Here is a 106,852-nt window from a genome sequence, read left to right as displayed (position 1 = left end):
AAAGTTCAACGCCAGCGTCTGCTGGTTGTGATCACTCAGGATTCCGAGAGATCATTAAACTGTTTAAAGCAAAACGCAAGGCGCTTTTCTTCTTTAACACTGTAAAGCATTTTACATCCAATGTCAAGAATTTTTCATTTCGTTTTTTCGATTTTGGCGTTTTGACTTTCCATCTGATTTCTGAGCGCTTCTTCTCGTCTCATATGCACAAATTCCCGTTTGACAAACAGCACTGCCAGCACCGCCGCCACAAAATCTGCGATGGGTGCAGAGTACATGACACCGTCGATCCCCAAAAAAATTGGCAGGATCAGAATCAGCGGAAGCAAAAAAATAATCTGTCGCGTAAGTGAGAGAAAAACCCCTTTGACTGCCTTGCCGATAGATGTAAAAAAGTTAGCCGTGATAGGCTGGATTCCATTCAGGAATGTGAAAAAGAGAAAAATCCGAAAATACTGTTCCGCAAAACGAAAATATTCTTCCGATCCACTTCCAAAAAATCCGATGATCTGGCGTGGAAAAATCTGAAAGCTCAAAAAGGAGCACATAGAGATGAGCAGAGCCGATGTAAGCGCTTTTTTGTACGTCTCTCTGACACGGTTATAGTTTTTGGCTCCGTAATTAAAACTAACAATAGGCTGCATCCCCTGTGAAATACCGATGACGATCGAAAAGAAGATCATATTGACTTTGGCAATGATCCCCGCACACGCGAGAGGAATCTCGCTCCCATAAGAAGAACTTGCCCCATAATATGTCAGAGTATTGTTCATCACAATCTGTACGACCATCATGGCCAGCTGATTGCAAAACGGCGAAATGCCGAGAGAAAATATAGCCATATAGTATTTTCTGGATGGAAGCATATTCCCAAGCCGGATCTTTACAGTCTTAAAACGAAGAAGATACCAGATGACAAGGCAAGCGGACACTACCTGCCCGAGTACAGTAGCCCATGCCGCGCCGGACATCCCCATATCAAATCCGAATATAAAAAGCGGATCCAAAATCGTGTTGATAATGGCGCCGATCAATGTACACATCATCGAAAACTTCGGACTTCCGTCAGCTCTGATCAGATTGCTCCCGGCGGTTGTCAGTATCAAAAAAGGGAAGCCAAAAGAAGTAATCCCTGTATATGTAAGAGAATATGTAAGAATCTGGTCTGTGGCGCCGAATGCGCGGATAAGAGGTTCCAGAAAAATGCGGACGATAACACACAGAATGATCCCTGCGAGTACCGCCATGCCGACCGCTGCTCCGGCGAAACATTCTGCCTCGTCTTTTTCCTTTCGCCCAAGAGACAGGTTAAAATTCGCCGCTCCGCCCACACCGCACAAAAGGGAAATGGCCGTACATGTAATGGTTAGCGGAAAGGCCACGTTGGTCGCCGCATTTCCGAGCATGCCCACACTTCTTCCAATAAAAAACTGATCTACCATATTGTAGAGGGCGCTGACCATCATGGCAATGATGCTCGGCACTGCGAACCTCACAAGAATCTTTCCGATGGGCTCCGTCCCAAGAGGATTTTCCTGTATCCGCTCTTCTGTCTGTATATTTTCCATTTTATCCGTTTCCTTCCATCTTGTGTTCTATCAGCTTTTCGTGGGCGACTCTCGCCATCGCCCCGAGCTGTTCTGTGAGAAGCTCCGGATCCACTCCGCTCTCCGCACTGAGGGTTCCCCACCATTCCAGAAGCTTTTCTTTTAGTTTTTCATAAAGCTCCTTTCCCGATTCGGACAAAGAAATCTCATACGTCTTTGCATCCCCGGCTCTTCTCTGCCGCACAATGTAACCGCTTTTCAAAAGTTTGCGCATCTCCCGGGTCGCCATCGCCTCGTCCATCACGATGGATTCACACATCTCTCTTTGACTGCACTTTGGATTCGCTCCGATGTACATGACAAAAAAATAGCTTGAATACCCAATCCCATACTTGCTGACCACATCGTGGAGATAGCGCTGAGCTTGTCGGTTCAATATCGATATATATTTTCCAATCTGTCTGGCTGCCATAAAAAAGCTCCTTTCCATTCTTTCCGCCCTGTCTGCAAAAATACCACGGGTTGTCTGTCGGGCTTTTCTATCGCTAAATTATAAAGCGCAACCTCTTGACTTGTCAAGCAACGTTTACAGATTGGGGCAAGAGAAAGGATGTGTCCTTTGACCGGAACACATCCCTTTTGTTCTTGCCTTTTATTTAAAGTAATTTACACCGGATTCAAAGATCTTCAGATCCTGTTCTCCGTAGATATTGATAGCTACGCCGTCGCTGCGCCGTTCTGAGTGGGCCATCTTTCCGAGTACCCTTCCGTCCGGGCTTGTGATTCCTTCGATGGAACGGTAAGATCCGTTTACATTCCACTCTTCATCCATCGTCACATTCCCTGCGAGATCACAGTACTGTGTTGCAACCTGACCGTTTGCAAACAATTTGTCAAGCCACTCTTCGCTGGCGACAAAACGTCCTTCCCCATGGGAAGCCGGGTTTGTATAAACTCCTCCAAGCTCTGCTCCCTGAAGCCATGGGGATTTGTTTGTGACAACTTTTGTATACACCATCTTGGAGATATGGCGGCCGATCGTGTTGAATGTCAGCGTAGGGGAATCCTCCGTCTGTCCGACAATTTTTCCGTATGGCACAAGTCCCAGTTTGATCAGTGTCTGGAATCCGTTGCAGATACCAAGCACGAGTCCGTCTCTCTCATTTAAGAGTTTTTCTACTGCCTCTTTCAGCTTCGCGTTCTGGAATGCAGTCGCAAAGAATTTGGCAGATCCGTCCGGTTCGTCTCCGGCGGAGAATCCTCCCGGGAACATGATGATCTGAGACTGTCCAATAACTTTTTCAAACTCTGCCACAGAATCACGGATATCAGAAGCATCAAGATTGCGGAATACTTTTGTCACAACTTTTGCCCCCGCGCGCTCAAACGCTTTCGTGCTGTCGTATTCACAGTTTGTACCAGGAAATACCGGGATGAATACGGTCGGCTGTGCGATCTTATGTTCACAGATATAGATATCTTTTGTGTCAAAGCATTCGGATGAAACCGGAGCTTTGTCTTCGTTTTCGCCGGATACGGTAGCGAACACTTTTTCCAGTGTTCCCTTCCATGCTTCCTCAGCCTCGGCAAGGGTAATTTCTGTATTTCCGTAGGAGAATCTTCCGTCTTCTGTCACTTCTCCAATGACCGTGTAACTGATAGCCAGGCTTCCCACCTTGTCCGCCGGTACTTCCGCAACAAGATCTCCGAACGCCGGTGCAAAGAAGTCTCTCGGATCTACATTGTGCTCGATCTTCAGACCCATGCCATTTCCAAATGCCATCTTGCTGACTGCCGCAGCGACGCCATGACGGTCAAGGGCATATGCGGATACAATCCTTCCCTCCTGGATGTCTTCGCGGAATTTTCCGTACTGTTCCATGACTTTTTCGTATACCGGAAGATCATATCCGTCTTTTTCGATCCGCATCCACACAAGCTTATTGCCTGCTTTTTTCAGTTCCGGAGTGATGATATCTCCGATCTGCGCGATATCGACTGCAAAGGATACAAGAGTCGGCGGCACATCGATATCCTGGAATGTACCGGACATACTGTCTTTTCCTCCGATGGAAGGCAGTCCGTATCCCATCTGTGCTTTGTATGCTCCAAGAAGCGCTGCAAACGGCTGGCTCCATCTCTTTGGATCTTCTGTCATACGGCGGAAATATTCCTGGAAAGTAAAGCGGATCTTGCTGTAATCTCCGCCGGAAGCTACGATTTTTGCGATCGATTCTGTCACTGCGTACACTGCTCCATGGTACGGGCTCCAGCTTGACAGATACGGATCAAACCCAAAGCTCATCATGGATACAGTATCACATTTTCCAGTAAGCACCGGAAGTTTTGCCACCATCGTCTGTGTCTCTGTCATCTGGTACTTTCCGCCGTGCGGCATAAATACAGATCCTGCCCCGATAGAACCGTCGAACATTTCCACAAGTCCTTTCTGTGAGCATACATTCAGATCTTTCAGCGTGTTCAGCCACTTTTCTTTCACATCCGGGATGTCTTCCCTGCAGGCGAACATGCAGCCAGCTTTATCCGGAATCTCCACAAAGACTTCCGTCTCCTGGTGTGCTCCGTTTGTATCCAGGAATGCACGTGAAATATTTACGATCTCTTTTCCTCTCCATGACAGGACAAGACGTGGTTCTTCCGTCACAACAGCCACTTCCACTGCTTCCAGATTTTCTTCTTTTGCATAATTTAAAAATGCCTCTACATCTTTCGGATCAACGACAACTGCCATACGCTCCTGAGATTCAGAAATGGCAATCTCTGTCCCGTCAAGACCTGCATATTTCTTCGGCACTTTGTCCAGATCCACCTTAAGACCTGCTGCAAGTTCTCCGATGGCAACGGAAACACCGCCTGCTCCAAAGTCATTACATTTTTTGATCAGTCTGCTGACTTCCTCTCTGCGGAACATTCTCTGGATTTTACGCTCTGTCGGCGCATTTCCTTTCTGCACTTCCGCTCCGCATGTTTCGATGGATTCTTCTGTGTGGACTTTTGAAGATCCTGTTGCACCTCCGCAGCCGTCACGTCCGGTACGTCCGCCAAGAAGGATGATGATATCTCCCGGATCCGATGTCTCACGGATCACCGCACGTCTCGGCGCTGCTCCAAGAACTGCACCGATCTCCATACGTTTTGCCACATAATCCGGGTGGTAGATTTCTTTTACCATTCCGGTTGCAAGGCCGATCTGGTTTCCGTATGAGCTGTAACCATGAGCCGCCCCTCTCACGAGTTTCTTCTGAGGCAGTTTTCCTTTCATTGTATCTTTCACAGAAACTGTCGGATCTGCAGCACCTGTCACACGCATCGCCTGATATACATAAGTACGTCCTGACAGAGGGTCACGGATGGCGCCTCCAAGACAGGTTGCAGCCCCTCCGAACGGTTCGATCTCGGTCGGATGGTTGTGTGTCTCATTTTTGAAATTGACAAGCCATTCTTCCTCCACGCCGTCCACTTTGATCGGAACAACGATACTGCATGCATTGATCTCCTCGGACTCTTCCTGATCTTCCAGCTTTCCTTCTTTTTTCAGTTTTCTCATGGCCATCAGCGCCAGATCCATCAGACAGACAAACTTGTCCTCTCTGCCTTTAAAGATTTCGCTGTGAGTGTTCAGATATTCCCTGTATGTCTCTTCCATCGGCTCTCTGTAATCGCCGTCTCCAAATGTCACATTTGTAAGCTCTGTGGAGAATGTCGTGTGACGGCAGTGGTCTGACCAGTACGTATCCAGCACACGGATCTCCGTCATAGACGGATCTCTTTTCTCCTCTGTCCGGAAGTAATTCTGGATGTGCAGGAAATCTTTGAATGTCATGGCAAGTCCAAGTGAATCGTACAATTCTTTCAGCACATCTTCTGCCATATCTTTGAATCCATCAAAAATTTTCACATCTTCCGGCTCGTCAAATTTTGTCACGAGAGTATCCGGCTTTTCCATGCCTGTTTCTCTGGAATCCACCGGGTTGATACAATGTGCCTTGATGGCGTCAAACTCTTCGTCTGTGACCTCTCCTTCGATGACGTATGTCGTCGCCGTCCGGATGACCGGTTCTTCGTCCGCATTGATAAACTGCACACACTGCACTGCAGAGTCCGCTCTCTGGTCAAACTGTCCCGGAAGATACTCCACGGAAAATACCCGTTCTGTATCTTTGACCGGAAACTCTTCTCTATATAAACAGTCTACAGGCGGCTCTGCAAACACTCCGCCCAACGCTTTTTCAAAAGTTTCATCCGAAAGATTCTCGATATCATAACGGATCAGCACACGCACGTTCGTGACGGTCCGGATCCCGAGATAGCTTCTGATATCATGCCAAAGCTCTTTCGCCTGTACTGCAAATTCCTTCTTTTTTTCTGCATATACACGTTTTACACCGCTCATGAATATCCTCCATTCTTTTCCACTGTTTTCATTCACGTTTCTGTCTTTAGTTTATCATACTTTTCTTGATAAGTATAATTAATATAATTAAATTTATTTATAAGACTTTCTAATTTTTCTTCTGTCGTACACCTGAACTGCGACACTGATCAAAAGGAAGAAGAAAAGCATGCCGATGAAGAGCCCTCCGATCCGCAGTGTCATGTCAAAGAAAAATCCTTCCGGCAGCATCCGGATCATGTAATCCTCCGCCGGGTCGAAGATCCACAGATCATTGTCAAAGAAAATCTCATGAAAGAGCACAAAGCACCGATTAAAATTCAGGGCGATAGCGACGCCGAAGGCAGCCGAAAGCCCAAGGAAAATACCTACCGTGATCTCATACGCTTTCGGAAGCAGCCTTCTTAGATCTGCTTTCATGAGAACAAGAACCACGATGGAGACCACAAATACTGCCACCGCGTATCTGCGCAGCGCAAATCCTCCCAGAAAAAGCTCCTTTACTTCGCCCATGTGGAACCGATCCTGCTCATTAAAAAAATCCTGGCGTTCCCCGCCGATGGTTGTATAGACGGAAAGCTCCTCTTTGTCCCCTTTCAGGTAAGCCATCATCTGTTTTGTCACATCCATGATGTCCTCCATTTCCATCGGAAGATCATTCTGAATCTCATACTTTTTATACTCTTTCTCATAAAATCCGAAATCTCCGTACATGCCGATCTGAAATGCTGTCATGAGCAGGATCACGATCAGCGAAAGGGCAGACAGACCGCCGAAGAAACCAGATGCCCATCTCTTTTTCCTCATAATTATCCTTCCCCTTTCTCCGCAATTTGTTCTTGTAATTTTCCCCAACCTTACTTATAATTAAATTAGATTTATAAGGAGGGCTAATGATGGATATTAATTATGAATTATATAAAGTATTTTACCACGTGGCGACCACACTGAGCTTCTCTGAAGCATCCAAACAGCTATACATCTCTCAGTCCGCAGTAAGCCAGTCCATCAAGGCGCTTGAAAAGAAACTGGATCAGGTTCTTTTTATCCGCAGCACGAAAAAAGTACAGCTCACACCGGAAGGAGAAATCCTGCTCCGGCACGTGGAGCCAGCCATGAATCTGATCAAACGCGGAGAGACCCAGCTTTTGGAATCCTCCACCACAGGGGGCCAGATCCGCATCGGAGCCAGCGACACGATCTGCCGGTATTACCTTGTAAACTATCTGAGGCAGTTCCACGAGTCATTCCCGGGCGCCCACATCAAAGTGACAAACCAGACATCCATCAAATGCGTGGATCTTCTGGAAAATGGCCAGGTGGACCTGATCTTTATCAACCATCCGAACATGCACATCAGCAATCTTTCTGCCATGAAACGGATCAAGACGTTTCGCGATGTCTTTGTGGCAAATGATTCTTTCTCCCATTTGAAAGGGAAGAAACTTTCCTTCCGGGAGCTTTTGGATCAGCCGATCCTGATGCTGGACCGCAAAAGCACGACAAGCGAATTTCTGCACAATCTGTTCCAGAAATATCAGCTTGACCTCGTTCCGGAGATCGAGCTTAGCAGCAATGACCTGCTCATCGACCTGGCGCGAATCGGACTTGGGATTGCCTTTATCCCGGACTACTGTCTGGAAAAAGATTCCTCTGGACTCTTCGTTGTGGAGACGAAAGAAGAGCTCCCGGAACGCCAGATCCTGGTAGCTTATAACGATCGGATCCCAATGCCGAAATCTGTGAAAACATTTCTTGAATACTTTTAGCGCTGTGCTGTTGTTGTGCACCTGCACCGGCGTTTCCAGCGGCCGCATTTACGCATCCTGCCAAAATGCGGCCGTTTCCCGTTCCACATCCCGCACTCGACACGCTGTGACGTATCTCCATTCCCTGGGAAACACACTCCGATAGTGGTTTTGGCAGAACCGGTCATCCAAAAGGTAGATCATCCCGCGGTCCGTGTCCGTGCGGATAACCCTTCCCGCCGCCTGCAATACCTTATTCATCCCCGGGTAAAGGTACGCATAGTCGAATCCGTTCATCCCTTTTTCATCAAAAAACTGTTTCAGAAGTTCCCGTTCAAGGCAGACTTGGGGAAGACCTGTCCCCACGATCCATGTACCGATGAGCCGCTCCTCCGTAAGGTCAATCCCTTCTGAAAAAATGCCGCCCATCACGCAGAAACCGATCAGGCTTCCGGTACGCTCCTCTTCAAAAAAGGCAAGGAACTCTTCCCTCTCCTCCTCGCTCATACCAGAGTCCTGGATAACACAGAATACCTCTCCTTTCTCATCAAGGTTTTGGAACTCTTCGTACACGTCTTCCAGAAATTGGTATGACGGGAAAAAAGCAATGTAATTTCCAGGTCGTGCTTTTACTGTTTTCCAGATATATTCGGCAAATCTCCGGTACATCTCCTTGCTTCGCCTCGTATATCTCGTCGTCACATCCATCCCGATCAGCACCCTCCGGTTCTCCTCTGGAAACGGCGTGTGGGCATATACCGCATAATCGTCCGTCTCTGTGCTCAGAAGCTTCTTATAGTATCCGATGGGCAGCAGCGTGGCAGAAAAATACACTGTGCTCACACCGTAGTTCAGATATTCACTTAAGCAGACTGCAGGATTCACACAGAAAAGCCTCACATAAAAGCGTCCGTCCTCCGCAATCTCCGTATAGATCAGATAGTTCTCATCCAGCCGGTCATGGATACTGAGAAAGTCCCTGACACAAAAATACAGATCCCTTACCTTCTCAAGCACCTCTTCATCCCCACATTCCTCCATGAACCGTTCTGCTTCCGTCATCAGATTCATCAAGCGGACTACGATGTGGGAGACACTTTCGTACACTGCATACCGGTCGCACTCTCTCTTTAAAGCCAGCAGCGTTTCATTGCAGCTGCTCAGAGCTTTGCAGAACTTCTCATCTCTCTTCTGGACTATCCTGCGCACTTCCAGGAAATCCTCCTTGCAGACAAAAGCGCTGTACATAGCTCTCCCGCGCTCTACAAGATTGTGGGCTTCGTCGATGAGAAACAGGTATTCTTTTTTCCCTCCTTCCCCGAAAAAACGTTTCAGGTGGGCATTCGGATCAAATACATAATTATAGTCACAGATGACAGCATCTACCCATGTAGCCAGATCAAGTGACATCTCAAAAGGGCACACATCGTAGCGCCTTGCATACTCCTCTAGGGCTGAGCGGCTCATATCATCGGTATGTGTAAGCATGTCATATACCGCATCATTGACCCGATCGAAATGTCCCTTGGCGTACGGGCATGCATCCGGATTGCACTCTGCCTTCCCACAAAAGCAGATCTTTTCCTTTGCCGTCAACGTGATAACTTTATATGCCAGTCCCTGGTCTTTCAATGTCTGAAAGGCCTTTTCGGCTACTGTCCGGGTAATGGTCTTTGCAGTCAGGTAAAAAATCTTCTCCGCCAATCCTTCCCCCACTGCCTTGACCGAAGGAAATATAGAAGCGATTGTCTTACCGACACCAGTTGGCGCCTGGATAAAAAGTTTCTTCTTCCGAAGGATAGACCGGTAGACCGATACAACCAGATCTCTCTGTCCCTCCCGATATGGGAACGGAAATTCCACTCCTTTAATAGAAGCATTTCTCTTCTTTCTCCACTCTATCTGGAATACCGCCCACTTTTCGTACTGATGCACAAGATCCAAAAACCACGCTTCCAAATCCTCCAAGGAAAAGGTCTGTCTGTATCTTTTTATCTCTTCTGTCTCCATCTGGCAGTAGGTCATCTGCACATCTACTTCTCTGGCCTGCTTTTCGTTTCCATAAATGTACGCATAGCATTTCGCCTGTGCAAGATGGATCGGGACCGGATCTTCCAGACTTTCAAGCTCCTTTAATATTCCTTTTATCTCATCGATGACGATCTTTCCGTCCTCATCCATGATCCCGTCTGCACGCCCCTCCACAACGATATCCAGCTTCCCGCATGGCACTGTGATCCTGAGCGGTACTTCTGCATGGTAGGAAGATCCCATCTGCCGCTGGATCTTTCTGTGGATCCTAGCTCCAAGGAGCATCGCATCCTTGTCCGTCTTCCCTCCCATACGGTTGTCCAGATCTCCTTCTCTCAGAATAAATTCCACGAGGTTCCTCACAGAGATCCTCACAAAGTCGCGTTCTTGTCTTTTTTCATCTTTATCCATGATATCTCATTCTCTCTGCATATTTTCAGTCACTTTTTTTATTATAACAAAAGAAGCCTTTGCTTGCCACTATAACAGTGACTTTGCAAAAGCTTCTCCTGTTTCACTTGCTGCTATGCAACACAGAATTTATTCAAAGTTGCCTCAAAATTCGGATTGATCCCTGCATACTGCACAGTCAGAGTTTTCGTCAGATCCAGGCTTAACACACCGAGGATCGATTTTGCATCCACAATAAAACGATTATAAAATACATCGATATCAAAATCGCATTTTTCAGCAGATGTAACGAACTCTTTCACATCACTTGCAGTCAGGCGTATCTCACGTTTATGTTCCATGCTTTCTTTCACTCCTTTCCTGTGTTACATGTATTATGCCATCAGGAAATCGTAAAATCAACCTTCTAATCCACCAAGATTTTCCATCCGTTTGGCCTTCTTTTTGTCAAATTCGTTCAAAAACAGCCAGTTTCAAGACTTCCCGTACTCCGGCATATCTCCCCTGTAGCGAAGAGGCATATTCTGTGTCTGTAGTTTTTTGTTCTCCCTGTCCTTTATAGAAATGCTCTTCCGAAATCCTTTCCACAGAGTACACCACGCCTCTTCCTCTTCAGAAAGCTCCTTTGCCGCCTCCCACTTTTGTTCGTGATCCGTCATAAACATCCATTTTTTCTGTCTAGGATGGATCATATACGACGCATGATTTTTGTCATAGATCACAAAATCCTCCAGCGGAAATCTGTCCGCAAAATGATCTGCAATAGCTGGAAGCACCTGATTCTGAGGGGTTATCTCCGCATACAGAATCTTCGGTTTCATCTCCCGGAAACGAAGGAACTCCTCCCAGTAGTGTGCTTCCCTCCCCACATTCCGACTCATCTCAAAGACTCTGCGTACCGCCGGATGTGACAAATGTTCCATGATCCTGTGACTGTCCGCAAGCTCCCTTGCCGCAACCATCGTCTGAAGGATCGCCGTCCCTTTGTCTTCGTCTTTAGAAAGAATCGCGTAGCTGATATCCGAATAAGCCTGTTTTCCAAGCCTCTCTCTGATCAGCTTTCTGACCGCCCCGGCCTTTCGCTCATTCTCCTCCACCTCATAATACTCGCAGAACATCTCGTGCTGAACAGTCCCCCACAATGGAATCCCTGCCTCCGTATCTGTACGGTCCATCTTCCATGCATCGTAAATCGCAGACAGTATTCCAATTGTCGTGTCAGTACAGATAAATCTTCTTTTTAACATCTTCCACTCACTCTGCCTTTACCTCCCGAAAATTCACATCGTCAAACAGGGACAGCTGCCGGTATCCCATCTCCCCGAGTCCTCCTGGGAGCTTTTCCCTCGGATCCAGGATATTCCGAAGAATATAGTCCTGCTCCATCTTAATCGGATACATCATCCGCCCTTTACACGTGATAAAATAGAGTGCTCGCTTTAAGACAACCCCCATCTTCCTGAGATCCTCAAAGTTGAGGCTTCCAAACTTTCGGGCCTTCACGATCCTCCTGGCTGACGTATACCCGATTCCCGGAACCCGAAGAAGTACCTGATAATCCGCACGATTGACCTCCACCGGAAACCACTCCAGATGGCGTATCGCCCAGTCGCACTTTGGATCCAGAAGCACATTGAAATTCGGCTGCTTTTCCGACAAAAGCTCCGACGCGGAAAAATGATAGTAACGAAGCAGCCAGTCCGCCTGATATAGTCTGTGCTCCCTCAAAAGGGGCGGGCCTTCATCGGTTCTGGCCGGAAGACTTGCATCCTCATTCACATGGATGAAGGCCGAATAGAATACTCTTTTTAACTGAAATTTCTGATACAAAGACTCTGCCACATGGATGATCTGGTAATCACTCTCCGGCGTAGCTCCGATAATCATCTGCGTGCTCTGTCCTGCCGGGACAAACCGGGGCGCATGTTTGTATACCGCGATCTCCTGCTTGTTCTCCTCTCTTTTATTCTGGACGAGCCGCATAGGCCCAAGAATGTTCTTCCTGCTCTTGTGAGGCGCCAGTTTTCTGAGGCTCTCGGCCGTTGGGAGCTCCAGATTTACACTCATCCTGTCCGCCAGAAAGCCCGTCATCTGGATGAGCTCCTGAGAAGCCCCCGGAATCGCTTTCACATGGATATATCCCTGAAAATGATACTCTTGTCTCAGCTTCCATAAAGTCTCGTAAATCAACTGCATCGTGTAATCGGGACTTTTCAGTACACCGGAACTTAAGAAAAGCCCTTCTATATAGTTTCTCCGGTAAAACTCAATAGTCAGTCTGCAAACCTCATCCGGCGTAAAAGAAGCCCGCTTCACGTCGTTTGACGCCCGGTTGATACAGTACTTGCAGTCAAAAATACACTCATTGGTAAAGAGGATCTTCAAAAGAGAGATACACCTGCCGTCGGCTGAAAAACTGTGGCATATCCCCGCCGCCTTGCAGTTTCCGATTCCCTTGCCGTCTCCTCTGCGGTCCGTGCCGCTGGATGTGCAGGCCACGTCATACTTTGCGGCATCGGACAAAATATTCAGTTTTTCAAAAAGAGACATCTCCTGCTGAATGCGGACACCTTGCATCTATCTCACTCCCAAATCAGAACATATGTTCTTTTTTATTATAGAATAGCACATATGTTCGATGTTTGCAAGAAAAAAAAGTTTGCGCTTTCACGCAAACTTTTTATGTCCATATACAGTTCTTTTCCAGCACTTTTACAAGCTCTGAGAGTCCTTCCTCATCTTCTTTGGAAAACCGTCCTTTTTTCGGACTGTCGATATCCAGAACTCCGACGACTCTCTCTCCGTCAAAGATCGGAAGTACGATCTCGGAACGGGACGCCGAATCACAGGCGATATGTCCCTCAAATGTGTGGACATCATCCACTCGTAAAATCCGTTCTTCCAAAACAGCAGTACCACACACCCCTCTTCCTTTCGGAATGCGGATACACGCCGTCTTTCCCTGGAATGGCCCGAGCAGAAGCTCTTCATTATCCATGAGATAAAATCCCGCCCAGTTAAGATCCGGAAGGGCATGATAGATGAGCGCCGATGCGTTGGCCAGATTTGGGATCGGATGTCTTTCTGAACCGGTCAGTGCCTGAAGCTGCTCTTTGAGCAAATCATAATTTGTCATGATTCCAAAACCTTCTCTGCACCATTCAAATATTCGTTCTTCACGCTGTAAAACGCTTCTTTTTCTACCGCCTCGGCAAGCTTCGGATCGATCGGCATCTTTCCGAGTACCGGGATGGAAAGCTCTTTTGCAATCTCTTCAATGTGGCTCTTTCCAAACACTTCGATCTTTCGTCCGCAGTCCGGGCATTCAAGATAACTGAAGTTTTCCACAATGCCAAGTACCGGAATATCCATGTCTTTTGCCATATGATATGCTTTCTTTACGATCATGCTTACCAGATCCTGCGGCGATGTCACGATGACAACTCCGTCCACCGGAAGAGACTGGAAGACGGTAAGCGGCACGTCTCCGGTTCCCGGCGGCATGTCCACAAAGAGATAATCCACATCTCCCCACATAACGTCCGTCCAGAACTGTGTCACTACACCGGCAATGATCGGCCCTCTCCATATGACCGGGGTATCCTCCTTCTCAAGGAGAAGATTGACTGACATGATCTTCGTTCCATCCTGCGCCACACACGGGAGCATTCCCTCTTCATTTCCAAGCGCCTGTTCATGGATTCCGTACATTTTCGGAATTGACGGGCCGGTAATATCTGCATCCAGAATCCCCGCCGTATATCCTTTTTCAATGGCCATCCGGGCCAGAGAAGCCGTAACCATGGATTTTCCGACTCCGCCTTTCCCACTGATGACTCCGATCACTTTTCTAATGGCTGAATATTGGTTGGCCGGCTTCTTAAAATCTTTTTTCGCGCTCTGGCATGTAGATGCGTGAGAGCATCCGGCACAGCCTTCTGAAGGGCAGCCTTCCTGTTCCTGTTTCATTTCTTCCGTCATTGTCAAGACCTCTATTCTTCTACCACTGCGATCAGTTCGACTTCACAGAGGAGATTTTTCGGCAGTGTCTTCACTGCAACACAGCTTCTTGCCGGTTTGGATGTGAAATATTTCGCATATACTTCATTGAAAGCTGCAAAATTTCCCATATCGCTCAGGAAACATGTCGTCTTCACAACGTGATCAAAATCTGTTCCTGCTGCTTCCAGAAGAGCCGCCAGGTTTTTGCAGACCTGTTCTGTCTGTCCTTCGATCGTATCGGATTCCACAGCGTCTGTCTCTGGGTTGATACCGATCTGTCCTGCTGAGTAGAACATTCCATTGTGAACATATCCCTGTGAATACGGTCCTAATGCTTTTGGTGCTTTTTCTGTAGATACTACTTTCATCTTCTATCTCTCCTTTTTCTGTCCATTTTACAGCATTGCTGTATCTTGCTATAGTATAACACTTTTCCCGGTCATTTTGCAATTCTCTTTCCAAAATCACGATGCCGAAAATGCCATCTTTCTCATTCCGTTACCGGTTTGCCATTCTGAATATCCTGCACACATCTTCCGCATCGAGAGGGCGGATCAGGGAAAGGCGGACCGTGTCCCCCATAGTCGCATCCTGGGAAAGCTCTTCCAGGACACTCTCCTCCTGGATACCAATCCCAAGTTCCGGCAAGGAGGTCGGCATTCCGATACTGCGGAAATAATCGATAGTTGCCTGGATACCGGCTTTTGCAGCCTTGTCCTCATCTTCCGCAACGATCCCCCAGACCGCTTTCGCGTAATGCGCAAACCGGCCCTTGTCTTTCTCATACACATACTCGGCCCAGGATCCCCACACGGCTGAAAGGCTGGCCCCGTGGGCACAGTCAAACCGTGCACTCAATGCGTGTCCCAGTTTGTGGACGGAAAAGTCTTTCGCTCTTCCAAGTCCGGTCAGATTGCTGTGAGACAGACTTCCGCACCACATCAGCTCACTCATGGCGTCGTAATCCGTACTGTCTTCCATCGCTTTCTTTCCACTTTCAATGACCGTCCTTAAAAGTCCCTCTGCGATCTCGTCGGTCATCCGGTTTGACTGATCCGGGATGAAATAGCGTTCCAGCGTATGCATCATGATGTCCACGATCCCGCAGCCAATCTGATATTTCGGCAATGTATAGGTAAGCTCCGGGTTCATGATGGCAAAGGCCGGACGATTCAGCTCCGTTCCAAGTCCCATCTTTTTCCCAATGGCTTCATTTGTCAGGACTGCGGAATCGCTCGTCTCGCTTCCGGCAGCGGCGATAGTAAGAATCACTCCCACTTTCAGGCTCTTCTCAAGAGGTACTTTCTTCGTCCATATATCCCAGAGCATGACATTTGGATTGGCGATCCCATGGGCTACGGCTTTCGCCGTATCAATGGCGCTTCCTCCCCCTGCTGCCAGGATGAAATCCACTCCTTCTGCGATTCCTTTTTTCACACCTTCTTCCGCCAAAGCAAGCCTCGGATTCGGCCTTACACCGGAAAGTTCTGTAAAGAAAAGCTCCTCCTCTTTGAGTGCGTCCTTGATCCGCTGGAGCAGACCGTTTCTCACGACGCTGCCTTTTCCGTACACGATCATGACACGGCTGTCAGCGTGTTTTCGTATCTCTTTTGCACACTCTTTTTCCGTGTCCTTTCCAAAAAGGATCTCCGTCGGTACACAATAAGTAAAATTCTGCATGTGTTCTCTCCTTTCTCCCACACCCGCAGTCATGTGCGGATATGGATATAAAGAAAAGGATGCCAGCTTTCACACAGCTGCCACCCTTTCCATCTTAACTTCATTCTTTTTCATCTTTCAATTCCATCACTTCTTTGTGGGTATATACATGTTTTTTTAACGCCTCGAAGCTTTCTTCACTGATCACATGTTCCAGTCTGCATGCATCCTCTGCCGCAATCTCTTTTGGCACTCCAAGATACATCAGAAAACTGGAAAGCAAGGTATGTCTCTCATATATTTTTTCAGCGATCTCATGCCCCTTTTCTGTCAGTGCGATAAAACCGTCCCTGTCCATCAAAATGTAACCGTTTTCACGCAGGTTCTTCATGGCAACACTGACACTTGGCTTTGAAAAAGAAAGAGCAGTGGCGATATCAATGGAACGGACATTCCCTTTTTTCTTCCCCAGCATCAGGATTGTTTCAAGATAGTCCTCCGCAGATTTCTGTATTTTCACTGAGACGCCTCCCTTCTGCAATCTTAATCTTGATATGATACTAGGATACCATATACGGAGTCGGAGTTCAAACAAAAATGCTCTGTTTTATCTCGACCGGATGACCTCCCCACATACGAAAGTCCTTCGTGAAAGATTAGGGGACGGGTTCCGGTTAGCCGGAACCCGTCCCCCTTTATCAAATTTGTTTAATTCAGGAAGTTTTCGATGATAACAGCTTCTGCTTCTTCTTCATTCATTCCGAATGTCTGGAGTTTCAGGAGCTGTTCGTTGTTGATGCGGCCGATGGCTGCTTCGTGTATGATCTGTGCGTCTACGTTCCGGGCATCGATTTCTGGTATGGAGCGTACCTGCGCCTGATCCATGATGATGGAGTCGCACTGGATATGTGCATGGCAGGCAGCTTTTCCGACAGCTATCGGGTGGAATGTCTGTCTGGATGTCCCTTTTCCGACGGATCTGGAGATGATCTGTGCGGAGGTTCCGTCTCCGTCCATTGTGACTGTCATATTGGATACTGCTTCTTGCTGGTCGTGTGTCATGAGTTTCTCTGTCACGTGGAGTTTGCTTTCTGCTTCCATGGAGATGTTTGTCTCCCGGACAGTGGAGTCAACCCCTTTGATCTGCACCGTATCCATGATAAAGGTGGATCCTTCTCCGATGTGGATGTCTGTCACTGGATTGAGCACTTTCGCCCCGGTTCCTTCCCCTTCGCCGTAATGCTTTTCTTCGTAACGCACGACTGCGTTTTTCCCGATATGGAAGGTGTGGATGCCGTCATGTCTTGCTTCGTTGCACCCGGAATTGTGGATGCCGCATCCGGCCACGATGGTCACATCCGCTCCGTCTTCCACATAAAAATCATTGTACACGACATCTGTCATTCCGGATGCCGACACGACGACAGGGATGTGTACAGATTCTCCTTTTGTATCTTTATCGATATAAATGTCAATGCCTTGCCTGTCCTCTTTTTTCCGGATCTTTACATGCTGGCTGTCGCCATGACAGACTGAGATCCCGTTTTGTCTGAGATTAAATGCTCCTTCCTGGCGAAAACCTTCCCCGTCGATCATGCGCAGCACTTTTTCTGTGATTTTATCAAGTATCATATGAATACACCTTCTTCCTTCTGTGTCTTATTCCGTCATACAGTACGGGCGGCTCATTGCTTCTTCCGTAAGTTCTGGAAGCAGCTCTTCTGTCGGCCCGATTTTCTTGATCTTTCCGTTGTCGATGATCATGATCCGGTCCGCCATCCGTATGATCCGCTCCTGGTGGGAGATCAGAAGGAGGCTTTCTTTCTTATTTTTATGAATTTTTTCGAACTCATCCACCAGCATGGCGAAACTCCAGAGGTCGATTCCAGCCTCCGGCTCATCGAAAATGCAAAGTTTGTGTTTCTTCACAAGTACTGTGGCGATCTCGATCCGTTTCATCTCTCCTCCGGAAAGTGTCCCATCCACTTCCCTGTCCAGATACTCTTCAGCGCACAGTCCCACCCGGCTTAAAAGGCCGCAGCAGATGTGCTTTGGAAGCTCTGTCCCGGCCGCCAGACTTAAAAGTCTTCTGACTGTCATTCCTTTGAATCTCGGTGGCTGTTGGAAAGCGAATCCGATGCCGGCCTTCGCCCTCTCATGAATGCTCAGGCTGCTGATATCCTGTCCATCCAGATAAATCTTTCCCTGGTTTGCTTCATATAATCCCATCATGAGCTTTGCGATGGTAGATTTTCCACCTCCGTTTGGCCCTGTTACGACGAGCATCTCCCCGTCTTTTACTTCAAAACTGATATCCGTTAATATTTCCTGTCTCTTTCCTTCTTCTTCTACTTCATAGGAAAGATGTTCTACTTTCAGCATGTATTTCCTCATCTCCTTTTTGTCTGCTATTATGATAGTACGTCAACAGGATGTTGTAAAGTGGTTTCCCGATTACAACATCCTGTTTTCTATTGATTTACTATTCTTTTTCAATCTTCAATGCACGCATGGCATTTAAGATGGCGATGACCGCCACCCCCACATCCGCGAACACTGCCTCCCACATATTGGCTGCCCCGAATGCTCCAAGGAGGAGGACAAGTCCCTTTACCGCCAGAGCAAAGATGATGTTCTGTTTCACAATCCGAAGCGTCTTTCTTGCGATTCCTACTACCTGTGCAATCTTTTCGGTATGGTCATCCATCAGGACAACGTCCGCCGCCTCGATGGCTGCATCAGAGCCCATGCTTCCCATAGCGATTCCCACATCTGCACGTCCAAGGACAGGTGCATCGTTGATGCCGTCTCCCACAAATGCAAGTTTGGCACGTTTTTCTTCTTTGGAAGTTCCCCGTTTCAGCTCTTCCAAAAGAGATTCTACTTTCTCTACTTTATCTCCCGGCAAGAGTTCCGTATAGACAGTATCGATCCCAAGTTCTCTGGCTACTGTTTCCCCGGCTGTCTTCTTGTCTCCAGTCAGCATAACCGTCTTCTTTACCCCTGACTGTTTCAGACGGCGGATTGCCTCTTTAGATCCTTCTTTGATCGTATCTGAGATCACGATCGTCCCCAGAAATGCTCCGTCCCAGGCAATCTGGACAACAGTTCCTGCCCCCTCGTATTGTTCGCAGACGATTCCAAACTTTTTCATCAATTTCTCATTTCCGGCAAGCAGCTCTTTTCCCCGGTAGACTGCCTGGATCCCAAACCCGGAAATTTCTTTTGCATCTTCCACTTTTTCCTCCGCCTTTTCCCCTGTCCTCTCAAGATATGCATCCCGAATAGACTGAGCGATCGGATGATCAGAATATTTTTCTGCCAGATATGCAAGTTTCAGAAGTTCATCCTGCTTCTCCTCCGGAAAAATCTTCGTCACTTTGAATTCGCCCTTTGTCAGCGTACCAGTCTTATCGAATACGATCGTTTCCATATCGGCCAGTGCTTCCAGGTAGTTGCTTCCTTTTACCAGCACACCGATTTTGGATGCCGCCCCGATTCCTCCAAAGAAACTAAGCGGTACGGAGATGACAAGGGCACACGGACAGGAGATAACGAGGAAGATGCATGCTCTCTGTATCCACTCTCCCCAGCTGTCGCCGGATACGATAGGCGGAATGACTGCCAAAAGTACCGCTGCACAGACAACAATCGGCGTATAATATTTTGCAAACCTTGTGATGAAGTTTTCCACTTTTGCCTTTTTGCTGCTGGCATTTTCCACCATCTCCAGTATTTTTGACACTGTGGAATCTTCAAACTCTTTCGTAACCTGTACGCGTATGGTACCATTTCCGTTTATACATCCGCTGATGACTTCTGTTCCTGTTTCCGCCTTCCGAGGCACCGATTCTCCCGTGAGGGCTGATGTGTCGATCATCGTAGTCCCTTGCACCACAATTCCGTCAAGCGGAATCCTCTCTCCCGGCTTTACTGTAATGACTGTGCCGATCTCCACATCGTCTGGATCTACCTGACGCAGTTCTCCTTCTATCTCCACATTGGCGTATTCCGGGCAGATGTCCATCAGTTCCGTGATGGAAGCTCTGGAACGGTTGACCGCATAGCTCTGGAACCATTCTCCCACCTGGTAGAACAGCATGACTGCTACTGCTTCTTCATATTCGCCCACTCCAAACGCGCCGAATGTCGCAATGCACATCAGAAAGTTTTCATCAAAGACCTGGCCACGACAGATGTTCCTCGCCGCTTTATATAGGATATCCCATCCAATCACAAAATATGGTATCAGATAGATGACAAATCCCTTCGGGAACTCTTCCATACCCTCGATGATCTCCGCCTCTTTAAACACTTTCAGAGCAAAAAAGAGCAGGAATGCCACTCCTATTCTCAGGAGCATCTGTTTTTGCTTTTTTGTCATCGTTTTTTCCCCCTGTATCTACAACTTATCCGAAAAAGGAACTACATCACGATCTTACAGTCTGGTTCAATCTTACTGCATACTTTTGCGACCTTAGCCATGATCTCTTCGAATCGGTCATCATCTGCCTCTATCGTAAGTTTCTGTGCCATAAAACTGATGGTGGCGTCTTTTACTCCATCGATTTTTTTGATTCCATCCTCCATCTTCGCTGCACAATGTGCACAGTCCAAATCCTGCATCTTAAATTTTTTCTTCATCATCCCATACCTCCAAATTTTTGTTTTACACGAGAACATATGAGCAATCATTCATATGTTGTACTTATACTATACGCTATCACACCATCTATGTCAATCCTTTTTTACAAAAAGAAAAACACGGCATATCCACCTGTCATGAATATACCGTGTTCTTCTTTTTTATTTTCTATCAATCCTTCTCTTCAAATTCTTCGAAGGTTTCTTTCAGCTTATTCATAAAGCCTTTTTTCTTCGGCTTTTCTTTTTCCGTCTCAGGCTGATTCAGTGAGTTTCCTGCCAGCATGTCGAATTTCTTCAACGCTTCTTTCGCCTCTGCACTGAGCTTCTCCGGCGTCTGGATGACAAGTGTCACATACTGGTCTCCTCGTACTTTCGGATTTCTCACAGACGGTACCCCTTTTCCTCTCAGGCGCACTTTTGTGTCTGTCTTTGTTCCTGGCTTGACCGTGTAGATGACATCTCCGTCCACCGTCTTGATACGCACATCCCCGCCAAGGGCTGCCTGTGCAAAAGAGATCGGAGCAGTGGAAAAGATATTCATATCCTGTCTCTGGAAAATCGGATGTCTGGAGACAGTTACTTCCACAAGAAGATCTCCTCTTGGCCCTCCGTTTGTTCCCGGTTCGCCTTTGTCGCGAATGCGCACACTCTGTCCGTTGTCAATACCTGCCGGGATCGTTACCTGGATCGTCTTCTTGTTAGACACATATCCGGTGCCGCCGCAGTCCGGACATTTTTCCTTGATAACCTTTCCTGTACCATGACAGTCCGGACAAGTCTGGACATTCTGCACTGTACCAAAGAATGACTGTGATGTATACACTACCTGCCCTTTACCGCCGCAGCGTGAACAGGTCTCCGGGCTCGTCCCCGGTTTCGCGCCTGTACCATTACACTTTGGACATGGATCTTTCAGCACGATATCAATCTCTTTTTCGCAGCCAAACACCGCTTCTTCAAATGTGATGCGGATTCCTTTGCGGATATTCATCCCTTTCATCGGGCCATTGTTGGCACGGCCGCCTCTTCTGCCGCCCCCGAAGAAATCGCCAAATATATCGCCAAATATATCGCTGAAGTCTGCTCCGCTGAAATCAAATCCGCCGAATCCGCCTGCGCCAGCTCCTGCACCGCCGTCAAAAGCCGCATGACCGAACTGGTCGTATTGACGGCGTTTTTCCGGGTCACTTAATACAGCATACGCTTCAGAAGCTTCTTTGAATTTTTTCTCTGCTTCCGCATCCCCAGGATTCATATCCGGATGATATTTTTTCGCAAGCTGACGGTATGCTTTTTTCAGTGTTGCATCATCGGCATCTCTGGAAACACCCAGCACTTCATAGTAGTCTCTTTTTGCCTCTGCCATAACCGTTACCTTCCCTTTCTGCTGTTGCGCAAATAATGCGCAGCGTGCGGAAAAGGAAGGTTCTATCCTTCCTCATCCCGCACCCAGCGCAATGTTTTATTTCGTCTGATTATACTTCTTTATAATCTCCGTCTACTACGTCATCGTATCCTTCCGGTGTCGGACCTGCCTGATCTGTTCCCTGCGGTCCTGCCTGAGGTCCTGCCTGATTCTGCTGATTTACCTGCTCATACATCTTTGCAAAGAGCTGCTGAGAACTTTCCATAACTTTTTCTTTTGCAGCTTTGATCTCTGCGATCTGAGCTTCTGTGATGTCTTCTGCATTTGGATATTTTGCAAGAACATCTTTCAGTGCCTGGACATCTGCTTCCACTGCAGATTTTCCGGATGCATCGATCTTATCTCCTACATCTTTCAGAGCTTTTTCTGTCTGGAATACGATCGCATCTGCTTCGTTCTTTGTATCTACCGCTTCTTTGCGTTTCTTGTCTGCTGCTTCGAATTCAGCTGCCTCTTTGACAGCTTTTTCGATATCTGCATCAGACATATTGGAGCCTGCTGTGATTGTAATGTGCTGTTCTTTTCCTGTTCCAAGATCTTTTGCGGATACATTTACGATACCGTTTGCATCGATATCGAATGTAACTTCGATCTGCGGGATTCCGCGTGGTGCCGGCGGGATTCCGTCCAGTCTGAACTGGCCGAGAGACTTGTTGTCTCTTGCAAACTGTCTTTCGCCCTGTACAACGTTGATATCAACTGCTGTCTGGTTATCTGCCGCTGTTGAGAAGATCTGGCTCTTCTTTGTCGGGATCGTTGTATTTCTTTCAATCAGTCTTGTAGCAACACCGCCCATTGTCTCGATGGAAAGGGACAGCGGTGTAACGTCCAGAAGAAGGATGTCGCCTGCGCCTGCATCTCCGGAAAGTTTACCACCCTGGATAGATGCTCCAAGTGCAACACATTCATCCGGGTTTAAGGACTTGCTTGGTTCTTTTCCTGTGAGCTGTCTTACTTTGTCCTGTACAGCCGGGATACGTGTGGAACCACCTACAAGAAGTACCTGGCCAAGGTCTGACGGACGAAGTCCTGCGTCGGAGAGTGCTCTTTGTACTGGTTCTGCTGTTCTTTCTACAAGATCGCTTGTAAGTTCATCGAACTTCGCTCTTGTAAGATCCATATCAAAGTGCTTCGGTCCTTCTGCTGTTGCAGTGATGAACGGAAGGTTGATGTTTGTTGTCGTTGCAGAAGAAAGTTCTTTCTTCGCTTTTTCTGCTGCTTCTTTCAGTCTCTGGAGCGCCATCTTGTCTCCGGAGAGATCTACGCCTTCTTTTGCCTTGAAATCAGCCAGCATGTAATCTGTGATCTTCTGGTCAAAGTCGTCTCCGCCGAGTTTGTTATCTCCGGCTGTGGAAAGTACTTCAATGACACCATCTCCGATATCGATGATGGAAACGTCGAATGTACCGCCTCCAAGGTCATATACCATGATCTTCTGTTCTTTTTCGTTGTCAAGTCCGTACGCAAGGGCTGCTGCTGTCGGTTCGTTGATGATACGTTTTACATCAAGACCTGCGATCTTACCTGCGTCTTTTGTTGCCTGACGCTGAGCATCGTTGAAATATGCCGGAACTGTGATGACAGCTTCCGTTACTTTTTCTCCAAGGTATCCTTCTGCGTCTGCTTTCAGTTTCTGAAGGATCATCGCGGAAATTTCCTGCGGAGAGTACATCTTTCCATCGATGTTTTCTTTTTCGTTTGTACCCATCTTCCTCTTGATGGAAGAGATCGTCTTATCTGCGTTTGTGACTGCCTGACGTTTTGCAGGTTCGCCAACGAGACGTTCTCCTGTCTTTGTAAATGCAACAACGGATGGAGTTGTTCTGGCTCCTTCTGTATTCGCGATAACGGTCGGCTGTCCACCTTCCATTACAGCAACACAACTGTTTGTTGTACCTAAGTCAATACCAATGATTTTGCCCATAATGAATTCCTCCTGATTTATTATTAAAATTTGTTAGTTTGCTACTTTTACCATACTGTGTCTTACAACAGATTCGCGGTACATGTATCCTTTCTGGAATTCCTCTACCACGATGTTTTCTCCGGCTTCTTCGTCTTCCACATGCATTACCGCATTATGGAAATCCGGATTAAACTCCTGTCCTAACGCTTCGATTTGTTTCACACCGGCATCTTCCAGTGTCTTCATCAACTGTTTGTATACTTTATCCATGCCGTCCACAAACGGATCTTTGCGTTTTTCTTCATCTACGCTCTGGAATCCGCGTTCGAAGTTATCGATGACCGGAAGGATCTTTTCGATAATATCCTTCGCCCCGATCTCGTACATGGCGGATTTTTCTTTCTCCGTGCGCTTCCGGTAGTTGTCAAATTCTGCCATCTGCCTTGTGAGTTTGTCTGTCAGATCTTCGATTTTTTCATCTTTCGGATCTTTTTTATTTTTCTTTTTAAAGAAGCTTTTTTTCTCTTTCTTTTCTTCGGCTTCCTGCTCTGTCTCCGCCTCGCTGTCCATTTCCGGATTTTCTTTCGTCACATCCTCGTCGGCTGCTTCGGCGTTTGTTTCTTCCGCCTGCTTCTTCGCTTCCTCTACTGCTTCTTTTACCATTTCTTCTTGATTTTTATGTTCGTCCACCAGGATACCACCTTTCTGTTCTTTCTATTCTTTTCTATGAAATATCGTATCCAGCTCATTCTGCAATGTTTTGAGGGTATCCATGACATGCTCGTAATCCATCCGTTTCGGACCGATGATACCGATCGTCCCCTGCATGCCTTCCCCTAATTCATAGGTGGCTGTCACGACACTGCAGTCTTTCATGTTCTGTACCGGGGTCTCGTTTCCGATATATACCTGTATCCCTTTGTTCTCACTGGAAAGCGTCTGCGTGACCAGTTCGGAAAGCTGCTGTTTTTCCTCAAAGGCACTGATGATCTCCTGCGCACTCTGCTTGTCGGAAAGTTCCGGGTATCGGAAAATATTCGTCGCGCCGCTGGTGTAGATCTCCATATCCTGGTCAAGCTGGATGACATTTGCAACCGCATCCAGAACATCGCTGATGACTCCGCTGTGTATGCCTGCCTGTTCTTTGAGCTTTGCAATCAGCCCCAGAGTGATCTGATCGATGGACATCCCATTGAGCGTGGTGTTCAAAAGCATGTTGAGCTTTAAAAGAGTCTCATTGTTCAGCATCTGATCCACTTCCAGGATCTGGTTTTTCACAATGTTTCCTTCCAGCACGATGACTGCGATGAGCTGCTCTTCATCCACCTGGGAAAGCTGGATAAACTTCAGCTTGTTTCTCGTGCTGACCGGCGCTGAGACCATCGTCGCATAATTGGTGCTGTTTGCCAGCACTTTTGCCGCCTGCTTCAACAGCTGATCCATCTTATCAGCCTTCTTCAGCATCTGTTCCTTGATCTCGGTTACTTCCTGCTCCTTTTCCAGCATCAGCATATCCACATAAAGCCGGTAACCCTTATCTGACGGGATCCGCCCCGCCGAGGTGTGAGGCTGAACGATGTATCCAAGCTCTTCCAGATCTGCCATCTCGTTCCGTATCGTTGCAGAACTCAGATTCAAATCCGTATATTTGGAAATCGTCCTGGAACCTACGGGATCCCCCGTCTCCAGGTAGTTCTGAATGACCGCTTTTAAAATCTTCAGTTTTCTCTCACTCAGTTCCTGGATCGCTTCCATCTCGTCTGCCTCCTTCGATGTTATTAGCACTCATGTATTTCGAGTGCTAACATCTACGGTTATTAATGTAACACTCCTACCCACTTTTGTCAACACTGATTCTGAAAATTTTTATGTCTTCCACGCGCAAAAAAAAGAATCCCGGGCACAGGATTCTTTTCTCTGTCTTATGACGTTATTCAATTCTTCTTCTGAGGTTCTGCATCTTTTCATCCGTCGCAGCGATCGTCTCCGCGCACTCTTTTAACTCCTGGATCAGTGTGTCATGCTCAGGCACGTTTTTTTTGTATTTGATCTGGTGCTCCAGGCTTGCCCAGAAATCCATTGCAACCGTACGGATCTGCACTTCCACCCGCATAGGCTTTTTACAGTCTGAGAAAAATACAGGGATCTCCACTATCATGTGATAGCTTCTGTAGCCGTTTGGCTTCGGGTTTTTGATATAATCTTTGACTGCAACTACCGTGATGTCGTCCTGGCATGTCAGCATGTTCGCCACTTTGTAGATATCATCAATGAACGGACAGATCACACGAATACCGGCCACATCATTTAAATTTTTCTCAATGGCTTCCACCGTGACGGGGAGACCCATTCTTCCGAGTTTCTCTGCGATGCTTACCGGTTTCTTGATCCGGCTTTGAATACTTTCGATGGGATTTCTGTCTCCGTATAAGGAAAGCTCATCATCCAGCACCTGAAGTTTTGTCGTGACTTCCCGGATGGCGGATCGGTACCTCATCATAAGGGTGTTAAAACTCATGAGACGTTCCACCGTCTCTTCTTCATTCTCTCCGCCCAAAAATTCTTTTACCAGTTCTTTTTGATTGTTTTCTTCTTTTGTCATTGTCTGTTCCATACCTTTTACGTAATATTTTCTGTCAAAAAATCTCTTTACCTGATAAAATTTGTCCTGGACGGGGATTCTTTTTCCGGAAGCCCGTATGCCTCTTTTCCGAGGGCGATGCTCTTCATTAGAAATGCCATATTCCGCGCCAGTGTCCGCATGATCTGCAGACCCTCTTCATCCTGAAGCGCTTCCCCCTGGGCGCTTCCGTGGATGCTGTTCCAGTACTGTCCGGATGCCACAGGCATGCCGCTGATAGTAAAATATTTGTTCAGCTCGTCAAAAGTGGAGGAAAGTCCGCCTCTTCTGGCTGTCGCCACAGCCGCGCCAACTTTCATCGTCTTGTCAAACGGTGTGCTGTAGAAAAGTCGATCCAGAAAAGCGATCAGCGTCGCATTGGCTGAAGCGTAGTATACCGGACTTCCTACTACAAGCCCGTCACATTTCTCAAATTTCGCTGCTGTCTCGTTGACAAGATCGTCAAACACACATTTTCCATTTTTTCGGCAGGAAGCACATCCGATACATCCGCGGATGGCCTGATTTCCCACCTGGATGATTTCTGTCTCGATTCCTTCTTGAGCAAATATCTTTTCCATCTCCTGCAGAGCAATGTAGGTATTTCCCTTCGTGTGAGGACTTCCGTTTACAAGCAATACTTTCATTTCTTCTTTTCCTCCTTTTTTCTTTTCTCTGGTGTCTGTCAAAGACAACCTCTTATATATTGAGAAGTCCCACCGAGACCAACACGACGGCATATACTGCCCACTGTCGTTTTGTAAGCCGCTCGTCAAATACAAACACACCCACCACTCCGATGATGACCATAGCTGCAATACTGTACATTGGATAGGCTATAAATGCAGGAATATCTGCCAAAGCGTCCAACAAAAAACGGGCTGAAAAATAGTTTGGGATCCCGATAAGACACCCGTAAATCACATCTGACTTTCCGATTTTCTCTTTTTTTTGAATCACAAGCACTCCGCACACAAGGCCGGATATTAAAAAAGACAGAACCAAATATAAATCGCTGAGCTCCGCTTTTCCGTATGTATCGTAAAATTTGGCCATGGAATCGCCAACCCCGCCTCCAAGCAACAGGAGCAAAAGTCCTCCCACAGACTCTCCGCCAACGCGTCTGCGTCTTTTCTCTTTTGTCTGTGGTATTTTCTCCAGGTTGAGAAACAGGATTACCGCCACAGAGAGAAAGATCCCGATATACTGTGTGACACCTGGCTGCTCTCCAAACCACAGTACTCCAATAGCCGTCGGGACAATGACCCCAAGTTTCATAAACGTGGAAGACAAGATAACTCCGTTTTTCTCTATATTCCACTGTAAAAGAAGAAACGCTGCAACATAAAGAATTCCTGTCAAAATGCCGAATCCCATTACGTACATCATGCCAACGTCACTCATATTGTTTGCCATATCCGGGGAAGTCGTCAGTCCTGAGATGATACATGCCGTATAATTTATCAAAAGTAATCCATACCGGCTTTTACAGTGATCTTTACTGGCCCGCATGAAAACAGATACTCCTGCGCTGCATAGAATCGCCAAAATAAGAGAAAACAATTCTCTACCTCCTCCCTACTCCTCCTGAAGGAACTGCGCCATGACATAGTTGCTCACGTCGATGCCCCTTTCTGTGAGAAAGATCCGCCCATCCGAGCATTGTAAAAGCTTTTGCTGCTGGAGCGTTTTGATCTGCTCCCCATAGATCTTTCGGGGCGTGATTCCAAATGTTTTCTCAAATACGTCTTCCCGTACTCCTTCCATCATGCGAAGTCCCAGAAAAAAGAATTCCTCTTCCGCCTCTTTTTTGCTGACTTTGTGCCAGTCCTCCCTCTGGATACGTTTCTTTTCTTCCGATGTCCGGTTATCCTGAAGCCAGAGTTTGGTATACGCTTCCCTGTCTCTTAGATTGGAAAAGCGTGCCCCTTCAAAGAAAGAAGCCGCTCCCACACCAAATCCCAGATACGGCGTGCGGTTCCAGTATCCGATATTATGTCTGCAAGCAAATCCTTCCTTTGCATAATTGGAAATTTCGTACCGCTCATAGCCATATTCTTTCAGAAAACGCTTTGTCTCTTCGTACATTGCCCGGTCGGTATCCTCGTCGGGAACAGGCGGATGTCCGCCACTATCTCGTCCCTCTCCGTACCAATTCCAAAACAGCGTCCCTTCTTCTATAATCAGGCTGTAGGCTGATATGTGCTCCGGTTTGAGGGCCGTGACTTTTTTCAGCGTCTCCCGATAGCTCTCCATCGTCTGCCCCGGGACAGCAGACATCAGATCCACATTGATATTGTCAAACCCTGCATTTCTTGCCGCCTGATATGTCTCCACGAAGTCCCGGTACGTGTGGATTCTCCCAAGGATAGCAAGCTCCTTGTCATCGGCCGACTGAAGGCCGATGCTCAGGCGGTTCACTCCTGCATCCAGGTACCCTCTCATCTTGCCGGCCTCTGCCGTTCCCGGATTTTGCTCCATTGTGATCTCGGCCTTCTTTTCCAGTTGAAAGACTGCCTTCACTGTATCGAGAATCTCACTGATCTCTTCCGGTTCCAGTATTGATGGGGTGCCCCCTCCGAAAAACACACTCTGGACGAGATACCCTTTTGCATCCTCACGGCAGCTTTTGATCTCTTTTTTAAGCGCCTGCACATACCGTCTTCTCTCTTCCTCCCCGGCCGGGCCGGAAAGGAAATCGCAGTATGCACATTTCTTTACACAAAATGGAATATGGATATAAATCTCCAGTTTTTTCATCTTATCTGTCATCAAGTTTCAACACACTCATAAACGCCTTCTGAGGAATCTCCACATTTCCTACCTGGCGCATTCTCTTCTTTCCTTCCTTCTGTTTTTCCAGAAGTTTTTTCTTTCTTGTGATATCTCCGCCGTAGCACTTGGCAAGGACGTCTTTTCTCATGGCTCTTACCGTCTCTCTGGCGATGATCTTTCCGCCTACTGCCGCCTGGATCGGGATTTCAAAAAGCTGTCTTGGTATCTCTTCTTTGAGCTTTTCACACATCTTCCGTCCGCGCTCGTACGCACTTCCCTCAAACACGATGAAGGAGAGGGCATCTACTTCTTCTTTATTGACAAGAATATCCAGCTTCACGAGGGATGACTCTTTGTATCCGAGCATCTCATAGTCAAAGGATGCATATCCTCTGGATCTTGATTTCAGTGCGTCGAAGAAATCGTAAATAATTTCATTGAGCGGCAGGTAATAGTGGAGCACTGCTCTTGTGGCCTCGATATACTCCATACCCTGATACTCTCCACGCCGCTCCTGACAAAGATCCATGATGGCGCCGATATACTCGGAGGTAACCATGATTTCCGCCTTTACCATCGGTTCTTCCATATATTCGATCTCAGTCGGTTCCGGCAGATTGGAAGGGTTGGTCAGATCGATGACTTCTCCGTTCGTCTTATGCACTTTGTAGATAACGCTCGGCGCCGTCGTGACAAGATCCAGGTTATATTCCCGCTCAAGTCTCTCCTGGATGATCTCCAGATGAAGAAGTCCCAGGAAGCCGCAGCGGAATCCAAATCCCAGAGCGATGGATGTCTCCGGCTCAAACTGAAGGGCTGCATCATTTAACTGCAGCTTTTCAAGCGCATCACGAAGATCCGGATACTTTGCCCCGTCTGCAGGGTACATTCCGCAGTACACCATCGGGTTTACCTTCTTGTATCCAGGCAAAGGCGCTTTACACGGGTTCTCCGCGTTTGTCACAGTATCTCCCACCCGTGCCTCTTTCACGTTTTTAATGCTGGCTGTAAGATATCCTACCATCCCGGCGCTTAATTCCTCGCACGGTATGAACTGTCCTGCCCCGAAATATCCTACTTCCACAACTTCCATCTTCGCTCCGGTGGCCATCATCTTGATCGGTGTTCCTTTTCGCACTGTTCCTTCTTTGATCCGGCAAAATACGATAACTCCTTTGTAAGAGTCGTATACCGAGTCGAAGATCAGTGCCTGGAGCGGAGCTTCCGGATCACCTGTCGGCGCCGGGATCTTGTGGACGATCTCTTCCAGTACTTCCTCAATATTCAATCCAGTCTTCGCAGAAATCCGCGGTGCATCCTGAGCTTCGATACCGATCACGTCCTCGATCTCTTCGATTACCCGTTCCGGATCTGCACTTGGCAGATCGATCTTATTGATGACCGGGAACACATCCAGATCATGATCCAGTGCAAGGTAGACGTTGGCCAGTGTCTGGGCCTCCACACCCTGAGCGGCATCCACTACAAGTATAGCACCGTCGCAGGCTGCAAGACTTCTGGATACTTCATAGTTAAAATCCACATGCCCTGGTGTATCGATGAGATTGAAAATATACTCTTCCCCGTCTTTTGCCTTATATACGATCCGGACTGCCTGGGATTTGATCGTAATCCCTCTTTCCCGCTCCAGATCCATGTTGTCGAGCACCTGGGACTGCATCTCCCGGCTCGTGAGAAGTCCGGTCTTCTCGATGATACGGTCTGCAAGCGTCGATTTTCCGTGGTCAATATGCGCAATAATACAAAAATTCCTGATGTGTTTCTGATCTATTCCTGACAATATTTCTTCCTCCATTTTCCGTTTTCTGTCTTTGTATGCAAAGTCAGCTTGTGTATTGTATGATAAGCAGTTCTACCGCCATGGTATCGGACAGCTTTCCTGTCTTTACATCCGTCTCCGTCCCGGCGCAATCCTCAAGTATCCGGCGAAGCTCTTTTTCTGTAAAACGCTGCCCCTGCGCCAGATATTTTCCCACAGCAAAAGGCGGTACTTTCACTTTCTGGGCGATTTCTTTTTTCCCATATCCTCTTTTCAGGAGATCGCATGTCTCCATGAGAATCCTAAACTGCCTGGCCATGAGATATAAAATCCGCATAGGCGGCTCTTTCAAAGCCAGAAGATCATAATAATAACTAAGAGCCCTCCTCTGCTTTTTTTCAGCCACAGCGTTGACCATGTCAAAAATCTGATTGTCGATGTGAGTTGTGCAGACTGCCTCGATATCTTCCATGGTAATCTCCGGCTTTTCCAGGGTATAACAAAAAAGTTTTTCCAGTTCCCCGTGGATATTCTCCATATCGTCCCCCACCTTGGCAAGAAAATATGTGGCAGAAGACTGGCTGATCTGTTTTCCTTCTTTTTTGATCATTCCAAGAACCCATCTAAGCAGCGTATTGGCATCCTGTCGGCCAAGCTCTACCGTTCTTCCTTTGTCTTTGACGGCTTTGTAAAGCTTTCCTCTCTTGTCCACTTCACTCTCCACAAAAACAAAATACGTCGTCTCCGGCATCGTTTTGATATAATCGGCAAGGGCCTGAGATGCCGATTTGAAAAAGCCGGTATCTTCCATGACAATGAGTCTTCGCGGCGCAAAAAAAGGCATCGTCTCCGCCAGATCGATGATCTCCTTTACGTCCGCCTCTTTCCCTTCATAATATCGGTAATTCATCGTATCCCCGCCCGGAAGCATAGCTTCAGAGAGCCTATCTTTATACTGTTTCTTTAGATAGCTCTCTTCGCCATACAATAAATACACCTGTTTTAATTGTCCTGTCTTCAAATCTTCATTCAAACTTTTCATACCGCTATTCTAGCATAGATCCGCTTTTTCCGTAAACACTTATTCCGAAATTTTTGCTTTCCTTCTCCCCTACGCTAGACCGTGTTCTTCCAGCCAGTCAGACAAAAGCGGCTTATTCTTTTTGAGCTTTGCCGCACGGATCCGAAACTGCACCGCAGCCAGGAGCGAGAAGGCCATGAACAGGATGGCCAGAAAAATCAGACATCCTGTCACACTTTCTCCTCCGCTTATCGTGCTTCGAAATGCCTTTACTGTGTAAGTAAACGGTACAAAATGATGAAGCAGCGGTACAAAATCTCCAGATACTTCCACCGGATATGTCCCTGCGGACCCGGAAAGCTGCACAACCATAAAGATCAGCATCAGAAAACTTCCCACTTTTCCCAGAAAACTGGTAAAGAAATACATGACAGACATAAATGCAAGCGATGCCACACAGGCCGTCAGCACCGTCTGTCCCCACCTGACAGGACGGAAACCGTCAAACAAGTACAGTGCCTGAACCATAACGATAGCCTGAGCGACTGCCACAAAATAAAGTACCGATGCCTTACTAAACCACCATTCTCTCCCAGAGCGCAGTTTCCCGCTGAAACTGTTCAGAGGATACATGAGGCTGAACGCGATGCACCCTACCCATAACCCTACCGACATCATGTAAGGTGCCATGGCATGACCATTGTTCGGCATGACTGTCATCTCTGTTTCCTTTGTGTCCACGGGAGCTGCAAACATATCGACAACAGCACTTCCTGTATTTATACTTCCTAATTTCTGCGTTCCCTCTTTCAGGTTTTTCGCCAGTATGTCAGCTCCTTCCCGGATGGTACCCATCCCTTCTCCCAAACTGCTGCTTCCTTCAAAAAGAGCGTTCGCTCCGTCTGCGATCTGTCCTGCTCCATCTGCCAGACGTTCAGCCCCAGGTGTCATAGTCAAAGCGGCTTCTGCCAATTTTTGAGTTCCTTTTGTAAGAGCGCCGGATCCTTGTTTTATAGCCTCGATTCCCTGCCCGATCTGTTCTGCCGAATCCTGGAAGGTATTCATCCCATTAAAAAGGATTGCGCTTCCGTCTGAAGCTGCGTTGACTCCTTCCGTATAATCCTGCACTCCTTCTGCCAGAATCTCTGACTGTTGCCTGAGCATCTCTGCAGCGGTTTTCAGCTGTTGTGTTCCTTCAAGACTTCCCGCTGTATTTTCCAGCAGTTTGGCTGTACTGCTGAGGGCAGTCGCCGCATCCCTCATCTGTTTTGCCATATTGTTACCTTCCTGGTAATTCTTTTCTGCCGCATCGACAGCCTCCTTTGCGATTTCTGCCAGTGTCTGTACTTCCCCCGTTATCTGGGCATTTTCCAGCTTCTCCTTTAACTCGGACGGATTGGAAAAATCCGCGGTATTCCCAAGAGCTTGCGAAATGCCTTGCAGTTTTGCGGCCAGGGAAGAAATCGCCGCGGTATCTGGAGTCTGATTTAAAACTTTGGAAATCTGTTTCATGCCTTCCGAAATCTTCCTGGATCCTTCCGCCAGAGATGTGGAATTTCCGTATTCTTCTCCTACCACACTCTGAAGACCAGATTTTAGCTTTCCTGTTCCGTTTTGTAAATCAGACACTCCACGGGAAAGATCTCCGTACGCACCGGACAGACGTACCAGATTTTCTTCCAGCTGTACCGCCCCTTTTTCTGCTTCCTTAAGTCCACCGGTATATTGCCGGATACCTTCCGCCAGAGTTTCGCTTCCTTCCTGAAACATCAGTGTACTGTCACAAAGTCTGTCCAGATTCTGTGTGAGCACATTATTTCCATCTGCAACTTTTTCTGCCCCCTTTTCCAGGCTATCAGCCCCCTCTGAAGCCTGTTTCATTCCTTTCTCTGCTTTCTGCATACTGTCAAAAAGCACCTGGGCATAAACCTTTGTCACTTCCTTTCGGACAGAACTTTTAATTTCTTTCATCGCCGTCCCGCTCATCTTAGAAGCGATATAATTTGTCCCCGGATTTGTCTCGCAGAAAATCTCCATCTTTTTCGGTGTTTCCTGTGTAAGTGTGGCTGCATTGGCAGAGAAATCTTCCGGGATCGTCATGACCATGTAGCAGTCTCCATTCGCCAGCCACTTTTGTGCGGCCTTTTCATCGGTAAACCGGAAATCAAGAGAACGGTCTTTTTTCAGTTCTTCAGTCAATTTCTTTCCGATCTCCAGCTTCTCTTCCCCGTACACAGCCGGTCTGTCTTTGTTTACTACAGCCACCGGCAGCTGATCTGCCTTCCCATAAGGATCCCACATAGATCCAAGAAACAAAGTCGTATAAACAGATGGAATCGCAATGACTGCAATAACTACCAGCATCAATATTTTGCTGTGTATAAGTTTCTTCCACTCCTGTCTTATCATATCCAATATCTCCCTTCTTTTGTTTCAATGCATATGTCTATTAATAGACATATGTTTATTAATAGACATTGTGTTGATTTTCTTCGCAGCATGAATTATACTGAAACAAAAAAGAAAAGACAACCAGCAGATCATGGACTTCCTGATGATTAATCGACATCTGCAGGATATCATGTCTGTTGTTTATAATTTTTTTAGATTTATAATGGTATTTATGATAATAAGGAGGCAACACTATGGCATCAACTGACCGAAGAGTAAAAAAGACGAAGGACTGCCTAAGAAAAGGTCTGGCGGAGCTTCTGGAAGAAAAAGGAATCAATGATATCACGGTAAAAGAGCTCACGGACAGGGTAGACATCAACCGCTCCACGTTTTACCTGCATTACCGGGACATCTACGACATGATGGAGCAGATTGAAGATGAACTGGTACAAAAGATCGATGAAGCGATACACGCTCATCCTGTCAGCCCTTTTGGGGAAAATAGTTTTTCGTTTATTGAGGATATCTTTTCTATACTGGCAGCAAACAAAGAGATCTGCTCAGCCCTTCTTGGAGAAAACGGCGATATCTCCTTTCTCCACAGAATCGAAGAGCTCCTTTCTGAGCACAGTCTGAAAGTCCTTCGCGATACCTTCCCTGATAAAATGGGAAATTTGAAATACGCCTACTCATTCTGTCTGTCCGGATGCGTGGGACTTATCAAGACATGGCTGTCCGGAGGGCATGAAGCAAGTCCTCATCATATGGCCAAGCTGACTTTTTCCCTTATTTTGAATGCGATGAAAACCCAGCGCTGAAGGTAGTTTTATGTTTTACTGATCCCCCAAATATTTTTCTACAGTCATCGTCTCCCCATCTGTCCGGACGGTAATGGCTCCACATTCTTTCGTACAAAGATATGGGATATTTTGTTCTTCAAGCCGCTTTACCGTCTCCTTGGACGGGTGCCCATACCGGTTGCCCTGCCCGGCTGAGATCACTGCCAATCCCGCATGATTCTTTTTCAGGAATTCATCCGTCGTTCCTCCCTTCGATCCATGGTGGGCCACTTTCAGGATGGAATACGTCTGCCGACGTTTCATATCTGCGAGAAAGCTCTCTTCCCCGTCTCCTTCCATATCCCCGGTAAAAAGCATGGAAAAGTTCCCGTAAGTCAATTTGAGAAGCATGGATGCGGCATTTCCTTTTTCTCCGTCGTAGGATGAGGACGGACCGACGCATCGGATCTCCATCCCCTTTTTGTCCCAGACAGTCTCTCCTTCCCGGATTTCTTTTATCTCCACTTTCTGTCTGACCGCTTCCCGGGCAAGTTCTAGCAACACTTCATCCCAGAGCCGCTTTTCGGGCAGGACCAGACAGTGGATCTTTACCCCTACTTCCTGGCGTTTTAGCATATCCCGTATCCCGCTTATATGGTCTTCATCCCCATGGGATACAAAGACGTAGTCCAGTTCTCCGACTCCTCTGCTTTCAAGGAAGGGTTCCAGCGTATATTTTGCAAGTTCTTCCTCGGTTGTGCTTCCCCCGTCGATCAGGATGTTCCTATTGCCCGGACTTTTGATAAAGATCCCGTCTCCCTGGCCTACATCTACCACAGTCACTTCCATCCGGCAATCGAATGTCTTCCAATTTCCAAGAAGTATGATCCCGGCAAACAGAAATATCGATACAAGAATTTTCTTTTTCCATCTGGCTACACCGAAAAAGATAAGAATTATGACCAGAAGATACAGTGCCGACTGCCACAAGGCAGGACATCCTGTAATTACCCTTGCAAACGGAAATTTCAGCATAATCTGACAGTTCCATTCATAGAAGGACAGCACCGCCTTTGCCGCAGCAAGCGGGACATCTGCCAGAAACGGACAAACGACACAGAGAATGCTCCCGAAAAGTCCTGCTCCCATGACAACAGACATCATCGGAATAACCCACATATTTATAAGGATGGAATAAAGCGGGAATTCGTAGTAGGAAGATAAAAGTACCGGAAATGTCAGAGCTTGCACGCAAAATCCAGACCACGCAGCCTCACGGATTTTTGCCAAAAATCCCGGCTTCTTTTTCATTTTCAGAGGCTCCGATATCGTCTTCTTTTCCCTCCTTTCCTCCGCCCTCTCTCTTTGTCTTCGCGTTATGTCTCCCCCGCCCCACAGAGCAAGGATCGCCCCAAAAGACAACAGGAATCCTGCATCCTTGAGATACAAAGGTTCCAGTCCCAATATCACGGCGGCTGAAAGTGCAAGGCTTGTCGGCATATCGTAGACTCTTCCGGACACTTGCGCCCCCATGCGGCATGCAAACATGAGGACAGCTCTCCTGGCAGACACAGAAAATCCAGTCATGACCGCATACGGGAGGAGCACTGACATACCGGCTGCCGCCGCTGCAGCAAAAGGTATCCCCGCCTTTCTCGCACGCTTGTATACAAATACGCCCACAAAAGAGACGTGGAGCCCCGAAACCGCCAGAAGATGTGCGATCCCGTTTTTCTGATACAGCTCTTTCGTCTCCGGCTCCATGCTGCTTTTATCTCCCAGCAAAATGCCTGACAAAACCGCGCCCTTGTCCTGACCCAGCCTGCGTATAAGTTCTTCTTTCCAACTTTCCCGAAGCCGGAAGAGCCATTCTTTCCAGTATATGATGTTGTCGTCTTTCAATTTGATTGTTTTCGGAATGATGCTTCCGTAGATTTGTTGTCTCTGATAATAAGAACGGGAATCAAATTCCCCTGGATTTGACGCTTTGTCAAATAGATAAAAGATACCTGTTACCTGGATAGAATTTCCAATCTTCAGATCTCTTTCTTTTGAGTCATATAAGACATACCTGCTTTTCCCCGAGCGGATATACCATGTGGGGCCTTTCTCCCGTCTGGTTTTATCCTCTATGACTCCGGTTACGCACACGCTCTTTCCTTCCATGGAATACACTTCTGGCGGGAGATTTCCTTCTTCTCCCGCCAGAAAGATCATATACCTTATCATCAGAAAAAGAATGCACGCTGTCATGAGCGGTCTTTTTCTCACTCTTTTTCTTCTCCTTCCACAATATCCAGATTTCTGGACAGCGGCTTGTCAAGTTTCACGCTCTCTCCGAAATTGATATTACTCTCCCCGTTAATGGAGATCTGCACCTGACTTGTGCTTCCCCCTGCCGTTATGGAATTCACGATGGAATAGATCAGCACTTCCGGCTTTACGTTTGTCTTGACATTTAAGAGTTCCTTGTCAAAATTCACATAGCAGACCTGATCTTTCGTCGAGACGCTGAGTATTTTGACATTCTGAGGTACGGTCGGGTATGCGTCCGAGGACGCAGGCCCTTTTAAAAGTTGTTCGAGGATCAGCCGATCCATCGAGATATTCGTATTATATCGGACGTTGCTTACCGTCTCTTCCACAAGCTTGTCCCCATTTTTGTTGGCAAAATAGAGCGTCAGCGTTACCGTCTCGTATGAGTGGAGAGAAGACCCGATATTCTGGACAAAATCTTCGCCCCTCATAAGCCCTATCGGATTATTGTCCGCTCCCATAAGCGGCTCGTCTCCCACAAAGAAAGACACATACGAAACTCCGCTGATCTGAACAAGCGTCTTTACGACAGATGCTCTCAAAAGCACCTCATCCGAACTTTTCAGCGAGCTATATTTCTTATTGAAATGGACCTGAACCTGCTTTCCGTCTATTACTGCCTGCTCGATCTTAACTCCTTTTTTAAACGGCGTATAGTAGTCTTCCGCGTCTGCATCCGGGGAAACCAACTTGCCAAGGACTTCCGAAATCTGCTCTTCCATTTCCTCCGACTGGATTTCGTACGGAACTTTTACAAGTTCTGTCTTATCTCGATTCAGATAATAAAGCCCAAAACCGTTTTTCTTTACTCTGTCTCCTCTTCCACATCCGAACAGGAGGCCTGCTGCCAGCAAAACGGTAAGCATAACTGCTAAAACTCTCTTCATATCCTCCTCCTGTTACTTCGCACTGGCTACATACTTCAGAGGCATCCGCACAGTAAAAGTCGTCCCCTCTCCCTCTTCACTGTATACTTTGATGGCTCCACGATGCATGATCACTGAGTTTCTCGCGATTGCAAGTCCAAGACCTGTTCCGCCGATTTCCCTTGAGTGAGATTTGTCTACCCGATAAAAGCGTTCAAAAATGTGTTCCTGTGCCTCTTTCGGAATCCCGATTCCAGAATCCGTTACCTTCAGATAAAAAAACTTATGATCCGCGTTGAGCGATACATGTACCCATCCGTTTTCATGGTTATACTTGATGGCGTTCTCCACAAGATTGCTGACGCACAGGGAAAACTTCGTCTCATCGATCTCTGCCTCCACCGGGCGGAAAGATTCAAAAAGCACTTCTATGTTCTGCTTTTCCGCGATAGGACGAAGTCGTTTTAAGATACGCTCCACGACTTCATTGATATTGAGATTTTCAATATTCATGTCCGTCGTCGTCTTATCCATCTTGACAAGAGAGAGCAAATCGTTGATGATCTTGTTTTCCCGCTCGATTTCCTCCGACATGTCCGCCATAAACTCCCGGTACAGTTCCGCCGGCACCTCCTCTTGCGCCAGCAGCGAATCCGCCAATACTTTCATTGAAGTGATGGGAGTCTTCAGTTCATGGGAGACATTGGAAACAAACTCCTGTCTCGATTCATCCAGGACTTTAAATCTCTCGATCATCTTGTTAAACGCTTCAGAGAAACGTTTCGTCTCGGCAAACGTCTCTTCGTGCAGATAATCCTCATCGTAGCTTTCCGTCATACTCTGCACCGCCTTCGTCATCCTGTTCATCGGACGCATGATATACATACTTGCAAAAAATGACAAAACAGCAAGCACCACAAGCGCCGTGATCACGACGATATCGATCGTCTGCTCCAGATTATCCTGGATAGAAAGTATGTTGTCGGTAGAAATACTGGCAAGCAGAACTCCGACAGTCTTTCCGCTGGTGGTCTCCTGAATAGGAGTTGTGATCTCTATGTAGCTATTTTTGTCATCGTATCTGCTGATACTTTCGCCTTCAAAACAGCGCACTACATCTCCTGATATGACTGTTTTCCCGATGTCGGTCCCGTATGTGTCATCCACGATCTTATAAGAACGGTCGATAACCAGAACACGCCCATTATAGATATTGGAAAACTGTGTAAGCTCCGCGTCAAATGTCTCAGACACACCCCCGGACATAAGACCGGAAGAAGAAGCCTGATTGCCTAGTATTGTGCATTGATTCTGAATCTCCGCCATCTTGAACGATACGATGTGGCCTTCATTGGATTTCAAAACCACTCCCCTGATGATCAGACATGGAATCATGCCTGAAATGATAATCATCACCATCAAAAGCAGCCTGAGGCTTTTGAACAGATGGTGTCTTATCTTGATCTTACCCCCTAAAATAATAACCAACTCCCCACTTCGTATAAACATATTTCGGATCGCTTGGATTTGCCTCGATCTTCTCACGCAGTCTTCGGATATGTACGTCTACCGTGCGCGCATCTCCCGGGTACTCATATCCCCATACAAGATTTAAAAGGTCTTCCCTCGAATACACTTTGTTCGGGTTGTGTGCAAGAAGTTCCAGAAGATCGAATTCTTTTGCCGTGAGATTGATTTCCCGGTCCTTCGAGAAGACTCTCCTGCTTTCGCAGTCCAGTTTCAGATCTCCCTTTTTGATAACTTTCGAATTTTCTGCTTCCCTGTCTTTTTTCCCGGTCCGGCGCATGATCGCTTTGATCCTGGCTTTTACTTCCAGAATATTAAATGGTTTTGTGATGTAGTCGTCTGCTCCGTACTCAAGCCCCAGTATTTTGTCCATATCGTCTCCTTTTGCCGTGAGCATGACGACCGGAACATCTGAAAACTCGCGGATCTGCTGACAAACTTCGAAACCATCCAGTTTCGGAAGCATAATATCCAAAAGGATCATATCATAGTTATTCTCTCTCGCACAGGCGAGCGCCTCCTCTCCGTCATATGCGCAGTCCACTTCCATACCGTCCTGTTCCAGACTGAAACGGATCCCTTTTACGATCAACTTTTCATCATCTACGACCAATACCCTTTTTGCCATATTTCTCCCTCGCTAAACTGTAATCTTATCTTTCATTTTTTCGAAAACTCCTTCCTTGATCCCGGATATTTCCATGATCTCTTCGATGGAATCAAACCCTCCATTCTCTTCTCTGTAAGACAAAATGCTGTCTGCCTTTGCCTCCCCGACACCCGGCAGCGTCATGAGCTCTTCCCTGGAAGCTTCGTTTAGGTTGACTTTTCCTTCTTCCTTTTGTCCTCCTGCCTGACTTCCAGCACCATCTTCTTTTGTTTCTCTTAGAGCATCCGCTTCCTCCGATGACGGCACGTAAACTTTTGCCCCGTCTTTTAAGATCTCGGCCTGATTCAGATAAGAAGCTGACGCTTTCTCCGTCATACCGCCCGCCTTTTCGATGGCTTCGTAGATCCTGCTTCCGTTTGGCAGCTCCACGACCCCCGGCTTCCTTACTTCTCCGCAGACATACACGACAAGGTTTTCCTCTTTTGTATTTTCCTCCGCCTCTTTTTTATCGTCTGTGTCCGCCTGTGCTTCGTCTTTTTGCTGCTCTTCTTCCGGTGTTTCCTCCTGGTCGGATACAGGTATTTCCCGAAGGGAATCCCCTCCCTTTTTCCCGCATCCGATCATCCCGATCAATACCACAAGTATCACAAGACAGAGTTTCCGTATTCTTTTTTTCTGCATACTTCTCCTTATCGTACAGAACGATAAGCCCCCTCTATGCGATAGTTCTATTGTAGCGAATTTTGTTTTAAATTACAACTCTATTTCCATTGGAAAATCGCAATTCCCACAAGAGCCAGCAAAAGCCCGGCCGCTTTTTTTAGTTCAAAGGGCTGTTTATCCACACCGAAAAGCCCCATCAGCTCTATGAGATACGCCACGATCAGCTGTGCGATAACAATCAGAAGCGCCGCTTTCGCAGGACCAAGCGCATCCATGCTTCTAATGACTGTCCAAGTAATGCCAGCTCCGATAGCTCCGCCAAGGAGCATGTATCTTGGATGGACGTGCAAAAGTTCTCCCACAGGCTCCCTGCCCATGGCCGCCCAAACGAACAGACAGACGATAAAAGCGGAAAACTGCACCCACATATTGCTGACCCACATTCCCGCTGTTTTCGTAACCTGTGTGTTGAATACTCCCTGGACACTCATGAGAGCTCCTGATATCAAAGCAATAATAAACCCGGTCATACTGGAATCCTCCTTCCTTCTTCTTGAAGTATGATTCTTTCCAGTATGCCGGGTTTCTATGCATGCAGTCTTATTCCAAAATCTCTTTCAGAATCGTGATCATGCGGTCTACCTCTTTCTCTGTAATGATGAGAGGCGGCACAAACCTCAGAACATTGCTCCCAGCCCCAATCACAAGCAGACCTTTTTTCAGCGCTTTCCCTGTGATTTCGGAGATTGGTACCGTCATCTCAATTCCTTGCATGAGTCCTTTTCCTTTTCGTTTCACGACACAGCTGTATGTGTCCACAAGCTCATCCAGCTTTTCTGCCAGATATGCCCCTACTTTCCTTACATGTGCGGGGATATCCTCCCTTTCAAAGATCTCTGCTGTCTTTGCTACAGCCGCGCAGGCAAGCGGGTTTCCTCCGTATGTTGTCCCGTGATCTCCCGGTGCAAGGGAAAATTCCGCCACTTTTTCCGTCATAGCGAAAGCTCCTACCGGAAATCCGTTTCCGATGGCCTTTGCCATTGTCAAAATATCCGGTCTTACACCGAACTCCTGCCACGCGAACATAGAACCTGTGCGTCCCATTCCACACTGAACTTCATCGCAGATCATGAGGATTCCTTCGTCATCACAGAGCTTTCTGATGCCTTTCATAAATGCTTCCGTTGCCAGATTGATACCGCCCTCCCCCTGGAGAGGTTCCAGGATAATGGCACATGTCTTTTCATTTACAAGCTCTTTTACACTGTTAAGGTCATTGTACTTTGCAAAGCGAACGCCGGACAAAAGCGGCTCAAAAGGCTTTCTGTACGCTTCATGACCGGTCACGGACACTGCACCGAAACTCCGCCCATGAAAGGACTCTTCCATGGCTATAAACTCATAGCGTCCTGTTCCTTTTGTATATGCATATTTCCGCGCCGCCTTCAGAGCGCCTTCCACTGCTTCCCCGCCGCTGTTTGTAAAGAAAATCCTATCCATTCCGGACAGTTTTTTCAACGCTTGGGCCGCTTCCTTCGTCCTCGTGTGAAAATATAGATTTGACGTATGACACAGCTTGTCAATCTGCGCTTTCAGCGCCTGGTTCCACTCTTCGTTTCCGTATCCGAGGGAACACACCGCGTAACCTGCCGCGAAATCCAGATACGCATTCCCTTCCTCATCGTACAGATATGCCCCTTTTCCGTGATCCAGCACGACTGGAAAAGGATTGTACGTATGTACAATGGCATCCTGCACCTCTTTCATATATTGATTATCCATGATAATATCGACACTCCTGATCGTTCAGAATCGCTGTTCCGATTCCTTTATTTGTAAAGATTTCAAGAAGCAGACAGTGCGGAATACGCCCATCCATGATATGGATACGGGATACCCCGTTCTCCAGCGCATGGATGCAGCTTTTGAGTTTTGGGAGCATACCGCCTTCAATGTATCCATCCCTGATCAGCCCAAGGGCCTCCTCTGCGGAAAGTTCCGGAATGAGGGTAGACGGATCATCCGGATTTTTGTACACACCTTCAATATCCGTTAAAAACGCCAGCTTTTCCGCATTGACCGCGCTTGCGATCTTGCACGCAGCCTCGTCCGCATTGACATTGTATGCCTGGAAATCGTTGTCCAGACCTACAGAGCAGACAATTGGGAGAAAATCTTTCTCGATGAGATCAAACAGGATCTTCGGCTCTACGTCGCATACCGTTCCCACGTAACCGATATCCTCTCCGTCTGCGTATTTTCTTGTCACTTTCAAAAGACCGCCGTCCTGTCCGCTGATACCGATTGCTTTGATCCCAAGTTCTTCTACAAGCTGTACAAGCTTTTTGTTGACTTTGGAGAGAACCATCTCAACGATTTCCATCGTCTCCTCATCTGTCACACGGAAACCATTCACAAACTTCGGTTCCTTTCCAACTTTCTTTACCCATCTGCTGATCTCCTTGCCGCCGCCGTGGACAATGATCGGTTTGAAACCACATAGTTTCAGAAGAACGACATCCTGGATGACCCGTTTTTCCAGTTCTTCATCCAACATGGCGCTTCCTCCGTATTTTACAACGATGATCTTCCGGTTGAATCTCTGGATATATGGCAATGCCTCAATGAGCACTTCGGCTTTGTCCAGATATTTTTGCATACTCTTATCCATCCCTATTACCTCCTAACTTCTGTAGTCTGCATTAATCTTTATATAGTCATATGTAAGGTCGCATCCCCAGGCGGATGCTTTTTCCCCTCCCATCTTGATGTCGGCAAGGGCGATGACTTCCGGCTGAGAAAGAATCTTTGTGGCATCTTCCTCGCTGTAGGCCACCGCTGTGCCGTTCTCAATGATCTGGATCTTACCTGCGCTGCTCACAAAATACAGATCCACTTTTTCCGGGTCAAAGGATGCTCCGGAATATCCCATGGCACAGAGGATACGTCCCCAGTTTGCGTCATGTCCTGCGATGGCTGTCTTCGTCAGATTAGAGCAAACGATGGATTTTGCCAGTGTCTTTGCCTGTTCTTTTGATTCACATCCAACGACCGTCGCCTCAAAAAGAGCTGTCGCCCCCTCCCCGTCGCCTGCGATCCGTTTTGCCAGATACACATTGATCTCGTGGAGCGCTTCCGCGAAGGTATCAAAATCCTCCGTCCCTTCTTTGATCTCTTCATTGCCCGCAGCCCCGTTGGCAAGAAGGAGCACGGTGTCGTTTGTGGAGGTGTCGCCGTCCACAGAGATCATGTTGTACGTATCATCCACATCCTGGCTCAGCGCCTTCTGAAGGGCTTCTTTTCCGATGACTGCATCGGTCGTGATAAAACTGAGCATTGTGCACATATTCGGGTGGATCATTCCGGATCCTTTTGCCATCCCTCCGATGGTAACGGTCTTGTCTCCGATCTCGATCTCCACTGCCAGTTCCTTCTCTTTTGTATCTGTCGTCATGATCGCTTTTGCCGCCAGCGTGCCGTTCTCAAGGCTGTCATTTTTCTTTTTGACAAGTTCTCCTACCCCTGCTTTGATGCGATCGATAGGGAGCTGTTTTCCGATAACTCCTGTGGATCCAAGCACGACGCTTCCAGACGGGATCCCAAGAGCTTCCCCTGCCGCCTTCGCAGTCTCTTCACAGTATCCCATCCCTTCCGCGCCAGTGCAGGCATTTGCAATTCCAGAATTTACAACAACCGCGTGGACCGGCTGACCGCTCTCCACGATCTTTCTGTCCCATTTGACCGGCGCCGCTTTCACGACGTTTGTCGTAAATGTCCCTGCTGCCACACAAGGCTTTTCACTGTATATGAGCGCCATGTCTGTCCGGTCCTGATACTTGATCTTTGCCGCTGTGCTGGCAGCTTCAAATCCTTTTGCTTTTGTCACTCCTCCTGTTACAACTTTCATGTTTCGCTTCCTCCTGTTATTTGATAAATGTCGTAATATTCTCCTCATTCAGTGTAAAATCATAATAATTCAGATCTTCCCGTTTTGTCCATCCGATCTTATTCCAGAATGCATTGCCGATGTCATTTTCCGTAAATGCGATGAGGGATACTTTATTTATGCCTTCTTCCCGCAGAGCATGCATGGAAACGGCCACCATCTGTTTTCCGATGCCGTGTTTCCGATAAGCTTCTTCTACACAGACGTGGTAAAAGCAGCCGCGCCGTCCGTCATGTCCGCAAAGGATGCATCCCACGATCTTTCCGTCCGCCTCCGCCACCACGCTGGTGGTAGGATTCCTTTTCAAAAACCGCTCTACCCCATCCCTGGAGTCGTCAATACTGCGTATCCCAAACCCGTGTATGCTTTTCCAAAGTGCATACACCTGATCATAGTCTTCGATTGTCATTACCCGAATTGCCATTTTTTATTTTACTTTACGGGAACATCGGAACAAGATTGAGGCCTTCGTTTTCCGGAAGGCCAAACATGAGATTCATGTTCTGTACCGCCTGTCCTGCCGCTCCTTTCACAAGATTGTCCATGGCTCCCATCATGATGATCCTTCTTGTCCTCGGATCGATCTTGAAGTTCACGTCCACGTAGTTGCTTCCCTCCACCCATTTCGTCTGAGGGCAGACATCTTTTTCCAGAACACGTACAAACTGTTCCTTTTTATAATAAGCATCATATATTGCTTTTACTTCTTCATAGGACACTTCTTTCTTCAGTGATGCGTAACCTGTCACAAGGATCCCTCTGTTCATCGGCACAAGGTGCGGTGTAAAATTCAGCACGGTTGGTACTCCGGAAGCATATGTGAGCTGCTCCTCGATCTCCGGTGTGTGGCGATGTCCGGCCACCCCGTATGCCTTGATGTTTTCATTAACTTCGCAGTAGAGGTTATCTACCTTGGCACCTCTTCCCGCCCCTGACGTCCCGGACTTGGCGTCAATGATCAGTGTATTCATATCGATAATCCCTTCTTTTGCAAGAGGATACACGGACAAAATGGAACAAGTCGGATAGCAGCCCGGATTGGCAACAATCCTTGCCCCTTTTATCTTTTCCCTGTTGATCTCACAGAGCCCATATACTGCTTCGTCCAGAAACTGCGGACTCTTGTGCTCGATCTTGTACCACTGCTCGTACGTCCGCTGATCCTTGATGCGGAAATCCGCGCTCAAGTCAACAACCTTTGTTTTGGAAAGAATCGTCTCATTCAGCAAAGAAGCGCAGAATCCTTGCGGTGTCGCTGTAAAAATCACATCCACCTTATCTGCCAGCTCTTCCATATTATCGTCTTTACAGATGTCGTCCACGATCTGAAACATATTTTGGTAGACATCCGCGTACTTCTTATCTATATAACTTCTGGAACCATACCATTTGATCTCCGTATCTTTATGTCCCATGAGGATCCTCACAAGCTCGCCGCCTGCATATCCCGTAGAACCGATAATCCCTGCTCTAATCATACACTTTATTCCTTTCTCTTTGTCACTCAAAGCCTTGTAGCTTTTAGTATACAACCAGTTTTTTTCTTTCGCAAGTATATTTACGCATATTTTTTGTATATTTATTCCAGTAAATTGCATATTTTTTTGTGTAATATGCATTTTATAATATTTTTTCTATTTTTTCCTTGCATATTTATGTAGAAAGGTGTATAGTAACTCATGTGATTTGCAAAAACAATTTTTCAGGAGGACATAGATTATGAAAGAAAAAGTGGTACTTGCGTACTCAGGCGGTCTGGACACAACCGCGATCATCCCATGGTTAAAGGAAAATTTTGATTATGAAGTCATCTGCTGCTGCATCGACTGCGGTCAGGGCGAAGAACTGGACGGACTGGAAGAACGTGCAAAATTATCCGGAGCTTCCAAATTATACATTGAAAACATCATCGATGAATTCTGTGACGATTATATCGTTCCTTGTGTACAGGCCGGAGCAGTCTACGAAAACAAATATCTTTTGGGCACATCTATGGCCCGCCCGGGAATCGCAAAAAAATTGGTGGAGGTTGCAAGAAAAGAAGGCGCCACAGCAATCTGCCACGGTGCTACCGGAAAGGGAAATGACCAGATCCGTTTCGAACTTGGCATCAAGGCTCTGGCTCCGGATCTGAAGATCATCGCTCCTTGGAGAATGACAGATATCTGGACAATGCAGTCTCGTGAAGAAGAAATCGAATACTGTAAGCAGCACGGTATCGACCTTCCGTTCGATGCAAGCCACAGCTATAGCCGCGACCGTAACTTATGGCACATCAGCCATGAAGGGCTGGAACTGGAAGACCCGGCTGTGGAGCCAAACTACGACGATCTTCTCGTCCTTGGAGTGACACCAGAAAAAGCGCCGGATGAACCGGAATATGTGACAATGACTTTCGAAAAAGGTGTGCCAAAAAGCTTAAATGGAAAAGAGATGAAAGTTTCCGAAATCATTACTGAATTAAATAAGCTTGGCGGAAAGCACGGGGTCGGCATCGTGGATATCGTGGAAAACCGTGTTGTTGGCATGAAGTCACGCGGTGTGTACGAGACACCTGGCGGAACAATCCTGATGGAAGCACACCAGCAGCTGGAAGAACTTGTTCTTGACCGCGCTACATACGAAGTTAAAAAAGACATGGGAAATAAACTGGCGCAAGTTGTCTACGAAGGAAAATGGTTTACACCGCTTCGCGAAGCAATACAGGCATTTGTAGAATCCACACAGGAATATGTGACAGGAGAAGTCAAATTCAAACTCTACAAAGGCAACATCATCAAAGCCGGCACGACATCCCCGTACTCTCTGTACAGCGAATCTCTCGCAAGCTTTACGACAGGAGAACTTTACGACCATCACGACGCAGATGGTTTCATCAACCTTTTCGGACTGCCGCTCAAAGTGCGCGCTATGAAACTGGCTGAAGCAAATAAGAATAAATAAGCATAAAAAGGGGCGAAAACGCCAATGTCATTAAGTTAAGGAAAAATAATTAGATTCTTATATTAGAAATAATATAGGAGTCTTTTTATTTTGTAAAAATAGTTGACAAACAAGATAGAATGTGCGGCCGCTTTCGCTACCGATATATATTAAGGTTGCGAAAGCGGCCCTTGTAATTAAGGAATATCTTGATTGCAAGGAGGATACATTATGAGTCACTATATTGAAAAGGTTACGGTTTCACTAGAAAATCTAATTTCAGAATTGGCAAGAAATCCATCTTTGTTCTTGAAAAATCCAGATACTGATTTTTCAAGAAACCGCAAAATTAATTTTAAGACATGTGTTGGCATTACCATGAATTCCGGCGGTTGCACGCTGAATAAAGAACTCTTGGATTTTTTCGATTTTGATGTGAATGCTCCTACTGTTTCAGCGTATACACAGCAGCGGGCTAAAATTCTACCAGAAGCATTTGAATACTTATTTCATGCGTTTACAGAAGAAAATGCTCAAACAAAAAACTTATATGAGGGATATCAACTTTTGGCTTGCGATGGCAGCAATCTAACTATTGCACCGAATCTAAACGACCCGGAAACTCTTTGGAAATCAAATCAACTTGGTGCAACCGGTAATCACTTACATCTAAATGCCCTGTATGATGTTTTAAACAGAACTTATATTGATGCATTGGTTCAAACTGCCTCTACGTATCAAGAACACAGAGCATGCATTCAAATGATAGAAAGGGTGACATTGGACAAAGTTATATTAATTGCTGATAGAGGATATGAAAACTATAACATTATGTCTCACGCAATAGAAAAAGGCTGGAAATTTTTGATTAGAATAAAAGATGTTCACAGCAATGGCATTGCATCAGGCTTAGAACTTCCACAAACGGCAGTTTTTGATATGGATATCAATCTGATTCTGACACGAAATCAAACTAAGTCAAAGAAACAAGCAGGATATAAATTCATGCCAACAGTACAAACCTTTGATTATCTTCCAATAGGAAGCAAAGAGGATTATCCTATCTCCTTTAGAATTGCAAGGTTTAAAATAGCAGATGATTCCTATGAAACGGTAATTACAAACTTGGACCGTTTTTGCTTTTCGGCAGAAAAACTTAAGGAATTATATCACTTAAGATGGGGCATAGAAACATCATTTCGTGAATTGAAATATGCTATAGGGCTAACTAGTTTTCATGCCAAAAAAGTGGATTACATAAAGCAAGAAATATTTGCAAGATTGACCTTATATAATTACTGCGAATTAATTACAACATATGTAGTTGAACACACAGAAAATATAAGTAAGAAAAATCAGGTGAACTTTACTATTGCCATTTACATTTGCAGAGAATATCTGCGACGCAAACGGAAACTTCGTCCACCTGATGTGGTTAAACTGATAGAAAAACATATATTACCAATAAGACCTGGGCGTCGAGACCCTCGGAAAGTCAAACCTCAGGCGTCAGTAAGTTTTCTATACAGGGTAGCATAACCATTCATCATTATATAGGATTATAGACAGATGTACAATCCATCTGTCTGTTTGCCGTGCAAAAAAACAGATAACAAAATGAAAAAAGCAAAATACAAGTGAGATTTTACCTACTTGCATTCTGCTTTTTTTAATTTTTAAATTAACTTAATGACATTGGCGAAAACGCCCCTTTTTCGTGTCATTCTTCTACCCTCACATTACTTCATCAATGACTCTTTTTGCATTTCTATACCATATTTTTTCTACCTGACGTTCGGTAAACCCATTTTTTAAAAGCGCCTCTTTCAATACGTCTATCTCCCCGATATTCTCGATCTCCATCCTTGCAGCGCCGTGGAATCCATCAAAGTCGGTCCCGATAGCCACAAAGTCCTCGCCGCCTTTTTGGAACATATGTTTTACATGTGCAACCATTTCTTCAATCCGGCATTCATCTGTATTTCCCAAAAAGTGCTGGTAAAAATTCAGACCGGCGATCCCGCCCTTTTCCGACAGCGCCCGGATCTGTCCATCTGAAAGATTTCTTGGATGCTCTTTTATAGCTCTTGCATTAGAGTGGGATGCCACAGGCGGTTTGCTGCTGTAACGGATCACATCCCAGAATCCCCCTTCCGACAAGTGCGACACATCTACGATCATACCAAGCTCGTTCATCCGCTCTACCGTAAAGATTCCAAACGGTTTCAATCCTTTTCCCATTGTGGCCGGATCTTTGCTGTTTGGATATCCCATGCAGTTTTCGTAATTCCATGTCAGAGTGATCAGACGGATCCCCATCTGCCACAGTTCTTCGATCCTTGCGGAATCATCGTGGATGACACCTCCTTCTTCCAATGTGAGGAACGCAGAAATCTTTCCTTCTCTCTGATTGCGCTCAAGGTCTCTTCCGTTTCCTGCAAACGCGATCTCCTCTGGATACATCCAGATCTGTTTTTTCAGGCAGGACGCCATGACACGAACATATTCATATGCCTGCTCGTACCTGGACTTTCCCAAAAATTCATCCATACAGATAAAGCAGGCAAAAAACTGTGCAGCCGATCCCGCTTTCCTGAGTTTTTCCAGATCTACTTTCAGGTTGTTCTTTCGCAGGTCCTTTGGTGTTTCTCCCGAAAGCATCTCATAGATGGTATCACAGTGCATGTCAATCAAATTCATAAGCGGAGGCTCCTTTTCATATGGTAGTATAGTCTAATATAAGCGGAAAGGAATCGATATATGAAACAGAAACGCCCTTCCATCGGTATCGTCGTCTGCGCACGGGAACGAAACCGGATTTTCACAAGTCTGCCATACATCCAGTCTGTCGCCGACCATGGCGGAATGCCTTTTTCCATCCCTTATTTCGAAGATTATCCGCCTTCCTTTTTCCGGGAATGCGAAAAAAAATTCGACGGATTTCTCTTCTGCGGAGGCGGCGATATCAATCCTTTGCTCTTTCGAGAACTGCCGTCCGGACATCTTGGAGACACTGATTTTTCTTTCGATCTCTTCCAGCTCCGATTTATGACCGATCTGCTTGAACATTCCCGAAAGCCAACCCTCGCTATCTGCAAGGGGATGCAGATTCTCTCTATCGCCTGCCAAGGCAGTATTTACCAGGATTTATCCGAAAACCCGACATTTTTCAACCACAGCTATCCTTCCAGATACCGTTCTGAGCCGGCCCACACGATCCAGACTGAAGAAGGAAGCATGATCAGGGAAATCCTTGGGGAGACGGCCCGGGTCAACAGTTTCCACCATCAGGGAGTAAAAACAGCCGGCTCCGGTCTCATATGCAGTTCCTATGCTCCGGACGGTATGCCCGAATCCATCGAAGGGACTTCCCACCCTTTCCTGCTTGGCGTACAGTGGCATCCGGAATGCATGTATCTGTCTTCCAAAAAAATGAGCCGCATCTTCTCCTTCTTCCTTGGCTCCTGCTGACATCTGCATCCAGGATTTTTCACTCCCCGGTGTTCGTGCTAAGGCTCAAATGGATAGACGACTCCCCATGTTTTCCGGAGCTCATCCATCTGCCGCATCATATAGAGTGTCTCACTGTGGGGCATCTGCGGGCATTCAGTCCTTCCTTCCTGGATCGCCTTTATGGCTGCCCGCACTTCGTACTCGAATCCCGTGATCTGTTCCGGGACAGTCATCTCCCGTACCAGTCTTTTGGCATTGTCGTATACCTGGATCCGGTTCACGTTATTGATATTCCACGCGATCAGATATCCTTTGTCTCCGTAGACAATGCCGGCCTGCTCCGTCCCTCCGAGCATACTGCTGTGCATGGACGCTATGCACCCGTCACTGAACTGGAAGACCGCTGTATTCTGGGCGTCTACTCCTGTCTCCAGCTTTGTGCAGCATGTAGTCACAGACTGAATCTTGGCATCTGTTACCATCCGGATAAAGGAAAGAGGGTAGATTCCCACATCCAGAAGAGCTCCCCCTGCCAGCTCCGGTTTGCGCAGTCTCTCCACGTGATCGATCTTGTATCCAAGGTTCGCCGTGATCATATGTACTTTTCCGATCTCTCCGCCTTTGACGATCTCATCGATCATTGTCCTGGAAGGAAGGAATCTCGTCCACATTGCTTCTCCTACAAAGATCTTTTTTTCCTCTGATATTTTCAGGACTTCTTCTGCCTGAGCAGCGTTCGCTGTGAAAGCTTTCTCGCAGAGCACCGGTTTTTTGTGTTCCAGACAAAGCTTGATATGTTCATAATGGTGGGAGTGGGGCGTGGCTATATAGACAAGCTCCACTTCCGGATCCCGGAGCATCTCTTCGTATGAGCCGTACGCCTTTTCAAACCCGTTTTCCCCGGCAAATTTCTGCGCTTTCTTAAGATTCCTGGAAGCCACGGCATAGCCTTTTGCATCTTCCATTCCATTTAATGTCTTTGCCATAGTTCCCGCGATGTTTCCCGCGCCAATGATACCAATCTTCACGATCGTTTTCCTCCTTTTCATGATCTTCGCTATCACGATTTTACCACATTCATCTTCTCCATGCCACACCCTGCCGGAAGGAAAACGGCTTCGAAAAAATGCCATTATCCTCCCCCGAAAAAAACAGAATGACAAACGTTCTTTTTTCCTGTACAATAGTCTGAGATTCTGATTCATACAAAGGAGTTTGATTTATCATGAGTATTTTGAACGTAGAGCATCTCACACATGGATTTGGCGACAGAGCCATCTTCTCCGACGTCTCTTTCCGCCTTCTGCGCGGAGAACATATCGGGCTTGTGGGCGCAAACGGAGAGGGAAAATCTACTTTTTTTAATATTGTTACCGGACATCTTACACCGGATGAAGGGAAAATCGAGTGGGCAAAGAATGTCCGTATCGGGTATCTGGATCAGCACACTGTTCTTGAAAAAGGGATGACCATACGGGACGTACTGAAATCTGCTTTCTCCTGGCTTTTCCAGCTGGAAGAAAAGATGAACGTTATCTGTGATTCCCTTGGCACTGCATCTGAAGAGGAGATGACAGAAATGATGGAAGAACTTGGCACGATCCAGGATATGCTCACGATGCATGATTTCTATGTGATCGACGCTAAGGTGGAGGAAGTAGCCCGTGCTCTCGGACTTTTGGACATCGGCCTTGACCGGGATGTGACCGACTTAAGCGGGGGCCAGCGCACAAAGATCCTGCTTGGAAAACTTCTCCTTGAAAAACCGGATATCCTTCTTCTGGACGAGCCGACCAACTATCTGGACGAAGAACATATCGCCTGGCTGAAACGCTATCTCCAGGAATATGAAAGCGCTTTCATCCTGATTTCCCACGACATCCCGTTTTTGAATGAAGTCGTCAACATCATCTACCATATGGAAAACCAGGAACTGAACCGCTACGTGGGCGATTACACTCATTTTGAGGAAGTATATGCGGTAAAGAAAGCGCAGCTTGAGGCTGCCTACCGCCGTCAGCAGCAGGAGATCAGCGAACTTAAAGATTTCGTGGCCCGCAACAAAGCCCGTGTCTCCACGAGGAACATGGCTATGTCCCGCCAGAAAAAGCTCGACAAAATGGAAGTCATCGAGCTTGCCGCAGAGCGCCCAAAACCGGAATTCCACTTTAAGGTTGGGAAAACACCTGGACGTTTTCTCTTTGAGACGAAGGATCTTGTCATCGGATACGATGAGCCGCTCTCCCGCCCGATCTCCATATCCATGGAGCGCGGACAGAAGATCGCCCTTGTAGGAGCAAATGGTATCGGAAAGACAACCCTTCTGAAAAGCATCCTGGGACTCATCCCTTCCCTGAAAGGGAGCTGTGAACTTGGCGAAAATCTCCAGATCGGGTATTTCGAGCAGGAAGTAAAAGGAGAAAACAAAGCCACCTGTATCGATGAGATCTGGGCGGAATTTCCTTCCTTTACCCAGTATGAGGTGCGCTCTGCCCTGGCCAAGTGCGGCCTTACGACAAAGCATATCGAAAGCCAGGTACGGGTTCTAAGCGGAGGGGAACAGGCGAAAGTACGTCTCTGCAAGCTTATCAACCGGGAGACAAATCTTCTCCTTTTGGACGAGCCGACCAACCATCTGGATGCAGACGCCAAAGATGCGCTGAAAAAAGCACTTCTGGAATACCGCGGAAGCGTCCTTCTCATCTGTCATGAACCGGAGTTTTACCGTGATGTCGTATCTGAAGTGTGGGACTGCACAAAGTGGACAACAAAAATCATCTAGATAAGTCAGAAAAAAGAGGTATAGCCGCAAGATGGCTATACCTCTTTATTTACAACCCGTAAAATGTGGATCGCCAGAAACCCTATCTCTTCTTCTGGAACTTCCTTTTTCATTTCCCCTGCGATCCACTGGCAGATCTTTTCTGCCGACTCAAACTCTTTTTCGTATTTCACTTTTACAAATTCATTCAGATCCGCCTTTACCGGTTCTCCTTTGCGAATCCTGGCCAGCATATAGTAGATGTGACTCATCATCCGGTTGTATCCAAGAGATTCCTGTTCCAGTCTGATGCCGAAATACTCTTCGATCATGCGGATACTCTGATTGATGATCCTTGTATTTTCCAGCGTTTCCGATACTTTTTCATCCGAACGGGCTGAGTGGACATGAAGAGCGATAAAGCCCACTTCATCGTCCGTGATCTCCTGTCCTGTCATCTCTCTTATGATTTCCCTGCCCTTCTTTGCAATCCGGTACTCTTCCTCAAAGAGAACTTTGATGTCCGGTGTGAATGGATTTGGTATGCTCTTTTTCTCTTCCGCCCGTTTTGCCGCCAGAGCAATATGATCCGCAAGCGGAAGAAGATTATCATGACTCACCTTGGCAAACACCGTTTCCGCTTCATCCAGGATCTTCCCGGCTGCCTCCAGGTATACTGGCCGAATCCCGTTTACGACTTTCAGAGCCGATACCTGGGTTCTTCTCGTGACTAAGGAATAAACTTTGGCGTCCTTTATAGGTCCGCTCTCCTCCCCCGGCCTCTTGCCGAATCCGATCCCATTTCCAAGGAGGATCTGTTCTTTTTTTCGTTCTTTGTTCCATGCCAGAACAGCATTGTTGTTCAAAACTTTGATGATCCGATACATCCGTCTCCAAGCTCCTTTTGAGGGGAAGGCTGGATACCTTCCCATTATTGGCAGCTTACGATTTCCGCAATTTCGTCCTGCGCATCTACATGACCGGATGCCTTCATCACAACTTCTTCCCCTTCTGTCAATCCTGTAAACACGGCAATACAAGCTTCGGATTTCGCATGCTCTTTTATATATTCTATATCAAAAGCCATAAGTTTGTCTCCCTTTTTTACAAAATCTCCGTCTTTTACAAATGTTTCGAATCCTTTTCCTTCCAGTTTTACTGTATCCACACCAATGTGCAGAAGATATTCTACACCGTCCGCCGTCGTAAGTCCGATGGCATGATTTGTCGGGAACACGAAGGATACCGTGCTGTCTTCCGGAGCATAAACCACTCCTTCTTCCGGGAATACGATGTAGCCATCGCCCATCATTTTTCCTGCAAATGCTTCATCCGGCGCTTCCGTGATCGGCGCTGCCTTGCCTTTAAACGGCGAGAAAAGGGTTTTCTTTGTGCAAGCCTCTTTCGCTTCTTTTTCCTCTTTGGCCTTCTCTTTTTTCGCCGGCACTTCCGCTTCTTCTGATCTCTCTGCCGCCACATACTCTTCATTCGGTGCGTGAACAAGATAATCTTCCAGATTGGATTTGATAACCGTCACGGACGGACCGTAAATGATCTGGATTCCCTGACCTTTTCGAACGATACCTGACGGACCGGTCTGCTTTAAGATGCCTTCGTTCACAAGCTCCGGTTTCACGACTGTACAGCGAAGTCTTGTTGCACAACAGTCCACATCAGAAATATTTTTCTTTCCGCCTAGTCCCTGAGTAATGAGGACGCTTCTCTCATCTTCGGCGCGCTCTTCCCCGTTTCCTCCTGCCTTTCCTTGTTTTGCTTTGTAGTCCGCCTTTGTATACAGCTTCGTCTCTACGTCGTCATCTTCTCGTCCAGGTGTCTTGAGGTTCAACTTTTTGATCAGGACTGTGAAGATCACATAGTAAAGGACAAAATAGACGATCCCCACCGGAATGATCAAAAGCCAGCTTGTCTTTTCATTTCCCTGCAGAATACCAAACATAAAGAGATCCAGTATACCTCCGGAGAACGTAAGCCCTACCGCAATATTCAGCATGTGAGCGATCATATAAGCCGCACCTGCCAAAATAACCTGCACGACAAAAAGAATCGGCGCTACGAACAGGAAGGAAAATTCCAGTGGTTCCGTGATACCTGTCAGCATACACGTAAGGGCTGCAGATAAAAGGAGTCCTCCTGCTTGTTTCTTCTTTTCCGGTTTTGCACAACGATACATGGCAAGCGCTGCTCCCGGAAGTCCAAAAATCATGAAAATGAACTCTCCTGAAAAGTATCTCGTCGCATCTGCACTGAAATGAATCGTAGACGGATCAGCCAGCTGCGCAAAGAAAATATTCTGTCCGCCCTGGATCAGCTGTCCACCGATCTCCATCGTTCCTCCAACGGCTGTCTGCCAGAACGGCAAGTAAAATACATGATGGAGTCCGAATGGAATCAGAGCACGCTTGATGATACCAAAAATCAGAGTTCCCACATATCCGGTTCCCGTGACAAGGCCGCCAAGGGCGTAGATTCCGTTCTGCACGAAGGGCCAAACAAAATACATGATGATCCCAACTCCCACATAAACGACTGTAGAAATGATCGGCACGAACCTGGAGCCGCCAAAGAAGGACAATGCATTTGGAAGTACGATCTTATAGTATTTGTTGTGAAGTGCCGCCACTCCGAGTCCTACGATAATACCGCCAAACACTCCCATCTGCAAGGTTGGAATTCCAAGTACACTTGCCACTGTACCACTCAGAACACCATCAGCAACTGTCCCGTCTGCCAGAACGATACCTTCGATCTGTAAAAGCGCGTTGATGGTAATGTTCATGACAAGAAAAGAGATCATAGCAGAAAGCGCTGCTACTTCCTTCTCTTTCTTGGCCATACCGATGGCCACCCCTACCGCAAAAATGATCGGCAGGTTGTCAAATATAGCGCTTCCTGCCCTTGTCATGATAGTAAAAAGAGCGTGAAGAATCGTCCCGTCCCCAAGAACCGGCTCTAATCCATACATCTCAATGGTGGTAGCGTTCGTGAGAGAACTGCCGATACCAAGCAAAAGACCGGCCACCGGAAGGATGGCGATCGGAAGCATAAAACTTCGTCCAATTCTCTGAAGAACACCAAAAATTTTGTCTTTCATCTTTTTTCTCCTCTCTTCTCTTCCAAAATCCAACAGTATGTTTCATCCTTTAAAACAAAAAACACCAACTACCTTACAGACTACACCGAACGATGTAATCTGTGAAGGATAGTTGATGCCTGCATTCAGTAACACACTATCAGAATTTATTTTTTCTGTAACAAGTATACAATTGCATCGGATGTTTGTCAAGTTTTTTATCCGATTCGGGAGTTTGACAGTTGAATAATAAAAAAATATCTTGCAGGCCGCATAAAACCTGCTTTTTTTGTGTCAAATTTTATGTTTTTATATATTGCATTTTATTGCAATGTATTGTAAACTATATAAAAGGAGGCTTTATTCTATGAGAGTTGTAACCTCGAAATCCAAGAACGCTGAATCTTTTTATATTTCAAAAGGCTATGTTAATGACAAAGGAGTTAGTACTTCTGTCATCGTCAGGAAACTGGGAACTTTAAAAGAACTTTTACCAGAGCACGGTCCGACACGAGACGATGTAATGGCCTGGGCAAAAGAACAAGCGCGCATAGAAACTTTAAAGTATAAACAGGAAAAAGAAGAAAAACAGATAAAACTCACTTTTCATGCAGACCGCTTGCTGGATTATCATAAACAAACCTTTTTCCGTGGAGGATACCTTTTCCTGCAGTTCATTTATTATCAGATGCAGATGAATAAGATCTGTCGGAAATTGAAACAAAGATATAAGTTTAAATATGACATCAATGCAATCCTTTCCGACTTGATCTATGCAAGGATACTGGAGCCATGCAGCAAGCGCTCTTCCTATAAAGCTGCATCGGAGTTTTTGGAAAAACCTTCCTATGAACTTTATGATGTATACCGCGCGCTGGATGTTCTCGGCGCGGAATGTGACATGATCCAGGCAGAAGTCTATAAAAACAGCCATTTCATGGGGGAAAGGAATGATAAGATCCTTTATTATGACTGCTCCAATTATTATTTCGAGATTGAACAGGAAGATGGCAGCAAAAAGTACGGAAAAAGCAAAGAACACAGACCGAATCCGATTATCCAAATGGGGCTGTTCATGGATGGGGACGGCATTCCTCTTGCGTTTTCCCTTTTCCCGGGAAACGCAAACGAGCAGACATCGCTGAAACCTCTGGAGAAGAAGGTCCTTGGAGAATTCGGATGCCAGAAATTTATTTATTGCAGCGATGCCGGACTGGGTTCGGAATCCATCCGGGAATACAACCACATGGGAGAACGGGCTTATATCGTAACCCAGTCGATTAAAAAGCTGAAGAAAGAAGAAAAAGAGTGGGCACTGAGCCCGCAGGGATTTAAACGGGTCTCCGATGATAAACCTGTCGATATCACGAAACTGCCGGAAGATGATAAAGGGCTTTATTACAAGGACGAACCGTATACCACCCAAAAACTTCACCAGCGCTTAATCATAACTTATTCCCCAAAGTATGCCCTGTATCAGAAATCCATCCGTGACAAACAGGTGGAACGGGCACAAAAGATACTGGATTCGGGGAATGCCAAGAAGAACCGAAAGAACCCCAATGACCCGGCACGTTTCATTGGAAAGATGGCTGTTACAAAGGATGGGGAAGCTGCGAATATTAAGCAATATCTGGATGAAGATAAGATTGCGGATGAGGCGCAGTATGACGGACTCTATGCAGTGTGCACGGATCTTTTGGATGATGGAATCGGTGATATTTTAAAAGTAAGTGAAGGCAGATGGCAGATCGAGGAATGTTTCCGGATCATGAAAACAGATTTTTCTGCAAGGCCGGTTTATTTACGGGATGAGAACCGGATCAAAGCACATTTCCTGATCTGTTTCCTTGCATTAACCATCTACCGTTACCTTGAGAAAAAACTGAATTCAAAATATACCTGTGTGGAATTGCTGGATACTCTGAAAGCAATGAATTTCGCCGGGGTACAGGAACAGGGATTTATCCCTCTATATAAGCGTGAAAAGATTACAGATGATCTACATGAAGCCTGTGGTTTCCGGACAGACTATCAATTCATAACCAAAAGTAAAATGAGAACAATCCAGAAAAAAAGCAAAGGGACGGAATAAATTACTATAGTTTGTGACAACGGTAAAAATCGCTGTAACCCAGTAAACACAAGGGATACAGCGATTTTTTCTTCCGCCAACTGTCAAAGACGGGAGTATACAATTGCATCGGATGTTTGTCAAGTTTTTTATCCGATTCCTCCATATACCTCCATATACAACACCTAAGATCACAACCAAAGCTGTAATGATCAGGAAAACATATTTTACAAAATACTCATACCATTTTCCAAATTTTATGTTTCCGCCTTCGCCGATCTCCTGAATTGCTTTCTTTTGGTCATAGAGATAAAAGAAAACGATGAGCACAAGAATTACCATCAAAGGCGATACCAGAATCGTAATAAAATTCGTAAAGCTGTCAAATGCAGCCATACTGAGATTCAGTGGCACGGATACAAGTCCCAGTATCACTCCGATCAGGATAGCTGCCTTCTTTCTTGTGATCTTCGTGTTCGAGATCACCGCCTCCGTCACTCCCTCCAGCATATTGATAGACGATGAAACAGAAGCAAACAAAAGGCTGATAAAGAAGACCGGAGCCACGATACTTCCTCCCGGCATCTTCTCAAAAATCGACGGCATCGTTATAAAGAGGAGCGGAGGTCCTGTCTTAACATCCAGCTGAAAAGCAAACACAGCCGGCATAATCACAAAGGATGCCAGGATTGCCGCCATTGTGTCGAGAATCGCTGTTGTGAGCGAAAGCTTCGGGATATTGTACTCTTTCTTCAGATAGCTTCCGTAGACAACCATTCCACAGCCATTGAGCGACACTGTGAAAAAGGCCTGTCCGAGAGCCATGACCCATGTATCCACCTTACCAAGCTGTGACCAGTCCGGCTTCATCAGAAATCTCACTCCATCCATCGCTCCAGGGAGCGTCAAAGAACGCACCGCCAACAAAAGAAAAATCACAAAAAGAGCCGGCATAATGATCTTGCTTATCCGCTCAATCCCTTTTGTCACTCCAAATGAAATGATGAGAATTGTCAGCATGATGGACAGGATGTCCCACGGAATAGAAGATGCCGTACCTGCAAACCCGTCAAAATAAGTATCCGCATTGATCTTTCCAAGCTCTCCGCTTACGCTCATGAAAAGATACTTCAAAATCCATCCTATCACTATATTGTAAAACACAAAGATACCGGCAAGACCGATGGCCGGAAGCGCTCCGACAATGGAGCCTCCTCGCATTTTTCTCTCCTTGAACACTTTGCGTATCCCGGACATAGATCCGCCTTGGAAATGCCTCCCGAAAGAAAATTCGATCATAAGCCCTGTCGTTCCAAGCACCAGCACAAAGAAGAGATACGGTATGAGAAATGCAGCCCCGCCGTAGGCACCTAATCGATACGGGAACATCCATATATTTCCGAGTCCGATAGCTGAACCGATACAGGCCATGACAAATCCAAGCCCGCTCGTAAAAGTCTCTCTTTTTTTCATCTCTTTTCCCCTGTCTTTTTTACTTCAGAAGAGATTTCCTTCATATGCTGCCGAAATCTCCTCCGCCCGACAGTATATCACACTTTAACGCATTAATGCAACACTTTCTTTTTTGCAGAAAAATCAGCAATTCCATTTGATCTTTACCGGATTCGGCTCTTCTTCCACTGCGCATTCTCTTAAAGCCGCATACGCCTTTTCCAGTTCTTTCTGCGCACACTCCTCATATACTTCCTTGGACTCCTTGGTTCCAAGAGATGCATACGCCTGTGCCGCAGCTCCGTAAAACAAAAATCCCAGTGTGTTCGTCGGCGTCTGCACCGATGCACACGCTGTCGCCACTGCCCGGGCTGCTGCCTGAGCTGCCGGCATATCATCCAGTTCCCTGGCAATCTGGGCCGCCTCTTTCAGATATGGTTTGATCTGGGCAAGCTTCTGCTCTCCACCCAGATATTGCCTGCAAACCGCCGCTGTTTCAGAAAGGATACGATCTTCCGGGTATTCTTTTTGGTAAATGGGCAGATACTCCTCCACCGCGTAAGAAAGCGCCCAGGACGCCAGTGTCTGCTTACTCTGTGTCTCAATAAGCTTCATGAGATCTTTGCATATATCGGATTGAATGTCTCCCAACATTTTTCTCAATTTTGCCATGTTTTTTCTCCTTTCTCCTTTTTGCTACTTTTTTCTCAGAAGGATCGTCTCTGCATCCAAAGGCAGGGACAGGATATCTTCAAGATATTCCCTGCTGTTTTTTGCTTCCTGCAGATTATACGTCAGCTTCAGCTTTCCGCTTACACAAAGAGCCGTCTCGTGGAAAAGCCTGCACATTTCCTCCACACCTGCCTGAATATCAGAAATCTCTGCCCTTGTGTATGTCTCCAGATATCGCCTGTATGTGTCTTTATCCAGATACTGATCCATGTACTTTCCTGACTTCCCCGCACTTACGGAAAATCCAGTCTCCACACCGATCTTCCACTCCAAAACTGTTCTCAGCATCGGTCGGATGATCATATCAAGCATCTCCATCACATAAGGGATCTCCCTTCTCCACATCCCCTTTGCCACATTGTTGAGGCACCACCAGAACTCATTGCACACGGCGGAGAACTCTTCCTGATCCGGCCTTTGTACCCGGTATCTTTCATCTGACAGCATCTCTTTTTCTTCAAAAATCCCGTCCTTGTCCACCAGCACCCGGTAAAGCTCCAGATGGCTTCTGGCATATTCTTTCGTACAGACATGGAGATCCATCCGGTTTCCGTCCGCAAACTGCATCAGCCAACCGTAGCATTGCGCCTTTTCCTCCGGCGTTTCCCTGTCTTCCGGATACTGCATATAGAGCCGTTTCCCGAAACGGTCGATCCAGCTTTTGTCTCTCTGGAACGACTCTGTCTCCTCCACGATGTACACGGCATCATAATCCTGGAACATATCTTTTGGAACTTTCGGATTTGCCCTGGATCCTTCCAGATAAGCTGCCCGGATCCTGTCGTCTTTCCTGGCAATATCCTGGATCATCTGTATCATCTCTTCTTCCGTTCTCATCGCTGATATCCTCCTTATTTACAATTTTTTCAGTATCATCTACTCTATTTCAGATTCTGGTCAATGTAGTCGATAAACGGCTTCTTCTCCACTTGATCCTGATGGTCTCTGTACCACTCAAAGGAATCCCGCAGTCCCTCTTCCAGTGGTATTGTGTCCTTCATAAATTCACACTGTCTGGTAACATCCAGCTGATATTCATACTCGCAGAAGCTAAAATAATTCCTCTGTTCTACCGATTCATAGACATTTACAAGTTCCGCTTTTTTCCCAACAATTCTATAACAAAGAGAAACCCAGTCCCGAACAGAAATCATCTCCTCGTTCCCCACATTAAAAATGCGCTGCTCCGGTTTTCGCTCCAGAAGGAAATCCAGAAATCTGCACAGATCGTGAATATGGAAAAACTGCAGTTTCAGACTACCATCTCCCGGCAGATAGAATGGACGATCTTGCAGTGCACAGTCAAACACAAAGGCCTCTCTGTATATATCATTCATCGGTCCGTACAAATACGGTGGCCTTAAAATATATGCGTTCGAGTCTTTTTTTTGCAGCAGTTCTTCTGCTTCGATCTTGTCGCTTCCGTATTTTCTCCAGTACGTATTCTCTCCCAAAAGCGTTTCTTCCGCAAATGGCTGCGGGAGATTGTCTGGGTATACTGCGCCGGAACTGATAAAAATGTAATCATCGTAACTGCCAAGGGCATCCAGAAGCAGTTTTACTTCTTCTGAAGTATAGCCTGTGTCAATTACCACATCAAAATGAAGATCACAGAGCCGATTGCCCAGATGGTATCTGTCCGCTTCGATGAGATGAACTCCCTTTGACTGTTCTTTTGTGTTTCTGTTCAGCACGCTGACATGAAATCCTTTGCCAACATAATACTCCGCAATGTATCTGCTTACAAACGCAGTTCCGCCTGTTACAAGCACTTTTTTCATAATCATATGATCCTCCATTGATTTTATTATGGAAAGTCAGATCATAGCTGACCGCAAATCCTTATATTTTTCTTCTATCCTATCACAAGCACCTTCTACAGACAAGAACAAAGGCGCCGCTCCATCATCTCTTCAGATGATTTTGCGGCGCCCCTATTATATTTCATATGTTCAGATAAATTAGTCGTGCTGATTCATCCATTTGATGAGTTCTACACAGTAATCATCGTGTCTGTCAACAAAGCAGGTATGTCTTGCACGTTCCCAAAGGATCCATTTGGAATTAGGGATTCTGTCTGCCATTGTCTTAGCTACAAGCGGAGAGCAAAGATCGGAAATACCACTGCAGATCAGGGAAGGAATCTTGATTTCTTCAAGTCTGTCAATGTATTCAAAATCTTTCAGTGTTCCTGTAGGTGCGAACTCATTTGGTCCCCATCCTTCAACATAAGATTCAGAACCGGATTTTTTCGGTCTTGTACAGCATTCCGGAGCATCTTCTCCAAGCCAGTAGTTGCAATATCTATCCATATATTCTGCAACTGCGGCATCGTAAGCTTCTCCTGTAAAATCGCCAGTTTCAAGAGCGTGATTAATTGCATCCTGCATATCCTGCGGCATCATTTTGATACGGCGAAGACCTTCTCTTTCCCAAAGAGAACTGCTCGGATGTCCGCTTGAAATGATGAAACTCTTAACACCTTTCGGATCATAGTCAACTGCATAAGCGATCTGCATCATTCCGCCCCAGGACTGTCCGATGATATGACATACATCTAAGTCAAGGTGTTTTCTCAGGGCTTCCAGTTCGTCTAACCATACTTTCTGGTTCCAAAGTTCCGGATGTCCATCCAGATAAGAATTTCCGCATCCAATCTGGTCGTACATAACGATCATACGATCGTCTTCATCTGCAACGTTATCTAATACTTCGAAATAGTTATGAGTAGACCCTGGTCCTCCGTGAAGACAGATCAAAGGTGCCTTTCCGTTATTTTTTCTTTCCCCAACAATTCTGTAATAAGTCTGATAACCTAAATACGGCATGTAGCCTTCTGTAATTTTTGCCATGATTATCCCCTTTCTGACATTTTTTTCACTAACTTTAAGTATAATACATTTCACAGAAAAATGAACCCTTTTTTGTAATTTTTTTTAGATTTGTTAATATTATCCAAAATAATACCTCTGTATCATACAAGATAACCGAACAGAACCAAATATAGCTATAGAAAAATTCTATAAAAAAGGCGTGCTTACTCGCTCTATATTATTCTGCTGGATATTTTTTTATCAAGTAAATTAAGCTTGAGATGATTTCTGCCGCCCCTACGGCGCATCGCCTTCGCCTTATTCCTTGACCTTACTTTCGTACTAACCAAACAAATTTTATTACTCTATTTCATTCTTCCATTTCTTGTAATTATAAAAAGCCTGAATAAGAATTATACTAAAAGCTGCAAGTCCTGTTATTCCTGTGAAAACATTTATGTCAAATTCCTTAAAAAAACCAACAATTATAATTATAGATACAGGAATTAACAACAATGTTCTAATAAATTTTCGTCTATAACTTAATTTCCAATAACAAATTTCTATTCCTCTGTCTACTTTTTCGCTCATTTCATATCTTTTCGCAATAAAGAAGCCAATGACTTCCACAATTACCAAAATAATTATCGTTATCAAAAACATATGAAAATCTCCCTATCCACTATCTCTTCTAAAATAATTTTACCATTCTCTATTTCTTTTGCCAGTTAAATGTATGTTAAAAATTTTCAAAAAGTTATTCTTACAACAAAAAAATGACGCAGATAATAATTCTATTACCTACGCCATTTCTCATTGCATTTTTGAAATATTTGCTCTATTTATTTCATTACAATATTGATAATCCTTCCCGGCACATAAATTTCTTTTACAATGTTTCCGGTCAGTTTTTCTTTGATTGCTTCTTTTCCTGCTGCGATGGCTTCTTCTTTTGTGCTTTCCGCAGAGATTGTCACAACGGCTCTTGTCTTTCCGTTGATCTGTACTGCCACTTCGATCTCATCGTCTTTCATGGCTTCTTCATCATAGGTCGGCCATCCTGCGTGGAAGACGCTTCCTGTATGTCCCAGCTGTTCCCACAGTTCTTCTCCCATATGCGGAGCAAACGGCGCCAGGAGCACTGCGATAGTAGAAAGCGTTTCTTTGTCGATTCCGCCCTCTTTCTTTGCAAGCTCGATGAACTTGTTATTGTATTCCATGAATCCGGAGATAACTGTATTGAGGCTGAAGCTTTCCAGACGGCTTGTGATATCGTATACCATCTTGTTGCGAAGTTTGATCATCTCTTTGGACGGCTCCACACCTTTTTCTTTGTTGTCCATCACAAGATTCCAAAGCTTGTTGAGGAAACGGTATACCCCGTCGATTCCTCTGTCGTCCCACTCTGCATCCAGTTCCGGAGGTCCTACGAAAAGCTCATACATTCTCAGAGAATCGCATCCGTAATCTCTCACGAGAGCATCCGGGGAAACGACATTTCCTTTGGACTTGCTCATCTTGATTCCGTTCTTTCCTGTGATCATTCCCTGGTTGAACAATTTTGTAAATGGTTCGTCGAAATCGACAACTCCGATGTCGTACAGGAACTTTGTATAGAAACGGGAGTACAGAAGATGCAGTACCGCATGTTCCACCCCTCCGATATACATATCTACCGGAAGCATCGCATCTGCTTTTTCTTTTGATACAAGTTCTTTATCGTTGTGCGGATCCACGTAGCGGAGGAAGTACCAGGAGGAACCTGCCCACTGAGGCATGGTGTTTGTTTCTCTCTTGGCTGGTTTTCCGCAGACCGGACATGTCGTGTTGACCCAGGAATCAATAGCTGCAAGCGGGGATTCTCCTGTTCCTGTCGGTTCGTAGGAATCCACATCCGGAAGTGTCAGCGGAAGCTCTTCTTCCGGAACCGGTACCGCACCGCAGTCCGGGCAGTGTACGATCGGGATCGGTTCTCCCCAGTAACGCTGGCGGGAAAATACCCAGTCGCGGAGTTTGTAGTTCACAGTCTTTCTTCCGATACCGCGCTCTTCGATCATCATCGGCGCTTCTTTTTTGAGGACCGCAGATTCCATTCCGTTCCATTCTCCGGAATTGATCATTGTTCCGGCAGCTTCGGTGTACGCTTCGGTCATATTTTCGATCTCTTTTCCATCTTTTGCGATAACCTGGATGATCGGAATGCCAAATTTTGTTGCAAATGCAAAGTCACGGTCATCATGAGCCGGCACGCACATGATGGCGCCGGTACCATAATCGGCAAGTACATAGTCGGAAAGCCAGATCGGGATCTTCTTCTGGTTCATCGGGTTTACTGCATAGCTTCCCGTGAACACACCGGTCTTTTCCTTATCCTGAAGACGGTCCACGTTGGATTTCATGGACGCATCGTAAATGTATTTTTCTACCGCTTCTCTCGTCTCGTCAGTCGCAAGTTCTTTTGCAAGTGCATGTTCCGGGGCGAGTACCATGAAGGTTGCTCCATAAAGAGTATCCGGTCTTGTCGTGTAGACAGTAATCTTATCCTCGCGTCCGTCCACTGGGAAATCTACTTCCGCACCATAGGATTTTCCGATCCAGTCGCTCTGCATCTTCTTTACCTTTTCCGGCCAGTCCAGTTTGTCCAAATCTGCAAGGAGCCTTTCCGCGTACTTTGTGATCTTCAGCATCCACTGACGCAGATTTTTCTTTGTCACTTCTGTGCCGCAGCGCTCACATTTTCCATTTACGACTTCCTCGTTGGCAAGTCCTGTCTTACAGGAAGGGCACCAGTTGATCGGGAATTCTTTCTCGTATGCAAGTCCTTCCTTAAACATCTTAACGAAGATCCACTGTGTCCACTTATAGAAATTCGGGTCTGTCGTGTTGACTTCTCTGTCCCAGTCATAAAGAGCCGCGATCTCGTTGATCTGTCGTTTGATATTTTTTACATTTTCTGCTGTTGATTTTGCCGGATGAACTCCCATTTTGATAGCGTAGTTTTCAGCCGGAAGTCCGAATGCATCCCATCCCATCGGGTGAATGATGTAGTATCCCTGAAGGAGTTTGTAACGGCTCCACACGTCTGAAATGACATATCCTCTCCAATGCCCTACATGAAGCCCATTTCCTGACGGATACGGGAACATATCCAGACAGTAATATTTCTCATGTTTTCCTCTTTCATCTTCCTGAACATTGACCGGGTGTTCTTCCCAGTGCTGACGCCATTTTTTCTCAATGGCTCTGTGATTGTAAGGTACTGACATAATCTCTTCCTCCTTATATCTCTGTTGCCATAAAACCCAATCCTGCCGAAAAGTCTTTTGACTTTCCTGCAGAATAAAAATGCTTCCGTCTCTTCTGCATATACAAGAAACTTGTATGTACAAGAGACGAAAGCAATGACTTACGCGGTACCACTCTTATTCGCCTGTCGCATGACAGACGCCCTTTTTTTCTGTAACGGGAAAACCCGCTTCCGGCTACTTCCTTCATTCCTTCACCAGAAGAACTCCGAGGCGAGTTGGGAGATTCCGGTCTGCTGCCTCGCACCGTCCGACAGCTCTCTGAAAGACTTTTCTCTCTTACTATTCCTCTTCTATCGTTTTTATCTGATATCTTTTTATTCTTGATAATTTTACCGGCATTGACCCAATTTGTCAAGTAATCCCATCATACTTTGTTGCCCATTCCTCGCCGTCATCCGGCATCTCCTCTTATCTGTTATGCAACTTCTTTTTATATTGTCATTCTTTTCTTCTTTGTTTTTGTTAATTTTGACAAAAAAGGTTGTTTCATTCCCGCATTTGGTGTATAATAATCACAAGTCATTTCATCAGAAAAATTTATAGTTAAAAGGAGATTTTGCATATGGTTAATTTATTGACAGGCCCGAAAGGCACCGGAAAAACACAGCAGATGATTGCACTTGCAAACACTGCATCAAAAGAAAGCGATGGAAATGTCTTCTTCATAAAGAAGAGCCATCGGGACACCTATAGCTTATCCTTTGACATCCGCGCAATCTGCATGGATGATTACGAAGCTATCGATAATATCGACGCTTATCTCGGTTTCATCTACGGCATGACAAGCGCCAACCACGACATTGAGTCCATCTTTATCGACGGTATTTTAAAACATGCACATATATCACTCGATGATATCCCGGAATTTATTGAAAAACTGAAAAAAATCTCCAGAGATTTCAACATCGATTTCTACATAAGTATCAGTGCAGACAAGAATGACTTAAGCCATGTTGATTTGACTGATTGTGCCCTTTTAAACTAAAAGAAGTAAAATGGTTGGGCCCCTCATCCAGAGGGGCCTGACCATTTTTTATTTTCCTTTATTCAATCCGGAAAAAGCTTTACTGCTGTTCATTCTGCGCATCATCGCTTTTTGTCTCTTTCTTTTCTCCGTTGAGCGAGAGAACGACGTTTGCATTTTCTCCTTCTTTATATTCCAATGTCACTTCCTGTCCCACGTCGTACTTAATAATGTCAATGAAATCCACGACAGAGACATCAAAGATCTCATCGGATCCTTCCAGCATCAGATAAAAGTGGGAATCTCCGTCAATAACACCTTGCGCGATCTTTCTTATCTTTCCGCTGATCGTCTCCGTCTTCTCAGCATTGACACTGTCTCTTTCCACCTGGATGCCATTTTGTTCCATCAGTCCCAGATAGTTGGTCTCGCACTCGCTTACCGTATTTCCGACAGCAACGATCTGATATTTCTGCACATTTACCATTGCATATTTCTTCACAAGCCCTGCGTCGTCTTTGAGAGCCACAAAGTATGTCGGTTCCCCTGCTATATTCAGAAGAAGAGGGAAGGTTGCCTTGTATTTCAGGTTCTGTACCTGGCCTTCGGCGGAGGACATGGCGGAGGCTTCCGTCGCTCCTTCCACTTCGTAGAACTTTGTCTCCATTGTCCGCTGGTTCATGAGTACAAACCCGACATTGGACTGGTCTTTGTTGACGGATGTTACCCCGGTGTATACCCACACATCGTCATCGATCGCCAGATAATTGTATCCGTCCGTTGTTTTGAGACAATCTTTCTGACTTAAAATGCTATTGAAAAATCCGTGTTTCAGTGTGCCGTGATAATCGTAGAGTTCTACCAGAAGATCTGCGTCGTACGCATGGTCGATCCACTCCGGGACGTCCTCGATGGCATAGTCTTCCGTCTCCCCTGTTACCGCATTGCAGAGAACGACACGCCCTACCGTCTCGCCCCCGAAGAGGCCGATATTGAACTTCTTGACCGGAGCGATCCAGTATGGCACTCCGTCATCGTCAATCTCAAAACTCAGTTCATTAAAAATATACGTCGGATAGGAGAATCGGAGATGACGGTATATATTCCGGTTAAAATGCTCGCTTGTGGAATACTTGATACCCTCCTCAAGCTTTACAAGTTCTGTTGTCTGAGTCGCCATATCAATTCTGATATAACCCGGGATTCCTTCAGACTGGTTGGTAAACCATTTGATAATGCTTGCATACCGAAGCGGGGATACTCTGACCGGTTTGTCCTTGTAGTTGATCTGACTGTACAGTTCATCTACTTCAAACTGGGAAACCATATCTACCATACTTCCCATCTTTCGGTCTCCCAGAAGCTTTGCTGAATCCTTGTCAAGGATCGGTATCTGATCAAAAGAAAGTTCTTTGATATCTTTTGCGAAATCTCCGTTTTCCACTGTGAGAAGCTTCTGATACTTCTTTGCATTGATGATCGGGGAAGAGAGAAGTGTTCCCACAAGATATACTGCCACCACTGCAAAGATCAGACCCACAAGTCCCTTTACTACCTTGTTTTGTTTTAATTCCTGCCCTCTGAACAGTTTTCTCCGGAAAATGTAGATAACCAGGATAGCTGCGATCACAAGGATCAGGAAAGTCCAAAATCCCGCAGCATGGATATTGATGGCCGGAAGCTTGACATAATAATAGATTCCCGCCAGCAGAATCAGGAAAATCACTGCAGCTGCTTTTGTTGTTCCCTTTTTCATTTTCATTTTTCTCCTTTTTTGTTGCTATGATGTTGTGTCAAAAGGTATTTTGTTTCTATATCATAACACATTTACTGCGTTTTACAATGATTTTGTCCGAAATATTTCTCCCTTGCCACAGTCTTTCAAAAACCTCCTGAGACTTTTCACGCATACCAAACGGCAGGCTAAAAAACCTGCCGTTTGACCGTATCTGCATTCTTTTTTATTCAGATATTATTCTTCAGCTGCTCTCTTCTCGATCTCTTTTTCCTGCACATCATTCGGAGCCTGCTCGTATCTTGCAAATGTGTATTCGTATTTACCGCGTCCGCCTGTCATGGAACGGAGATTTGTACAGTAACCATAGAGTTCCATCATCGGCACATCCGCTTCAATGATCTGTTTTCCTCCTGCGGTCGGTGTCATGCCAAGCACACGTCCTCTTCTCTTATTGAGATCTCCCATGACATCTCCAGTGTAATCATCCGGCACTGTCACTTTCAGGGATACGATTGGTTCAAGAAGTACCGGACTTGCATCCATCACACCCTTCTTGAATGCCTGGATCGCAGCCGTTTTAAATGCCATCTCGGAAGAATCTACCGGATGATAAGATCCGTCATAGAGAACCGCCTTGATGCCCACAACCGGATATCCGGCCAGAGGCCCTTTCGCAACAGCTTCCTGAAGACCTTTTTCCACTGCCGGGAAGTAGTTCTTTGGAACAGCTCCGCCCACAACCGTCTCTTCAAATACGTACGGTGTTTCCAGATCTCCGGATGGTTCGAAAGTCATCTTTACGTGTCCGTACTGTCCGTGTCCGCCTGACTGTTTCTTATATTTGGAGTCGACATCGGATTTTTTGCGGATCGTCTCACGGAATGCCACCTTCGGTTTTTCCAGTGTGATATCCACTTTATATCTGGATGCCAGTTTGCTTGCAACAATCTCCAGATGCTGATCTCCCATACCGTAGAGGAGAATCTGGCGGTTTTCCGTGTCATTTACGACTTTCAAGGTAACATCCTCCGCCATCATCTTTGCAAGCGCCTGGGAAACTTTGTCTTCATCTCCCTTTGCTTTTGTCACATATTTCATGTATGTATATGGAACTGAATACTCTGTCTTTGCGAATGCAAGCTGGGTATTCTTTGTGGAAAGGGTATCCCCTGTCTTTGTCGTGTTAAGTTTTGCAATGGCGCCGATGTCCCCCGCAAAAAGTTCGCTCACTTCGATCGGCTTGTTGCCTATCATTGTGTAGATCTTACCCGGTTTTGCCTCTGCATCTGTGTCGGAATTGTATAGAACGTCATCGCCTTTGATTACTCCGGAGCACACTTTTATGAAAGAATATTTTCCGATAAACGGATCCACCATTGTCTTGAATACATATGCACTTTTTGCCTTAGCAAAATCGTAGTTTGCTTCATAGATCGCATTTGTCTTTCTGTTCATTCCCACGCATTCGCGATTTGCCGGGCTTGGGAAGAAACGAACAATATCAGAAAGGAGATTTGCAACACCTTGTGCCTGCACGCTGGATCCCATTGCTACTGGTACAATGTCTCCGTCCATCACTTCCGTACGCATAGCGGAGCGGATCTCTTCCACAGAAAACTCTTCTCCAGATAGATATCTGTCCAGAAATTCCTCGCTTGTCTCTGCCACAGATTCCATCAGCGCATCCCTGTACTGCTGCAGATAATCCATACAGTAATCCGGAATCTCGCACTCTTCTCTTTCCGCAATTCCCGTATATCTTCTTCCTGCATTCTTGATGATATTTACATATCCAACGAGCTTTTCGTTCTCACGGATCGGCATGAAATGAGGCGCGATCACTTTTCCATATTTCGCTCTTAACGTCTCTACTACCTGACGGAAGCTTGCATCGTCCAAATCCATCTCTGTCACATAGACCATACGCGGCAGATTGTACTTGTCACACAGTTCCCATGCCTTTTCCGTTCCTACTTCCACTCCTGCCTTGCCGGAAACAACGATGACTGCTGCATCCGCAGCGCTTACTGCCTCTTCTACTTCTCCCACAAAGTCAAAATAACCTGGTGTATCCAGCACATTGATCTTTGCTTTCTCCCACTCGATCGGGATCAGGCTCGTTCCGATAGAAAAGCCGCGTTTCTGTTCTTCTTTATCAAAATCGCTGATGGTGTTTCCATCGCTGATCTTTCCCATACGGTTTGTCACGCCGGAAACATAAGCCATTGCTTCGACAAGGCTCGTCTTCCCGCATCCGCCATGTCCTAATAAAACCACATTTCTGATCTCATCCGTCCTGTAAACTTTCATATAGTGCTGCCTCCTTAATTTTCAGTTCTGATTTTACTGTTTTTCTCCTTTCACAGTAACCATGTGTATATTGTACTAAATTCTTAGTTATTTTACAACTCTTTTATAGAATTTTCACAACAAATATACTTTCTCACTTTAACGCATAATAGTTTTGACAAACAGACTGAAATCTCTTAAAATAGAATTATATGACTAAAGAAAGATGAGGATATAACTTATGAAAATAGGATTTATCGGTCTTGGACTGATCGGAGGTTCCATCGCAAAAGCAATTCGCCTCTACTATCCCGACTCTGAGATCGTTGCTTTTGATAAAAACAGAGAGACTTTGGCCCTTGCAACCGCGGAGTCAGTCGTCGACACAGCCGTCACTGTCATCGACGACAACTTCCGGGACTGCAGCTACATTTTCCTCTGCACACCGGTCATTCACAATTCCGCATATCTAAGCCAGGTCAAGCCGTTTCTTTCTGAGAATACGGTGTTAACCGATGTGGGAAGTGTAAAGACTCCGATCCACGAGGACGCAGCAAAGCTTGGATTGGATACCTTCTTTATCGGAGGGCATCCAATGACAGGCTCTGAAAAATCCGGATACGCCAACTCCAAGGCGGTCCTGATCGAGAACGCCTACTATATCATAAGCCCGTCCTCGGATGCTCAGAAGAAAAAGGCTTCCGAATATGCCTCTTTTGTACAGTCTCTGAAAGCACTCCCTGTTGTTTTGGACTGCCGGACACACGATTACATTACCGGGACGATCAGCCATCTTCCCCACGTCATCGCATCCGGACTTGTCAACTTTGTGAAGGATCATGACACGAAGGATGAACTGATGAAACTGCTGGCCGCGGGAGGCTTTAAGGACATCACGCGTATCGCATCTTCCTCCCCTACCATGTGGGAACACATCCTTTTGTCCAACCGGGAGAATCTCTCTTCCATCCTGGAGAGCTATATCGAGACACTTAAAGAAGCGAAGAAAATGATCGACGAAGGAAACGCTCAGGAAATCTATCGCTTTTTTGATTCTTCCAGAAATTACAGAAATTCTGTGCCTGAAATCTCCGCAGGACCGATCAAAAAGATGTTCGCCGTATACTGTGATATCATCGACGAAGCAGGTGTCGTAGCTACGATTGCCACCATTCTTGCTTCCAACAATATCAGTATCAAGAATATCGGCATTGTCCACAACCGTGAATTCGAGGAAGGGGTTCTGCGCATCGAATTTTATGACGAGGCTGCTCAAAAGAACGCAGCACAGGTGTTGAGAAAGCACCGCTACACCGTCTATGAACGCGCATAAATCAAAATAAGGAAAAGGAAAAAGACTATGACACAGCTTACGAATTCTGCTCCTCTGCGGGGCGAAATCACGATACCAGGAGATAAATCCATCTCCCACAGAAGTGTGATGTTCGGTGCTCTTTCAAAAGGGACAACTGAAATCACAAACTTCCTCTACGGGGCAGACTGTCTCTCTACCATCGGCTGTTTCCGGCAGATGGGAATTGATATTGAACAAAAAGAAGAGGGGCGTCTCATCGTCCATGGAAAAGGGATGCGCGGACTGTCTGCCCCGGGATCCCATCTGGATGTAGGAAACAGCGGCACAACCACGCGGCTCATATCAGGTATTCTTTCCGCACAGCCGTTTACCTCCGTCTTATCCGGAGACGACTCTTTGAACTCTCGTCCTATGGGGCGTATCATTACCCCTCTTACCCGGATGGGTGCAAAGATTGAAAGTATCCGCGGAGACGGCTGCGCTCCTCTGCGCATCGATGGAACAAATTCCCTGCACGGGATTACCTATCATTCCCCTGTCGCTTCGGCCCAGGTCAAATCCTCCATCCTTCTTGCGGGACTTTACGCAGACGGCGTGACATCTGTCACAGAGCCTGTGCTTTCCAGAAATCACACGGAACTGATGCTCTGTAAATTTGGCGCTTCCGTTTCTACAGAAATATCAGCGGATGCTTCGGCCAGGATTTCCATCCTCCCGTGTCAGGAGCTCTATGGGCAGAAGATTCATGTACCAGGCGACATCTCGTCGGCCGCCTACTTTATCGCTGCTGCTCTTCTCGTCCCGGGATCTGAACTGCTTATCAAAAATGTCGGTACAAATCCAACCCGGGCTGGGATACTGAAAGTGTGTCAGGATATGGGTGCCGATATCACATATGTGAATGAGACTGCTGAGGGCGGGGAGCAGACCGCCGACCTCCTTGTCAGATCCAGTTCTCTCCATGGCACTGTCGTGGAAGGAAGACTGATCCCGACTCTCATCGATGAGATCCCGATGATTGCTGTTCTGGCAGCTTTCGCCGATGGAACTACCGTCATCCGGGATGCCGCGGAACTGAAAGTAAAAGAGACGGATCGGATTCGGACAGTCACAGAAAACCTTACCCGGATGGGCGGCGATGTTACCCCGACAGAGGATGGAATGATCATCCGCGGAGGAAAAGCGTTGCACGGTACAGTGATCAATCCATATCTCGATCACCGTATCGCCATGGCGTTTTCCGTGGCAGCCCTGGCCTCGGACGGTGTGACAGACATACTTGACAGTTCCTGTGTGGATGTATCCTATCCCGGATTTTTTGCATCTTTAAAAAGCCTTACTGTCTGATGAAAGGAGGCAGACCCATGACAAACGACGAACTTTTTGCTTCGATTTATACGCATGATACGATCTATCTTCCTCCAAGTGAAGAAAAGAGCGCCGCTCTAGAAGTGGCGCTTGGATGCAGCTACGGGAAATGCCGTTTCTGCGATTTCGCCAAAGATCAATTTCAGATTCTCCCAATGGAACAGATCCGCCGAAACATGTACATTCTCGGACAGTTTCGCCCAAATGACCATCGTCTGTTCCTCCTTGGAGAAAATGCTTTCGTGATGAGCTACGATCTTTTAAGCACTATTTTCGACATGACCGACACGTTCATGCCGAATATCCACGAGTTTGCCATGTATTCGAGAATCGACGACATTGCTCGAAAGACGGATGAGGAACTCGCCTCCCTTCGCCGGATGGGGCTTACCACTCTCCATATCGGATTGGAAAGCGGCAGCGACTCCATCCTTCTGGAACAGCGCAAGGGTGTGACCTCCATGGACATGATCATCCAACTGGACCGCTTGAAAAAAGCGGGCATCGAATATTACGTAACGATCATCCTGGGACTTGGCGGCCGAACATTCTCGAAACTCCATGCCCTTGAGACTGCTCGGCTCCTGAACCGTGTCAATCCTTCCGATATCTGGTGTCTGAAGCTCAAACTCTGGGAAGATACCCCACTTTACCAGGATGCGAAGAAAGGTCATTTTGAGATGATGAACGATGCTGAAATGCTCTGGGAAGAGCGCATTCTCCTTCAAAATCTTTATGTAAAAAACTGTATGTTCCATGATACGACAGTCCTTAACATGTACACGATACAGGGACATCTGCCGGAAGAAAAGGACGTGCTGCTGGATGCTATCGATATCCTTTTGTCCACCTGCCGGTATTAAAAATCTGAAAGGAAGAAAAAATAGAATGAACCGAAATGTAAACGCCTGTCTCATATGCGGAAAAGAATTAATCTACCAGGAGACAGCTAAAACTATGGAATGCTCCATTTGCCACCGTCTGTTTCCTTCAAACGCCTGCTGCGCGGACGGGCACTTTGTCTGCGATGAATGCCATGAAGCCCAGGGGCTTCAGACAATCCGCTCCGTCTGTCTGTCCGAGACTTCCAAAAATCCAATCTTTCTGGCACAGAAAATCATGGCCGATCCTTTCATCTATATGCACGGTCCAGAACACCATGTTCTTGTTGGCGCTGTCCTTCTGACCGCATACAAAAACGCCGGAGGAGATCTGGATCTTCCTAAGGCGCTTTCGATCATGGAAGAACGTGGAAAACAGGTGCCGGGAGGAGTGTGCGGCTTCTGGGGCTCATGTGGAGCCGGAATCAGCACTGGTATCTATTTCAGCATCCTCTCAGGATCCACTCCTTTAAGCGGCACTTCCTGGGGACTCTCCAACCAGATGTCTTCGCGTGCTTTGAAATCCATCGGAGAACACGGAGGTCCGAGATGCTGCAAGCGCGATTCTTTCCTTTCCATTTTGGAAGCTGCCAAATTTACAGAAGAAAAGACCGGCGTAAAAATGGAGATTCCAGAGCAAATCTCTTGCAGTTTTCACGAAGAAAACGGGCAATGCCTGAAAAAGCACTGCCCGTTCCATCCTTAAAACTTTTTCCATGTCTTTGGCATGAAAAGCACCAGAAGTGGAAACAGTTCCAGCCGTCCTGCCAGCATATCCAAAGAGAGGACAAACTGTGCACCGCTGCTGAAAACTCCAAAATTCCCCATAGGTCCTACGAGCTGAAGCCCTGGACCAATATTATTCAATGCAGACGCCACGCCTGTAAAGTTGGTTACCAAATCATGTCCGTCAAATCCCACAAGAAGTACGGACAAAGCAAAGATAATCACATACAGGATGAGAAATACGTTCGTCGCTCTGACTACTTCGTGCTGTACCAGGTGTCCGTCCATCTTAATTTTTTTAACACTGGAAGGATGGATGATCTGGTACAGTTCTTTTTTGATCGTCTTTAACAGGATTACTAAACGCGATACTTTGATTCCCCCTCCTGTACTGCCGGCACATGCGCCGATAAACATGAGCATGACAAGGATTGTCTGCGGCACTTCTGACCACAGATTAAAGTCCGTCGTAGCGTACCCCGTCGTTGTGATAATGGAACCGACCTGGAAAGCCGCATGGCGCAGCGCCTCTTCTGTCGTCTCGTAAAATGATCTGATATGTATAAAGATCGTTGCGATGGATGCGGCGATGATACCAAAATAATAACGGATCTCTTCGCATTTCAAAGCTTCCAGAGGCTTTTTCATCCAGATCAGAAAGTACACATTAAAATTGACGCCAAACAAGATCATAAAGATCGTTACCACATTCTGTAAATACGGCGAATAGCTTGCTAAACTGTCGTTCTTAACGCCAAATCCCCCTGTACCCGCAGTTCCGAAGGTAAGTGTCAACGCATCAAAAAGCGGCATTTTCCCGATCAAAAGGAAAATGATCTCCAAAATCGTCATGACAATATAAATCTTATAAAGAGCCGCCGCTGTTGTCCTGAGCCTTGGCGTCATCTTATTAACAGATGGCCCTGGACTTTCCGCTTTGAGAAGGTTGATATTTCTTCCGCCGCTCAGAGGCAGAACCGCCATGATAAATACAAGGACACCCATACCTCCGATCCAGTGGGTAAAGCTCCTCCAGAACAAAATACACCGCGGAAGACTTTCCACATCTGACAATACACTGGCTCCTGTCGTCGTAAATCCGGAAACCGTCTCAAAAAATGCGCTGACGGGATTTGTGATGGCGCCGCTCAGCATAAATGGGATCGCCCCTACAATACTCATCACAATCCAGCTCAGGGCTACAGACACAAATCCTTCCTTCATATAAAAGTCTTTATTCTTCGGTTTTCGTATCACAAGCGGTATCCCGAATGCCAACGCAATGGCGATCGCGGCCAGAAACGTCAAGCCAGCCTTTTCCTGGTAGATTACAGATACCAGCCCAGGCAGCAGCATAAATCCAGCCTCAAAATTTAAAATCCATCCCACAATGTAAAGCACCATAGAATAATTCATGATTTTTTCTCCTTTGCAAGCCTTTCTCTTATGCTCTTTCCAGAATATCTGTGATATCGTCCAGTCCCTTGTGAGTCGTTACAACGATCACGGAATCCCCTACGCGAAGATCGTCCTGTCCACGGGCAATCTTCAGTTGTCCATTCCGGCTGATGTAACATACAAGAAGGTTGTCCTTTAAGCGCAGCTCCGCGAGCGGATACCCGGTTACCTTTGATTCCTCCCGGATGACAAATTCCAGAGCTTCTGCTTTCCCGTCAAGAATCTTATACAATGTCTCCACATTGCTCCCCATGGAATTCTGCATTGCCCTCGTATATCTCGTAATATGATCGGCCGTCAGATTTTTGGGATAGATCACACTGTCGATATCCAGATCGTCGATGACTTCTTCAAAATGGATCCTGTTTACTTTTGCAATCTGCTTTGCATCTGAATACTTTCTTGCAAGCATGGCAAGCATAAGATTTTCTTCATCCATATTGGTAAGAGCCACGAATGCTTCCGTATGCTTGAGTCCTTCTTCCAGAAGAAGTTCCTTGTCCGTTCCGTCTCCCTGAAGTATCGTAGCTTCTGGAAGCAGCTCACTTAGCTCCTCGCATCTTTCTTTTCTCTGTTCGATGATACGCACTTCCACCCTCATCTCAAGGAGCTGTTTCGCAAGATAATATGCGATCGTTCCGCCGCCTACGATCAGCGTACTTTTAACCTGATGTGTCTTGATTCCGATTTTCTTAAAGAATCTGGCAGTTTCTTTCGGAACCGCCATCATGGATACCAGATCGTTGTCTTCCAAGGCAACGTCTCCGCCTGGAATGATAACCTGACCTTTTCTTTCAATCGCACAGATCATGACGTCGCATTTCATCTTCTGCGGGATATCCGAAATCTTCAATCCTCCCACATGAAGTTCCGGATGGATACGGAATTTGATCATCTCTACCCTTCCCCTTGCAAAAGTATCTACCTTCTTTGCATAAGGAAGTCGTAGAAGCTTGGATATCTCAAGCGCAGCGGTCAGCTCTGGATTGATCACTACAGAAAGCCCCATCTGTCTCTTGATAAAATTGACTTCTCTGCTGTACATAGGGTTTCGCACTCTTGCTACAGTCTGGCACTTTCCGGCCTTCTTTGCAATCAGGCAGCACAGAAGATTCAGCTCATCCGCACCTGTGACTGCGATCAGAAGATCTGCATCTTTCACGCCGGCTTCCATCTGCACCTGGTAACTGGCACCGTTTCCGACAACCCCAAGGATATCAAAGTCTTCCGCCGCTTCCTCTACTTTTTTCTGATTCAGGTCAATGATCGTAATATTATGGTTTTCAGAACTCAATTGCTCGGCAATCGTTGTGCCGACCTTTCCAGCTCCTACAATAATGATATTCATAGTTCCTCCAGTTTTGTTTATATTTTTTTAATAGTTTATTTATGAAATCGTAACTCATTATACTCCTTTTTTTTATAAAAGCAAGCGGTTTCCACAAGGAAAATATTTTTTCAGCAAAACAAAAGATGCCGGCAAAAACCGGCATCTTAGTTCCTTCTTTTTATTAGTTTTTCTTTCTGTGAGAAAGTACGTCAAATGTAACAGCTCCGAGAAGAACGATACCTTTTACTACCTTCTGGAAGTCTGTAGACATACCCATCAGGGACATACCGTTATTCAGAATACCCATAACAAACGCACCTACAACAGCTCCGATGATCGTACCTACACCACCGGCTGCAGCTGCACCACCGATGTAACAGGAACCGATGGCGTCAAGCTCGAAACCGTCTCCGGCTTTCGGTGTCGCGGAAGCGTTACGTGCGGATAACACGATACCTGCAACCGCTGCGAGCACGCCCATGTTTGTATATACCCAGAAGAATACTTTTCTTGTATTGATACCGGAAAGGCGTGCTGCCTTCGCGTTACCACCAAGTGCGTAGATCTGACGTCCTGCAACTGTTCTGCTTGTGATGAAGTGATAGATTCCTACGATCACTGCCATGATAACAAGCTGAACCGGAATTCCATGGTAGCTGCCAAGTTTGTAGAAGAAGAACCATACGATAAAGATGACGATCGCATCTTTTACAATGAGCTGCCATGTTTTGATATTTGCAAATCCGTATTTATTGTTTGTCTTGATCGTCTTTAATTCAGAGAAAATCAAAAGTACTGTAATAATCGCTGCAATCACAATACATACAAGATCCAGCGTACCGCTTCCGAAGTTGATCGTAACTGTCGGAAGGAACCCGTTTCCGATCTGTGCGTAAGAATCCGGAAGAGGGCCTTTTGTCTGAGCCTGAAGGAACGTATATGTAAGACCACGTCCCATAAGCATTGTTGCCAGAGTTACTACGAATGGCGGAATATCCAGGAAAGCGATAAAGAATCCTGCAAAGACACCTGCCACAAGCCCAACTGCCAGAGCTGCCAGGATCGCAACAACCGGGGAACTGCCGTAGTCAACCATCATGATACCAGCTGTAGCGCCTGCCAGGGCAAGCACGGATCCTACACCAAGGTCAACGTTACCTGTCAGTACGCAGAGGAGCATACCTGTTGCAAGAATGACAACGTAACCATTCTGCATGATCAGGTTGTTGATATTTGTCGGGCTGGCATTGGTGCCGCCTGAAAGTACATAAAACAATATAAAGATTACGATCAAAGCAATCAACATCATGTATTGCTTCAGATCGATATTCACGGTTTTCTTCTTATTCATCGTTATTCCCCTTTCCTGTTATTATCCTGCATGATACACTGCATGATTCTTTCCTGAGATAACTCGGCCTTACTCAACTCACCTGCGATCTTTCCTTCATTCAGCACATACACACGATCGCATGTACCGATGACTTCCGGCATTTCGGAGGAAATGACGATCACGGCCTTCCCCGCCTTTGCAAGTTCATTGATAACACAGTAAATTTCGTATTTTGCACCTACGTCGATACCACGTGTAGGTTCATCCAGAATCAGAACATCCGGAAGCGTCATCATCCATTTTGCAAGGACGACTTTCTGCTGGTTTCCACCGGATAAAGAGCCTACCGGCTGATTGATCGAATTCGTCTTTACATTGATTCTCTTTCTGTACTCTTCCGCTGCCACGATCTCCTCATTTTTATCTACAACTCCATGCTTGGAATAATGATCACGAAGAGCTGCCATCGTCATGTTATGTTTGATATCATCGATCAGCACAAGACCGTATGTCTTTCGGTCTTCAGACGTATAGGCAATCTTATGCTTGATCGCTTCCCTTACTGTCTTTGTGCTGACTTCTTTTCCGTGCATCAAAACTTTTCCGCTGATCTTCTGTCCGTAAGAATGTCCGAACACGCTCATGGCAAATTCCGTTCTTCCTGCTCCCATAAGTCCTGCAAGGCCTACAACTTCTCCCGCTCTTACTTTGAGATTGATATTTTTGAGCATCTGGCGGCTGGCATCTTCCGGATTGTATACATTCCAGTCCTTGACTTCGAAGATGACATCGCCGATCTTGCAGTCTGTTCTCTCCGGATAACGGTTGGTAAGCTCACGTCCTACCATTCCTTTGATGATACGGTCTTCAGAAAATTCATCCTTACCTTTTACAAGTGTCTCGATTGTATGGCCGTCGCGGATGATCGTAATGGCATCCGCCACATAACTGATCTCATTGAGCTTGTGGGAAATAATGATACAAGTTACACCTTGTTTTTTCAGATTCAGCATGATCTCCAGAAGCTGCGCACTTTCCTCGTCATTCAGGGCCGCTGTCGGCTCATCCAGAATGAGAAGGTCTACCTGTTTTGCAAGAGCTTTGGCAATCTCTACAAGCTGCTGTTTTCCTACTCCGAGGGAATTGATCGGAGCATCCACATCCTCATCTTCCAGTCCAACCTTTTCCAGCATTTTTCTGGCATCCAGCCTTGTTTTCTTCCAGTCGATGACACCTTTTACCGTTGTCTGTTCATTGCTCATGAACACGTTCTCCGCAATGGACAGATATGGGCTTAACGCTAATTCCTGATGAATAATAACGATACCCTTATGTTCACTGTCTTTGATTTTGTGGAACTGGCACTTCTCGCCCTTGTAGATGATGTCCCCTTCGTATGTACCATACGGATACACTCCGGAGAGCACGTTCATCAGTGTGGATTTTCCTGCTCCATTTTCGCCGCAAAGCGCGTGGATCTCTCCCCGCTTTACTTTGAGATTGACATCGTCAAGCGCTTTTACTCCGGAAAACTTTTTTGTAATGTGATTCATTTCCAGAATAACATCTGACATCCGCCCTCACTCCTTTCCTGTTTTTCATCTTCATTCAAAAGGCGGCGATCAATACGCCGCCTTTGTAAGCTTACTTATGCACTATATTATATTACATAATTATTTTTCGTTGATCTGTTCTTCTGTGTAGTATCCGCCGTCGATCAGAAGTTCTTTGTAGTTGTCTTTGTCAACAGGCTGTGGTTCACACATATAAGTCGGAACAACCAGTTTTCCGTTATCATACTGTTCTGTATCATTGATTTCAGGTTCTTTGTCCTGAAGCACTGCGTCTACCATTGTTCCAGCTTTTTCAGCCAGGAGACGTGTATCTTTGTAGATAGACATTGTCTGTGTACCTGCTACGATGTTCTTAACAGCCATCAATTCCGCATCCTGTCCTGTTACAAGCGGCCAGTCTTCTGCTGTGTAACCTGCTGATGTAAGAGCAGCTTTGATACCGTAGGAGAATCCGTCGAATGCGGAACATGCGATATCAAGTTTTTCGTCTGCGTACTGAGCAGACAGGTAGTTTTCACACCACTGCTGAGCTGTCTCCTGAGACCATCTGAGGATACATGTATCATCGAAGGAAGTTCTTCCTGTCTTACATACAAGTGTTCCGTCATCCAGATACGGCTGCAGTACTTCCATGATACCATTGTATAAGAACTTCGCATTGTTATCATCCGGAGATCCCATGAAGAATTCGATCGTGTAGGATTCGCCTGCTGCTTTTGCTGCATCCAGATCTTTCTTTTCTTTAATATATTCGCCGATCTTTACACCGACACCTTTGTTATCGAATGTTGCATAGTAGCTGATCGCATCTGTATTCATAATCAGACGGTCATAAGAAATAATCGGGATATCATTTGCTTTTGCCTGTCCGCATACACTTGCAAGAGAATCGCCGTCAACGGCTGCGATCACGAGCGCGTCTACCTGCTGTGTGATCATGTTCTCAATCTGAGATACCTGAGCCTGCGGATCGTCTTCAGCGTACTGAAGTGTTACTTCATATCCTTTTGATTCCAGGAGCTTTTTCATGTTGTTTCCGTCATTGATCCAGCGCTCGGATGACTGAGTAGGCATTGCGATACCAACTTTCATTCCGTTTGATTCCGCCTGTTCGCCTGTCTCTACAGTTCCAGAAGTAGCTTCTTTGCCACTGTCTTTCTTTTCGCCGCAGGCTGCCATGGAAAATACCATCGCTGCTGTCATCACAAGTGCAAGCATTTTCTTTTTCATAATGTAACGTCCTCCTTGTCCATTCTCACATTCTCGTTCCAGGATATGTACGATCTGCCGGCGTTGACCTACATTCCGAAAGAAGAAACCGTTTTTTATTCACTTTGCATATTTTTTCGTGTTTCTTCTTTTATTTTATATACAAATATTACACGCTTTTTATTATATTGTCAATTCTTTTTTATTTATAGTGCCAGTGTTGCACACAATTTGTTATCTTTTTTTTGTGAAGTTGTATATATCTATCCTTTTTACAATCTATACATGTCCGTCTTTTTGCACAATTGTTATACTACTATTTTTTACATTCCTACTTTTTTGTTAAATTAGTGACAAAAATATGCACAAAAACCACTTTCCATTTTCAGTAATTTTGTCATCATCCTCTTATATTTACACAAAAAGAGAAAGAACCGTTATGAAAACGGCTCTTTCTCTTTATCATGGCTACCTATAATTATTTGTTTAATCCCATTTCTTCTCTGACTTCGATAAAACATTTTACGATAAAATCGATGTCTTCTTTTGTGTGGCTTGCACAAACCTGTGTACGGATTCTTGCTTTTCCCTTCGGTACAACCGGATAGGAGAATGCAACGACATAAACGCCTTTTTCCATCATACGTTTTGCAAATTCTGCCGCTGTTTTTTCATCATAGATCATTACCGGTACACATGGATGAGTTCCTGGAATCACATCAAATCCATTGTCGTCCAGTTTCTTACGATAGTATGCTGTCACTTCTTCCAGATGATCTCTCAGTTCTGTGCTTTCACTGAGCATATCGAACAGTTCGATACTTGCACCTGCGATAGCCGGAGCAAGGGAATTGGAGAACAGGTATGGACGGCTCTGCTGACGAAGCAGATCGATAATTTCCTGACGTCCGGATGTATATCCGCCGGAAGCTCCGCCCAGCGCTTTTCCAAGCGTTCCTGTGATGATGTCCACGCGTCCTTCTACTCCGCAGTATTCTGCTGTACCGCGTCCTTTCTTTCCGACAAATCCAACTGCATGGCTGTCATCTACCATGACAAGTGCGTTGTATTTGTCTGCAAGATCACAGATTCCCTTCAGATTTGCGATGATACCGTCCATAGAGAACACACCGTCTGTTGCGATGAGTTTGATTCTTGCCCCAGCTTCATCTGCCTCTTTCAGTTTTGCTTCCAGATCTTCCATATTATTATTTTTATAGCGATACCGTTTTGCTTTGCACAGACGGACACCATCGATAATGGATGCATGGTTCAGCTCATCACTGATTACAGCATCTTCTGCTTTTAAGATCGTTTCAAACAATCCGCCGTTTGCATCAAAGCAGGAAGAATAGAGAATTGTATCGTCTGTTCCAAGGAAATCAGAGATCTTTTTCTCCAGCTGTTTGTGGATATCCTGTGTTCCGCAGATGAAACGTACGGAAGCAACACCGAATCCTCTGTCATCGTAAGTACGTTTTGCAGCGTCGATCAGTCTCTGGTTGTCGCCAAGTCCAAGATAGTTATTTGCACACATGTTGAGATATTCTCTTCCGTCTTCCAGTTTTACCTTTGCTCCCTGTGGGGAAAAGATAGGCGCTTCTCCTTTAAAAAGGCCTGCTTCTTTGATTTCTTCTACTGTTTTTGCATAAATGCTTAAGATATCATTTTTACGTGCCATGGCAATCATTCTTCCTTTCTTCTAATCATTGATATGAGACCAGTCAAGTACGACTTTTCCTGAATTTCCGGAGATCATCGCGTCGAATCCCTTCTGATAATCTTTGATATCAAAACGGTGTGTGATGATCGGGGAGATGTCAAGCCCTGCCTGTACCATTGTGGACATCTTGTACCATGTATCCCATACTTTTCTTCCGTAAATACCACGGATATTCAGTCCGTTGAAGATCACTGTTTCAAGATCTACTTTTGTCTCTGTCCCCTGAAGACCTAAAAGAGCAATCTTTCCGCCGTGTTTCATATTATGGATCATGTCGGAAAGTCCTGCCGGGCTTCCGGACATTTCAAGACCTACGTCAAATCCCTCTGTCATACCAATTTCTTTCATGACGTCTGTCAGTTTTTCTTCTTTTAAGTTCACTGTTCTTGTTGCCCCAAGTTTTGTTGCAAGATCCAGACGGTACTGGTTCAGATCTGTAACAACAACGTGTCTTGCTCCTGAAAATTTTGCAATAGCTGCTGCCATGATACCGATCGGACCTGCGCCAGTGATCAGTACATCTTCTCCGAGCATATCATAAGAAAGAGCTGTGTGTGTTGCATTTCCAAATGGATCAAAGATTGCGTACATTTCTTCCGGGATATTCGGGTTGCACGGCCATACATTGGATGCCGGAATTACAAGATATTCCGCAAATGCTCCGTTTCTGTTGACGCCGACTCCCTTGGCATCTTTACAGTTTTCTTTGTGTCCTTCCAGACAGTTTCTGCACTTTCCGCATGTAATATGTCCTTCGCCAGATACGAGATCTCCAATCTTGAATCCCTGTACACCCGGACCTACTTCTACAACTTCTCCGACATATTCATGTCCCGCTGTAAGTCCTACTGGAATTGTGTGCTGTGCCCATTCATTCCACTGATAAATATGTACGTCTGTACCGCAGATAGCTGTTTTATGGATTTTGATTTTTACATCATTTGGTCCGACTTCCGGGATCGGTACCCTCTTCATCCAAAGTCCTGCTTCCGGTTTCTCTTTTACTAATGCCCACATCATATTGTCGCCCATTTGTATTCCTCCGTTCTTTTCTGCAAACTGCATAATTTCTACCTTCATAATACACGTTCTTTTATGAAATTTCAAGTGTTTTTTCCGCGACAGGCGAACATTTCTTTCATCTTTGTTTTTTTCTCGCATACATGCACAGTTGTCTTTGTACGACAGTCAAATTTTGTTTTTTATATTTTAGGTCTTTTCTTTTCTTCCTGATTTTGCTATAATATACAAACGAGCTGCAGTGCCAGAGCGGTTTATTGGAACGGTCTCGAAAACCGTTAGCCCTTTACGGGGCACGAGGGTTCGAAACCCTCCTGCAGCGTTTTGGTTGAAAAAAAGTGGTGTATTCATTCGAATACAGCCACTTTATTTTTTTCTTTCCGTTCACATTCGTGTTGGAGCGCCCGTCTGTCTAAAATCAGGATCTTGCGGTATCCATTTTTTATCATGCCTTTTTCCATAAAAGAGGCCAACACTTTGGACACGGTAACTCTGCTGAGTCCCAAAAGTCCAGCGATTTCTTCATGGGTATATGGAATCCCGTCCTCTGTAATATCTTTATCCGGATTTGAACAGGCCGTTTCTTCCAGAAGGAAATTTGCGATCCTCTGGTAGCGGTTATAATTGGTAAGACGGTATACCTTATTCGCCAGATAATCGCATGTCTGGCTCAAATGCTGAAACATAAGCATCATCAATTCTTCGGATTCTTTCAGTATCGGGATCAGATTTTCAATGCTGCATGAGACAAGCGTTACGGTATTGACCGCTTCCACCGTTGTAGGTCGTCTGTATTCCCCGAGAAAAGAAGACTCTCCGAAAATCCTTCCTTTCTCCACAATTTCCAGTGTCGTCTCCTTTCCGGTCACAGTTGTATTGAATACACGCACACGACCGCTCAAGATCAGATACAATGCATCCGCAGAGTCATTCTGCAAATAAATGATCTGTCTTTTCCGGTACACTTTTACTGTGCCTGCCTTTTTAAAATAAGAAAAATATTTTTCCGGAATCTTTACCATTTTTCTCTCCTATGCTTTAATCTTCCCATTAATTGTAGCATATATTACAGTGTGGCGCACGCTTATTTTTTTATAATAGATGCGGAGGTAATAGAGTATGAAGAAAAAACTTGCATCTTATATATGGATTATTCTCGGCGGCGCCATGACTGCTGCCGCTTTCGGGCTGTTTGTACTGCCCCAGGAATTTGTTGCCGGTGGGGTAACCGGGCTTTCCGTGATCTTAAATTCCGTGATTCGCCTTCCCCTGTCCTGGATCGTCCTTTCCATCAATATCCTTCTTTTTGCTGTTGGATGGATCTTTGCAGGAAAGGAATTCATTTTCAAGACACTGATCATGACCTTTCTTTTTCCAGTGCTTCTGGAGTTCTTCTCCCAGATCCATCTTTTTCAGGAACTTGCAAAGGATCCTTTCCTCAGCAGTCTGATCGCCGGATGCCTTCTTGGCATAGGAAGCGGGATGATTCTCCGTGCCAACGGTTCCAGCGGCGGGTTTGACATTCTCGGCGTTGTCCTGAACAAAAAATTTGGTGTCCCGATTTCTGTTGTCATGTATGTTTGTGACTGTACAGTCATTCTCTTTCAGGCAGTCTCCAAACCGATCCTTCAGACTGTATACGGAATCGTAGTGATCCTCTGCTGCAGCATCATGATCAACAAAGTCATCACATTTGGAAAATCCGAAGTACAGCTTCTGATCTTTTCCCCTCAATATGAAAAGATACGCACAGAGCTTCTTCAGACATATGATACCGGCGTGACTTTCCTGAATGCAGAGACTGGATATATGCACAAGAATACAAAAGTTGTCCTCACTGTCCTTCCTTACCGGAAGATCAGTGAAGTAAAAAAAATGATCTACTCCATCGATCCGACCGCTTTTACTGTCATCGACAACATCCAATATGTGGGCGGACGGGGATACACGATCGAACGTTAAAAAAGATTGCGCGTTTCGGCCCACTCCTAAGACCAGCCAGTACGCGCAATCTTTTTTACATATTTTCTTAATATTTTCTTTTGTTTTTTTATAATCCTTTTATTCTGTAGACATATTCCTTTCACATTTATCCATTATATTAGATAGTGTAATAGTTCTAACACTATTAAAACCAAAAAGTAAACCTTCCAACCCTCAAAAAGGGCCGGCTGCATTTACCTCCCATAACATACTGCAGCCGGCCGCTTTTTTATGCAATTTTTCCGAATAGAAATCCTTCCTCTGTCTACTGGATCAGCATGGCATCCCCAAAGCTGAAGAACCGATATTTTTCTTTTACCGCCTCTTCGTAGGCGCCAAGGACATGCTCTCTCCCGGCCAGTGCGCTGACCAGCATGATCAATGTGGATTCCGGGAGATGAAAATTTGTGATCAGGCAGTCCAGAATCTTAAATTTGTATCCCGGATAGATGAAGATATCTGTCCATCCGCTGCATTCTCTGAGTTTCCCATCATCCCCGGCGGCCGATTCGACTGTCCGGCAGCTTGTTGTGCCTACACAGATAACCCGGTGTCCTTCCTCCTTTGCCCGATTGATCTTCTCTGCCTCGGAAGCCTCAATCTGATAAAATTCCGAATGCATGTGATGCTCCATGATATTTTCCACCTTGACCGGACGGAATGTTCCAAGTCCCACATGCAGCGTCACATGGGCTATCTGCACTCCTTTTTTCTGAATCTCTTCCAGAAGTTCCGGCGTAAAGTGAAGTCCCGCCGTCGGAGCTGCCGCCGAACCGCTGTGCTTTGCGTAAACCGTCTGATATCTGTTTTTATCCTTCAGCTGATGTGTGATATACGGCGGAAGGGGCATCTGGCCAAGCTGGTCCAGAATTTCTTCAAAGATCCCGTCATAGGTAAACTGTATCAGACGGTTTCCTTCTTCTACCACATCGATGACTTCCCCCGTAAGAAGTCCTTCCCCAAATTGAATCTTCGTACCCGGCTTCGCCTTCTTTCCCGGCTTTACAAGTGTCTCCCACACATCATTTTCTCTCCGCTTCAAAAGCAGGATCTCGATCTTTGCGTCTGTTCCCACTTTTGATCCGATCAGCCTGGCCGGGATGACTTTCGTATCATTGATGACAAGACAGTCCCCAGGGTTCAGGTAATCGATGACATCCCGGAACACATGATGAGCGATTTCCCCGGTTTCTTTATTTAACACAAGCAGTCTCGATCCGGAGCGATCTTCCAGGGGATCCTGGGCGATCAGTTCTTCCGGAAGATCGAAATAAAAGTCCTCTTTTTTCATCATGGTTTTCGTCCTCTTACTGTCTCAATTCGATTCCCATGCTTTCCAGCCCGTTTAAGATTTTTTTCATGGCTTTTGCGACATCCGCCTCTTCGAGAGTTCTGTCTTTTGCACGGAATACGATGGAATATGCTACTGACTTGTATCCTTCTTTGATCTGTGCTCCTTCATACAGGTCGAAGAGTTTATAGCTTTCCAGAATGGACCCGCCTCTCTGCTCGATCATCTCTTCGATCTGTCCTGCCAGGATTTCTTTTGGAACTACCATACTGATGTCTCGTGTCACAGCAGGGAATTTGGCGATTCCTTCATATTTGCGGTCGAATGTTGCCCGGGATACGATCTCCGGCATATCGATTACTGCCACGTACGCGCGTCCGCCGATTCCGTATGTCTCTGCCACGAGCGGATGGATTTCTCCCAGGTAACCAATAACAGTACCGTCATAAATAATATTTGCCTGACGGCCTGGGTGCAGGAATGGTTTTCCGGCATTCGGATCGTATGTCTCTTTCTTTCGCATTCCGACTTTTTCCAGGAATTCTTCCACAACTCCTTTCATTGTGAAGAAGTCTCCTTCCCCATACATTCCAAGCGTAAACTGCATCCTCTCTTCCGGAAGTTCCGTAAGCGGAAGGGACTGCGGGAGATAGATATTTCCAAGCTCATAGAGCCGTACATCTTTGTTTCTTCTGTTGTAGTTTGTTGCAAGGGATGTGAGCATACCATTCAGAGAGATCGTTCTCATGATGCTGTAATCTTCTCCAAGCGGGTTTAAGATCTGGATCGCTTTTCTTTCCGGAGCGTCCTCGGCAAGCCGGAGCTTGTCAAATACTTTTGGACTTTCAAAAGAGTATGTCATTCCCTGGCTAAATCCGCAGAATTCAGCGATGTCTCTTGCAACGCCTTCGATACGAAGTTTGTAGGAAAGCTTCCCTGTTGTAGACTCTCCCTTCGGCAGCGTCGTCGGGATATTGTCATAACCGTAGAATCTTGCCACTTCTTCTGCCAGATCCGCCATACGGAAAATGTCATGCCGGTAAGTCGGAGCGATAATCTCGCCTGTCGCTTCATCATATGCAAGGCCGATCTTTTCGAAATAGGAGAGCATCTCTTCCTTCGGTATATCTGTTCCGAGAAGCGTATTGATAGCTTCCGGGTCAAATGCCACTCTTACCGGTTCCTTCACTTTGCTGTACACATCCACTGTTCCGCCTACAACTTCCCCGGCACCCATCTCTTCCACAAGCTGGCATGCCCGGTCGATAGCAGCCTTCGCATTGTTCGGATCAAGACCTTTTTCAAATTTTCCGGACGCATCAGTTCTGAGTCCCACACGTTTGCTGGACTTTCGGATATTGGTTCCGTCGAAACATGCCGCCTCGAAAAGCATTGTCTTTACATCGTCTGTGATCATGGAGTTTTCTCCTCCCATGATTCCTGCGATACCGATGGATTTCTCTCCGTCGCAGATCATGAGCACATCCTGATCCAGGTGTCTTTCCTGTCCATCCAGCGTCACGAAGGTTTCCCCTTCTTGTGCATTTCTCACGATGATCTCACTCTTTGCGATCGTATCCAGGTCATATGCGTGCATCGGCTGTCCGTATTCTTCCATGACATAGTTCGTGATATCAACCAGATTATTGATCGGACGGATACCTACAGACGCAAGTCTTCTCTGCATCCACTTCGGAGATGGTCCGATCTTGATGTTTTTTACAACCCTTGCACAGTAGCGCGGGCAAAGATCTTTATTTTCTACAGTAACTTTGATGTAATCGTTGACATCTTCATTATTGCCTGTCTCTGTTACCACAGGAGGATGGAATTCCTTTCTGAACGTAGCGGCCGCTTCCCTGGCAATCCCGATGACGCTGAAACAATCCACACGGTTCGATGTTATTTCATACTCAAATACCGCATCGTGAAGACCGAGGACTTCCACTGCGTCCGCCCCGACTTCTACATCGTCCTCAAAAATATAGATACCATTTTCTGGAGCTTCCGGATACATGTCCCTCGTAGATCCCAGCTCTTCGATGGAACACATCATACCGAAGCTCTCCACACCTCTCAATTTGCCTTTCTTGATCTCAATGCCGCCTTCCGTTTTGCTTCCGTCATGGCCTCCTGCCACACGTCCACCGTCGAGAACAACCGGAACTTTCTGTCCTTCCTCCACGTTTGGCGCCCCTGTCACGATCTGAATCGTCTCTGTTCCGATATCTACCTGACAGATAACAAGTTTATCTGCATCGGGATGTCTCTCTATCTTTTTAATCTGACCTACGACGATCTTGTCAAGATCGGCATCCAGTTTTTCATATCCTTCTACCTTTGTCCCGGACAATGTCATAGCATCTGTATACTCCTGCTCTGTCACGTCCAGATCCGGAACATAGGCCTTTACCCATGATAATGATGTATTCATTGATTTTTCCTCCTAAATCCACTGTCTTAGAACTGCTTTAAGAATCTGATGTCATTTTCGTATAAAAGTCTCATATCGTCTATCTCGTATTTCAAAAGTGCGATTCTCTCAAGCCCTACTCCAAATGCGAATCCACTGTACTCATTCGGATCGATGCCGCACATTTCCAGCACGTGCGGGTGTACCATGCCGCATCCCAGTATTTCGATCCATCCGGATCCTTTACAGAAACGGCATCCTTTTCCGCCGCATTTAAAACAGGTCACGTCTACCTCAGCACTTGGCTCTGTGAACGGGAAGTGATGCGGCCGAAACTTTGTCTTCGTATCCGGTCCAAACAGTTCTTTGGCAAAGACTTCCAGTGTTCCCTTCAGATCTGCAAAAGAAACATTCTTGTCAATGACCAGTCCTTCGATCTGGTGGAAAGAAGGAGAATGCGTCGCGTCCACTTCATCGGAACGGAATACCCTTCCCGGTGCGATCATACGGATCGGAAGTTTTCCCTGTTCCATAATACGTGCCTGCACCGGAGATGTCTGGGTACGCAGCACAATGTCCTTGTTGATATAAAATGTATCCTGCTCATCTTTTGCCGGGTGATCCGCCGGGATATTGAGCTTTTCGAAATTATACAGATCATACTCGATCTCTGGCCCTTCCACTACTTCATATCCCATGCCCACAAAGATGTTTTCCACTTCTTCCAGAGCGATCGTATTCGGATGGCGGTGTCCTACCACATTCTTTTTGGACGGGAGCGTCACATCGATGACTTCTGTCTTCAGTCTCTCCTCCAGCAATTTTGCGTCCATCTTCTTTTTCGTCTCTTCCAGTATCCCTTCGATCTCAGCGCGGACTTCATTTACCATCTGTCCTACTTTCGGACGTTCCTCGGCAGCCACGTCCTTCATTCCTTTTAAAACAGCCGTGAGTTCTCCTTTTTTTCCAAGGAATTTCACACGTACATCATTCAGTTTTTCCGGCAGATCTGCTTCCTGTATCTGCCTGAGTGCTTCCTCTTTGATGCTCTGCAACTTTTCTTTCATGATTCTCCTCCTTCTTGATGATGACCCGTATACTCAAAGTCTTCCGCAAAAATATCAGTTTCCTGTCCTCAGGGACTTTCATATAAAATAAAAAACCCCGTCCCTGAAAAGGGACGGGGAAACTATACCCGCGGTACCACCCTGATTCCTGTATCTTATCAAAATCTACAGGCTCTCATGTATGCGTAACGTGCATTCGACGTCATTTCCTACTTTTCGACACTCCTGCGCCTTTTTCAGAAATGAAGCTCCTGTGGGAAATTCGGTCTGTTTGCTGAACCAAAGGGAACTTTCAGCCCGTGATTCCCTCTCTCTTTTGGAAGCAGACATCCTACTTACACATTCTCAGCTTTTTTCATATCGTTTTTATTCTAGCGGCACACTCCTGCTTTGTCAAGGTTAAAAACCGATCTTTTTTTACCACTTTTTCAAATCTCCCAAAATTTTCCGGACTCTTTCAATGGCGTCATCAACCTGTTCTCTGGCATCATTGATCTTGGACTGCACGAGATAATCTGCCACGATGCCATCGAAGAAAAAGTCTGCAAAAGACAAAAATCCACTGATCTCCATCTGAAACTCCTGAGGTACATCCACGTCAAAAAGCTCTCTTTGGAATCTCTGGAGTCTTTCTTTGGCCTCCTCCATCAATTCCGCTGCCTCATTCATCTTCGAGTGCTTTACCATGCTTGCAATAAACCCTCCGCCAAGCATGTCAAAAACGCCCCAGCTCTTTGCACTTGAAAGTCTCTCCTGCGCCGCGATAAGGCTCTCCAGAGCGTCTTCCCCCGCAAGTATGGCCTCTTGTGTCTCTCTCCTCATAATTTGTGTGTTCCTCATTTTTTCTCTCTGTTTCATATCCTTATCCTCTCTTTCTCCGCAATCTTCTGTGACAGAAGATACAGTTTACGGATTCTGGTCTATGAAGTCTGTGGTTGGAAGCTTCCCGTTTCAGAAATAAAAAAGACCTTTACCATGACGCTCTTTCTGTCACAATAAAAGTCTTGCTATTTCATTTGATACGGATGTCTCTCGACATCGATTGACGATTTCAAACCCACCGTTTCCGGTGTTCAGCTACTCCCTTTCGATTGCTTACGCTTACTATAGCATGTTTACTTTTGTCTGTCAATTTCCTTTTCTCTTTCCAATACAGAAATATGCTATTGACTTTCCGGATGTTCCAGGTCCACATTGTCTTTGTATATAAGAGTGTTAAACGCTCCGCCAAGCAAGATCACATACATGCAGAAATAAAGCCAGAGCATGACAAGAACAATGGTTGTAAGACTTCCATACATCGTGGAAAATCCCTGAAAAATATCCAGATACACGGAAAAGACAAGTGACAGCACCTGCCATCCGATCGCTGCAAAAACTGCCCCCGGTATCTGATGTTTCCATTTCGTCTTTTTTTTCATATCCGGCAAAAAACGGTAGAGAAGCAGACAGAAAACAACCATTACCCCTGTCATGAGCATTGTCCGGATCCGAATAAGGAAATCCATCGCTTTGATAAGGACCGGCACATGAAACTGCACAAAAACACTGATGCGATTTCCGAACACTGCAAGAAGCAGACACAGGACGATCACAAGCAAGAACAACACTGTGTAGACAGAAGACCGAAGTCTCAGATAAAAATAATTCCGTGTTTCCTTGCTTTCATAAATACAGTTCAGTCCCGATGTCACAGCAAGCACGCCCCGTCCCGCTGACCAAAGCGCCACAAGAAGCGTTACCGGAATGATTGCTTTTGACTGATTATACACTTCATTTACTATGGACATGATAAATGGAATGATGGATTGCGGAAGGACCTGTTCGATCGCATCTTTGATATTTGTCCTCGTAATGGGCGTAAACTGTATCATAGTCATCAAAAGCAGTATGAAGGGAATCAGCGACAGCACAAAAAAGAAGGCGGACTGTGCCGCATATGCACCCAGATGACTCTTCATCACTTTTCCCTGTATTTTTCGTATTGTCCCGAATATCCTTTTCATTTCTCTCCTCACTCGTTTTCTATTTTCACTCCGCTGTAAAACAGGGAAAGTATCGTTTTATAGTCTTTTCCTCTTTTTGCCATCTCATTCGCACCATTCTGGCTCATACCGATCCCGTGTCCATATCCCCCTCCTTCGATATGGAACACATCGTTTTGTCTTGTAATCTCAAAAAATGCACTTGGCAGGAGCCGGGAACCTGCGGCCTTGGATCCGTCCTGTCTTGTGATCTCATACCCGCTTCCTCCAAGAGCGGAACGGATCTTATTTTCTGTCTTTACGGTATGCTCTCCCTTTGTGCCGGTTACTTTCATTTCCAGAGCAATATTGCCCTCTCCGCGTTTTGTAATTTCGATGTTCTGGATCATCCCTACATCTTTTCCTGTATTCAACCCAAAAAGATTGGATAGGACTGTTTGCGGGATATCGCAGCTCCAGGAAAACCAAGGAAGCGCTTTTTCGTAGCACTCGCCGTTTTCTGAAATTTCGGAACCTTTCAGATATTGATTTTCTTTTCCTACAGTCGTGCCCCATGCTTCCACATTTGTTGTGTGACCGCAGGATGTAGAAAAATAGTAGGCCTTCACGGGTTTCCCATTAAAAGTCAAATATTCTCCTTTTGTGGCGTCCACAGCCTGGATCGTTTTTTCCTGCTCTTTTGAGTTTCCGTACACCTGGTATGCTGTACTGTCGTCCACATTTGCCCGATATTGCGGATATGCCTCTCCCTGCAGATGGCAGTATGCATAGCTTCTGGCACAGACAGCCTGTGTCTTCAATGCCTCCATCTCATATGAGGCAGGCATCTCGCTTGGAACAACCCCGTATAAATACTCTTCCAGGGAAAGCTCATTTACAACTGCAATACCCTGTGCAGTTTTGTAAAGTTCCATCGTTCCTCTGTAGGAAGGTGTTCCATATCCTCTTTTGAGGCTTTCCACCACGATCTTGTCCCCATCGGCAGCGGGAGCAACCCGGATTGTCCCGTTTTGAAACATCGCATCATCGGGTCGGATCGAAGCACTCTCTCCTGCATTTATCTTTTTCGTCTCTTTTCCGCCTGTGAGTACAAGACCTTCCTTGGCGGATACTGTGATTTGTGCATGTACTTCATCGGAAAATCCATTCGTCTTCAGAAGAACACGTATAGAATCTTCCGTTTCTGTTTTTGATTCCATTTTCTCAGAAGACTTTTTGTCCGCACTCGCTTTTTTGTTCTCCTGCACCTTCTGCTCTTCCCCTGCCCCGGTAGCATTTCCAGTCACTGTATGTATAAGTCCCGCAACGAAAAAAAGCGCCAGGATCAGCCCACCAAAATAATAGAGAAATCTTCCGTTCCAATTATTCCTCATCGTGTGCACCTTGTCCGTTTCTTTTCTCTTAATGTATGACTTGAAAACTTTGTATATGTCTTTGTCCAAATGATTTTCACTATACTGAAAAGAGCAGCCGTAAAACGACTGCTCCTTATCTTTTGCAGATTCCCCAAAATGCCGGCTCCTGTATTTTGACTCCTAGCAGTCTGCTAGGTGGGCAACCGCATCTGCTTTTCTGTCTTCCACTGGATCGCGCTGAGGCCTGACATATTACAGAGATATAGGAATCCCGTTTAAAGTATTGTAGGTTCAAAATTACAAGAGTTGTCGTACATTTCAGGTTTGTATTTATTATAACGTATTATCCCACATGTTTCAATATTTATTTAAAATCCTTTCCTGTAAAGAAAGGAAATCTTTTCCGAAAAGCTGAGATTTCTTTGTATTTGCTTTCTGACGTTTTCACATATTTTCCAGAGATTTCTCTGCTGCTGTCGGTTTGCTTTTCCATTTCCAAAAACAATCTCGTAGGCTTTTTCCAGAACAACCTCACTTTCTTCCCGTGGGATCCCATATATTTTTTCCAGTATCTCAGCCGTCTCCTGCACGTCTTCCGAAAGTTCTTTCCCCTTTTGCTTCCAGGAAAGCAGATCGAAAAGGAATCTGTATATATCCAGGTAGTGTCCTTGTTTGTCCCGGTTCTTCCTGAGTTTTCGCCACCTCCGCTCACGAAGGAGAACAGCTGCGGCACCAACTCCTACAAGCAAAATCCCGATTCCGCATGAAGCATACAGATTTCTTTTTTCCCGCACAGAGATACCGCTTCCAGGATTTTCCGTATTCTGCCCCGGATCATCCTCCGATGTGGCAGCCGGATCCGTCTGAGGAACTTCCGAAGGCTGTTCCGGTGTGTCCTGAGGAGATGGCGTATCTGGCTCCTGCGGCGTCTCGGCCTGACCATTCTCCTGCGATATTCCAGCAGGTATCCCGGCAGAAGGAGTCACTTCCACAGGCATCCACCCAAGTCCATCCACATAGTTTTCTGGCCATGCATGTGCCATGCTGTCGTCAAGCACCGCTTTGTATGTTCCGTCCTCTGTCTCTTCAAACTGTTCCGGTCTGGCCACATACCCCGATACAAAACGTGCAGGGACATCATTGATGCGAAACAGCATGACTCCTGCGGATGCAAAATGGACACAGTAGCCCTTCTGATTTTCCACAAACCATGTAAGAAAATCTTCCCCTCTAGGCATCCTTCCCGGGCTTTTCGTATAAATAGCCATATTTCCCAGCTGATCGCGGATATTTCCGGCCATGGAAACAATATCTGTCTCGTACACGCTTCCTGCCATATCATCAAAAAGCTGTTCCGTCTCCTTTGGCACTTCCGTATAAAGATCTCTTATGGTTTCTAGATACTCCTGATCCTCGCCTGTATCTTCAAAAGAAGGGAAATATTCCAGATCTGTCACTTCCTGCACAAGCACAGTGTCCGCCTCGTAGTCTGAGGCATTCCCTTCTGCATACAGATCATAATAGTATGACTGATCTCCTCTGCTGATATACGGAATGTATGCATATCTGCTGTTTGCCCCAAGCCTTCGGATCTCTGTTTTCATCGTCTGCCATCCATAATATCCCGCATTGTCCGAAGCCCGTGTGAACTCCCTTTCTCTCTGCCTGGCCAGCTCATTTTCCCCCAGTCCTCCTGTATCACGGGTTCTTTTCCACTCATTATCTTCATAGACTACGCCGACGTATCCCCGGAGATACAATGTCTGCTCTGGAAACTCTGAAAGGACAATCTCCAGCTGATCTCTCCCGCTCTCTCTCACTTCTTCCACATCTCCAAGCCGACCGTCCGACACGCCTCCTGCCGCCGTGTCCCCGTAAACAAAAGACTCTGCATATTCCCAGATCGGAACCGGGTTTTGAAATATCTGATCCAACACGATCCTCGGGAAAAACATTCCCGCAAAGACGGCAGCCGCAGCTGTGACTATCACATACCAGCCAGCCCTTTTCCGGTCTGGCATGACGAGGAACAGCACCGAAAGCCCCGCCGCCAGCGCTCCAGCTCCATCCAGTGTATTTCCTGTCAAAAACGGAAGTGCGCAGATACATCCCACAAGAAGGATCCCGGTCACTTTTTGCCCCCGATACCCCCAGAGAATCATCAGTAAACACAGGATGGCAAGGCAGAGAAACAATATTCCGAAAGTCATTTCCACCGTCCCAAAAGCGGACACCTTTTTTGCCGGATACATATTATTCCGAAAATAAGTATCCATACTTTCAAAAATCGGCAGAACGATCCCATCTGCAAGGATGTTCCATAGCTTTCCTCTCAAAAGTACAGATATTACCGCAAAAGGAGCCACTCCAAGCAGAATACATAGTTTCTTCTGTCTTGTCAGCACATATGGAAGCCAGGCAGCCATCCCAATCACAGTCCCTAACATGATGACCGGAACAAAAAAGTAAAATCCGGTCACGGAGACTACCGCCCGAATCAACGCCATGCCGGCAGCTGCGGCCGCAAAAAGGCTCATCAGCCCCTGCTGGATCGTTGTCTGTTGTTTTTTTCTCTTTTTACTCATATTTCCCCTGTCTTAAATAATCAGTACAGTTTCTGCCAGTTTTTCTTTTACCTTGTCCCGCTGGAACCGGATTTCCTCCTGGAACGTCCCACTGATGGTCAGGTTATCCTGAACAAAGAGGGCCGATCGATACGGTTCGTGAAACTCGTGTCTGTACTCTTCCTCGTCGATCCGGTCAAAATCAGACACTCCGACTCCTGCAAGCGCTACAAGCCATTCATAATACGTTTCTTCGTCTTTGATCAATCTGCGCACCCACCTGCCCGTACGCTTCTCCTTCCAGACAGTATAAAACCAACATTCCTCGTCAAGTATGGCCCGTCCCGCCGACACGGCTATCCGGAGAAAGTCCTGCTGATTCTCCTCTCCCTTTTCCTCATCTTTCCGTCCAAGAAAGAGAATAACCGAAGCGCCGATGGGACAGCTGAACTCCTTCATGTAAAGCTCATCTGATCGTGCGCTCAGCTTCCAGTGAATTCTTGAAATCCTGTCCCCCGGACGATAAGAACGGACGTCAAACACCTCGGAACTATCGTCCCCGCCCCGGTCTTTGTCGTACTCATCACTTTCCACAAGAAAATTTCGGGTCGCCTTGGTAATCTCTGCAAACACAGGGTAACACTTCGGTATTACGCGGATTTCTGCAGCCTCCCTCTCTGCTTTCCGAAGGGGAATCCAGAACATTCCAAGGGCGTCCGCCGCACAGATTTTTTCCGGCAAAAGTATCTGTCTGCCACACCCTTCCGCCTCGAAAGGACAGAGAACCGTCTGTTTTCTTCTTTTCTCCAGGCTGTTTACGAAAAATCTTTGTCCTCTGATCCGGAACCGGATATCCGGTGTACGCACCTTTCCCCTGTTTTCTACAATAAAGGGGATATCCAAATGCTCTCCTTCCTCTGCGATCTGAAATCCTCCCACAGGCAGAACAGCAATCTTCCCCTTCCATAACCGCACCGTTCCATACAGAAACAAAAGGAAGAGAATCTCCACGGAAAGAACGGAAGTCCCTTCTTCCCATTCATATACAAGATTCAGATAAACGGTAAGAAGCATAATGCTGAAATATACGGCCTTTTTCATATTCAGTGTCCTTTCCTCACAGACGGCTTCTCCGTCTTTGCCAAGACTTCCTTTATCACATCCCGTGACGTTATCTGTACGGCCCTTGCCTTGGCGTTTACAAAAATACGGTGGACTGCCACATTCGGGAAAATTTCGGCAACGTCCTGCGGAATACAGTAATCTCTTCCGCTCAGGTATGCCATGGCCTTCGTCACTTTGGCAAGGGCAATGGTTCCCCGAGGGCTTATCCCCATACGAACCATAGGATGTTCTCTTGTAGCACCGATAAGCCTCCCGATATAGTCATAGATCGCATCATGTATATAGATATCCTCCACTTCACTGCACATTTCTATCAACATCTGTTTTCCGATGATAGGACGGATCTGTTCCACCGGATTTCCTTTCTGATTCCCCTTCACGATATCGATCTCTGTCTGAATATCCGGATATCCCATAGAAATGCAGATCATGAAACGGTCAAGCTGTGATTCCGGAAGCATCTGCGTTCCCGCGGAACCATATGGGTTCTCTGTAGCAATGACAATGAACGGATCCGGGACTTTTCTTGTAATCTGGTCTACCGTTACAGTACCTTCTTCCATCACTTCCAGAAGTGCAGACTGTGTCTTTGGGGATGTTCTGTTGATCTCGTCTGCCAGAAACAAGTTGCACATGACGGCTCCAGGCTGATAGGTAAATTTTCCTGTGATTTTGTCATACAGGGAAAATCCCACGATATCCGCCGGAAGGACATCGGGAGTAAACTGTACCCGGTTTCTGTCAAGCCCCATGCATTTTGAAAAAGCCATCGCCATGGTTGTCTTTCCGACTCCCGGAATATCCTCAATCAATACATGGCCTCCCGCCAAAATAGCCGCCATGACCTTCGTTACACATTCCTCTTTTCCTATGACTGCCTTATTGACTTCTTCAATGACTGCTGCCGCAGCATTTTCTTGATATTCTTTCCCCATATGTTTTCTCCCTTTTTATTTTCATTATACCCTTTTCCCTTCCTCTCCACAATACGCAATACCCACGTGGATAACAAAAGGGAGCTCTGTTGAGCCCCCATACATTACATATCAAAATATTCTTTTCGCAGCCTCGAAGTAGTGATCATAAACCATACAAGAACAATAAGCAGAATCCCAAGGGAAATCCACACTCCAAGATTTGTTCTCGTCTCCGTATACGTTGTCACAAAATCAAAGATTCCGACAATCAGAAGTGCAATCCCTAGAACCAAAAGTTTCGGCGCAGCCTTTTTCCGGTATTCTTCCTGATTTTTACATTTTCTTACATTGATATCCTTTGGAAGGAGTACAGTCGTACAAATGGTCCCTTTTTTTACCATCCGGTACCATCCCACGATACAGTAAATCCCACAGACCGTTCCTACGATTCCCCATATCAAATCAAAACTGTTCATAAATGATTACCTCAATCCCAATATTTCTTCCACTGTTTTTTTCATATCGCACACATCACATTCTGCCGTGTGACGGATCGGTGCATTGCGTATCTCCTCCGCCGCCTTTGGAATCTCTGTCATGGACACTTCTTTCAAGTCGTCCATCAGGGAGAGTCCGCTTTTTCCGGCATATTTGTCCGGATCGATTGCATGGAGAACACTTTTTGCAAATTTATATGGACTTGCTGTGGAAGCAATGACCGTCTTTGTCTCGTCCCCGCTTTCCTTCCGGTATTTTTTATATACCGCAGACGCCACGGCAGTATGAGGATCCAATACATATCCAGTATTCCTGTACGTATCATGGATGGCATGCCTCATCTCTTCTTCGGAGGCATATCCTGCAGCAAAACCAGATAGTTCTGCCTTCATCTTGTCACTGATGGCATACCTGCCCTTTTCTTTTAATTCCTCCATCAGCTCTCTGTTTTTTCCAGTGTTTCTTCCAGAAACCAGATAGATCAGGCGTTCCAGATTGCTGGAAATCAGAATATCCATAGAAGGCGATTCCGTTAAAATGAATGTCCGGTTACGGTCATAGACGCCGGTATCAAAAAAGTCAAACAACACTTTGTTTTCGTTGGATGCGCAGATAAGCTTTGCAATCGGAATACCCATCTGCCCGGCAAACCAGGCTGCAAGAATATTGCCAAAATTGCCTGTCGGAACTACCACATTGATCTTTTCCCCTTCCTGGATTTCTCCGTTTTTCAAAAGTTTAGCGTAGGCGTAGACGTAGTAGACGATCTGCGGTACAAGTCGTCCCACATTGATGGAATTAGCCGAGGAGAACTGATATCCTGCTTTCTCCATCTTTTCCTTCATCTCTTTATCTTCAAACATAGCCTTCACACCGCTCTGAGCCTGGTCAAAGTTTCCATGGATTGCTACTACTGCAGTATTGTCCCCCTTCTGTGTGACCATCTGAAGTTTTTGCACTTCACTGACTCTGTCCTTCGGATAAAAGACGATGATCTTTGTGCCTTCCACATCAGCGAATCCCGCCAGGGCTGCCTTCCCTGTGTCTCCGGATGTTGCTGTAAGGATCACGATCTCATTTTTGACATTATTTTTTCTGGCCGCCGTCGTCAAAAGATGAGGAAGAATAGAAAGCGCCATATCTTTGAAGGCGATCGTCGCACCGTGGAACAACTCGAGGTAATAGACCTCATCCACTTTTGCAAGCGGCGCGATCTCCTCCGTATCAAATTTTTCATCATATGCGTTCTTAATACAGCTTTTTAATTCTTCCTCTGTGAAGTCAGTGAGAAATTGCTTCATGACCACGTATGCAGTCTCCCTGTAATCCATCTCTTTTAACTCTTCCATGCCCACTGGAAGTATCGGAATCCTCTCCGGCACAAAAAGTCCTCCTTCGTCGGAGAGCCCTTTCAGTATCGCTTCCGATGCCGTCAGCATCACATTTTCATTTCTTGTACTTTTATAAAACAACTCCATAGCATCTCCTCCTCATTGATGCGTAGCAAACACACGATTTTGTCGGGAATTATACCACATTCCTCGCTGGAATTCAATTGCTTCATCGCTTTATCATGCTAAATCTCCGTTTTTCTTCTCCGGAAAAGGATGAAAAAGACGGAGCTTACCGCCATCAGAATCGGATAGTACAGATATGGCATGATCTCAAACGGTGTAATCTGTGTCAGGGTTGCTGCAGACAGAAGCTGAGCTCCGTACGGTATGAGCCCCTGCCCTACGGAAGTGAAAATATCCAGGAGAGACGCGGAACGCTTCTTGTCGATCCCAAATTCCTGGCTGATCTCCTTTGCGATAGGGCCGGCCATGACGATAGCCACCGTATTGTTCGCCGTACACATATCCACAAGAAGAGCAAGACCTGCAATCCCGAATTCTCCTCCCTTTTGTCCGCGGATATTCTTGCGGATCAGGTTCAGTATAAATGTGATCCCGCCCATTTCTTTTACAAGCGACACGATACACGCTACGACGATGGAAATGACCGTGATATCATACATCCCCATGATACCGCCAGTTCCGTCCGCCCCCTGCGCCACTACCCGAAACAGGTCTGACAAAGCGATGGATCCAGATACTGCTCCGATGATCAAAGACAGGACAGTACCGGTCATCAGAACGAGAAATACATTAAATCCGATCAGAGCGCCAACTAAAACGACCAGATACGGCATTACTTTCCAGATATTGTAAGACAACTCTTCTGTGACCTTATATTCCCCTCCTGCTGTCAGGACGAAAAAGATGAGGATTGTGACAATGGCTGCCGGAAGGACAATAAGAAAATTCTCACGGAACTTGTCCTTCATCTCACATCCCTGTGTCTTGACTGCCGCGATCGTCGTATCGGAAATCATGGAAAGATTATCCCCGAACATCGCTCCGCACACGACTGCTCCGATACAGATCGGAAGAGCAAATCCTGTCTTCTCACTGATCCCCATGGCGATGGGCGCCAGCGCGGCGATCGTCCCCATGGACGTTCCCATTGAGACGGAAATAAAGCATCCGATCAAAAATAATCCCACAACTGCAATATTAGGCGGAAGAATAGAAAGTCCCAGATTTACTGTACTGTCTGCTCCCCCGGCTGCCGTTACCGCTCCGGAAAATCCGCCTGCGCAGAGGAAGATCAGACACATCGTAATGATATTGTCCTCTCCCACTCCCTGTGCGATAATATGGATCTTTTGATTGAAATCATGTTTTCTGTCCTGGATAAACGCCACAAACAGAGCGATCAGGAATGCAAGGATCGCAGGCATCGCGTAGAAATCCCCCGTGACAAACCCGGACCCCAAAAATATGACAAGGAATACTCCGATTGGCAGGAGCGCTGCCGCATTCCCCTTTGTCTGTTTTTCATTCATAATGTTTCCCCTTTCACTGTAAATTATCTTCTATTATCTTCTATGTCGAAAACAGGCGCAGCACTTCATAAATGCTGCGCCTCGTAGTTTTCCATCATTTAATTTGAACCGCTTTTTACTTTTTCATTTGTATAGCTGACAAGGCCGCCCGCAGAGATGATCTTCTGCATGAATTCCGGAAACGGCTGTCCCTGGTACTCCGTTCCTTTCGTGCGGTCATAAATCTTTCCGCTGTCAAAATCGATCTCCACCTCGTCGCCGGCTTCGATCTCCAGAGCCGCTTCTTTGCACTCGATGATCGGCAGACCGATGTTGATGGAATTGCGGAAAAAGATTCTGGCGAACGTCTCCGCGATGATACAGCTTACACCCGCTGTCTTCAGGCAAAGCGGCGCATGTTCTCTGGATGATCCGCATCCGAAGTTCTTTCTCGTCACAATGATGTCGCCCGGCTTTACTTTGCCTGCGAATTCCGGATCAATATCCACCATAGCATGGGATGCCAACTCTTTCGCATCAAAAGAATTCAGATAACGTGCCGGAATGATCACGTCTGTATCTACATTGTCCCCGTATTTAAACACATGTCCTTTTGCTTTCATCTTCTATGCACCTACTTTCTCTGGATTTGCAATATATCCTGCGATGGCGCTCGCTGCCGCTGTCTCCGGAGAGGCCAGATAGATCAGGGAGTCCACATGTCCCATCCTTCCTACAAAATTTCGGTTTGTAGTGGACACACATTTCTCTCCTGCCGCCAGAACACCCATATGTCCGCCCATGCAAGGGCCGCAGCTCGGCGTGCTGAACGCACATCCCGCATCTACAAAGATTTCTGCGATCCCTTCTTTCAGACACTCTTTATAAATCTTCTGTGTCCCTGGGATCACGATAACTCTCACATCCGGATGCACTTTGTGTCCTTTCAGGACAGCCGCCGCTCTTCTCATGTCTTCCATCCGCCCGTTCGTACAAGATCCGATGACTACCTGGTCGATCCGGATCGGTTCCATCTCCTCGATCTCATCGATCGTGTGAGCGTTCCCCGGAAGATGCGGAAATGCCACTGTCGGTCTTACTTCCGCCAGATCGATCTCGATCACTTCATCGTAGATGGCATCTTCATCCGGAGTATAGATCTTATATTCCTTTTCGGAATGTTCTTTCATATACGCTTCCGCCTTTTCATCCACAAGGAAAATACCATTCTTTGCACCTGCTTCTATGGCCATATTTGCCATTGTAAACCGGTCGTCCATCGAAAGATTGGAAAGTCCTTCTCCTACAAATTCCATGGATTTGTAGAGCGCTCCGTCTACCCCGATCTTTCCGATAATGTGCAGGATGATATCTTTCCCGCTCACAAATTTCCCAGGTTTTCCTTTCAACACAAACTGAATCGCAGACGGCACTTTAAACCACAGCTCTCCCATAGCCATGCCGGTAGCGATGTCTGTCGTCCCTACGCCTGTAGAGAATGCCCCAAGCGCTCCGTATGTACAGGTATGTGAATCTGCACCGATGATACACTCTCCCGCAACTGTAATTCCTTTTTCCGGGAGAAGTGCATGCTCGATTCCCATCTGTCCGATCTCATAGTAGTGAGTCAGTCCCTGTTCTTTTGCAAATTCCCTGATTGACTTGGAATTCTCGGCAGATTTGATATCCTTGTTCGGTGTAAAATGATCCGGCACAAGGACTACCTTGTCTTTGTCAAACACTTTATCTGCCATCTTTCTGAATACAGGCACTGCCATCGGCCCGGTAATATCATTCGCCATCACAACATCCAATTTCGCTTCGATCAGCTGTCCCGCCTCCACAGACTCAAGTCCCGCATGCGCTGCAAGGATCTTCTGCGTCATTGTCATTCCCATATTGTACGCGCCTCCTCTGTCACTTTTCTAAATATTTTATCACATTACTGTATTCATGTGCAAGAAAAAAATAGAGCGCATTCGGTTTTCCCTGCTGTATACGTCTCACAATTTTGTTTACGCTTCAGATTATTTATTATATAATATTAAAGTGCGGCAAAGTTCGGCACGGTTTATACATATTCCGACAGACTGCCGGCCGCACACTTGCAAAGGAGGAGAGAAATGAATCTGAAAATGGGAAAAAACCGACAGACCTACACTGTAA

At 46.1% G+C, this 106,852-nt stretch carries 88 protein-coding genes, 1 tRNA gene, 1 other RNA gene and 2 other annotated features (1 of these 92 running past the window's edge); of the genes, 15 read left to right on the top strand and 75 right to left on the bottom strand.

The window, feature by feature from the left end:
* Positions 1-134: 134 nt before the first annotated feature.
* The 4 genes from ACLROL_RS00690 to ACLROL_RS00675 form a co-directional block, all read right to left on the bottom strand.
* Positions 135-1,568 (bottom strand): MATE family efflux transporter, encoded by a 1,434-nt coding sequence (locus ACLROL_RS00690; protein WP_413067147.1) that lies wholly within the window; start codon positions 1,566-1,568, stop codon positions 135-137.
* 1 nt (position 1,569) lies between these two features.
* On the bottom strand, positions 1,570-2,019 hold the full coding sequence (locus ACLROL_RS00685) for a MarR family winged helix-turn-helix transcriptional regulator (RefSeq protein WP_087210470.1): 450 nt from the start codon (positions 2,017-2,019) through the stop codon (positions 1,570-1,572).
* Positions 2,020-2,199: 180 nt separating this feature from the next.
* Positions 2,200-5,961, bottom strand: a complete 3,762-nt coding sequence (locus tag ACLROL_RS00680) for a phosphoribosylformylglycinamidine synthase (RefSeq protein WP_087198943.1) — start codon at positions 5,959-5,961, stop codon at positions 2,200-2,202.
* 93 nt (positions 5,962-6,054) lie between these two features.
* Complete coding sequence (locus ACLROL_RS00675; protein WP_413067146.1) at positions 6,055-6,768, bottom strand: TIGR01906 family membrane protein; 714 nt, start codon at positions 6,766-6,768, stop codon at positions 6,055-6,057.
* Between the two features lie 89 nt (positions 6,769-6,857).
* Between ACLROL_RS00675 and ACLROL_RS00670 the strand changes: the two genes are divergently transcribed.
* The gene (locus tag ACLROL_RS00670) at positions 6,858-7,730 is read left to right on the top strand and encodes a LysR family transcriptional regulator (RefSeq protein ID WP_204244025.1); all 873 of its coding nucleotides are present in this window, start codon (positions 6,858-6,860) and stop codon (positions 7,728-7,730) included.
* A 48-nt stretch (positions 7,731-7,778) separates the two neighbouring features.
* Here ACLROL_RS00670 and ACLROL_RS00665 read toward each other — a convergent pair whose 3' ends face one another.
* The 24 genes from ACLROL_RS00665 to ACLROL_RS00550 all read right to left on the bottom strand — a co-directional run bounded on the left by ACLROL_RS00665 (position 7,779) and on the right by ACLROL_RS00550 (position 34,396).
* The gene (locus ACLROL_RS00665; protein ID WP_413067145.1) at positions 7,779-10,151 is read right to left on the bottom strand and encodes an ATP-dependent DNA helicase; all 2,373 of its coding nucleotides are present in this window, start codon (positions 10,149-10,151) and stop codon (positions 7,779-7,781) included.
* Positions 10,152-10,264: 113 nt separating this feature from the next.
* The gene (locus tag ACLROL_RS00660) at positions 10,265-10,492 is read right to left on the bottom strand and encodes an HPr family phosphocarrier protein (protein WP_087198939.1); all 228 of its coding nucleotides are present in this window, start codon (positions 10,490-10,492) and stop codon (positions 10,265-10,267) included.
* A gap of 132 nt (positions 10,493-10,624) precedes the next feature.
* Positions 10,625-11,398: a TIGR03915 family putative DNA repair protein gene (locus ACLROL_RS00655; protein WP_087198938.1), complete on the bottom strand. Its 774-nt coding sequence runs from the start codon at positions 11,396-11,398 to the stop codon at positions 10,625-10,627.
* Positions 11,399-11,405: 7 nt separating this feature from the next.
* Entirely contained in the window at positions 11,406-12,728 is a 1,323-nt protein-coding gene (locus ACLROL_RS00650) for a putative DNA modification/repair radical SAM protein (protein WP_413067144.1), read from the bottom strand.
* Positions 12,729-12,831: 103 nt separating this feature from the next.
* Positions 12,832-13,287 (bottom strand): GAF domain-containing protein, encoded by a 456-nt coding sequence (locus tag ACLROL_RS00645; RefSeq protein ID WP_087198936.1) that lies wholly within the window; start codon positions 13,285-13,287, stop codon positions 12,832-12,834.
* Positions 13,284-14,132 (bottom strand): Mrp/NBP35 family ATP-binding protein, encoded by an 849-nt coding sequence (locus tag ACLROL_RS00640; RefSeq protein WP_087198935.1) that lies wholly within the window; start codon positions 14,130-14,132, stop codon positions 13,284-13,286. Before ACLROL_RS00640 ends, ACLROL_RS00645 begins: the two co-directional genes overlap by 4 nt.
* An 11-nt stretch (positions 14,133-14,143) precedes the next feature.
* Entirely contained in the window at positions 14,144-14,521 is a 378-nt protein-coding gene (locus ACLROL_RS00635; RefSeq protein ID WP_087198934.1) for a RidA family protein, read from the bottom strand.
* Between the two features lie 130 nt (positions 14,522-14,651).
* Positions 14,652-15,833 (bottom strand): iron-containing alcohol dehydrogenase, encoded by a 1,182-nt coding sequence (locus ACLROL_RS00630; RefSeq protein ID WP_413067143.1) that lies wholly within the window; start codon positions 15,831-15,833, stop codon positions 14,652-14,654.
* A gap of 100 nt (positions 15,834-15,933) precedes the next feature.
* Entirely contained in the window at positions 15,934-16,332 is a 399-nt protein-coding gene (locus ACLROL_RS00625; protein WP_087198932.1) for a metal-dependent transcriptional regulator, read from the bottom strand.
* Between the two features lie 188 nt (positions 16,333-16,520).
* A complete protein-coding gene (locus ACLROL_RS00620; RefSeq protein ID WP_221919664.1) occupies positions 16,521-17,444 on the bottom strand; it encodes a SufB/SufD family protein in 924 nt (307 codons plus the stop codon).
* 27 nt (positions 17,445-17,471) lie between these two features.
* Complete coding sequence (locus ACLROL_RS00615; protein ID WP_413067142.1) at positions 17,472-18,194, bottom strand: ABC transporter ATP-binding protein; 723 nt, start codon at positions 18,192-18,194, stop codon at positions 17,472-17,474.
* 100 nt (positions 18,195-18,294) lie between these two features.
* Entirely contained in the window at positions 18,295-20,196 is a 1,902-nt protein-coding gene (locus tag ACLROL_RS00610; RefSeq protein WP_413067141.1) for a heavy metal translocating P-type ATPase, read from the bottom strand.
* Between the two features lie 41 nt (positions 20,197-20,237).
* On the bottom strand, positions 20,238-20,456 hold the full coding sequence (locus ACLROL_RS00605; protein WP_087199242.1) for a cation transporter: 219 nt from the start codon (positions 20,454-20,456) through the stop codon (positions 20,238-20,240).
* 172 nt (positions 20,457-20,628) lie between these two features.
* Positions 20,629-21,825, bottom strand: coding sequence for a molecular chaperone DnaJ (gene dnaJ, locus ACLROL_RS00600; protein WP_087210560.1), 1,197 nt, complete (start codon positions 21,823-21,825; stop codon positions 20,629-20,631).
* A gap of 109 nt (positions 21,826-21,934) precedes the next feature.
* Complete coding sequence (gene dnaK, locus ACLROL_RS00595) at positions 21,935-23,809, bottom strand: molecular chaperone DnaK (protein ID WP_087198916.1); 1,875 nt, start codon at positions 23,807-23,809, stop codon at positions 21,935-21,937.
* A gap of 33 nt (positions 23,810-23,842) precedes the next feature.
* Positions 23,843-24,454: a nucleotide exchange factor GrpE gene (gene grpE / locus ACLROL_RS00590; protein ID WP_087199238.1), complete on the bottom strand. Its 612-nt coding sequence runs from the start codon at positions 24,452-24,454 to the stop codon at positions 23,843-23,845.
* A gap of 51 nt (positions 24,455-24,505) precedes the next feature.
* The gene (hrcA, locus tag ACLROL_RS00585) at positions 24,506-25,546 is read right to left on the bottom strand and encodes a heat-inducible transcriptional repressor HrcA (protein ID WP_087210515.1); all 1,041 of its coding nucleotides are present in this window, start codon (positions 25,544-25,546) and stop codon (positions 24,506-24,508) included.
* A 175-nt stretch (positions 25,547-25,721) separates the two neighbouring features.
* Positions 25,722-26,405: a GTP pyrophosphokinase family protein gene (locus tag ACLROL_RS00580; protein WP_413067140.1), complete on the bottom strand. Its 684-nt coding sequence runs from the start codon at positions 26,403-26,405 to the stop codon at positions 25,722-25,724.
* 35 nt (positions 26,406-26,440) lie between these two features.
* The gene (locus tag ACLROL_RS00575) at positions 26,441-27,058 is read right to left on the bottom strand and encodes a flavodoxin family protein (RefSeq protein WP_087210563.1); all 618 of its coding nucleotides are present in this window, start codon (positions 27,056-27,058) and stop codon (positions 26,441-26,443) included.
* Between the two features lie 52 nt (positions 27,059-27,110).
* A complete protein-coding gene (locus ACLROL_RS00570; protein WP_413067150.1) occupies positions 27,111-27,959 on the bottom strand; it encodes a hypothetical protein in 849 nt (282 codons plus the stop codon).
* 30 nt (positions 27,960-27,989) lie between these two features.
* A complete protein-coding gene (gene hemW / locus ACLROL_RS00565) occupies positions 27,990-29,183 on the bottom strand; it encodes a radical SAM family heme chaperone HemW (RefSeq protein ID WP_413067149.1) in 1,194 nt (397 codons plus the stop codon).
* Positions 29,173-30,987 (bottom strand): translation elongation factor 4, encoded by a 1,815-nt coding sequence (gene lepA, locus ACLROL_RS00560; protein ID WP_087198912.1) that lies wholly within the window; start codon positions 30,985-30,987, stop codon positions 29,173-29,175. Before lepA ends, hemW begins: the two co-directional genes overlap by 11 nt.
* 43 nt (positions 30,988-31,030) lie before the next feature.
* Positions 31,031-32,008 (bottom strand): DNA polymerase III subunit delta, encoded by a 978-nt coding sequence (holA, locus tag ACLROL_RS00555; RefSeq protein ID WP_287449656.1) that lies wholly within the window; start codon positions 32,006-32,008, stop codon positions 31,031-31,033.
* Positions 32,009-32,077: 69 nt separating this feature from the next.
* Positions 32,078-34,396: a YhgE/Pip family protein gene (locus tag ACLROL_RS00550; RefSeq protein ID WP_413067139.1), complete on the bottom strand. Its 2,319-nt coding sequence runs from the start codon at positions 34,394-34,396 to the stop codon at positions 32,078-32,080.
* A gap of 236 nt (positions 34,397-34,632) precedes the next feature.
* On the opposite strand from ACLROL_RS00550, the gene ACLROL_RS00545 reads away from it, so the two are divergent.
* Entirely contained in the window at positions 34,633-35,199 is a 567-nt protein-coding gene (locus ACLROL_RS00545; RefSeq protein ID WP_221919474.1) for a TetR/AcrR family transcriptional regulator, read from the top strand.
* 15 nt (positions 35,200-35,214) lie between these two features.
* On the opposite strand, the gene ACLROL_RS00540 is transcribed toward ACLROL_RS00545, so the two are convergent.
* From ACLROL_RS00540 to argC, 11 genes are all read right to left on the bottom strand, one after another.
* Positions 35,215-37,431: a DNA internalization-related competence protein ComEC/Rec2 gene (locus ACLROL_RS00540; RefSeq protein ID WP_413067138.1), complete on the bottom strand. Its 2,217-nt coding sequence runs from the start codon at positions 37,429-37,431 to the stop codon at positions 35,215-35,217.
* Positions 37,428-38,363 (bottom strand): GerMN domain-containing protein, encoded by a 936-nt coding sequence (locus ACLROL_RS00535; protein WP_287448161.1) that lies wholly within the window; start codon positions 38,361-38,363, stop codon positions 37,428-37,430. Before ACLROL_RS00535 ends, ACLROL_RS00540 begins: the two co-directional genes overlap by 4 nt.
* 12 nt (positions 38,364-38,375) lie before the next feature.
* A complete protein-coding gene (locus ACLROL_RS00530; RefSeq protein ID WP_087210534.1) occupies positions 38,376-39,851 on the bottom strand; it encodes a sensor histidine kinase in 1,476 nt (491 codons plus the stop codon).
* Complete coding sequence (locus ACLROL_RS00525; RefSeq protein WP_087198905.1) at positions 39,808-40,497, bottom strand: response regulator transcription factor; 690 nt, start codon at positions 40,495-40,497, stop codon at positions 39,808-39,810. The genes ACLROL_RS00530 and ACLROL_RS00525 overlap by 44 nt, the downstream gene beginning before the upstream one ends.
* A 12-nt stretch (positions 40,498-40,509) precedes the next feature.
* Complete coding sequence (locus ACLROL_RS00520; protein ID WP_413067137.1) at positions 40,510-41,160, bottom strand: helix-hairpin-helix domain-containing protein; 651 nt, start codon at positions 41,158-41,160, stop codon at positions 40,510-40,512.
* A gap of 80 nt (positions 41,161-41,240) precedes the next feature.
* The gene (locus tag ACLROL_RS00515) at positions 41,241-41,672 is read right to left on the bottom strand and encodes a DMT family transporter (protein ID WP_087198903.1); all 432 of its coding nucleotides are present in this window, start codon (positions 41,670-41,672) and stop codon (positions 41,241-41,243) included.
* A 70-nt stretch (positions 41,673-41,742) separates the two neighbouring features.
* Entirely contained in the window at positions 41,743-42,924 is a 1,182-nt protein-coding gene (locus tag ACLROL_RS00510; RefSeq protein ID WP_087198902.1) for an aspartate aminotransferase family protein, read from the bottom strand.
* Positions 42,917-43,813 (bottom strand): acetylglutamate kinase, encoded by an 897-nt coding sequence (gene argB / locus ACLROL_RS00505; protein WP_087198901.1) that lies wholly within the window; start codon positions 43,811-43,813, stop codon positions 42,917-42,919. The genes ACLROL_RS00510 and argB overlap by 8 nt, the downstream gene beginning before the upstream one ends.
* 12 nt (positions 43,814-43,825) lie before the next feature.
* Positions 43,826-45,049 (bottom strand): bifunctional glutamate N-acetyltransferase/amino-acid acetyltransferase ArgJ, encoded by a 1,224-nt coding sequence (gene argJ / locus ACLROL_RS00500; RefSeq protein ID WP_221919478.1) that lies wholly within the window; start codon positions 45,047-45,049, stop codon positions 43,826-43,828.
* Positions 45,050-45,065: 16 nt separating this feature from the next.
* Positions 45,066-45,512 carry a GNAT family N-acetyltransferase gene (locus ACLROL_RS00495; protein WP_413067136.1) on the bottom strand — a complete coding sequence of 149 codons (447 nt, stop codon included), beginning with the start codon at positions 45,510-45,512 and terminating at the stop codon, positions 45,066-45,068.
* Between the two features lie 13 nt (positions 45,513-45,525).
* Positions 45,526-46,566 (bottom strand): N-acetyl-gamma-glutamyl-phosphate reductase, encoded by a 1,041-nt coding sequence (gene argC / locus ACLROL_RS00490; RefSeq protein WP_087199232.1) that lies wholly within the window; start codon positions 46,564-46,566, stop codon positions 45,526-45,528.
* 241 nt (positions 46,567-46,807) lie between these two features.
* On the opposite strand from argC, the gene ACLROL_RS00485 reads away from it, so the two are divergent.
* Together ACLROL_RS00485 and ACLROL_RS00480 are read left to right on the top strand one after the other, a co-directional pair.
* Entirely contained in the window at positions 46,808-48,031 is a 1,224-nt protein-coding gene (locus tag ACLROL_RS00485) for an argininosuccinate synthase (RefSeq protein ID WP_087198898.1), read from the top strand.
* Positions 48,032-48,241: 210 nt separating this feature from the next.
* Entirely contained in the window at positions 48,242-49,549 is a 1,308-nt protein-coding gene (locus ACLROL_RS00480; RefSeq protein WP_055156218.1) for an IS4 family transposase, read from the top strand.
* A 195-nt stretch (positions 49,550-49,744) separates the two neighbouring features.
* Here ACLROL_RS00480 and ACLROL_RS00475 read toward each other — a convergent pair whose 3' ends face one another.
* Positions 49,745-50,710, bottom strand: a complete 966-nt coding sequence (locus ACLROL_RS00475; RefSeq protein ID WP_087198897.1) for a dipeptidase — start codon at positions 50,708-50,710, stop codon at positions 49,745-49,747.
* A 60-nt stretch (positions 50,711-50,770) separates the two neighbouring features.
* On the opposite strand from ACLROL_RS00475, the gene ACLROL_RS00470 reads away from it, so the two are divergent.
* Entirely contained in the window at positions 50,771-51,481 is a 711-nt protein-coding gene (locus ACLROL_RS00470; protein WP_413067135.1) for a gamma-glutamyl-gamma-aminobutyrate hydrolase family protein, read from the top strand.
* Positions 51,482-51,519: 38 nt separating this feature from the next.
* Here ACLROL_RS00470 and ACLROL_RS00465 read toward each other — a convergent pair whose 3' ends face one another.
* Positions 51,520-52,491 carry a Gfo/Idh/MocA family protein gene (locus ACLROL_RS00465; protein ID WP_087199230.1) on the bottom strand — a complete coding sequence of 324 codons (972 nt, stop codon included), beginning with the start codon at positions 52,489-52,491 and terminating at the stop codon, positions 51,520-51,522.
* A 197-nt stretch (positions 52,492-52,688) separates the two neighbouring features.
* Between ACLROL_RS00465 and ACLROL_RS00460 the strand changes: the two genes are divergently transcribed.
* Positions 52,689-54,245: an ABC-F family ATP-binding cassette domain-containing protein gene (locus ACLROL_RS00460; RefSeq protein ID WP_087210545.1), complete on the top strand. Its 1,557-nt coding sequence runs from the start codon at positions 52,689-52,691 to the stop codon at positions 54,243-54,245.
* 35 nt (positions 54,246-54,280) lie between these two features.
* Here ACLROL_RS00460 and ACLROL_RS00455 read toward each other — a convergent pair whose 3' ends face one another.
* Together ACLROL_RS00455 and ACLROL_RS00450 are read right to left on the bottom strand one after the other, a co-directional pair.
* A complete protein-coding gene (locus tag ACLROL_RS00455) occupies positions 54,281-55,111 on the bottom strand; it encodes a PRD domain-containing protein (protein ID WP_087198894.1) in 831 nt (276 codons plus the stop codon).
* Between the two features lie 44 nt (positions 55,112-55,155).
* Positions 55,156-57,336 (bottom strand): glucose PTS transporter subunit IIA, encoded by a 2,181-nt coding sequence (locus ACLROL_RS00450; protein ID WP_413067134.1) that lies wholly within the window; start codon positions 57,334-57,336, stop codon positions 55,156-55,158.
* 346 nt (positions 57,337-57,682) lie between these two features.
* Between ACLROL_RS00450 and ACLROL_RS00445 the strand changes: the two genes are divergently transcribed.
* Positions 57,683-59,410, top strand: coding sequence for an IS1634 family transposase (locus tag ACLROL_RS00445; protein WP_413067133.1), 1,728 nt, complete (start codon positions 57,683-57,685; stop codon positions 59,408-59,410).
* Here the strand turns inward: ACLROL_RS00445 and ACLROL_RS00440 are convergent.
* From ACLROL_RS00440 to leuS, 7 genes are all read right to left on the bottom strand, one after another.
* Positions 59,318-60,862: a sodium-dependent transporter gene (locus ACLROL_RS00440; RefSeq protein WP_413067132.1), complete on the bottom strand. Its 1,545-nt coding sequence runs from the start codon at positions 60,860-60,862 to the stop codon at positions 59,318-59,320. The two genes, ACLROL_RS00445 and ACLROL_RS00440, sit on opposite strands and share 93 nt — an antisense overlap.
* 123 nt (positions 60,863-60,985) lie before the next feature.
* Positions 60,986-61,513, bottom strand: a complete 528-nt coding sequence (locus tag ACLROL_RS00435) for a putative immunity protein (protein ID WP_087198891.1) — start codon at positions 61,511-61,513, stop codon at positions 60,986-60,988.
* Between the two features lie 24 nt (positions 61,514-61,537).
* Positions 61,538-62,410 carry an aminoglycoside 6-adenylyltransferase gene (locus ACLROL_RS00430; RefSeq protein WP_413067131.1) on the bottom strand — a complete coding sequence of 291 codons (873 nt, stop codon included), beginning with the start codon at positions 62,408-62,410 and terminating at the stop codon, positions 61,538-61,540.
* Between the two features lie 44 nt (positions 62,411-62,454).
* Positions 62,455-63,360 carry an NAD-dependent epimerase/dehydratase family protein gene (locus ACLROL_RS00425; protein ID WP_413067130.1) on the bottom strand — a complete coding sequence of 302 codons (906 nt, stop codon included), beginning with the start codon at positions 63,358-63,360 and terminating at the stop codon, positions 62,455-62,457.
* A 174-nt stretch (positions 63,361-63,534) separates the two neighbouring features.
* The gene (pepI, locus tag ACLROL_RS00420; RefSeq protein WP_087198889.1) at positions 63,535-64,425 is read right to left on the bottom strand and encodes a proline iminopeptidase; all 891 of its coding nucleotides are present in this window, start codon (positions 64,423-64,425) and stop codon (positions 63,535-63,537) included.
* 321 nt (positions 64,426-64,746) lie between these two features.
* Positions 64,747-65,049, bottom strand: a complete 303-nt coding sequence (locus ACLROL_RS00415; RefSeq protein WP_246599106.1) for a hypothetical protein — start codon at positions 65,047-65,049, stop codon at positions 64,747-64,749.
* Between the two features lie 179 nt (positions 65,050-65,228).
* The gene (leuS, locus tag ACLROL_RS00410) at positions 65,229-67,652 is read right to left on the bottom strand and encodes a leucine--tRNA ligase (RefSeq protein WP_413067129.1); all 2,424 of its coding nucleotides are present in this window, start codon (positions 67,650-67,652) and stop codon (positions 65,229-65,231) included.
* A 119-nt stretch (positions 67,653-67,771) separates the two neighbouring features.
* Positions 67,772-67,997 (bottom strand) — a binding site (T-box leader).
* Positions 67,998-68,256: 259 nt separating this feature from the next.
* Here leuS and ACLROL_RS00405 point away from each other — a divergent pair.
* Positions 68,257-68,679: a hypothetical protein gene (locus tag ACLROL_RS00405; RefSeq protein ID WP_087198886.1), complete on the top strand. Its 423-nt coding sequence runs from the start codon at positions 68,257-68,259 to the stop codon at positions 68,677-68,679.
* Positions 68,680-68,758: 79 nt separating this feature from the next.
* Here ACLROL_RS00405 and ACLROL_RS00400 read toward each other — a convergent pair whose 3' ends face one another.
* Together ACLROL_RS00400 and fusA are read right to left on the bottom strand one after the other, a co-directional pair.
* Positions 68,759-70,414, bottom strand: coding sequence for a CvpA family protein (locus ACLROL_RS00400; RefSeq protein ID WP_413067128.1), 1,656 nt, complete (start codon positions 70,412-70,414; stop codon positions 68,759-68,761).
* 216 nt (positions 70,415-70,630) lie between these two features.
* Positions 70,631-72,706 carry an elongation factor G gene (fusA, locus tag ACLROL_RS00395; protein ID WP_413067127.1) on the bottom strand — a complete coding sequence of 692 codons (2,076 nt, stop codon included), beginning with the start codon at positions 72,704-72,706 and terminating at the stop codon, positions 70,631-70,633.
* A 220-nt stretch (positions 72,707-72,926) separates the two neighbouring features.
* On the opposite strand from fusA, the gene ACLROL_RS00390 reads away from it, so the two are divergent.
* Genes ACLROL_RS00390 through ACLROL_RS00375 form a run of 4 tightly spaced genes read left to right on the top strand, consistent with a single transcriptional unit; the run spans position 72,927 to position 76,955 of the window.
* Positions 72,927-74,018 carry a prephenate dehydrogenase gene (locus ACLROL_RS00390; RefSeq protein WP_087198883.1) on the top strand — a complete coding sequence of 364 codons (1,092 nt, stop codon included), beginning with the start codon at positions 72,927-72,929 and terminating at the stop codon, positions 74,016-74,018.
* 27 nt (positions 74,019-74,045) lie between these two features.
* Entirely contained in the window at positions 74,046-75,347 is a 1,302-nt protein-coding gene (gene aroA / locus ACLROL_RS00385) for a 3-phosphoshikimate 1-carboxyvinyltransferase (protein ID WP_221919493.1), read from the top strand.
* 17 nt (positions 75,348-75,364) lie between these two features.
* On the top strand, positions 75,365-76,231 hold the full coding sequence (locus ACLROL_RS00380; protein ID WP_087210937.1) for a radical SAM protein: 867 nt from the start codon (positions 75,365-75,367) through the stop codon (positions 76,229-76,231).
* A 25-nt stretch (positions 76,232-76,256) separates the two neighbouring features.
* The gene (locus ACLROL_RS00375; protein WP_413067126.1) at positions 76,257-76,955 is read left to right on the top strand and encodes a DUF5714 domain-containing protein; all 699 of its coding nucleotides are present in this window, start codon (positions 76,257-76,259) and stop codon (positions 76,953-76,955) included.
* Here the strand turns inward: ACLROL_RS00375 and ACLROL_RS00370 are convergent.
* The 7 genes from ACLROL_RS00370 to tdh all read right to left on the bottom strand — a co-directional run bounded on the left by ACLROL_RS00370 (position 76,952) and on the right by tdh (position 86,634).
* Positions 76,952-78,391 (bottom strand): TrkH family potassium uptake protein, encoded by a 1,440-nt coding sequence (locus tag ACLROL_RS00370; RefSeq protein ID WP_413067125.1) that lies wholly within the window; start codon positions 78,389-78,391, stop codon positions 76,952-76,954. The genes ACLROL_RS00375 and ACLROL_RS00370 overlap by 4 nt on opposite strands.
* 28 nt (positions 78,392-78,419) lie before the next feature.
* On the bottom strand, positions 78,420-79,781 hold the full coding sequence (trkA, locus tag ACLROL_RS00365) for a Trk system potassium transporter TrkA (protein ID WP_287448502.1): 1,362 nt from the start codon (positions 79,779-79,781) through the stop codon (positions 78,420-78,422).
* A 163-nt stretch (positions 79,782-79,944) separates the two neighbouring features.
* A complete protein-coding gene (mmsB, locus tag ACLROL_RS00360; protein WP_087198877.1) occupies positions 79,945-81,114 on the bottom strand; it encodes a multiple monosaccharide ABC transporter permease in 1,170 nt (389 codons plus the stop codon).
* A gap of 2 nt (positions 81,115-81,116) precedes the next feature.
* Complete coding sequence (mmsA, locus tag ACLROL_RS00355; protein ID WP_087198876.1) at positions 81,117-82,670, bottom strand: multiple monosaccharide ABC transporter ATP-binding protein; 1,554 nt, start codon at positions 82,668-82,670, stop codon at positions 81,117-81,119.
* A 99-nt stretch (positions 82,671-82,769) separates the two neighbouring features.
* Entirely contained in the window at positions 82,770-83,900 is a 1,131-nt protein-coding gene (gene chvE / locus ACLROL_RS00350) for a multiple monosaccharide ABC transporter substrate-binding protein (RefSeq protein WP_413067124.1), read from the bottom strand.
* Positions 83,901-84,357: 457 nt separating this feature from the next.
* Positions 84,358-85,560 carry a glycine C-acetyltransferase gene (locus ACLROL_RS00345; RefSeq protein ID WP_413067123.1) on the bottom strand — a complete coding sequence of 401 codons (1,203 nt, stop codon included), beginning with the start codon at positions 85,558-85,560 and terminating at the stop codon, positions 84,358-84,360.
* Between the two features lie 21 nt (positions 85,561-85,581).
* Positions 85,582-86,634 carry an L-threonine 3-dehydrogenase gene (tdh, locus tag ACLROL_RS00340; protein ID WP_087199225.1) on the bottom strand — a complete coding sequence of 351 codons (1,053 nt, stop codon included), beginning with the start codon at positions 86,632-86,634 and terminating at the stop codon, positions 85,582-85,584.
* A 223-nt stretch (positions 86,635-86,857) separates the two neighbouring features.
* On the opposite strand from tdh, the gene ACLROL_RS00335 reads away from it, so the two are divergent.
* Positions 86,858-86,944: transfer RNA gene (locus ACLROL_RS00335), tRNA-Ser, on the top strand.
* A gap of 25 nt (positions 86,945-86,969) precedes the next feature.
* Here the strand turns inward: ACLROL_RS00335 and ACLROL_RS00330 are convergent.
* Positions 86,970-87,644 (bottom strand): Crp/Fnr family transcriptional regulator, encoded by a 675-nt coding sequence (locus ACLROL_RS00330; RefSeq protein ID WP_413067122.1) that lies wholly within the window; start codon positions 87,642-87,644, stop codon positions 86,970-86,972.
* Positions 87,645-87,741: 97 nt separating this feature from the next.
* Between ACLROL_RS00330 and ACLROL_RS00325 the strand changes: the two genes are divergently transcribed.
* On the top strand, positions 87,742-88,584 hold the full coding sequence (locus tag ACLROL_RS00325) for a YitT family protein (protein ID WP_087198872.1): 843 nt from the start codon (positions 87,742-87,744) through the stop codon (positions 88,582-88,584).
* 286 nt (positions 88,585-88,870) lie between these two features.
* Here ACLROL_RS00325 and queA read toward each other — a convergent pair whose 3' ends face one another.
* From queA to leuC, 15 genes are all read right to left on the bottom strand, one after another.
* The gene (gene queA, locus ACLROL_RS00320) at positions 88,871-89,896 is read right to left on the bottom strand and encodes a tRNA preQ1(34) S-adenosylmethionine ribosyltransferase-isomerase QueA (protein WP_087199223.1); all 1,026 of its coding nucleotides are present in this window, start codon (positions 89,894-89,896) and stop codon (positions 88,871-88,873) included.
* Between the two features lie 16 nt (positions 89,897-89,912).
* Positions 89,913-92,330, bottom strand: coding sequence for a phenylalanine--tRNA ligase subunit beta (gene pheT / locus ACLROL_RS00315; RefSeq protein ID WP_413067121.1), 2,418 nt, complete (start codon positions 92,328-92,330; stop codon positions 89,913-89,915).
* Between the two features lie 26 nt (positions 92,331-92,356).
* Complete coding sequence (gene pheS / locus ACLROL_RS00310; protein WP_087198870.1) at positions 92,357-93,376, bottom strand: phenylalanine--tRNA ligase subunit alpha; 1,020 nt, start codon at positions 93,374-93,376, stop codon at positions 92,357-92,359.
* Between the two features lie 106 nt (positions 93,377-93,482).
* Positions 93,483-93,732 (bottom strand) — a binding site (T-box leader).
* Between the two features lie 61 nt (positions 93,733-93,793).
* Complete coding sequence (locus tag ACLROL_RS00305; protein WP_287447824.1) at positions 93,794-94,234, bottom strand: hypothetical protein; 441 nt, start codon at positions 94,232-94,234, stop codon at positions 93,794-93,796.
* Between the two features lie 305 nt (positions 94,235-94,539).
* Entirely contained in the window at positions 94,540-95,382 is an 843-nt protein-coding gene (locus ACLROL_RS00300; RefSeq protein WP_087198869.1) for a YihY/virulence factor BrkB family protein, read from the bottom strand.
* An 8-nt stretch (positions 95,383-95,390) separates the two neighbouring features.
* Entirely contained in the window at positions 95,391-96,734 is a 1,344-nt protein-coding gene (locus tag ACLROL_RS00295; protein WP_287447825.1) for a SpoIID/LytB domain-containing protein, read from the bottom strand.
* Between the two features lie 126 nt (positions 96,735-96,860).
* Positions 96,861-97,044, bottom strand: a non-coding RNA gene (ssrS, locus tag ACLROL_RS00290) — 6S RNA.
* Positions 97,045-97,084: 40 nt separating this feature from the next.
* Positions 97,085-99,301 carry a transglutaminaseTgpA domain-containing protein gene (locus ACLROL_RS00285; protein WP_413067120.1) on the bottom strand — a complete coding sequence of 739 codons (2,217 nt, stop codon included), beginning with the start codon at positions 99,299-99,301 and terminating at the stop codon, positions 97,085-97,087.
* 12 nt (positions 99,302-99,313) lie between these two features.
* A complete protein-coding gene (locus ACLROL_RS00280; RefSeq protein WP_413067119.1) occupies positions 99,314-100,381 on the bottom strand; it encodes a DUF58 domain-containing protein in 1,068 nt (355 codons plus the stop codon).
* A 2-nt stretch (positions 100,382-100,383) separates the two neighbouring features.
* Positions 100,384-101,340 (bottom strand): AAA family ATPase, encoded by a 957-nt coding sequence (locus ACLROL_RS00275; RefSeq protein WP_087198866.1) that lies wholly within the window; start codon positions 101,338-101,340, stop codon positions 100,384-100,386.
* A 104-nt stretch (positions 101,341-101,444) separates the two neighbouring features.
* Entirely contained in the window at positions 101,445-101,798 is a 354-nt protein-coding gene (locus tag ACLROL_RS00270) for a hypothetical protein (RefSeq protein WP_413067118.1), read from the bottom strand.
* A gap of 6 nt (positions 101,799-101,804) precedes the next feature.
* On the bottom strand, positions 101,805-103,298 hold the full coding sequence (gene thrC, locus ACLROL_RS00265; protein WP_413067117.1) for a threonine synthase: 1,494 nt from the start codon (positions 103,296-103,298) through the stop codon (positions 101,805-101,807).
* 98 nt (positions 103,299-103,396) lie between these two features.
* The gene (locus ACLROL_RS00260) at positions 103,397-104,707 is read right to left on the bottom strand and encodes a Na+/H+ antiporter NhaC family protein (protein ID WP_413067116.1); all 1,311 of its coding nucleotides are present in this window, start codon (positions 104,705-104,707) and stop codon (positions 103,397-103,399) included.
* Positions 104,708-104,805: 98 nt separating this feature from the next.
* Positions 104,806-105,309, bottom strand: coding sequence for a 3-isopropylmalate dehydratase small subunit (locus ACLROL_RS00255; RefSeq protein ID WP_413067115.1), 504 nt, complete (start codon positions 105,307-105,309; stop codon positions 104,806-104,808).
* 3 nt (positions 105,310-105,312) lie between these two features.
* Positions 105,313-106,584 (bottom strand): 3-isopropylmalate dehydratase large subunit, encoded by a 1,272-nt coding sequence (gene leuC, locus ACLROL_RS00250; protein WP_087198861.1) that lies wholly within the window; start codon positions 106,582-106,584, stop codon positions 105,313-105,315.
* Positions 106,585-106,809: 225 nt separating this feature from the next.
* Here leuC and ACLROL_RS00245 point away from each other — a divergent pair, with 225 nt between their 5' ends.
* Positions 106,810-106,852, top strand: partial view of a FeoA family protein gene (locus tag ACLROL_RS00245; RefSeq protein ID WP_087198860.1) — the 5' end (the start) only. It continues 203 nt past the right edge of the window; 43 of the gene's 246 nt are visible here — the first part of the coding sequence; it begins with the start codon at positions 106,810-106,812; its stop codon lies beyond the right edge, outside the window.

The organism is Sellimonas sp. (assembly GCF_047234585.1).
Classification (GTDB): Bacteria; Bacillota; Clostridia; order Lachnospirales; family Lachnospiraceae; genus Sellimonas; species Sellimonas caecigallum.
Note: the sequence above shows the minus strand (reverse complement) of the source record. Positions and strands in the feature narration are given on the sequence as shown.

Excerpts from the sequence above, each read along its gene's own strand:
- ACLROL_RS00415 (WP_246599106.1), bottom strand. The coding sequence starts at position 65,049 with ATGTTTTTGATAACGATAATTATTTTGGTAATTGTGGAAGTCATTGGC.
- ACLROL_RS00280 (WP_413067119.1), bottom strand. The coding sequence starts at position 100,381 with ATGAAAAAGGCCGTATATTTCAGCATTATGCTTCTTACCGTTTATCTG.
- ACLROL_RS00535 (WP_287448161.1), bottom strand. The coding sequence starts at position 38,363 with ATGAAGAGAGTTTTAGCAGTTATGCTTACCGTTTTGCTGGCAGCAGGC.
- ACLROL_RS00685 (WP_087210470.1), bottom strand. The coding sequence starts at position 2,019 with ATGGCAGCCAGACAGATTGGAAAATATATATCGATATTGAACCGACAA.
- ACLROL_RS00530 (WP_087210534.1), bottom strand. The coding sequence starts at position 39,851 with ATGTTTATACGAAGTGGGGAGTTGGTTATTATTTTAGGGGGTAAGATC.
- ACLROL_RS00440 (WP_413067132.1), bottom strand. The coding sequence starts at position 60,862 with ATGAAAAAAAGAGAGACTTTTACGAGCGGGCTTGGATTTGTCATGGCC.
- ACLROL_RS00520 (WP_413067137.1), bottom strand. The coding sequence starts at position 41,160 with ATGCAGAAAAAAAGAATACGGAAACTCTGTCTTGTGATACTTGTGGTA.
- aroA (WP_221919493.1), top strand. The coding sequence starts at position 74,046 with ATGACACAGCTTACGAATTCTGCTCCTCTGCGGGGCGAAATCACGATA.
- argC (WP_087199232.1), bottom strand. The coding sequence starts at position 46,566 with ATGATTAGAGCAGGGATTATCGGTTCTACGGGATATGCAGGCGGCGAG.
- ACLROL_RS00285 (WP_413067120.1), bottom strand. The coding sequence starts at position 99,301 with ATGAGTAAAAAGAGAAAAAAACAACAGACAACGATCCAGCAGGGGCTG.
- ACLROL_RS00330 (WP_413067122.1), bottom strand. The coding sequence starts at position 87,644 with ATGGTAAAGATTCCGGAAAAATATTTTTCTTATTTTAAAAAGGCAGGC.
- ACLROL_RS00405 (WP_087198886.1), top strand. The coding sequence starts at position 68,257 with ATGGTTAATTTATTGACAGGCCCGAAAGGCACCGGAAAAACACAGCAG.
- ACLROL_RS00635 (WP_087198934.1), bottom strand. The coding sequence starts at position 14,521 with ATGAAAGTAGTATCTACAGAAAAAGCACCAAAAGCATTAGGACCGTAT.
- chvE (WP_413067124.1), bottom strand. The coding sequence starts at position 83,900 with ATGAAAAAGAAAATGCTTGCACTTGTGATGACAGCAGCGATGGTATTT.
- ACLROL_RS00575 (WP_087210563.1), bottom strand. The coding sequence starts at position 27,058 with ATGAAAGTATTGCTTGTAAACGGAAGTCCTCACACGAAGGGAAATACC.
- ACLROL_RS00665 (WP_413067145.1), bottom strand. The coding sequence starts at position 10,151 with ATGGATAAAGATGAAAAAAGACAAGAACGCGACTTTGTGAGGATCTCT.
- ACLROL_RS00270 (WP_413067118.1), bottom strand. The coding sequence starts at position 101,798 with ATGAACAGTTTTGATTTGATATGGGGAATCGTAGGAACGGTCTGTGGG.
- pepI (WP_087198889.1), bottom strand. The coding sequence starts at position 64,425 with ATGGCAAAAATTACAGAAGGCTACATGCCGTATTTAGGTTATCAGACT.
- ACLROL_RS00435 (WP_087198891.1), bottom strand. The coding sequence starts at position 61,513 with ATGGCAAAATTGAGAAAAATGTTGGGAGACATTCAATCCGATATATGC.
- dnaK (WP_087198916.1), bottom strand. The coding sequence starts at position 23,809 with ATGGGCAAAATCATTGGTATTGACTTAGGTACAACAAACAGTTGTGTT.
- ACLROL_RS00470 (WP_413067135.1), top strand. The coding sequence starts at position 50,771 with ATGAAACAGAAACGCCCTTCCATCGGTATCGTCGTCTGCGCACGGGAA.
- leuS (WP_413067129.1), bottom strand. The coding sequence starts at position 67,652 with ATGTCAGTACCTTACAATCACAGAGCCATTGAGAAAAAATGGCGTCAG.
- ACLROL_RS00295 (WP_287447825.1), bottom strand. The coding sequence starts at position 96,734 with ATGAGGAATAATTGGAACGGAAGATTTCTCTATTATTTTGGTGGGCTG.
- ACLROL_RS00610 (WP_413067141.1), bottom strand. The coding sequence starts at position 20,196 with ATGACAAAAAAGCAAAAACAGATGCTCCTGAGAATAGGAGTGGCATTC.
- mmsB (WP_087198877.1), bottom strand. The coding sequence starts at position 81,114 with ATGAATAAGAAGAAAACCGTGAATATCGATCTGAAGCAATACATGATG.
- ACLROL_RS00605 (WP_087199242.1), bottom strand. The coding sequence starts at position 20,456 with ATGAAGAAAAAATTTAAGATGCAGGATTTGGACTGTGCACATTGTGCA.
- ACLROL_RS00450 (WP_413067134.1), bottom strand. The coding sequence starts at position 57,336 with ATGAAAGACAAAATTTTTGGTGTTCTTCAGAGAATTGGACGAAGTTTT.
- ACLROL_RS00300 (WP_087198869.1), bottom strand. The coding sequence starts at position 95,382 with ATGAAAAGGATATTCGGGACAATACGAAAAATACAGGGAAAAGTGATG.
- ACLROL_RS00655 (WP_087198938.1), bottom strand. The coding sequence starts at position 11,398 with ATGTTAAAAAGAAGATTTATCTGTACTGACACGACAATTGGAATACTG.
- ACLROL_RS00305 (WP_287447824.1), bottom strand. The coding sequence starts at position 94,234 with ATGAAACAGAGAGAAAAAATGAGGAACACACAAATTATGAGGAGAGAG.
- thrC (WP_413067117.1), bottom strand. The coding sequence starts at position 103,298 with ATGGAGTTGTTTTATAAAAGTACAAGAAATGAAAATGTGATGCTGACG.
- hemW (WP_413067149.1), bottom strand. The coding sequence starts at position 29,183 with ATGACAGATAAGATGAAAAAACTGGAGATTTATATCCATATTCCATTT.
- argB (WP_087198901.1), bottom strand. The coding sequence starts at position 43,813 with ATGGATAAGAGTATGCAAAAATATCTGGACAAAGCCGAAGTGCTCATT.
- ACLROL_RS00400 (WP_413067128.1), bottom strand. The coding sequence starts at position 70,414 with ATGAAAAAGGGAACAACAAAAGCAGCTGCAGTGATTTTCCTGATTCTG.
- grpE (WP_087199238.1), bottom strand. The coding sequence starts at position 24,454 with ATGGTAAAAGAAGCAGTAGAGGAAGCGAAGAAGCAGGCGGAAGAAACA.
- ACLROL_RS00275 (WP_087198866.1), bottom strand. The coding sequence starts at position 101,340 with ATGGGGAAAGAATATCAAGAAAATGCTGCGGCAGCAGTCATTGAAGAA.
- trkA (WP_287448502.1), bottom strand. The coding sequence starts at position 79,781 with ATGAATATCATTATTGTAGGAGCTGGAAAGGTCGGCACAACGATTGCC.
- ACLROL_RS00375 (WP_413067126.1), top strand. The coding sequence starts at position 76,257 with ATGAACCGAAATGTAAACGCCTGTCTCATATGCGGAAAAGAATTAATC.
- ACLROL_RS00670 (WP_204244025.1), top strand. The coding sequence starts at position 6,858 with ATGGATATTAATTATGAATTATATAAAGTATTTTACCACGTGGCGACC.
- ACLROL_RS00550 (WP_413067139.1), bottom strand. The coding sequence starts at position 34,396 with ATGATAAGACAGGAGTGGAAGAAACTTATACACAGCAAAATATTGATG.
- fusA (WP_413067127.1), bottom strand. The coding sequence starts at position 72,706 with ATGAAAGTTTACAGGACGGATGAGATCAGAAATGTGGTTTTATTAGGA.
- pheS (WP_087198870.1), bottom strand. The coding sequence starts at position 93,376 with ATGAAAGAAAAGTTGCAGAGCATCAAAGAGGAAGCACTCAGGCAGATA.
- ACLROL_RS00345 (WP_413067123.1), bottom strand. The coding sequence starts at position 85,560 with ATGGCACGTAAAAATGATATCTTAAGCATTTATGCAAAAACAGTAGAA.
- ACLROL_RS00460 (WP_087210545.1), top strand. The coding sequence starts at position 52,689 with ATGAGTATTTTGAACGTAGAGCATCTCACACATGGATTTGGCGACAGA.
- ACLROL_RS00680 (WP_087198943.1), bottom strand. The coding sequence starts at position 5,961 with ATGAGCGGTGTAAAACGTGTATATGCAGAAAAAAAGAAGGAATTTGCA.
- ACLROL_RS00690 (WP_413067147.1), bottom strand. The coding sequence starts at position 1,568 with ATGGAAAATATACAGACAGAAGAGCGGATACAGGAAAATCCTCTTGGG.
- hrcA (WP_087210515.1), bottom strand. The coding sequence starts at position 25,546 with ATGGAAGCGATCCAGGAACTGAGTGAGAGAAAACTGAAGATTTTAAAA.
- holA (WP_287449656.1), bottom strand. The coding sequence starts at position 32,008 with ATGAAAAGTTTGAATGAAGATTTGAAGACAGGACAATTAAAACAGGTG.
- ACLROL_RS00580 (WP_413067140.1), bottom strand. The coding sequence starts at position 26,405 with ATGGAACAGACAATGACAAAAGAAGAAAACAATCAAAAAGAACTGGTA.
- ACLROL_RS00370 (WP_413067125.1), bottom strand. The coding sequence starts at position 78,391 with ATGAATTATTCTATGGTGCTTTACATTGTGGGATGGATTTTAAATTTT.
- dnaJ (WP_087210560.1), bottom strand. The coding sequence starts at position 21,825 with ATGGCAGAGGCAAAAAGAGACTACTATGAAGTGCTGGGTGTTTCCAGA.
- ACLROL_RS00675 (WP_413067146.1), bottom strand. The coding sequence starts at position 6,768 with ATGAGGAAAAAGAGATGGGCATCTGGTTTCTTCGGCGGTCTGTCTGCC.
- ACLROL_RS00510 (WP_087198902.1), bottom strand. The coding sequence starts at position 42,924 with ATGGATAATCAATATATGAAAGAGGTGCAGGATGCCATTGTACATACG.
- ACLROL_RS00545 (WP_221919474.1), top strand. The coding sequence starts at position 34,633 with ATGGCATCAACTGACCGAAGAGTAAAAAAGACGAAGGACTGCCTAAGA.
- tdh (WP_087199225.1), bottom strand. The coding sequence starts at position 86,634 with ATGGGCGACAATATGATGTGGGCATTAGTAAAAGAGAAACCGGAAGCA.
- ACLROL_RS00620 (WP_221919664.1), bottom strand. The coding sequence starts at position 17,444 with ATGATACTTGATAAAATCACAGAAAAAGTGCTGCGCATGATCGACGGG.
- ACLROL_RS00615 (WP_413067142.1), bottom strand. The coding sequence starts at position 18,194 with ATGCTGAAAGTAGAACATCTTTCCTATGAAGTAGAAGAAGAAGGAAAG.
- ACLROL_RS00425 (WP_413067130.1), bottom strand. The coding sequence starts at position 63,360 with ATGATTATGAAAAAAGTGCTTGTAACAGGCGGAACTGCGTTTGTAAGC.
- ACLROL_RS00485 (WP_087198898.1), top strand. The coding sequence starts at position 46,808 with ATGAAAGAAAAAGTGGTACTTGCGTACTCAGGCGGTCTGGACACAACC.
- mmsA (WP_087198876.1), bottom strand. The coding sequence starts at position 82,670 with ATGTCAGATGTTATTCTGGAAATGAATCACATTACAAAAAAGTTTTCC.
- ACLROL_RS00480 (WP_055156218.1), top strand. The coding sequence starts at position 48,242 with ATGAGTCACTATATTGAAAAGGTTACGGTTTCACTAGAAAATCTAATT.
- pheT (WP_413067121.1), bottom strand. The coding sequence starts at position 92,330 with ATGAATACATCATTATCATGGGTAAAGGCCTATGTTCCGGATCTGGAC.
- leuC (WP_087198861.1), bottom strand. The coding sequence starts at position 106,584 with ATGGGAATGACAATGACGCAGAAGATCCTTGCAGCGCATGCGGGACTT.
- ACLROL_RS00325 (WP_087198872.1), top strand. The coding sequence starts at position 87,742 with ATGAAGAAAAAACTTGCATCTTATATATGGATTATTCTCGGCGGCGCC.
- ACLROL_RS00260 (WP_413067116.1), bottom strand. The coding sequence starts at position 104,707 with ATGAATGAAAAACAGACAAAGGGGAATGCGGCAGCGCTCCTGCCAATC.
- ACLROL_RS00650 (WP_413067144.1), bottom strand. The coding sequence starts at position 12,728 with ATGCAAGGTGTCCGCATTCAGCAGGAGATGTCTCTTTTTGAAAAACTG.
- ACLROL_RS00660 (WP_087198939.1), bottom strand. The coding sequence starts at position 10,492 with ATGGAACATAAACGTGAGATACGCCTGACTGCAAGTGATGTGAAAGAG.
- ACLROL_RS00630 (WP_413067143.1), bottom strand. The coding sequence starts at position 15,833 with ATGCAGAATTTTACTTATTGTGTACCGACGGAGATCCTTTTTGGAAAG.
- ACLROL_RS00380 (WP_087210937.1), top strand. The coding sequence starts at position 75,365 with ATGACAAACGACGAACTTTTTGCTTCGATTTATACGCATGATACGATC.
- ACLROL_RS00515 (WP_087198903.1), bottom strand. The coding sequence starts at position 41,672 with ATGACCGGGTTTATTATTGCTTTGATATCAGGAGCTCTCATGAGTGTC.
- ACLROL_RS00525 (WP_087198905.1), bottom strand. The coding sequence starts at position 40,497 with ATGGCAAAAAGGGTATTGGTCGTAGATGATGAAAAGTTGATCGTAAAA.
- ACLROL_RS00390 (WP_087198883.1), top strand. The coding sequence starts at position 72,927 with ATGAAAATAGGATTTATCGGTCTTGGACTGATCGGAGGTTCCATCGCA.
- ACLROL_RS00455 (WP_087198894.1), bottom strand. The coding sequence starts at position 55,111 with ATGTATCGGATCATCAAAGTTTTGAACAACAATGCTGTTCTGGCATGG.
- ACLROL_RS00495 (WP_413067136.1), bottom strand. The coding sequence starts at position 45,512 with ATGGCAATTCGGGTAATGACAATCGAAGACTATGATCAGGTGTATGCA.
- ACLROL_RS00445 (WP_413067133.1), top strand. The coding sequence starts at position 57,683 with ATGAGAGTTGTAACCTCGAAATCCAAGAACGCTGAATCTTTTTATATT.
- argJ (WP_221919478.1), bottom strand. The coding sequence starts at position 45,049 with ATGAAAGTTGTAACAGGAGGAGTGACAAAAGCAAAAGGATTTGAAGCT.
- ACLROL_RS00475 (WP_087198897.1), bottom strand. The coding sequence starts at position 50,710 with ATGAATTTGATTGACATGCACTGTGATACCATCTATGAGATGCTTTCG.
- ACLROL_RS00640 (WP_087198935.1), bottom strand. The coding sequence starts at position 14,132 with ATGACGGAAGAAATGAAACAGGAACAGGAAGGCTGCCCTTCAGAAGGC.
- ACLROL_RS00255 (WP_413067115.1), bottom strand. The coding sequence starts at position 105,309 with ATGAAAGCAAAAGGACATGTGTTTAAATACGGGGACAATGTAGATACA.
- queA (WP_087199223.1), bottom strand. The coding sequence starts at position 89,896 with ATGAAAAAAGAGGACTTTTATTTCGATCTTCCGGAAGAACTGATCGCC.
- ACLROL_RS00645 (WP_087198936.1), bottom strand. The coding sequence starts at position 13,287 with ATGACAAATTATGATTTGCTCAAAGAGCAGCTTCAGGCACTGACCGGT.
- ACLROL_RS00430 (WP_413067131.1), bottom strand. The coding sequence starts at position 62,410 with ATGAGAACGGAAGAAGAGATGATACAGATGATCCAGGATATTGCCAGG.